Here is a 97,961-nt window from a genome sequence, read left to right on the forward strand (position 1 = left end):
TGATGCGCCATTCGTGATCTTGCGTTTGGCGAGCGCCACCGAGAATCGGTACGCGAGATAGAACCAGAGCAGAAGATTGAAACCGAAGATGATCGCTTTGTCGTCCATGCGCTACCCGCTAGCTGTTCAAGTCGAGACCGTGGACGTACGGACGCATCGCCGGCAGCGACGTCGATTCCCCATAGAGCTCCTGCAATCGCCGTGCGCGGGCGACGCGCTGCTGAATGAGCAGAACGAATACCTCCGCTTCCTCATCCTCGGGCGAGTCATTCAAGGCGGTCGAGCGCAAATGCCCACTTCCGGACGAGAGTCCGAGGGCCTGCCAGACTGGCTCTCCCAGGACCGAGCGGATGTCGACTCCTCGATGGTTGAGCAGCAGGTGCGCGATTTCATGTAGCAGCGTGTGCACGCGATGTGCTGGCAGCAAGTGCGTGTTGACGAAAATGTAGTCGGTCGTCGGCGCTGGGACCCATAAACCATAGATTTCCGCCGTAAAGGGAACTCAACGACCTGAATCGGACGTTGGCGCTGCTCTTGCAGGTGCTGGAGGAAGTGCTGGATCTCAAAGGCCGTAAAGTCGTAGTGCAGGCGCTCAATCACCGCCTGCAGCTCGCGTTCGGCACGCTTCAAAGTAATCACTGTGTCCCTCATGAGATAAAAGGCTGAGGGGAAGTATAGAGTTCGACGAGGGAAATAAACAGCCTAGCGAAGCTGTGAATGGTAGGGTTTAGGTACCATTTTGTCAGTCTGTCAAAAGTGAGCATGAGACTGTCAATTTTTGACACGTAAATGGCAAAAAGTCGCACACGAGCATCCGGGCTTTGGATTACTCTGGTGACACGCCGTACCAAGAGGAGACCCAAGATGAATCGAGATGTACCCTTTGCCGCGCGGATCGCCTTTCGACTGCCGCAGGCGCTGTACGACAAGCTGGAAGTCTGGCGGATCAAGAAGATCGTCCATTGGCCAATCTCATCTATACGGTAGTTAAGCAGGCGGTGACTGAACGCGAACGCGCAGAATTAGCCCATGCGGGGGAAACGGGCGAGGCGCGATGAGAACTGCAATGGATATGCCCAATGCCGAACAACTCGTCAAGCGCCTCTTCAAGGTGGCTGAGATCCTGTCCCGAACCCCGGCGCAGGCCGATCCAACATCCATCTACGGAGAAACTGGGGGTGAAAATCACGAAGTAGGCGAAATCGGGTATTGTGAACCTGATGCACGGTTCATGGATACCTGATGGGGTTGGCAGCAAATGGCGTACGACAAGCGGAAACGAGGTGAACCCGTCCCGCCGCAACCGGGATGGGCAGTTTATCTCCGAACGAGCAGTGATGAGAATCAGAAGCCCGAACTCTCGCGTGCCCGGCAGCGGTTTTCGATTGAAGAGAATGTGTTGAAACGTTCGGAGATGCCCGTGTACGACGAATACATCGATGTGCTCACGGGCACAACGCCGAATCGGCCGGAGTACCAGCGCTTGCTGAACGATGCGCGGATGGGCAAGTTCTCCCATGTCATCGTCGAACGTGCTGACCGGTTTGGCCGCAACGACACGGAGGCGATGCGTGCGATTGATGAACTCCATGAATTCGGTGTCGCGGTTCGTTTCGCCAACATGCCGGACATCGACCCGATGCATATGGATCAGCGCGTGTTGGTCACGATGACTTTCACGCTCGCTCGCCGGGAGTCGCAGTTACTCGGCGTGCGCGTGAAAGGTGGCTTACAGGCGAAGCGCCGCTCAGGCGGATATACGAAGCCTAGCGCCCGATGGCTACCTCAACATGTCGGGAAAACGGATCTCGACAAAAAGAAGGAGTTAGGGTCGGTCGATCACTGGATCGAACTTGATCCCGAACGCGCCCCCATCTGGCGGTATGCCTGGGATTCTGCTCAGAGGACAAACTGACTCTGCCGGAAATTGCAGGAAGCGCTTCATGCGCGGGGTTACAGCTATCGGCGTGGACGCCCCTTTGTTGAAATCACGGCGTCAGGTAAGCGAAAGCAGAATATCAATACGCTGTCTACCATTTTCCATAACTGGTCTTATGCTGGCTGGGTGCAGTGAGCGGAATGGGATCGCGCCCAAAACGGTTCGTGGTAACTGGGAACCGTTCATTACGACCGAGGAGTTTGAATGCGGCTGGCTATCCTCGAGCGGCGCAACACCATCGAATGGTTGGACGCAAACAGGATTACCTGTTAGCCAACTTGATCTACTATCAAGCGCCCAGGCAATAAGCCGATTCGGCTCACGGGTTCAACGTCCAACTCCAGTCGTTCTGGTGGTGGTACGCCGTACTACCGAGTCGCGGCAGCCGGTGGCGTGAGTTTTCTGTGTTCCGAAATCGACAAGCGTGTCAGCAAAGAGTTGCAGCGTATTCAGGTTGATCCCGATTTTGTTACCATTGATCCGGGCTGCATACACCTCTGATTTGAATACCAAGATCGGTGGCGCACGCCCTGATGAACGTGCCCGCCTCGAAGCGGTCTTGAAAGCGACTGACGAAGAGGAAGAACCGGACTGCGCGTCTCTATGCAGCGGGCAAGATCAGTGAAGAGATTTGGGATGCGCTTGGGCGGAGTGGCAAGACCGGCGCAATCAGGTGCGCGCGCGCCCTGGAAACCCTAACGGTTAGTCACCAGGTGCACATTGACAACTTGGAAATGGCGCTGCAAATTATCGCGCGGATTGGAATGCTGTATAATGGCTTGGAGCGTAAGGATCAGAAAGAACTCTTGCGCCAAGTTGTAAATCGGGTCGTTGTGAATGATGCAGGAAATGTAGCACTGGAATTGAGGACGCCGTTTGCTTATCTTCGCGATTTGACCAATGAATTCCGGATGGTCAAGAAGCAGAGCAAGCGGGGAAAAGCGGAAAAGAAAACCGACGGTATCACTACCGTCGGTTCTTCAGGAGCATGTTCGAGTCAGCTCCAATCGTGCGGGGAAGACAGGATTCGAACCTGCGATCGGGCGTTACCACCCGATAACCGCTTAGCAGGCGGCCCCATTCGTCCACTCTGGCACCTCCCCATATGCGCGTCGAGCGGAGGGAGTGGGATTCGAACCCACGGTGCCGCGCGAGCGACACGGTGGTTTTCAAGACCACTGCCATAAACCACTCGGCCACCCCTCCTCGGAGGTCGCATATAAAGCGATGATAGCATAACGCGAAAACACGGTCAATGCCGGAAATCGAGCGGAGAGGCGCTATAATAGATCCATTGTCAGCGAGAGCCGCCGCGTGGAGTTATGCAAGACCTACTGGCACAGCTAATCCCGTTTTTCTACATTGGTATTATTATCTATCTTGCGAATCAACAGGCGGCGACTGGACGAGGGGAAACGCTCGTTCGCATGTTGGTTACGAGCATGGCGATTCTGCCCGTTATCTATGCGGCGACCGCGGTGCTCGGCGCTCTTAATCCAGCCATGGACTCAGCATTGCCCGAAATCTCGCTCACGGCGGCATTGATTTCGCTTGTGATCGCTGCAGCCCTTGCGTTGGTTTCACTGGCAGCCGTTCGAGTTCTTCCCTTCCGCGTTGCGCTGCGGCGTGTGTTTGGGGCAGGGTATGATCCGAATTCCCTGGTTCACCTGACCGCGTTCGTGCTGGTCCTCGCGCTGACGTCGGTGACCCTCAGCAACTTTGCCTTGAGTGGAGGGCTAGGTGGATTGGCCGAGGAAATCCAAGCGGATACGAGCGCCATTCCCAGCCTGATCCTTACACAGACGATTTGGATTCTTTCGGCGTTGTTGGGCGTTGGCCTGTTGGTGCGACGGACCCCGCAGCAAGCTGCTGCACGGTTGGGGCTGCGCTTCCCGCGACCAGAAGACTTCAACTGGGGACTAGGTTACGGGCTGCTGTGCTATGTCGGCGTGATCGGCTTCGTGGCGATCTGGGCACTGCTCACCTCGCCAGAGTTGTTTGCGGAACAAACTGCCGCATCACAACAGTTAGTCGGTGTGTTCAGTTCGATCCCGCAGGTATTTGTCCTCAGCATTCTGATCGGTATAGGCGAAGAGGTCTTCTTTCGCGGCGCAATCCAACCCGTGTTTGGCATCGGCTTTACAAGCGTATTTTTCGCTGTGCTGCATACACAGTACACCCTAACACCGGCGACGCTCGCTTTGTTTGGAGTGTCATTGGTGCTCGGTTGGCTGCGCCAGAGGCACAGCACCAGCGCGGCGATCATCGCCCACTTCATCTACAACTTTGTCCAGCTGTTTCTAGGAATTCTCGTCACGTCAACATGAAGAAACTCATTCTGCTGCTCTTCCTCATTGCCTTACCGCTTCACGCTCAGGAAGCGACAGATGAACCCTTTCCGCCGGAGGGGTGGGTGACTGCCGAGCACGGTCAGTTGCGCCTGATCGCGCGGGTTGGGCTCGCCGGATTGCTCCGCGACCTATTCGCCCCAGTCTACGACTTGATGGCGGCTAATACTGGGCGGCAGCCGCGCTTTCAACTGCTGGTGGTGGAAGATGGCCTACTGCCGGGCTGCACTCGTACGGAAACGGGCGAAGCGGTTATTCTGGTAGAGGAGACGCCTGAGCCATGCGCTGTGAGGTTAGTTGATCTGGACGGGTATGATTTACTGGAGCCGGCACCGGGGGAAACGCTGGAGCGGGCCCTTGCGCGGACTCTGCTGGAGCGCTTCTACCCGACGGCGCGATTTCCGGCGTGGTTCGCTTCCGGTCTCGCCGATTTCTATGCGCCATCTTCTAAGGCCGAACGGTTGCTGCAAGTGCGGAATGCAGCTCGGGCGAACCGCTTGTTTTCGCTGCCGGCGCTGGAACAGACGAACGCCGATCCCCTTTGGGAGGCGCAGAGTTATGGTATGATGCTCTACATCCTTGACCAGGCTGGGGTCGGGGCGTTGTTCGCGCTGGCCGCAGATCCTGACGACTTCGCGACCGCCTATCAGCGGCATGTCGGCGAAGCCTACGCAGCGCTGCTCCCGAACTGGCAGAACTGGATTTTCACGCGCGCGGCTGAGATCGCGCACGGCATCACGCCGTACCAGTTGCCGACCCTGGCGCCGACCGCGACCCTTCCGCCCACGGCGACGGTGACCGCCACCACCGCACCGACCGCGACTGCCACCCTTGCCGCCACGTCGACGCAATCGCGCGCACCGACCGTCACACCGTCGCGCACCTGGACTCCGTATCCCGCCACCGTGACGCCGCGTCCGCCGGGCAGCCCCCTCATCGCGCCGACGGAAACGCCGAGCGCGCCGCAGTCGACCGGACTGCCGCAGCCGAATGTGGTCACACTCTTGATTGTTGTGCTGGTTATCCTGATTGTTGTATATGTAGTACTGAGTTACCGACGATGATTGATCTCTACAATTTAACCCTCGAGCAACTCGCGGATTTGCTGGCCAGTTGGGGTGAAGCCCGCTTTCGTGCCAAGCAGATCTGGACGTGGTTGTACGATAAACGCGTGGCTTCACTGGACGCGATGAGCAATTTACCGAAAAGCCTGCGCGAACGTCTGCATGCCGAGACAACGCTCGGAACTTTGACATTGGCCGCTGAGCAGGAGAGCGCCGATGGCACACTCAAGCGGTTGTACCAACTCGCCGACGGGCAGTTGATCGAATCGGTGCTGATGGAATATGACGATGATCGGCGGACGGCCTGCATTTCGACGCAGGCGGGCTGCGCGATGGGCTGCGTGTTCTGCGCGACCGGGCAGATGGGCTTCAGCCGTCATCTGACCGGCAGCGAGATTTTTGAGCAGGCGCTGTACTTCGCGCGCGATCTCGAAGCGCGCGGTGAACGCCTGAGCAACATTGTGCTGATGGGTATGGGCGAACCGTTCCATAACTATGAGGCATCGCTTGAAGCGGTGCGCCGCCTGATGAGCGACCTGGGTATTGGCGCGCGCCACATCACCGTGAGCACGGTCGGCCTCGTGCCGATGATCAAGCGCTTTGCTGACGAGGGGTTGCAGGTCAAGCTGGCGGTGAGTCTGCACGCGGCAACCGACGACGAGCGCAGCGCTTTGCTGCCTGTCAACCGTCGCTACCCATTGAGTGAACTCATTCAGGCGTGTCGCGAGTATGTTGAGAAGTCCGGGCGGCGTATGACGTTTGAATGGACGCTGATTCAGGGCGAAAACGACACGCCGGAGCAAGCGCACACGCTCGGTCAACTGCTGCGCGGGCTGAAGTGTCACGTCAACGTCATTCCGCTCAACCCGACCGGTGGCTACCACGGCGGACCATCGGCGGGGGGGCGCATAGAGGCGTTCATCGCGATTCTCAGCGAGTACGGCGTGCCGGCGACCATGCGCATTCGCCGTGGCATTGATATCGCGGCAGGCTGCGGTCAGCTCAAGTCGGAAGTGGTCAAGCGCCAGCGCGTGAAATCGGTCACCGTGGTTGAGGATGCGCAGGACGCCGAGCAATAGATGGCGTCCTCCATACAACCCTAAATTATACTTCCCTGCATCTCCGCGGGCGGTTTGATTCCCATGCGGGTGAGCAGGGTGGGGGCGATATCCATGAGCTGATGCCCGCGCACCTCACCACGTCCGCGCTTGGACGGATCAACGAGGATGAACATGCCCTGTGGCGCGTGGTTGGCGTCGTCAGGACCGGTATCGTTTTCGAGCGTGAAATGCTGACCATGTCCGAAGCTGCCCACTGCCCGCCAGTGCAATTCCCCGAAATAGACCATCAAATCCGGCGCGATCCCGTTGACCTGCTGATAAATCTCGGCGGGTTTGTAGATCTGATGGTTGAGCGGTTGCCCCTGATCACCGGGAATGCTGCGAATGGCCGCGGCGAGGTCGTCGCGTACGGATTCATAGTCCGCTGCGGGAATGATCCCGTGTGGTTCGCGCCCGGCAACGTTGAGGAACACGCGCCCATAGTAACCGCCGCTCGCCCACGCTTTCGTCTGTGACCAGTCAATGTCAGCGTCGTCAAAGCGTGTGATCTGGCCCGCGGGCGGCGGCGTTTTGAGTGTCAGCCAACCGTTTCGCCACAGCCACTCGTTGATGCAGATGCCGCCATCCATGCGCGCCACGCCGTGATCGCTCACGATTAGGATGAGGGTATCATCACCCGCGGCGGCGATGAGTTCAGCGGCGAACGTGTCCATGAGTTTGTAGTAGTCGCGGATCACGTGCTCAAACGGATTGCCGGGGGTGTACAAGCGATGCAGCGGATCGTGATAGCGCCAGAAACCGTGATGTACGCGATCCACGCCGATGTTGACATGCATGAAGAAGTCCCAATCCCGCACTGTGAGCAGGTGCTTGACGAGCTTCATCTGCTTCTCGGTCATGGCGTAGAGATCGCGCAGCAAGCGCTCTTTGTCGTTGGTACGGAAGTTCTTCACATCGAAAGCGTACTCTGGCACGACGCGCAGCACTTCGGTCTTGAGCGCGGCGGGGTAGGTAAAGGCGCTGTCGAGGTTAGGGGTGAGAAAGTCCGTCACCATAGCGCCGTTGAGCGGGCGGGCCGGAAAGGTCTGCGGCACATTGAGGATGATCGACGTTTTGTCCGGCAGGTAATCCCACAAGCGCTTCACTTTGATCGCGTCGCCATTCGCCACACCGAGTTCCTTGTAGCTGTAGTCCGTGCGGTTGCGGAAGCCGTACACGCCGAGCACGCCGGGGTCGCGGCTGGAGAGCATACTTGACCAGGCAGGTACGGTAATACACGGAATTGAGGACTCGAGTTCACCCCACGTGCCCGCTGACATCAAGCGGCTGAACGTCGGGAGATCGGCTTTGAACTGGTTGAAGATGAGATCCGGGCTGGCGCAGTCTAAGCCGAGCACGAGGACGCGCTTCGGTTTGCGGCGGAACACGTTGAACATAGGGGATAGCCATTAGCGATTAGCGGTTAGCGAAAAAACTAGCCTGAAATGATGCCCACGCACAGGCGGCAAGATTAGTTTTTAGAGGGATTTTGATGCTGTGCTCAAGCAAGGTCCCGACAGTCCGAGTGTAGGGGCAGACCGATGTGTCTGCCCATTTTCGGGCGCAGCCCCTCTATCCATCTGCCGTCGCTGTCAACTGCCTACAGAATGCGCTGGCCGAACAGACTCGCGGCGAGTTCGACGGCGATGCGCGCTGTACGATTGTTGTTATCCAGAATCGGATTGACTTCGACGATATCGAGCGTGCGCGTGCGGCCATCATCTGCGAGCATTTCGAGCAGCAGATGTGCTTCCCGGTAGGTGAGCCCGCCGGGGACGGGCGTGCCGACGCCGGGCGCGTGCCGCGGATCGAGCGCATCCATGTCGAGGCTGACGTGCAGCACATCGACATTGCCGAGCGCATTCAAGGCGGCGCTGACGACGGTCGCCATGCCGTTCTCGTCGATGTCGCGCATCGTGAACACTTTGACGCCCGCTTCGCGCATGGCACGTTTTTCCTCGGGGTCGAGGTCGCGGATGCCGATGAAGACGATCTGATCCGGGCGCAAGCGCTGATTGCCGACGGTGAGCACGGGCGGGCATTGGCCCATCAGCGCGGCGACGACCATCCCGTGCACGTTGCCGGAGGGTGAAGTTTCGGGCGTGTTGAAGTCACCGTGCGCGTCGATCCACAGCACGCCGACTTTCTGCGGGCGATCCAGCGCGGCGGCAACGGTGCCGAGCGCGATACTGTGATCGCCGCCGAGACAGATGCCGATGCTGCCGTCCGTGATGACCTGCAGCATGTGATCGTGAATGCTGGTGCAGATCTGCCCGATGGCATGCGCGTTATACGCGCGCTCGTCCAGCGGATTCGGTTCAATCTGCTCCAAGACGGGCACGCTGATATTCCCGTGATCGGTGACGTTATAGCCGAGTTTCGCCAAGCGATCCTGTAAACCCGCATAGCGAATGGCGCTCGGGCCCATGTCCACGCCGCGCCGCTTTTGCCCTAAGTCCATGGGAGCACCGTAAATACAGATACTTTTCATGCCTGCGCGTCCACCTTGCTGATGCGTCGTCCGATCATGACGAGAATGATGCTCAAGCCGTAGAGCGCCATGAGCGGCCCCATGACGAGGAACATGTTCACCGGATCAACTGTCGGGGTGATGAAGGCCGCGGCCACGGCGGACGCGATGATCGCGATGCGCCAGTTGCGCGCCAGCGTGCGCGCTTCGACCATCCCCATCAACGCCAGTACGAAGAAGATCAGTGGGGTTTCGAAGGCGACACCCATCCAGAAGACGAGCGCGGTCACAAAACCGAGATAGCCGTCCGCCGTCCACTCCGCTTTGAACGTTTCTGATTGAAAGCCCTGCAGGAAGTCGAGCGCGGGTGGGATGAGGATCGTCCACGCAAAGATCACGCCGATCAGGAAAAGCAGCGTGATCGCCGGGATGGCGCGAAACAGGTATTTCTTCTCCTGCTTGGTCATGCCGGGGATGATGAACAGCAGCAGTTGATAGGTCGTCGCCGGAATGGAGATGATCGCGCCGATCATCAGCGTCACGCGGAAGAATGAGATCACCGAGCCGGTGGGGTCGAGGATTTGGAAGCGTTCGCCGTAGGGCTGGCGCAGAAATTCGAGGATCGGTTGGGTGAGCGGCAGCGCGATCACGATGCCGATAATGAGGGCAATGGCAGCGCGAGTGAGCGTTGTGCGGAGATCGTCGAGATGCTCCAGCAAGCTCATGCGCAGCTCGTGCCCGTCTTCGATCTCCTCTTCCGGTACAACCGGAGGCGGAGGCGGGGTTTTAGGCTTGATCTGCGAGGTCATCCGCGTCCTCCTTTTGCTGCAACTGCGTCAGATACTCGGCGTCGTCGGCCAGTGAACCGAGCACGCCGTTGACGAAACTGGGCGTTCCGTCTGCGCCAAAGACCTTAGCCAATTCGACCGCTTCATCAATGGCGACGCCAACGGGCGTGCGCTCGCTGACCGCGAACTCGTAGATTGCCATGCGCAGGATATTGCGATCCACGACGGCCAGTTGTTCGAGCGGGTATTCCGAGGCGTACCGCGTGATCGCGGCGTCGATGGCCGGGCGGTGCTCCATCACACCGACGACGAGTTCGCGTACGAATTTGGCCGCTTTCTCGCCGGGCTGCTGGACCTGTAGGTGGATAGCAATGACGTTCCCCGGTTTATGGGTGGTGGTATCGATCTCGTAAAGGATTTGCAGCGCGATCCGCCGAGCGAGACTGCGGGCATCGAGCGGTGCGTCTGGCGCGAGATCATCGTGTGGTAAGTCGCTCACGCTGATTGTCTCTCCAAGAAAACGGACTCAGTGTACTCCAAAGCGCGCCATTTGCCTACTCTGGGATATAGCGGCGGCGCAAAGCGACTTTTCGACCCCACCCCGAATTCAGGGAGGAAAGCCAACAGCCGTGCAAGCTGGCAGTGATTCAGGCTTAATCCCCAATTTGCCGTGTCTGGTCGGGGAGGCGCGGCGTGGCTTTGCCTTCGAGGTACTGCTCGGTCTCTTCCTGCCAATGGCGGTCGAGCAGCCATTCGTTGAGCTGCGCGCACAGTTCCGCGCTGAGCAGGAAGATCGAGGCGATCAGGTACGCCCAGAAGAGCAGAATGATCGCCGTGGAGAGCGTGCCGTAGATGAACTGGTAGTTGGCGATGTTGGTCAGATACCAGCTAAACGCCCACTTCGCCAGCTCCCAGCCGACTCCGCCGAAGATCGCCGCAGGCCACACGGCGTCCCAGTGGACACGCCGCGCCGGGACGTAGCGAAAGAGCAGGGCGAAGATCACCATGTTGAGCCCGAGCGGCAGGAAGATCGTGCCGATGTTGAGCCACAGGCTGGGACGTTCCAGCAGCAGCGCGCCGACCAGGCGCAGCGCCGCCGAGGTGAGGAAGGAGGTCGCCAGCAAAATGATCAGCACCATCGCCATGATGACCGCGACGAGCCGTTGATGCCAGATGCTGCGGCTGGACGGCACATGGAAGATGAAGTCGAGCGAAGAGGTGATATTGGAGAACAGCCCCAAGCCCGACCAGATCAGGCCGAGCACGGCGATCAGGCTGAAGGAGGCGCCTTGTTCCAGCGCTTGCGTGAGGTTGTCCTCAAAGAGCTGAAGCGTTTGCGTTGCCCCGGCGGGCAAAAAGGGCTCAATGCCGAATTCGATCTGCTGCGCGGCGATCACAGGTTCGAACACAGGGGTGACCACGCGGCTGAGCACAACTGCGAACAGCAGCGTGAGCGGAAACACGGAGAAGATGGCGTAGTAGGAGAGCGCCGCCGCCTGCCGCGCGCCATAGCTGAAGAAATTGGAGATCGCCCGCGCGAGGTACGTAGGAAGTGCCCGCGTCATGGCCGGGTGCGCCGCCCACCATGAATCGACGCGCTGCCCCCAGTGGTGGATGCGTTTCCTCAGCATAGCTGCTCCCGTAATCCGCAGTGCAACATGCTTCTATACTACCACACGTGGGAGTTATGCTACTATTGATTCCATGTCATCGTGAAGGAGACGCTCTCGTGGACAATCTCAACTTCCAGCAGGTCATGTCGTATCTCCTGCCTACGCCACAGTTCATTGTTTTTGATATTCTGCTCTATATCATTTTCTTTCTGGCGCTGCTCGCGCTGTTTACGACCCCGGACAAGAATATGATCCCCACGCTGCTGATCGCGGGCGTGCTGCTGTTCGTCATTGTCGCCAAGCTGAGCACGGCGGCTATCGTCAAGCCGGGCGCGCCCATCTTCGAAAAGAAAGATTTCGGCATGTACGTGATCAATGTAGGGATGCTGGTCTTCCCCTTGATCGCCGTGGGGATGACGCGCAAGCCGAAGTCCAGCTCCAAAATCCGTTCGACGCCCTTCGCGATCATGGCGGGGCTGCTCGGTGCGGTGTATTTCTTCATGTTCTGGCTTGTGCACCAGCGGATTTAACCCATGAGCGAATCGTTTATCCTTGGCGTGAACTATTGGCCGCGCCGCAAAGCGATGTACTGGTGGTCAGACTTTGACGCGGGCGAAGTGCGCGAAGAATTCGCCGTGATCCGTGACCTCGGCATGACGGTGGTGCGCATCTTCCTGCTGTGGGACGACTGGCAGCCGACGCCGGACAGCGTGTCGGCGGACTGCCTGCGCAACCTCGGCACCGTGCTGGATATCGCGGCGGAGCATGGTCTCGGCCTCGATGTGACCTTTTTCACCGGGCACATGAGCGGCCCGAACTGGTCGCCCAAGTGGCTGCTCGACCCGAACGAGCCGCCGATTGGCCAGGACAAGCTGGTGAGCGGCGGCGAGATCGTCAACATTGGCTACCGCAACAGCTACATCGATCCCGTGGCGCGGGCGGCGCAGCGCTTGCAGGTGCGGACGGTGGTCGATGCCTATAAGGATCACCCCGGCGTGTGGATGTGGAATCTCGGCAATGAGCCGGATTTGTTCGCCATCCCGCCCGACGAAGCGACCGCCATCGGCTGGCTCACCGAGATGCGCGATCTCATCAAGGGGCTCGACCCGCAGCATCTGCTGACGTGCGGCTTGCATTCCGCCAGCCTGTTCGACAACCGCCCGCATCGCATCCACCAGACGTTCAATCTGATGGACGTGCCGGTGATGCACTCCTATCCACAGTACATCCATGTCGTGCGCGACCCGCTCGACCCCGATTGGGTGCCGTACACCTGCGCGCTGACCTCGGCGCTGTGCGGCAAGCCGACGCTCATGGAAGAGTTCGGCGGGTGCACCAACGCGCCGGGGAAGCCGTCGGAGATCTGGAAGTGGCAGCCGTATGGTGAGGATCGCGAAGTGCTGATGGCGTCGGAAGACGAGTTCGCCGCGTACATCGAAGCCGTGCTGCCCAAGCTGGTCGAAGTGGGCGCGACGGGGGCGATGATGTGGTGCTACGCCGATTACATCCCCGAACTGTGGGACAAGCCGCCGTGCCGCGACTCGTGGCACGAACGCTTCTTCGGCTTGGTGCGCCCGGATGGCACGCTCAAGCCGCACGCCGAGGTGATCAAGCGCTTCGCGGCGACCCAGCCGACCGTGCAGCCTGCGCAGCGCACGGTGACGCTCGACATCACGCCGGACGCGTTCTACGAGGAACCGGCACTGCACACGATTCGCCTGTACGAGCAGTACAAGCCCGGTGGCATCCGGTTGGAGTTTTAGGCAGCTTCAGCCGCCAACAGAGGACTGAGGTTCGAGGACTGAGGACTGAGTAGGGACGCCAACCATGGCGTCCTTTTTTGTTTGGACAGGGAAACACGGACGCGATGTAGCGCGTCCCTACCATTTCCGCTCGATAACGGGTTCACGCTATAATAGGCGGTAATATCCGTTCCTGTTCTCAAATAACGCCCATGCCCAAAATCTTCATCAGTCACAGCAGCAAAGACAATGACTTCACCGCGAAACTCGCTGACGCGCTCCGTGAACACGGCGCAGAGGTGTGGATCGATTTGGCTGACATTCCAGCAGGGATGAAATGGAGTAAAGCGATTCAACAGGGGCTGGACTGGGGCGAATTGATGCTCCTCATCGTCACGCCCGACTCGATGGCCTCGGAGAACGTGGCAGATGAATGGGAATACTACCACCAGAAAAAGAAACCGATCATTCCGGTGTGGTGGAAACCCGCTGAAATGCCGTTTCAACTGCATCGTTTGCAGTACGTCGACTTCCATCAGCGTGACTTTGACGTCGCCCTGACAAAACTCGGCGCGGAGTTGATGCGTTTAGGGTTTGCATGGCCGACCCCACCCCCGGCCATCTCCCGAATTCAAGAAGGGGAGCTAGCAGACTCGGCCTTCCAGACACCCAGAGGGACGAAGCATGCCTCGTCTGAAGAACCCCAAAAAGATACGCGTCAATTCCCGATCATCATCAAACCGGATTGGGTCGGCAAAATCATACCGGAACCGTTCGAGTGGTGTGCGATTCCTTCTGGGCAAGTTACGCTTGAGCCTAAGGGCTATTTGAAACAAGCCCAGAACTTCAATATTCCCGAGTTCCGAATTTCGCGCTATCCGATTACTAATGAGCAATTCGATGTTTTTGTAAATTCATCTGACGGATGGTGTGACGATGGTTGGTGGAACTTTTCAAAAGACGCCCGGATGTGGCGAGCAGAGTACCCCAAGTCTGTGGCTGCAGATCACCTATTGTGTGGTGAATGCCCACGTGAAAATGTAACATGGTTTTCAGCGGTAGCATTTACCCGTTGGCTAAAAGCTCAGGTAAATGAAAACATAGAATTACCCACCGAACAGCAATGGCAACGTGCAGCTCAGGGTGATGATAAGCGGATTTTTCCTTGGGGAAATAACTGGGACAATGATTTTTGCAGTAACAAATTGGCCGATGCCCATCCAGAGACTACTACCAAAGTTACTCGATATCTGCACGGGGCGAGTCCCTATGGAGTGATTGACATGGTCGGTAACGTATGGGAATGGTGTTTGACAAACTGGGAGAGTGGGCAGGTTGATTTGCGAGGAGCTGTTGCCCGTGTCCTACGAGGTGGTTGCTGGTTTTACGACTCTGAACAACTTGGTGTTAGTTTTCGTTGGTGGGCTACTCCTGAGTATTGGGATGATAATTACGGGTTTCGTTGCGCACAATCCCCCTAATTGCCGAAAAACACTCATGTTCCTAGTCTCAACATTTTAATTAGCAGATCTGTCCCCACAAAATTCGACATTCGTACTTGTCTTTTCGGACTGGAAGAATTCCACTTTGCTGGATTTCTTGTAACACTTATCTATTCTACCCACACATCATCTCCATCGCTGATAATCTCAATCGTTCCACCTTGATCCGTCCTGAACAGCGGCAAATCCTCGACCATACTGAGTACGTCAAGATCGGGCGGGGTGATGCCGTCCGCCTGCAACACCACCACCTGCGGATCAACCGCCGCGAGGAAATCGGCGTCCAGCGAGCGCGTGAAGGCGTTCCCCGGCAGTTGCAGCACCGCCGCGCCGAGCGCTGCGCCCGAACTCAGCAGCGCGGTTTGACCCGCCCGACTCAACTCCGAGGTGAACAGAAACGAGGTTTCGCCATAGGTCAGGCGCAGCACGAGCGCGTTGTCGTCCAGCGGCGCGCTGATGTCGGGCTGCGCGGCGGGGTGCAGCACTTCGAGCCGCACGCCATCGTCGACGGTCAGCGTGTAGCCCGCGCGGGCGGTCACGACGGGGTAGGGCGCTAGGGCGACGAGCAGATCGCCATAGGCGGGGCTGAGATTCGGCTGTCCGTGCGTGAGAATCGCGCCCGCGCTGTAGCGGCTGAGCACGGCGGGAATCGCGCCATACTGCCGCTCGTCCGGCTGCGTGAGGATGACGGCTTCCAGCGCGCGGTCGGTGAAGGGCAGGCGGTCGCCGAGCGCGGTCAGCAGGCGCGACGGATAGCGCCCGCCGTCGATGAGGATGTGCGCGCCCCCCGGCGTCGTGATCAGCGCGGCGTTGCCCCCGCCCATGTCGAGGAACCACACATGCAGGCGGCCATCCGGTCGGCTGGTGATGGCGGCGGTGGTCAGCACGAGGATCGCGGCGCACCCGGCGAACGCCAGCGGCAGCAGGCGGTTGATCGCGGCGGCAATCCGGTCAATCCAACGGGGTTTGGCAGTCAGCATGGCGACTCCGATCAAAGCGGTGAGGGTCACGGCGATGAAATTGGGATGCGGGTAGGTGTCAAACGCGGGCACGCGGGCGAATAGGCGCACGACCTCAATCGTCCACGTGAGCGGCACAAGCGTTAGCCAGTAGATGACCTGCGCGACGATGGGTGCGGCGAAGGCGATCAGCGTGGCCAGCCCACCGAGCACGAGGATCGCGGGCTGCACGGGGATGATCAGCACGTTGACGAGCGGCATCACCGCCGACAAGCGCCCAAAGTGCAGCGCGGTCAGCGGGACGATGAAGATCGCCACGGCCAGCGTCGTGATCAGCGGTTCGGCGATCAAGGCGCGGAAGTTCTGCCCGACGGTCGGGGCGTGGTCATCGTCAGCGGCAGGTAACCCGAAGAGTGGATTGAGGCGCTTGGCAATCGGCTCGGAGAAGGCGGTCAGGCCGAGCGCGGCGAAGAAGCTCAACTGGAAGCCCGCATCCCATAACACGGTTGGGTTGATGAGCGAGAGCAGGAGTGCGGCGAACGCCAGTGAAGCAGGGGTGTAGGTTTTGCGGCGGGTGTTCTCGGCGATCACGAGCAGGATGCACAGCACGGCGGCGCGGGTGACGGCGGCGCTCCCGCCGACGAAGATCGTGTAGGTGACGATCACGGCGATGCTGATCACGGCGGCGAGGCGGCGCGGGACGCGCAAGCGGCGCAGCGACCCGATCACCATGCCGCTGATCAGCACCATGTTGAAGCCGCTGATGGCGATCACATGCGCCGTGCCCGTCACGCTGAAGGCGTCGGCGACTTCCGGCGCGATGCCGCGCTCATTGCCGAGCAGAATCCCGGTGAGCAGTCCGGCGGCAGGTTCGGGCAGCGCAGCGGCGATATGATCGGCGGCTTGCTGACGCAGGGTGATCAGCGGCGAGACCGAGTCGGCGGGCGTCACCGTTTCGATGCTGCCGTCGCGCATCAGGCTGTAGATGCCGCTGCGCGCGAGGTAGTCCTGATACGAGAAGCGATCCCAGGTGCCGGGGGTGGTGAGCGTCCCGGTGGCGCGCACGCGGTCGCCGGGGCGAGCGTCGGCGCTCGGCGGGGCGTAGACCAGCACCTGACCGTTCGTCGGCGTGGTCGCGCCGAGACGCGTCACCGTGTCGGCGGCGATGGTGATCTGCACTCGGTCATCACGCCGATCGGGCTCACCGACGATCACCCCTTCAACCGTTAGCCCACCCAGACCGTTAAATTGAGCCAGATCGGCAGTGCTCGGCATGACCGCCATGCGCAGCGCACCCAACGCCAGAATCAACACGAGCCAGCGAACACGTGTTCGCATCAGTAGCAGGCCGATCACGGCGAGCCAGACCCAGCCCAACAGGGGGATCGCGGGCAGCGCCTTTGAGAGAAGAATCCCGCCCATCCACGCGAGGGCGAGGTACACAATTCTCATTCTTCGCCTCTATACAAAAAAACGCATTTCCCGTATGATAACATGATGTAGAAATAAGGCAGGACGCAACGCTTTATTGAGTTGAGTAATGCCGTTTCTATGAATTGGATCAAAGCTATTGCAGGGGAGTTGGGACGGCATGTCCAGTCGTATTGAAGGTACGGTGAAGTGGTTCAACGGCACGAAGGGCTATGGTTTCATTGCCCGTGAAGGTGGACCGGACGTTTTCGTGCATTATTCTGCCATTAAAGGGAACGGTTTTCGCACACTGCAAGAAGGGCAGAAGGTTGAATTCACCCTTGAGCAGGGGCCGAAAGGCCTGCAAGCTAGTAACGTTGTTGCGCTCTAGTTAAAAAGTGATCGACAACAAATGCGCCATCCGCAAGGGTGGCGCTTTTATTTTCGGACATTAGAATCACCGCACGTGTTACCCTCAGGAGAGTCGCCCATGCGTCTGCGCCCATCTGCCATCGACCTTACGCTGCTGTGCCTGATTCTGGCGGGTCTGTTCCTGCTGCTGTTGGCGCGTGGGCTCAACCTCGGCTTTTTCGGCGATGTGCTGGCCTACGATTATCATCTGGCGCAAGCAGGCATCATTGGCGGATCACACTGGCTGGTGACCGAGCATTGGTCGCGGCACCTGCTCGGCGCGCCTTACCCCGCTGTGATTCAGGTGCTGGCGAATGGCACTTCCACGCTGTGGTACGCTACCGCTTTTCTCTCGCACTACACCGCCGCCGTGTGTGCCTATCTGTTCATCACGAGCTTCACGCGCGGCCAAGCCCGGGCGTTGGCGCTGGCTGCCGCGCTGATCTTCGCCGTGAGCCTGCTCGATACGCGCGCGAATTTCGAGTTTCCCACGCTGACCGTGCGCAATCTGCCGCTCGGGTTCGCGTGGCTGGCGCTGTGGGCGTATCTCGCCTATGTGCGCGGCGGTCGGCAGCATGCGCTGTTGGGGGTGGTAGCGTTTGGTCTCTTTGTCCTCGCGTTCGCCGCCTATGAGCCGACAGCACTCTTTTTCTTCTTGCTACCGGTGATCGCGTGGTTCGCGCGGGCGGAACTACCCCCGGAACAGCGCGAAGCGTTCTGGCCGTGGGCACGGCGCGCGCTGATCGATATGCTGCCCTATGGCGGCGCGGTTGTGATCTACGTGTACTTGTTGGCGATCTTGTTCCCCGGCACCGGGGGGATTCGTCTGAGCCCCGGCTGGATCATAGAGCAGGGCATCATGGGCATTCGCGTGCTCTTCGATCCGCGCCCGGCTGTCGAGGCGCTTAATTCTGGTTCACCGGTGATCATTGCGGTCGGAGGGCTGGTGGTCGCGGCGCTGCTGTGGTGGCGGCTGCGCGCTGCGCAGCTCACGCGGTTTGCCATGGCGCAGACGGTGACGGTCGCCGCTGGCGTGACGCTGGTGACGATTGGTGGGGCGGCCCCGACCAGTTTCGGCTTGGCGGAGAACGTGCGCCTGCTGTATCCGGCAATGTTCGCTGCGCCGCTGCTGCTGATCGCTCTCGGGTTGCTGATCGGCGAGCAGCTCAAATTGCGTTCACTGGCGCGTATGGGCGCGGCGGGGGCGGCGGGTGGACTGGTCGCGCTCGGGGCTGCCGCGGTTCTGGCCGCCCAAACAGAGTATGCGCAGATCAATGCTACCCGTACGCAGTCGCTGGCCGCCATTCAGACCGCTCTGCCGACGTTAGCACTGGAGGCGCGTCCGTATCTGCTGGTGGTCACCGACCTGGCTGACCCTGAGGTTTTGGCGCTGAATATGGGCGATATCAACTTCCCGCAGATGCTGGATCGTCTGTATAGTGTCTATGGTATGCTCGGCGATGGGGTTTATCCGCGGGCGGAGGCTGCGCCACCGTGCGAACTCCGGATCGGCTGTATCGTCGTCGACGAGGCGGGTCTTCACTCGCCGCTGCGCCCCGATTTGATCATCGATCCCGCGCAAATAGTGATTATTCGCTTGCAGGTGAGCGGCAATACGACGACTGGTCAGGTGATCGATGCGCTCACCGCCGCCGAGCTCGTGGGGACGAACGTCGTGATTGCACCCGGGACAACGCTGCGCACCAATCGCGCGCTCATCGGCGGTGGCTGAGCAGGGGCAGGATTTCCCCCTTCGACAAACCGCCTACCGCGAATGTACAATGATATCCCGGTTGTCAGCATGTCAATGATGGAGCATTTCATGGCGGAAGAATCGCCGTTGTTAGTCGTATCGGGCGTGGGCTACCGCTACGGATCGTTCAACGCGCTCACTGATGTCTCGTTTGAAGCCAATCCGGGTGAGTTGATCGCGCTGGTCGGGCGCAATGGCGCGGGCAAATCAACCCTGCTTAAGTCGATTGCTGGTTGGACGCGGCCCACCGATGGCGAAGTCCAGATTATGGGCAAAAAGGTCGCGCGCGAAGAACGCCTGATCCGCCAGTATGTCGTGCTCGTACCAGATACGCCGCCGTTCTACGACGAACTCACTTCGTGGGAGCATCTACAGTTCAACGCGCAGGCGAATCGCCTGCAGGATTGGGAAGAACGCGCCGAAGAACTGCTCGACAAGTACGGTCTGCTCAATAATCGCGACGCGTTCCCGTTCGCGTTCTCGCGCGGTATGCGCTACAAGCTGGCGCTCTGCATGGGGCTGCTGATTGAGCCGAAAATTCTGCTGCTCGACGAACCGCTCGGCCCGCTCGACCCCGTGTCGGCGGATAACCTATGGCGCGAACTCAACGGGCACCGCGATGATGGCATGACGATCCTGCTCAGCAGTCATCAACTGCCGCCGGACGCGCATCCGGATCGCTACATCATCCTTGAAGAGGGCACGGTGATCGCGGAAGGCACGCCGGACGAACTGCGTGAGCGCTTCGACATTGAAGGCTCGATCACGCTGGATGAACTGCTGCGCGCGGCGATCTACGCCCGGCAAGAAGAGCTGGAAGAAGAAGAAACCGATGCGTGATATTGGCGCTCTCATCTGGCTGCGCTGGCGGCAGTTCAAAGACACGGCGATCTACTGGCTGCGGGTGATGGGGTATCAGCCGAATGAACGCGCGTTTTCGCAGAACCTGTACGTCGTCTACCTGCTGCTGATCTTCGCCTTCTGGATCTATACGGTCGGCGGCTTCGTTTTGACCTCCGCCGTGAGCATCGGCACGCGCATCCTCCCCGGTGACGTGAGCAATCTGCTGATCTGGGGGTCGCAGGGCATTTTCCTGGCGCAGGTGTGGGTGATCATGACCGCGCTGCGCAGCACGCCGATTAAGCTCTCGTTCGCGGATATGGCGTGGGTAGCGTCGTCGCCGATTCGCCGCTCCGCGCCCGTCATCGTCGGCTTCGCGCGGCAGTCGATCATCCGCATTGTGCTGCTCGGCATCGCCTTCACGCTGATTGGTGCGCTGGTCAGTTACACGTTCGTTGGCGTGGAATATGGGATTGTCGTCGCGCGCGCCGTGCTGGTCGTCATCCCAATGGTGGTGTTCACATGGGGCGTCGGCTGGGCGATTGGTCTGCTGCGCTTGATCGATCCACGCATCGGTCGGCTGCGTTTCCTGTGGTTTCTGCCGCTGCTGCTGCTGCCACTGGCGTACTATTTCCCCGATCCGTTTATGTGGATGGGGCGGGGGATTGCGCTGGTGATCATCGGCGGCGCGCCCGTGTGGTTCGCGCCGCTGCTGGTCGGGTTGGCGGTGGGGGTGAGCGTGCTCGTGCTGCTGCTGGGTGACCGCGTCAACATGGTGCACGCCGCCGACGAAAGCGCGCTCTATGCCCGCATTCAGGCGCTCGGCTTGATGGCGTGGCGCAACCCGGATATTCAGCGCCGCATCTTCATGCAGATGCGACAGGCGAGCCGCAAACCGTTCCTGCATCTGCCGGAAGCGCAGGGCACCATGACGTTCATCACGCGCGCGGGGTTGTCGTACCTGCGCCATCCCGATCTGCTGATCTTGACGGCAGCGTGGGGCGCGGCCTTCACCTACTTCGCGGTGGAGATCGTCGTCAACAATGCGCCAGTGCAAATCTGGTTGTTGTGGTTGGTCGCGGTGGGGTTGGTGCCGCCGACGGGACTGCTGCACGTCTTTCAGTCGGATCGCGGCGAAATGTTCCTGCGGCAGTTCCTGCCCGTTGATGGGCTGCAGCTGCTGATCGCTGACATTCTACTGCCGCTAGTCGTGCTGATCCTCGGCGCGATCGCTGGCGTTGTTCTGCGGGGGCTGCCCGCCGAACAGATGACACTCGCCTTGATGGTCGTACCGATTGGGGCGCTGCTGGTCGCTCTGTCCGGCGCTGTCGCTTTGACGACGACGCGCGTCTTGCAGACGCGGTTATTGGCGACCGGGGGCAGTTTTGGGGCGGCGATTGTGGCGGGCGTTGGCTTAGGGACGCCGCTGGCGGGTCTGGCTGTCGCGCTGGTCGCCGCGCTAATTATGGCAGGGATGGTCGCAGGCGAGGCCTAGCGACGATCCCCGCTGTCAGTCTTCACTTCGACGGGCTGCGGAGCAGCGAGTCGGTTTTGGGCGGGCTGAGTAATCACCTGAGCCTTCGATGGCTGGGGATGCTCGCTCGCCTTTTGATTCACTTCGTTGATGCCATTGCGGACGATGGTCAGCAGTTTCGAGAGCTTCTGGTCGAGATCGTTGAGCGAGTCAAGCACGTAGGTGTCGGCGCCCGCCATGATGTCTTCCGCTTCCATCTTCGCGCCTTCAACGATGTTAGCGGCGCGGCTGGAGGCGGCCTGCACGGTCGCTTCGCGGTCAATGATCTGATCACCGCGTTCGCGCGCAATCTGGATCAAGCGGGCGGCTTCTTCGTTGGCCTGCGCCAGAATGCGGTCACGCTGCGCGAGCACCCGGGCGGCCTTTTCGATCTCTTCGGGAATCGAAATACGCATTTGGTCGATGATTTCGAGCGCGCGCTCTTCGTCAATCATCGTGAACTTGCTGAACGGCATGTGCCGCCCTTCGTCAATCAGGTCTTCCAAACGGTCAACAAGGTGTTGAATATCCATGCGGTGTTCCCTTAATCCCGAATACTGTACATATAACCGGGGCTGTTCTGGTTGGCTTTCAACTCGGCGAACCGTTTTGAGAGCGCGTCGCCAATAAAAGGTGGAACCATGCTCGACACGTCACCCGCCAATTCGGCGATCTCGCGGATCGTGCTGCTGCTGATATAAATATGCTTGTCGTCCGTCATGATAGACACGGTCTCAATTTCCGGCGCGAGTTTTTTGTTCGCCAACCCCATGCGAAATTCAAACTCGAAATCGGAAAACACACGCAGGCCGCGCACGAGGACGGTTGCACTCACCTGTCTCGCATAGTCTACAGTGAAACCCGAAAATTTAGCAACTCGTATATTCCCGAATTCCTTAAATGCTTCGGTAGCCATGCCCAGCCGTTCGTCCACGTCAAAGAGCAGCTTCTTTTTCGGCATATCGTACACGCCGACGATCACCTCGTCGAAGATGCGCGCGGCACGCGTAGCGATATCAATATGCCCATTGTGGACAGGATCAAACGAACCGGGATACAGCGCACGAACAAACATCAAGACCACCCTTTATCTTAGGGAATAGTGTACGCAAATCGCAAAAACAGACAAGTAACCCAAATGTCATGTAACGGTAAAGGAGTAACCTCAGTTACTCCTTCACGACGTATGGTTGATTTTAGCTGATGTCGCTGCGTTCGTCTTGCAGCATGCGGATGCGTTCAGCCAGCAGGCGATGTTCGTCTTTTTCGAGCGTTGGATCGTCTTCGAAGAGGGTGCGGGCTTCGCGCTGGGCGAGTTCGACGAGTTCCGGGCGCATGTCTTCGACGAGCTGGAGCATCGACTTGCCACTTTGGCGCGTGTTGATCAGGTCGCCCGCGCCGCGGAGCTGCATATCGATCTCTGCCAGCTTAAAGCCGTCATTGGTCAGTTCCAAAGCGTGCAGACGGTCGCGCGCGTCTTGCAGGGTGGTATCACACAGCAGCAAGCAGAACGACTCAAAGCCGCCGCGCCCGACACGCCCGCGGAATTGATGCAGCTGGGCGAGGCCAAAGCGGTTCGCGCCTTCGATCAGGATGACACTGGCGTTAGGAATATCCACGCCGACTTCCGCGACTGAGGTCGTCACCATGACATCAAACTGATGTTCGCGGAATTCCGCCATGATGCGATCTTTATCTTCCGCTTTCATCTTGCCGTGCAGCAAGCCGACTTTGTGATGGAAGAACACGCGCTTGAGGTCTTCGAACGCTTCCACCGCCGCCCCGGCATCGATACTCTCGGAGGCTTCGACCAGCGGGTAGACGATGAACGCCTGCCGTCCCTGTTCGAGCTGGCCTTCGATGAAGTGATAGGCGCGTTCGCGGTGCACCGGTTCGATCACGCGGGTCTTGACGGGGATACGTCCCGGCGGCATTTCGTCGATCACCGACAGATCAAGGTCGGCGTACATGGTGAGCGCCAGCGTGCGTGGAATCGGCGTCGCGGTCATAACGAGCAAATGCGGGTTCGTGCCTTTGCCGCGGAGCGCGCGCCGCTGTTCCACGCCGAAGCGATGCTGCTCGTCGATGATGGCGAGCGCGAGGTCGCGGTACTCCACGCCTTCCTGAATCAGCGCGTGCGTGCCGATGATCAGGCTGATCGAGCCGTCGGCGATGCCCGCCAGCGCGGCGTCGCGTTCCGCCGTCGAGATCGAACCGGTCAGCAGGGCGACGCGGGGTTGCGGTTCGGGCAGGTTGGCGACGGCCTGGCTGATGTTGCGGTAATGCTGTTCCGCGAGGATGCTGGTCGGCGCCATGAGCGCGGCTTGTTTGCCATTGGCGACGGCCATCATCAGGGCGGTGAGCGCGACCGCGGTCTTGCCCGAGCCGACATCGCCTTGCAGCAGGCGGTTCATGGGAATGGACTTGCCGACATCCACGCGGATGTCGTTGATGGCGCGCTGCTGTGCTCCCGTGAGCGGGTAGGGGAACAAGGTGCCGAGCAAGCCGCTCAGCCACTCTTCCGACACATCGAGCGGGATGCTCGGCGCGGATTGCCATTCGCGGCGGTTTGCCAGAATGGTGAGCTGCATCATGATCAACTGATCGAAGATGTAGCGGCGGCGCGCATGTTCCAGATGATCGTGGCTTTCCGGGAAGTGCAGGTTTTTGATCGCCCACCCGAGCTCAGCCAGATCGGTGCGTTCGAGCACGTTTTCTGGCATGTAGTCGGGCATGTTGTCTGCCCAGTAGTCGATGGCCGGCCCCATGAGCTTGCGCAGCGTGCGCCCGTTGATGCCTTCGGTCAGCTTGTAGACCGGGACAATCGCCGCCGAGCGGATTTCTTCGGGGTCGAGCGGCTCCCATTCCGGATTGCTCATCTGGATGCGGTTTTGCCAGAGCGAGGTTTGTCCCTGCAAAACAATCTGCATCCCTGGTTTGATCTGCCGCTGGAGGTAATGCTGACCGAAGAAGGTCACGTTGAGCTGCGCTGTACCATCGTCGATTACCATGAAGAAGTCGCGGCGACTGGTGCGGCCAATGCGCACTTCGGCATGGCGCACCGTGCCAATCACCGTGACGAGCTGATTCGGCTGCAAACGCCGGATGGGCAGCATTTTGGTGTAATCGTCGTAGCGACGCGGCAGGTAAAACAGCAGGTCGTTGATCGTGTACACGCCAAGCTGGTTGAACAACTTGCTCAGCTTGGTGCCGACGTTGCGCACGCGTTCGACCGGGGCGCTGAGGCCGCGCATGACTTCGGCGGCGCGTTCTGGTTCCACGGGTTGGCGGGGTTGGCGCGGCGGACGGGCGAGCCGAGGCGTCACCGGAATGTCGAGTTTGGCGGGCACGCGCGCCCCGCCGATGAAATCCATGTCGAGCCGACTAAAGTCGTCATCGCGACCACCGCCGCCACCGGACTCCCGACCGCCGCCGTCGTCATCGTCATCGCTGTGCCCTTGACGCTGTTCACGGCGGGGTTTTTGCTGCTGCGGCTGATTCTGTTTCTTGGGCGGGCGCTCCCGTTTGGGCTGTGGCGGAGCGGCAGCCTGGGCTTCGCGCACGGGCGCTGCTTCCCCTTCGAGCTGCGGTTGCTCCTCGCCATTGGCTTCCGGCTGCTCCCGGCGGGGCGGACGTTCGCGTTCGCGGCGCGGTGGCCGGGCTTCGACCGTTTCGGCGGTCGCCGCTTCGCCCTGATGCTTTTCGAGATAGTTCGCCGGGGTCGGCTTGCGCCCCATGATGCGATCCAGCATGTAGGTGATCGACTCGTGCCGCTCATCGCGCACTTCTAACCCGTCATAGCGCTTGAGCAGGTCGGACAGTTCGTCGACGAGAGCGTGATGTTCGGGTCGGCGGGCTTGCGCGTGCGCGTTTTTCGTCCAGTTGATTTCATACGCCGCCAACCCACCGATAACGGCGGCGTTTTTATACCCTTGTTCCTTCTCAAGCTTGAGAATTTTGACAAGGGTTTCGAGTGCCGAAGGCATTTAAGTGGTTCTCCACGACTTGCTGACGGTGACCACGCCCAAACCACCCGGCCCGATGTGGGTGCCGATGGTCGGCGTGATGCTGGTAATAATCGTATCCGCTGGCGCAATATCTGCAAGTCGATTTCGTAGTTCAACTGCGCCTTCCGGGTTGAGAGCATGCAAAACGGTGAGGCGATCCAGCGGCGCGTGGCTGTTCGCGAACCTTACCAGCTCGTCGGTGACGCGCGCAAAGGTGCGGACACGGCTGGCCGAGATGACTTCGCCATTCTTGACCAACAGCACGGGCTTGATCTGGAGGAGCGCGCCAATCCCCGCCGTCGCCCAACTGACGCGCCCGCTGCGGCGCAGATATTCCATCGTCTGCAAGCCCGCGTAGAGATGGGCGTGTTCACGGACTTTCTTCACCGTTTCGACCGTTTTCTCGACGTCGCCTGTCGCCTCGGCCACTTCCGCACCAATGACAACCGGCCAACCGATGCCCATCGACATGGTTTCGCCGTCAATGAGCGTGACGCGATCCGGAGGCAAATCAGCCGCGCCGAGGCGCAGCGCATTGTACGTGCCGCTCAGCTTGGAAGCGACGGTCACGATGATGACATGATCAGCGTCTGCCGCGGCGGACTCAATGGCTGATTTGCAGTCCCCCGGAGAAGGTGCGGCGGTCGTCGGAGCTGGGCGCATGGAAGGCAGGTTGGTGTAGAACTCTTCGCGGGAGAGCTGTTTGCCATCGTCCGCAAAGCTCTTGTTATCATAGTTGATGTAGCAGGGCACAACCGTGATATTGTGTTTGGCGAGCAGTTCAGGCGTAATATCGCAGGTGCTGTCCGTGACAAAACGAATTTTTTTAAAAGTCATCGTCGGTGCTAGTCCCTTCGCGTTCTAATATGATTAATCCGAGCGCATCAATCCCGATGAGGGCGGCCAACGATGCCCCGTAAATGGTGTGGGGGAAGTGCCGACCGGGAAATTCGACCGCCAGTCGTTCTTGCAGGTGGCGCGTTCCCTCGGTGATCCCGATCCGTGGTTGGGCGATCATCACGTCTTCGATATCCGTGAATTCGGCAGCGTATTCGACGATCCGATCCAGCCCTTGCGTGCGGGTGCGCACTTTCTCGATCGGGACGATGTGGCCTTCTTCCAGGGCAATGACGGGCTTGAGACCTAACATCATGCCGAGAATGCTGTGTGACTGCGGCATGATCTGGTTGTGCATCAGGTAGTCCATCGTTTCCGCATAGTAGACAGCGTACAAGCGGTCGACGGCGCCGCGCGTTACCCGCACGACTTCGTCAAAATCGACGCCCGTTTCGCTGGTGCGTACCGCCAGCTTGACCAGCAGCGCCAGCCCGGTGGACACGGCCTGTGAGTTGATCACCATCAGCGGACAGTGCGCGGATAAAGCCTCGGCGGCGTGGCTGGCGTTCTCCCAGCTCTTGGACAGTTCCCGTGAGGTCGGCAGCACGATGATACCGTTGGTATCGCGTGCCAGCCGGGTGAGCACATCGGTATAGTCGGCCACACTGGGCGGCGTGACGACTGGCGTTTGGTTCTGCGCGGCGATCAGGCGCAGGGCTTCCTCGCTGCCGAGGTCCAGGCCTTCGCGATAGCTGCGCCCCCCAATCGTCAGGATGTTGGGCACAATTGTGACGTTGGGGGCGATGTGCGGCGTCGGGAAATGCGCGCCGCTGTCCGTGACGATATGGATCATTACTCTACGCTGATGATAAATGGGTACAAGGCCTGCCCGCCGCTGATCACGTCGATATCCTGCAGGCTAAAGCGTTTCTGCAAATGCCCGACGAGGAGCTGTGCGTCCGCGTCGTGGGCATCGTCGCCATAGTATACCGTAATCCGCTCGGATTTGTCCGCTCCGGCTTTCTCCAGCAGGCGCTGGGTAACGTCGTAGACGTCGTCGCCGTTGACGACCAGATTGTCGTTGAGCAGACCGATATACTGCCCCTGCTTGACGTTGATGCTGTCGAGTTCGACATCACGGGTGGCGCGGGTGACTTCGCAGGCTTGCACATAGCCGAGGGCGCTCTTCATGCCGCCCGCCACTTCGTCGACGGGTGACCCGGCGTAGTTAGCCCATTCGACCATCGCCGAGATGCCGTGGGGCAGGGAAATGCTGGGGACGACGCGCACCTGCTTGCCGGTCGCGTTAGCCGCGGCCTGCTGCGCGGCCAGCATGATGTTCTTGTTATTGGGCAGCAGAATGACTTCGTCGTTGGGCAGCGCGTTGATCGCGTCGAGGAAATCGCCGGTGCTCGGGTTCATCGTCTGGCCGCCGGGGATGACGTAGGCTGCGCCGAGATCGTAGAACGTTTGGCTGAGGCCTTCACCTGCTGCGACCGTGATCACCGCCACGCCTTCGACATCCGTGCGGACTTCGTTTTCGCGGGCTTTCCGGGCTTCGACATAGTCCTCGTACTGGCGCTGCATGTTTTCGACGACCACGTCGTCGATCGCCGCGCCCGTGCGAATCGCATAGCTGATCGGCTGGCCGGGGTCATGCACATGCACGTGCACCTTGATCAGTTTCTCGTCGCCGACCACCAGCGTCGACCAGCCGCCCATGTCGGCGAGGGCGACGCGCATGGCGTCCACACTCAGGTTTTCACCGCGCATGAGGAACTGCACATCGTAGCCGTAGCCTTCTTCGTCGTCCGGTTCGAGCGCGTCTTCCCACGCGGGGGAGAGCGGTGTCGCCAGCGTCGGAATGGCGATGGCGGCATTCGCCGCGGCGACCGTATTGGCCTCAGTCAGCTTGCCGCAGAGCGCCCACAGCATGCCTTCGAAGATGTAGACGAGCCCTTGACCGCCCGAATCGACCACGCCTGCCTTCTTGAGGATGGGGAGCATTTCCGGCGTCTTGCGCAGCGAGGCGCGTCCGGCGAAGACCATGTTCTTCAGCAGCCAGACCAGATCCTGCGAGGTCTTGTAGCGCTCGATGACCGATTCCATCATGTGGCGCGACACCGTGAGGATGGTGCCTTCGACGGGCTTTTCGACCGCGCGGTAAGCCATGTCGACCGCTGACTGGCAGGCCAGGCCGAGCAGTTCCGCCGTTAGCCGTTCCTCGTCCTTGAGCGCCTTGGCGACGCCCGACCAGATCTGCGACAGAATGACGCCGGAGTTGCCGCGCGCGCCCTTGATCGCGCCAGCGGCCAGGGCCGCGCTCATCTTGCCAACATGGTTTTCGCGGACGTTCTCAACTTCCCGGCACGCGCTCTGCATCGTCAGATACATGTTCGTGCCGGTGTCGCCATCCGGCACGGGAAATACATTCAGACGGTTCACCTGTTCGCGGTTTTGTTCCAACCACGCCAACCCGGAACCGAAAAGGTCTTTGATCAGCAACCCATCCACGATTAAGTTGTTGGTTGCCCGGAACGCTGCTCTTGTGTTCATGATTTCACCTTGCCTCACCCAGATTTCAGTAACGTAATAGTTGCTTAAGGTTGTTTGTCGAGCCTTGCAGTCCAAGGGTCGTTGTGATAGCATGACGGACTATTCGAGTCGGCTTTAGAGAGCGTGAGGCAATCTTATGGCGGTCTGTCAAAACTGCGGTAAGAAACCCATGTTTGGGAATCAACGCAGCTTTTCCATGCGCGCGACCCGGCGTAAGTTTCTCCCGAACATCCAGCGCGTCACCGTGATGGAAAAGGGTGAGCCCGTTCGCAAGTATCTGTGTGCCAAGTGCATCAAGACGCTTGCGAAGGTCAGCGGGTAAAACAAAGAAGCCGGGTTACACCGGCTTTTTGTTTGCCAGAACTGACCGCAACTGCTGCATCCCCGTCGCGACGCTGTACCGCTCGGTAAATAGGGCGCTGCCCACAACCAGAACATCCGCCCCTGCCTCCACCACTGTGGCCGCCGTTTCCAGATTCACGCCTCCATCCACTTCCAGATCAATCGCTTGGCCTGTCGCGCTGATCATCGCCCGCAACTGCCGGATTTTGTTCAGCGTCCCCGTGATCAATTCCTGCCCCCCAAAACCGGGGTTCACGGTCATGACCAGCACCGCATCCAGCAGCGGCAAGACCTCGCTCAGCAGCGCTGCGGGCGTATGTGGATTAATCGCCACGCCCACGTCACAACCGAGCGCCTTGATCGCGCGGATGGTTCGATCCAGATGCGGACAAGTCTCCCAGTGCACATTGATGCGCTTCGCGCCCGCTTTGGCAAAGGCTTCCAGCATGTGATCCGGTTCGACGATCATCAAGTGAACATCTAACGGAATACTCGTCGCTCGATGCGCCGCTGCCGTCACCATTGGACCCATCGTAATGTTCGGCACGAAGCGACCATCCATCACGTCAACATGAATCCAATCCGCACCAGCCGCCTCACACGCCTGCAACTGCTCACCCAGTCGGGTGAAGTCGGCGGCGAGGATAGATGGCGCGATACGGATACGCTCTTTCAGCACTGTTTTGTCCTTTTTCGACAAATACCATACGTCTATTTTAGACGATGCTCCAGCAATTTTCGATGGAGTTTCATTGAAAAAACCAACCAAAATTACAAAAGTTACGGATTCCCCCTCAGAATGCGGGGATAACACGCCTCATTGGGAGCTAAAAATGCCAAGAGGGCGGTGACCACAATCCAAGCTGTGGCCGCCGCGCTCTTGGCATTGGAATGCATTACGCGGCTGAACGGCGTGAATTGCGGATCAGCTTTTCGATTTCGACGGCGAACAGGATCACCGACGCGATGGCAACCGCGCCGAGCATTTCCGGCAGGCGGATCGGGAATGTCTCAAAGATGCCCTGCATGAATGGCACATAGATCACCGCGAGCTGGAGCAGGAACGTCGAGAGCACGGCGTAGAACATGAAGCGGTTGCCGCTGAACCATGTGCGGAAGAACGATTTGCGGTCACCCGCGTGGATCGCCATGACGTGGAAGATTTGCCCCAACGCCAGCACGGTAAACGCAATGGTGCGCGGGATGCGTTCGGCTTCGCGAATGATCAGGTTGCCGCCTTCTTCCTCGGACGCGGTTTCGTCAACTTCAGTGAGCAGCGCGAGACGGGCATCGACGGTGAGTGCGTCCCAATCGGCGGGCACGATTTCTTCTTCGACCAATTCCACAACCTGTTCGCGAGACAGGTTTTCAATGCCGAGCGTGTTGCTGAACGGCGCGAGACCGTGGGCGGTATGCCCGTAGACGAATGCACCTAAGGTGAGCAGTGCCAGCAGTGCGGCGCGCCAGATGATTTTGACGCCGACGCCATCCGCGAAGATGCTTTCGTTAACGGGGCGGGGCGGGCGTTTCATGGTGCCCGCTTCCGTTGGTTCGAAACCGAGGGCGATAGCGGGTAGACCGTCGGTCACGAGGTTGACCCACAGAATTTGAATCGCCAGCAGCGGCACGGGCAAGCCGATGATGATGCCGACGAACATCACCAGAATTTCGCCCACGTTGGACGAGAGCAGGAACATCACGAACTTGCGAATATTGTTGTAGATCGTGCGACCCTCTTCGACGGCGGCGACAATCGACGCGAAGTTGTCGTCGGTCAGCACCATGTCTGCCGCGCCCTTGCTCACTTCCGTGCCGGTGATCCCCATCGCGATGCCGATGTTCGCCTGCTTCAGCGCGGGCGCATCGTTGACGCCGTCCCCGGTCATCGCAGCGATCTCACCTTGACTTTGCAGCGCCTTGACCAGACGCAGCTTGTGCTCCGGCGACACGCGGGCGAAGGTGCTGGTCGTCTTGAGTGCGCCGACGAGCTGATCGTCGCTCATCTTTTCGAGCTCAGCCCCCGTAATGGCCTTCTGCCCGGCCTGAATGATGCCGAGATCGCTGGCGATGGCTTCGGCGGTCAGCGCGTGGTCGCCCGTGATCATGATGGGACGGATGCCGGCTTCGCGGGCAGTGGCGACGGCGGCGCGCGCTTCGGGGCGGGCGGGGTCGAGGATGCCGATCAAGCCGAGCAGCACCAGTTCGCGCTCAATCTCCGGCTTGACCTCGGCGGGCACGCTGTCGAGCGGGCGGTAGGCGACGCCAAGCACGCGCAACCCGCGCGAGGCCATCTCGTCGACCTGCGCCTGCCACTTCGCGCGTCGTTCAGCGGTCAGCGGGCGGACGCCATCGGGCATGTGCTCGGATGCCGCCCAGTCCACGAGACGATCCGGTGCGCCTTTGGTGATCGCCAGATACGGCATCTGTGGGAACAGGCCATCATTCACTTTGATCTGGTGGATGGTGGTCATAGCCTTGCGTTCGCTGCTGAAGGGCAGTTCAGCGACGCGGGGCTTATCCTGTTCGAGATGTTCGCGCGTCCAGCCGACCTTGCGCGCGGCCACGACCAACGCGCCTTCCGTGGTGTCGCCAACGACTTCAGTTTTGCCTTCTTTGTTGGTTTCGAGATAGGCGTCGGTGGCGAGTGCCATCGCCTGCAAAAAGCGTCCAACGGGGGCATTCTGCGTGGGATCGAGCGGCTGATCATCGCCGCCGCCGTATTCGCCGTGCATGGCGAAGAAACCGCCGTCCGGGTTGTAGCCGACACCGCTGACGCGCACGTCTTCATGACCGGGCAGGGCGAACAGCGTTGCGGTCATCTCGTTCTTGGTGAGCGTACCCGTTTTGTCGCTGCAGATCGTCGTCACCGAGCCAAGCGTCTCGACGGCGGGCAGGCGGCGAATGAGCGCGTGCCGCTTAACCATGCGCGCCGCACCCAGCGACAAGCTGATGGTGATGATGGCGGCTAAGCCTTCCGGCACTGCGGCAACGGCCAGACTGATCGAGGTGACGAGCATTTCTTGCAGCGGAATGCCGCGCAGCAGCCCGGCGATGAACACGAGTACCACTACGACGATCGCGCCGCGTACGAGCATCACACTGAGGCTGTCGAGGCGCTTTTGCAGCGGTGTTTGCGTCTCTTCGACGTTCATGAGCAGCGTGGCGATTTTGCCTAACTGCGTTTTCAGCCCGGTCTCGGTGATAAGCAGTTCGCCGCGCCCATAAGTGACGGAGGTGCCCATGAAGGCCATATTTTTGCGGTCGCCAATGCCGACATTCTCTTCGGGGATGGCGTGTATCTGCTTGAAAGTGGCCTGCGATTCGCCCGTGAGCGCCGCCTCTTCGATCTGCAGGTTGGCGCTGACGATCAAGCGACCATCGGCGGGGATGCGGTCACCTTCCTGCAGCAGCACAATGTCACCGGGGACGATGTCCTCGGCGCTGAGCTGACCGACGTGCCCGCCACGGCGAACGCGCACATTGGGCACCTGCATCGCGCTGAGGGCTTGCAGCGCTTGCTCGGCGCGGTATTCCTGATAAGTGCCGAGCGCAGCGTTAGCAATCACGATGACGAGGATGACGATCACGTCTTCGAATTCGCCGACAATGCCGGAAATCACGGCGGCGATGATCAGAATGATGACCATGATGTTTTTAAATTGATTGATGAAAAGCGTGAACAAGCTCACGCTTTCGCCCGCCGGCAGAACATTCTTCCCATACTGGGCGATTCGCTGCGCTGCGTCCTCAGTGGTCAGCCCTTGGCGCGGGTCTGACTTCAGTTCAGCTAACGCTTGATCGACCTCAAGACGATAAAAGTCGGGCATCCAATTACTCCTGTCGATTGTGTGCGTTGGGGATAAAATTGCTAATCATCTTACATGTGCTCGCTTTACGCGACAACCACCACAAACTAGGGTGTGAGATTAATTGAAACTGATTCTCACGTATAATGCTAGCAGAGTGAGCAGAGGATGGGCGCTATGGCCTTACAGGCGCACACACGCATGACGGTCGAAGAATTTGATCGGTGGGTGGAACAGCCGGAGCAAGCGGACAAGCTGTTTGAGTATATTGGCGGGGAGATCGTCGAAGTGCCAGCGAATGCCCAAGCATCACAGTACTCCATGCGTTTCAACATGCGAGTTGGGTTATTTGTCGAAACACAGGACCTCGGCTATGTGACGGGTGAAGCGGGCGGCTACATGATCGATGGCGAACGCTATGCGCCCGATGTCGCTTTTGTGTCGAAGGCGCGGCAGGCCGAACTCGACGACCGGGGCTACAATCAGGTGCCGCCGGATCTGGCCGTTGAAGTCGATTATCCGACGACGCCGAAGAGCACACGCGATTTGCAGATTAAGCTGTGGCATTATCATCAGGCAGGGACGGTCGTCTGGGTGGTTTACCCGGAAGACAAGACGGTCGTCGTGCATGTGGCTGGTCAAATGCCGCGCATTTTCGGTATCAATGATACGCTGGATGGCGGCACGGTGCTCCCCGGTTTCACGCTCGCCCTCAAGGACATCTTCCGCGAATAGAAAAGGGCGAACACTTTGTTCGCCCTTCCTAACGGTTCCATCTTGACAGCTTACATGTACTGCTTCATCAGGTCTTCGAGCGCGCTCGCCGACGGGCGCAGTTGATCGCCCTGCATCTGCGACAGCGGGGTCGGCGCGAGGTTGAGCGTCTCGCCGATGGTCGGGCGCGGTTCTTCGTAGTAGATCAAACCGGTGACGAACAACTGCTCACGCTGCGCTTCCTCCAACTGGCGGATCGCTTCCATGCGGTTGCGCGGGTCGTGACCCCGTTCCAGCTTCTTCAGGCGGATGTAGGAGCCGTCGTGCATGCTGACTTCGATGGTTTCGCCTTCGGCGTAATCGTCGATCATGATCTCTTCGCGACCCTGCACGTAGCCGGACGGCGCAAAGTCAATTTCATGCAGCGCGATTTCGTGCTTCTTGCCGTATTCGTAGCTCTTGTTGCCCTTCGGGTCGTTGTTGAAGGTCACGCAGGGGCTGATGATGTCGACAATAGCGACGCCCTTGTGCGCGAGCGCAGCCTTGATCAGCGTTTGCGCCTGCTTGGCGTCGCCGGAGAACGAACGCGCCACGAAGGTCGCGCCGCCGATGATCGCTTCGAGGCACAGGTCGATCGCCGGGAGCTGATTCGTCCCGTAGTACTTGAGGAACTGGCCTTCATCCGACGTGGCCGAGAATTGGCCCTTGGTCAGGCCGTACACGCCGTTGTTCTCGATGATGTAGACCATCGGCACGTTGCGGCGAATCACGTGTTTGAACTGACCCATGCCGATGCTGCCCGTATCGCCGTCACCGCTGACCGCGATGGCGATCAGTTCGTGGTTGGCGAGGGTTGCGCCCGTCGCCACTGAGGGCATACGGCCGTGCACCGAGTTGAAGCCGTGTGACCCCTTCAGGAAGTAGGCGGGCGTCTTGCTGGAGCAGCCGATGCCGCTGAACTTAGCCACCTTCCACATGGGGAGATTCATGTCATAGGCCGCGCTGATGATTTGATTCGAGATCGAATCGTGACCGCAGCCGGGGCAGAGGGTGCTTTGCCCACCCTTGTATTCTGATCTGTCGAGTCCGAGTGCGTTAGGCATTTAGCTGTTCTCCTTGATCCGGTCGTAAATCCACTGGGCGGTCATAGGCAGGGTATCGCCGCACGCGAGCGAGATCATGTGCGTCGAATCCTGAGCGATGTTCATGCGCAGAATCTGGTGCATCTGGCCGTCGAAGTTGTTCTCGATGACGTACACGCGCTTGTGCTGGAGCACGAAGTCGGTGACTTCATTGACCAGCGGCAGCGCGCGCACGCGCAGATAGTTGGTTTTGATGCCCTGGGCGGTGAGTGCGTCGCGCACTTCCTGCACAGCCGGGTCATTCGAGCCGTATGAGATCAAGCCGATGGCTTCGTCGGGGCTGTTGGGCGCGTCGATCACGGGCGCGGGCAGCAGTTTCTTAGCGGTTTCGAACTTTTTGCGGATGCGCTGGAGGTTCTTGACCCAATCTTCGCCGCGTTCGCTGTAAACGGCCTTTTCGTTGTGGCCAGTGCCGCGGGTGAAGAACGCCGCGCGCGGGTGATCGGTGCCGGGGACGGTGCGGTAGCCGACGCCGTCATCGTCATAATCCTTGAAGCGGTACCATTCGCCGTGTTCCGCGAAGAATTCTTCCAGCGAAATCTTGTCGAGCGTCTTGCCGCGGTTGATCGGCTTGTCGGGATAGTCGAATGGGTCGCTCATCCACAGGTTCATGCCGAGGTCGAGGTCGCTCATGATGAACACGGGCGTCTGGATGGCTTCGGCGAGGTCAAATGACTGCCAGCCCATTTCGAAGCATTCTTTCACGCTGCCGGGGAGCAGCACGATCTGCTGCGTATCACCGTGGCTGAGGAAGTGCAGGAACAGCAGGTCGCCCTGGCTGGTGCGCGTCGGCAAACCCGTTGACGGGCCAGTGCGCGTCACATCCCATACCACAAACGGGATCTCGGCGAAGTAGGCCAGACCCGTGAATTCGGCCATCAAGCTGATGCCGGGGCCGCTGGTCGCGGTCATGGCGCGCGCGCCCGCCCAACCTGCGCCCGTCAGCATACCGATCGCCGCGAGTTCGTCTTCCGCCTGAATGACGCCGACCGTGCTCTTGCCGCTGACCGGGTCTTTGCGCAGTTCGAGATGATTCAGGATGTTATCGACCACGCTGGTAGACGGGGTGATCGGGTACCACGCCACGACAGTCACGCCGCCGAACAGGGAACCGAGCGCCGACGCTTCGTTGCCTTCGATGAGGATTTTGCCCGCAGTCGCGTTCATGGCTTCGAACGTGAACGGATCGGCCTTGACGAGATTGGCCTGCGACCACTTGTAGGCCAGTTCAATCACGTCGTAGTTCATCTGCGCGGGCTTCTTCTTGCCGTTGAACTGGTCGAGCAGCGCCTGATAGGCGATGTCCATCGGGATGCCGAACAGGTGACAGACCGCGCCGACGTACACCATGTTGGTGATGCGTTCCTTGAAGTCGGTCGGAATTTCAACCTGCGACATGATCTCTTTGATCGGCACTTCGTAGTAGGTGACATCGGTGCGCGACTGACCCCATTTCCAGTCTTTGGGGAGAATCACCACGCCGCCGGACGGCAGGTTCGCAATATCTTCGGCTGCCGTATCCTGATTGAAGGCCACGGCAATTTCGGTCGTGGCGCGGCGCGCGATATAGCCGTCTTTGCTGGCGCGGATGGTATACCACGTCGGCAGACCCTTGATGTTCGAGGGGAACAGGTTCTTCCCGCTGACCGGGATACCCATGCGGAACAGCGAACGAATGATCACGAGGTTGGACGTTTGACTGCCCGAACCATTCTTGGTCGCCACTGACAGCGCGAAGTCGTTGACGACGGAACGCTGCTGAGTGGACTCTGCATTGGGGTGAATATCAATTGCCATGCGTGGCTGACTCCTGCTTAAGTCTTCATCGACAAATTAACTGGACGAGCCGTTTACCGTCCGATTAAGGTCCTGCATTCGTGGTTGGTAATGAATCAAGTCGAGATGTTCTACAAAGAGTATTTTGGCGATGTCGTGTTTACCTTCCTCGATGGCGTGTAAAATGCGCGCGTGATAATCCCACACCTGCTGCAGGTAGCTGTAATCCGCGTAGCGGTTGAGTTCCACGGCTTCATAGGCGTCCCAGTACGCTTCGAGCACGCCCATGACGAAGGGGTTGCCCAGCCGCCGAAAGACGGTCAAGTGGAACGTCCGGTGTTCGTCATTGGGGATGCGGATCGGTTGACCGTTGAGCTTGGCATTGGCGTCAGCGACGCAGCGCCGCATGAGGGCGACGTCTTCGGTGGTCAGCGTGGCGCACGCCTCATTCCAGAAGCCGATCTCGATTTGTTGGCGGACCAGATTGAACAGTTCGAAATTGTGCTGATCCTGCGCGAGCGCGAAGAAAAGGCTGAGCCGGACGGCAGGTGTGAAGCTGTAGGCTTTCATCCGCATGCCCGTTTTCGAGCGCACTTCGACCAGACCGAGCGCCCGCGCCACTTCGAGCTGTTCGCGCACTTTGCTCACGCCAACGCCGAGATGTTCCTCGTCTTGCAGCTCGTTGATGGTGGGCAGCCGCTGACCAGCCTGAAAATTCTCCCTGATGATGTAATCCAGCAGTTCTGAATCAAGGTCTATTTGAGGCATTCAGGGGGTATTCCTCTGATGAATCACATGAATGAGGTTAATCAGAGTATAGCAGACCTACCAAGGTTTGTCTACTAGGGTTTGGATAGTTTTAACAAAGATTCAGCGTGAAAAAATTGTGAATTCAGCGGGTAAACATGGGAGAAAGCGACAAAATGAGACCGGGGCGCAGTTAACTGCACCCCGGCTAATCTTAGTAGGGTAGGGTGATGAGGGTGTCTTTCACCTGCGCGAAGATTGAGACGAGGTCGTCATCGCGGCGGATGAAGTCGAGATTATCCATGTCGATGGTTAGCACGGGGCAGGCCGTCCAGTCTTCGATCCACGCGTCGTACAGGCGGTTGAGCTGATCGAGGTACTCCGGCGCGATATTGAGTTCGTACTCGTTGCCGCGCTTGGCGATATGTGCTTGCAGCGTCGGCGTGCTGGCGCGCAGATAGACGATCAGGTCGGGCGGGGGCAGGAAGCTGCTCACCGCGCGGTAGAGACGGCGATAGGCGTCGTAGTCGCGGTCGGTCATGCGGCCTTGTTCGTAGAGGTTGCGCGCGAAAATCTCGGCATCCTCGTAGACGGTACGATCCTGCACCACGCTGGCGCGGTGATCGATGAGCAGGCGGTGATGTTCCAACCGCTTGCCGAGATAAAAGACCTGCGAATGAAAGCTCCACGTGCGCATATCAGCGTAGAAATCGGCGAGGTAAGGGTTTTCCGCGGCGGCTTCATAGAAGGGTTCCCAACCGAACGCGCGCGAGAGCAGACGGGTGAGCGTCGATTTGCCCACGCCAATGTTTCCGGCGACCGCGATAAATGTTTTTTGCGTTGTGTAATCCATCGTGCTTTCCAACGACTATGAAATTCTCGTTTCTGTTTATAGCACAGGCTTAACGTTTTCGCTGATGAAAAGGGATAAGACTTCGTGGAGAATTCATAGAATTTTTGTTTCGATTTGGTTTGTCCATTGAGGGGTTGAATTGCGGTTTCGTTCAGCGTCTGGTAGTGAGGCCGACCAGCAGATCGGGCGCTTAGACTTGCAAAGTGGTGTGTTAGCCGCAGATGTTCCAACAAAAAAGGGCATGGCAGCAATGCCATGCCCTTTCTTACCGATCAGGAGATTACATGCCCGTTTCGATGCGGACGACGCCGCCGGTCATGCCGGGCGCAAAGGCGATAGTGCCGAAGCTCACGTAGAGCGCACCATCGGGGCCTTTGGCGATGCCAAACGGAGCCAGCAGGCCTTCGGCGACGGGTGTAACGCCATCGGCGCTGACCATAACCACGCTGCCGGGGCCGGGGCCTTGTTCGCCGAAGACCACGAGCTGCACGGCGTACAGCGTATCACCATCGAGCAGGATGTCTGAGACCGCGTTCAGGCCGCTGAAGGTTTCGACCAATTCGCCGTTCGCCCAGTGTTCAATCTTGGCCGCGCCGGGGGCGAGACCTTCGCCGAGGAAGCCAACGTACACGCTGTCATCGGCCGCCACTTCGACCGAAGTCGGGACGTCATTGCCCCACGTGGCGACCGTCGCCAGACCCGCCGCTTCCGTCCACGAGAGCAGACAGTTGCAGCCCGCGTCGGTGATCAACATCGTGCCATCCGAAAGCCACGCGATGTCGGAGACATTCGTGTCGTAGCCGCGACCGTCGGGATCGTTGGCCGCTTCGTACTGGTTCAAATTAATGGTGCGGATCGTGTGCATGGTGGCCATGTCAATCTCGGAGATGGTGTCCATCCACGGATGACCCGCATTGGTTGGGCCGCCGCCGCTCTGCAGCACCCACAGCGAATCGCCGTTGGGGATGGCGCGATACAGGCCGGTCGTTTCGCTCGGCGCGGCGTAGCTCGGGAAGCCGGGGATGAGCGGCGTGGCCGTGCCATCGGCGGCGACCGACAAGACGACGCCCGTCATGCCCATCGACATGTCGACGACGCTGCCATCTGGGCTGGGAACGCTGGTAGTGAAGTCGCCACCGCGACCGGCGACCGCGACGAGCAGGTTGCCGGTCGCATCAAAGGCGACGCCGCGCGGCGCGCTCAAATCACCGACGACGAGATCGCCGGGGAGCGGCGGCATACCCATGTCGGGTGGTGCGGCCTCCGGTGTTGCATCCTGCGCCTGAACCGCGAAACCGATTGAACTGAGTGCGAAGAGGGCAGCAATGATGACATAGCGCAACTGACGAGTCTTCGTGAAACTCTTCATGAAGCTGTACCCCTTTTTTGGTTGAGAGAAATTTCTGAAAAGACATATATGAGCATACGGTACATTTGGGCTAGGTAAATCCGACTTTTTGCTGAATTTGGCAGGCCGTTTGGTCAGGTGAATCTTGGCATACGCTTCATGAGGCCAACGGGCAGCGGAGACGTTTTGTGGAATTTTGGTGACGCTGATGTACCATAAAGTCTAACGATCAGGCTTGCGCAAGGCGAGTAAACTAGAGCTAGCGTCTGCGAACTACGCATAAGGTTGGGGTATGGGACAGGATTTATTGCAAGAGGGGATCGCCGCGTTTCAGGCCGGGGATCGCGCCAAAGCCCGTGAACTGTTTATGCTCGTGGCAGAAATCGACTCGAAGAACGAACGGGCGTGGTACTACCTCGCGGTGCTCGAACCGGATACGGCGCTGCGGCGGCAGTATTTAGAGCGTGTACTCACCATCAACCCGAAGAACGAAAAAGCACGCGAAGTGCTGGATCGACTGAAGGCGCGGGAACCCGCCGTCGCCGAACCCGTGCCGACCGCGTTTGGCGCAGCACCCGCGCCGCGCCCGCAGGCGAGCAGCGAGCAGCCGCGCAGCAGTCGCATTCGTTCGCTGCATGCTCAGGATGATGCGCCCGGCGCAGTGCAGGGGACCGGGTTCGCGCTGCCGTTCAATATTCCCGGCGCGCCGCTGCGCGTGAGTCCACAAAAGGTGGCGCGGGATGGCATCGGCTTGCTGCGCACGGGTTTTCAAACGTTTGGACGCGCGGCGGGCGTGACCCTGTTCACGGGTGAACTCGGCAAGGCGACGTGGTGGCGCTTCTGGCTGCTGTCGGTCGTCGTGGCAGTAGTCGTTGCGCTGCTGGGGTTTGCCACGTCGATTGTGATCGTGCTGCGCTTCCCGCAGGCGGTCAGCAGCATCTTCAAAATCCTGCTCACGCCACTGCTGACGATCCCGATCATCCTCGGCATGGAATACGCGGGCGTGTATGCGTCACACCGTTGGGCCATGACCAAGAACGGCGGTGGATCGCTGGTGCGCCATGCCTACGGCGTTGCGCTGCGTTGGCTGCCGCTCGTCGTCGTGTATGCGGCGATCAATTTTGTGCTGTTCCTGTTGGGCGCATCGGTGACCGTGGCGCTGTTCATTCTCATGGCGCTGATCGCCGTCGTGCAGCTCGCCAGCACCATGGATAAAGTGCGTATGTTCTACGACCCGCAGCAAAAATGGTTTACCGCGGGCATCATGTTCGCAGGGGCAGTTATCACGGGCGTGATCATCGCGATCTTGATCGGCTCCCTGATCTTCACGGGCACGATCCCGTACATGATCGGCTAACGCGCGAGCGTCGCCAGTCTTTCGGCGGCCTGTTGGAGCATGCCGTCGGACTTGCAGAACGCGAAGCGCGCCTGCGTGCTCGCCATGTGCGCGTGTTCCGTGCTGTAGAAGAAGGTCGGCGGGATGCAAGCGACGCCAACTTCCGATGTGAGGTAGCGGGCGAATTCGAGATCATCCCCGTCGAACACATCGGAGAAATCCGCCATGACGAAGTAGGTGCCTTCGGGCGTGCGCGCCTTCAAGCCCGCGCCTTTGAGCGCTGACATCATCAGGTCGCGCTTGGCAGCGTACATCGTCTGAAATTCCTCGAAGTATGTCCCCGGCAGGCTGAGCGCATACGCCGCCGCGATCTGCCCCGGGTGATTGGCCGCAAACGTGATGAACTGGTGCGCCTGATTCACGCCTTTGATGAGTTCAGGCGCGCCATACACCCAGCCGATCTTCCAGCCCGTCACACTGAACGTTTTGCCCAAACTGCTGACCGTCACCGTGCGCTCGAACATGTCCGGGAGGCTCGCAATCGGGATGTGCTGCGCCGAATCGAAGATCAGGTGCTCGTAGACCTCATCGGAGATCACCGTCACGTCGTGTTCCTTGCACAGATCAGCGATGAACGTGAGTTCTTCGCGGGTGAACACACGCCCAGTGGGGTTCTGCGGTGTGTTGAGGATGATCGCACGGGTTTTGCTGTTGAAGGCCGCCTTGAGTTCGTCCGGGTCCAGCGTCCATGTCGGCGGGTGGAGCGGAACATAGATCGGCGTTGCGCCCGCCATGACGAGATTCGGCACGTAACTGTCGAAGTACGGTTCAATCAGGATGACTTCGTCGCCCCGATCGATCAAGCCCATGACCGACGAGAAAACCGCTTCGGTTGCGCCCGCCGTCACCACGACGCCCGCGTTCGGATCGACGGGGAGATTGTAGAAGCGCTGAGCATGGGCAGCCACCGCTTGGCGCAGTGGAACCGCGCCCAACCCCGGCGCATACTGGTTGTTGACCGCGCCATTTTGCAGGGCCTTGATGGCCGCGTCGATCACGTCCGCGGGACCGTCGAAATCCGGGCGGCCTTGTCCCAGGTTGATCGCGTTGTGCTGCAAGGCGAGCTGATTGATCTCGGTGAAAATCGTCGTGCCGAACGGGGCAACGCGGTTGGACATGGTTGGCATGGGCAGTGCTCCGGATTTAGCGGCTGTCGCGGAGTTGCAGACGAGCCTGAGTTGCGAGTTGATCTACCCGTTCATTGTACGGATTCCCGGCGTGTCCGCGAGTCCATTTCCAGTGAATGGTATGAATTTGTGTGAGTTCGTACAGCCGCTGCCACAGGTCCTGATTCAGCACGGGCTTTTTGTCGGCAGTGAGCCAGCCATTCCGCTGCCACTTGCTGATCCACTCGCTGATGCCTTTCTTGACATACTGCGAATCGGTGAAGAAATCGACCTCGCACGGGCGGGTCAGCGCGTTGAGCGCTTCGATGGCCGCCATGAGTTCCATGCGGTTGTTGGTCGTGGAGCGTTCGCCACCGCTGATCTCGCGCTGATGCTCACCGTAGATCAGGAGTGCGGCCCATCCACCGGGGCCGGGATTCGGCTTACTGGGTGAGGGGTAATCCGTATCGTTTTCTTAAACTGCATAATTGCGTCCCTACACCAGCACGGCCTCTCGTAGGGACGCGATTTATCGCGTCCGCAAAGTTCCCAAGTCGACCGATACCCGGCTTTCACGGTTTTCCGCGCACTTACCCGTATGCCTTGACCCTACAAAAGAGATGTACTCGTGAAAGTCAACTGTGACGTTAGCTTAACGCATCGCGGCGTCAAAAGAAAACGGACGCGCCGCCGCGCGTCCAGATAAGTGCCTAATTCCCCTCTCCCAACGGAGAGGGGCAGACGTGAGGCAGATTTACAGCATCTTGCGCAGAACGGTCTGCAGGATGCCACCGTTACGATAGTATTCCACTTCGACGGGCGTATCGATGCGGGCGATGGCTTGGAAGGTCTTGACCGTGCCATCATCCGACTTGGCGATGACGGTCAGTTCCGACTTGGGCTGCACGCTGTCGTCAATGCCGACGATTTCGAAGGTTTCGCGCCCGTTCAAGCCGAGCGTTTCGGCGCTTTCGCCGTCCTTGAACTGCAGCGGCAGCACGCCCATCATCACCAGATTGCTGCGGTGAATGCGTTCGTACGAGCGCGCGATGACCGCCTTGATACCGAGCAGCGCCGTCCCCTTGGCCGCCCAGTCACGGCTGGAACCCGTGCCGTATTCCAGACCGGCGATGACGACAAGCGGGGTGCCATCGGCGATGTACTTCTGCGACGCATCGTAGATCGGCAGGACTTCACTCGTTGGCAGGTACATGGTGATGCCGCCTTCGGTGCCGGGGACGAGCTGGTTGCGCAGGCGGATGTTGGCGAACGTGCCGCGGATCATGATCTCGTGGTTGCCACGACGCGCGCCGTACACATTGAAGTCGGCCTTCTGGATGCCGCGTTCCTGCAGGTACTTGCCCGCCGGGCTGTTCAGGGCAATATCGCCTGCCGGGGAGATGTGATCGGTCGTGATCGAGTCGCCGAGCAGCGCCAGCGCGCGTGCCCCCTTGATTGGCTTGATGGGTGAGGGCTGCGGATCAAAGTCCATGAAGAAGGGCGGCTCCTGAATGTAGGTGCTGCTGCTGTCCCACGTGAACACGTCGCCGGTCACGCTGGGGATTTCGTTCCACATCGAGTTGCCGTTGTAGACATTGCCATACTGCTTGAGGAACATGTCCGGCGTGATGGCGGTCTGCATGACTTCGAGAACTTCCTGGTTTGTCGGCCAGATATCCTTGAGATAGACGGCCTCGCCATCCTTGCCGACGCCAATCGGTTCGGTCGCGAGGTCAATATCGACGGTTCCTGCCAAGGCATAGGCCACGACCAGCGGCGGCGACGCCAGATAATTCGCCTTGATGAACGGATTGATGCGGCCTTCAAAGTTGCGGTTGCCGCTCAACACGGCGGCGGCGACGAGATTACCTTCCACAACGGCATCCGACACCTTTTGCGGCAGCGGGCCGCTGTTGCCGATGCAGGTCGTGCAGCCATAGCCGACCGTGTGGAAGCCGAGCGCCTGCAAATAGGGCGTCAGACCGGCCTTGTCATAATATTCGGTGACGACGCGCGAACCGGGAGCGAGGCTCGTCTTGACGTATGGCTTGCTCGCTAAACCCTTTTCGACCGCCTTCTTCGCCAGCAGACCCGCCGTGAGCATGACCATCGGGTTGCTGGTGTTGGTGCAGCTCGTGATCGCCGCGATCACGACCGCGCCGTGACCAATATCGGCGCTGTGGCCGTTATCGGCAATGTGCGCGCGGTTGCTAAGCGCGGATTGATCGAGCGCAAAGCCGCGCTGATCAATCGGCGTGGTGAGCGCCTTCTCAAAGGCCGACTTCATATCCTTGAGCAGCACGCGATCCTGCGGGCGCTTGGGGCCGGCCATGCTGGGCTGCACATCGTCGAGGGTGAGTTCGAGCATGTCAGTGTATTCGGCCTGATTGTGGAACGTGCGGTACAAGCCCTGTTCCTTGGCGTAGCGTTCGACCAACTGCACCTGCGCTTCGGGACGACCCGTGCGGCGCAGATAGTCAAGCGTTTCGTCGTCAATCGGGAAGAAGCCCATCGTCGCGCCGTATTCGGGCGCCATGTTGGCGATGGTGGCGCGGTCGGGCAGGGTGAGCATCGAGCAGCCGGGGCCGAAGAATTCGACGAACTTGTCGACCACGCCGCGCTTGCGCAGCATCTGCGTGATGGTGAGCACGAGGTCGGTCGCGGTCGCGCCTTCCGGCAGACAGCCGTTCAGCTTGAAGCCGACGACCTGCGGCATGAGCATGTAGATTGGCTGGCCGAGCATCGCGGCTTCGGCTTCGATGCCGCCCACGCCCCAACCGAGCACGCCCAGGCCGTTGATCATGGTGGTGTGGCTGTCCGTGCCGACGAGTGTGTCGGGGAAGGCGGTCAGCGCGCCCGCGTCGTCGCGCAGATGCACCACCTTCGCCAGATATTCGATGTTGACCTGATGCACAATCCCGGTCGCCGGGGGCACGACTTTCAGACTCTCGAAGGCTTTCTGACCCCAGTGCAGGAATTCATACCGTTCGCGGTTGCGTTCAAATTCGTACTGGGCGTTGAGCAGAATCGCGTCGGATGAACCGAAGCGGTCGACCTGCACCGAGTGGTCGATGACGAGATCGACCGGGACAATCGGGTTGATCTTGCGCGGGTTCGCGCCGACGCGGGCCACCGCGCTGCGCAGGGACGCGAGATCGACGACGGTCGCCACGCCAGTAAAGTCTTGCAGAATCACACGCGAGGGCTTGAACGGAATTTCGATGGCCTGCGTTGAGTTGGCGCTCCAACTGGCCAGCGCCGCGACATTGTCTTCACTGACTTCGAAGTTATCGAGGTTGCGGAGCGCATTTTCCAGCAAAATCTTGATGCTGTACGGCAGCTTGTCAACATGGCCGATGCCGCGCTTCGCCAGTTCGCTCAACCGATAGATAACGGCCTCACCGCTTCCGGTGTTAAATGTGCCGCGTGAACCAAAAGTATCAACACGTTGTGCCATTGGATATGTCCTTGGGGTGAACTTATGACCTCATTGTAGCGAATAAGCGGGCTTAAAATCCAATTGAACCTCGTTATCCGCCTGATTGACCGTTTCTATTCAATGTGCTGCAGAACAGCCGCCAACGCTCGCACGTTCTCGACTTTGACCACGCCCTGCGCGCGCGCCGCGCTCCCGACGTGATACTCCGGCGCGCCGGTGATGCGTACCAGTTCCGGTAAGTTGGCCAGCGTGACACCGCCAGCGCAGGCGAACGTAAACTGATCGCCGAACTGCCGCACCCATCTGCCCATCTGTTCGCGCCCCTGCCAGATATCCGGCGCGCCGCCTGAACAGAGCAAGCGTTCGGCCTGACCACGGAGCGCGAGAATCCCCTGCGTCGGATTGACTGCCTCATCCAAGGCTCGATGAAACGTGAGGCGCAATCCGCCCGCCGCCGTTTTGACCTGCTGCACGAGGGCCGCATCGACTTCGCGATTGGAGGTCAGCGCCCCGAAAACGATGCTGGTCACGCCGATGCTTGCCGCTGCTTCGGCCTGCTGCAAGATCAGGTCGATGTCGTGCGGCGAATAGTAGAAGTTTTCCGCGTGTGGTCGCACCATCATATTGATGTCGATGCTCAAGGCGTCACGGATGGCATGTACTGTATCAAGCGGCGGCGTCAGCCCACCGACCGCCAGGTCGACGCACACTTCGACACTGTGCGCGCCGCCGGTCTGCGCGGCGACCGCCTCGGCTAGGTTGGTCGCGATCACTTCAAGTCGATACATCACAGCTCTTTCTGTTCCAACATGGGGGCTAGGATACCCCACTATTTGGCAACCCGACGAGGTTGTCTTTTGCGACATGCGTTGTAGACTTAAGCGTCTAATTCTTATGATTGAGGCTGATATGACGCAGGGAAATAATCCGAAGAACAAGAACCCTAAGCAGGGCGGTGGCTCTGGGAACAAGGCAACTGAGCAAAAGCGGTCGACGACCAATGTCGAACGCACCTTTACATCCAAGTCGCGTGTGCGCAAAACGCAGAGCGAGGGCAGCGCGGAACCCGAACGCCGCAGCACGGGCGGCGGCGGCGGTGGTTCGCGCGCGGTGGAACGTAAGCAGGAGCGCGAACAGGAACGTCAGCGTCGGCGTTTGACGATCGGCGGGATTGTGATCGGTGGCATCGTGCTGCTGGTGGTGTTCGCGCTGCTGGTCACGAGCATCCCGGCGGATGCGCCTGTGCCGGAAAACGCGGTCGCGCGCTACGCCGACATCGAGCAGGGGCAGACGCAGGAAGGCTACCCCGTGCTCGGCGACCCGAATTCGCCCGTGCGTGTGAGCATGTATTCCAGCTTTGACTGCACGCACTGCCGCGAGTTCCACGAGGGTTACCAGCAGGCGCTGGTTGAGCGCGTGAAGGCAGGCAGCATGGCGCTGATCTTCGTGCCGCTCTATGGCACGGGCAGTGTCACCAATGGCGAAGGGGCGGCACGCGCGTCGATGTGCGCGCTCCAACAGGACAAGTTCTGGGCGTTCCAGGATGCGTTGTTCAATTGGCAGGGGCTGTATGTGAATCAGGCGTTCACGGCGAATCGCTTGCAGTCGGGCGCGGGCGCGCTCAACATCGATCTGCGCAACGGCTGCATCAGCAGTGCTGAAACGTCGCAGGTGTTGGCGACGGCCCGGACGGCGGCGGCTGGTCTGCTCAATTTCTCCGGGACGCCGACCATCACTATCAACGGCGTTGTGCCGACGGATGCGGAAGGCGTGGTTGTCACGGATCGAGATGCGTTGATCGCCGCGATTGATGCCGAAATTGCCCGCTTGGGCACGGGCGGTGCGGAAGCGACTCCGGAAGCAACTGCCGAGGCAACGCCCGCCGTCGAAGCCACCGAGCCCGCGGTCGCGGCGACGCCGGAAGCGACGCCTGAAGCAGTCGCTGAACCGACGGCGGAAGTCACCCCGGCGAGCTAGATCCATATCCCGTTTCGCTTTGCTCAACCGTCCCTCTCCTTGGGGAGAGGGACGGTGAGGGTGCTCTACGATTTCGCCAGCATCGAGCCGAGCTTTTTGCCACCGAGCAGATGCATGTGCATATGAAACACTTCTTGCCCGCCGTCGCCCTTGCAGTTGATGATCAGGCGGTAGCCGCTCTCCGCAATGCCCAGTTTCCGCGCGACTTCCTTCGCCACGACAAACAAATGACCGAGCGTCGCCTCGTCTTCCGGCGAGACATCGTCAACCGTGGCGATCTCCTTGTTGGGGATGATCAGAATATGCACGGGCGCCAGCGGGTGAATGTCTTTGAAGGCCGTCACGCGCTCATCCTGGTAGACAATATCCGCCGGGATCTCCCCCGCGACGATTTTTGAGAAAATGGTCGGCATGCTGTCTCCTGAGACTAGTTAAAAGTCAAAAGTCGAAAGCTAAAAGTGAAAAGCTCTTGACTTGTTACTCGTCACTTTTAACTTTCAACTGTTTTTACATCGCCAAGCCGCCATCGACCGTCAGGATGTGCCCGGTGATGTACGACGCTTCGTCCGAGGCGAGGAAAGCCGTAGCCGACGCCACATCTTCAACCGTACCCCAGCGCCCGAGCGGAATGTTCTCGTTGAGCTTCTTGGCGATATCTTCGGGCAGGTTGGCCGTCAGGTCGGTGAGGACGAAACCGGGCGCGACCGCATTGACGGTGATCCCGCGCGGTGCGACTTCACGGGCGAGCGCTTTGGTCAAGCCGATGATGCCCGCTTTGCTGGCGCTGTAGTTGGTCTGACCGGCGTTACCCATGATGCCGCTGATGCTCGTGATGTTAATCACGCGGCCATAGCGCTTCCGCATCATCGAACGGACGGCGGCTTTGGAGACGAGCCACGTGCTGCGCAGATTCGTTTGGATGACGGTGTCAAAGTCGTCTGCGCCCATCAGCATGATGACGTTGTCGCGCGTCGTCCCGGCGTTGTTGACCAGGATATCCAGCTTGCCATAGGTATCGATAGTCGTCTTGATCAGGCGGTTGGCGTCGTCTTCGAGGCTGACGTCCGCTTGCACGGCGAGCGCTTGGCCGCCGTTCGCCGTGATCGCCTCGACGACTTCGTTGGCCGCGTCCGCGTTCTTCTGGTAGTTGACGACGACGGTCGCCCCGCGCTTCGCCAGTTCCAGCGCAATCGCCTTGCCGATGCCGCGACTGCCGCCTGTCACCACCGCGATTTTGTCCGTCAATTGGGTCATGAAGTTTGATCTCCTTTGCACAGCAGCCTGAGAGCTGTTAGCAGTTAGCCGTTAGCAAAAACAAAAACACCAGCGGGTCTAGAACAGCACGAATCATTCGCTTCTGGATAAGCGTTAGTCGTAGGGGCAAGGCATGCTTTGCCCCTACACAGAAAAGATTACCTCGCCTGCCCAGTTTCCCCTAAAGGACTAACCGCTATCCGCCGATCCAGCCGACGAGGTGAATATTCCCGCGCAGCGCCCCGGTGATGTTGCTCGCGCCGAAGCCGTTCGAGTTGGCGATATACACATCCATACGCCCGTCAATGTTCGGGTTCACGCCGGTGAAGCTGATCCAGCGGCCATCCGGCGAGAAGGCGGGCTCGCACATGCTCGGCGGTGGGCTGCCGCTCGCGATGTTGTTCAGATTGGAGTCGTAAACGATGACACCATACGGGCAGTCGGAGCCGATGCCGCCGATGGCGATGCGTGTGCCATCCGGCGACCACGCGGCGGACATGCCGTAGCGCGTGAAGATCAAGTCGCGGATGCGCCCGATCTCGTCGCCGCCGGCCCCCGCCAACACGATTTCAGTGCTGGTGCTCCCCGCCGCCTGATAGATCACCTGTTGGCCAGTTGGCGACCATGATTCAGCCAGCTTGAGCGGATCTGTACCATTCAGCAGTTGGCGCGAATCGCCGCTCACGATGTCGGTAATCCAGAGTGAGCGTTCCGGGTCACCGAACAGCGGGTCACCCGCGGCATACACGACCTGCCGCGGATTTAGCCAGCGCGGCGGTTCGCTCACCCACACATCGGAGACCTGCCGTACCTGCCGCGTCGCGACTTCCATGACGAAGACGTTGCCGCCCGTGGGCGTATCGGTCGAGCCATCACAGGTGCCCGGTTCGCCGGGAATCCAGCTGGGGCAGCGCAGGCGATCCGACACGAACAGCAAATACTGGCCGTCCGGTGACCACGACGGGAAGAAGTCATATGAACCGTGATTGGTGATGTTGGTTGGATTAGTGCCGTCATGGCGCACGGTAAAGATGTCGAGGTCATAGCCCGTCGAGAGCACGACGGCGAGCTGCTCGCCATCCGGCGACCACACGGGTTCGCTGTAAATGCCGCGCTGGGTCAGCGTGTCGAGGGGCAGGATGCGCCCGGTGATGCCGATTTCAAGATCAACGAGATACAGCCCGGAGACGGCGGGGTTCGTGCTTGGGCGCATGTAGGCGATGGAACTGCCATTCCGAGAGATGAACACGTCCGTCCCCGTTGACGCTTCGAACTGCAGGATCGGGATGCGACCATTCGGCGCAGTTGGGGAGACGTAATAGAGCACTTCGACATCATTGCCGGGCTGCGGTGTGCGCGCATCGCCGACCGTGTCGCGGTTGTTGGTGTTGAGATAGGCGAGCATGGGCGAAGCGAGCAGGCTGAGGATGTTATCCGGCGCGTCGATGAAATTGGTGTTGTCGTAGTAGGTGAACGTCGCTACCAGCCCCGGCGTATTGGATGGCGTCGGCGTGACCGTAAAGGTCGGCGTGAGCGAGGGCGTGAGCGTCGCGGTCGGGGTCAGGGTGGGCGTCGGGGTGTCGGTCGGTTGGGGTGTCGGCGACGGCGTGAGCGTCAGCGTGGGGATGTCCGTCGGCGTCGCGGTGGGAGTCACGGTCGGCGCGGCGGTCATATTGCACGCCGCGCTGATCAAAGCGATCAGCACCAGCGCGGCACGCACACGATTGTACAAGCGTAAAGGCATATGCAACGTCCTGCGTCGAGTAAACGAGCGGATAGCATAGCAACGAACGCCGCTGACGGATAGGGGGATCAACTTGACGATCCCCCTACGCCGCCTAGAATGTGACCGGAGGGCAATCCGCTGGACAGATCGAATTGTTCTCAGTAAAGCCGCAAATCGAGTCGCCGCAGATGTCCACAACGGTGACGGTGGTCGAATACATTTCGACGGTGTCATCGGGACGATAGACGTACATCACGAGGGTGCTCGTCACTTGAAATGAACAATCGGTGACCGAGCCCTGTGCCGCGACCGAATTCTGGCCAATCATGATGCTGGTCACCGCTCCAGTCACGTTCCAGGCGACGGTCGTACACTGCCCAAGGTTGATCGTGCTGGGCGTCGCGTAGAAGGTGGCGCCGGGCACGACGGTCGGTGGGACGCGTGTCGGCACCATGATAGGTACGACCAGCACATCACCGGCGCGAATCACGTTGGGATCGGCAATGCAGTTGGCGACCTGCAGCTCGGGGAAACTGACGCCGGCTCGCCGGGCGATGTCCGCCAGCGTGTCGCCGGACTGCACGGAGTAGCGCTGCGTCCAGTCGGGGCGCGGCAGGCAGAGCACCGGGGTCACGGTCGGCGTGGAGAGACCCGGTACGGGTGGCGCGGGCGGCAGCGGTACGGGGTCGTCGAGCAGCGAGACGGGCAGGTAAGGCAGGAGCGCCGGATCATAGGGCTGCGTCTCCGAAGGCGTGTCGTTGACTATCCACTCGTCGTCAATGGGCAGGGTGATCTGATCGCCTTGCAGCACGACACGTACCTGATCAAAGGCGCTGACAACCGCCGCACCTTCCAACGTGGCGAGGATTAGCTCGTTCTCGGTGGTCGCGGTGATGTACACGGTCGAGCCAAGGATGACTTCTGCGCCGTTGAGCGCCATTTCGACCTGCGTGCCGTTCGGCGATTGGATCAGCAGGCCGGAGGGGGCTTGTTCACATTCCAGCCCCTGCGTGATATTCGTCTCGACTTTGACGAGCTGCATATCCGGCGTCGGGTTTTCGAGCGTGGCATCGCCAAAGAGCAGGAAGGTCACATTCTGGCCGGGGAGGTTATCGGGCAGATTGGCCTGTGCTTTGAGCAGGGCGATACCCCATTGGTTGGTGTCGTTTTGGAAGGGTGTGGTGCTGATGCGCTGGATCGCACCTAGATCGACCACATCGCCAGCATTGGCAAACACGAGGCTTTGATCCGGCTGAAACTCCACGTCGATGAGTTGGTTGCCGTAGCAGGCCTGATTACGCGCTAATCCATCGCAGGCTGTGCCGACGGTCTGCACGGCCCGTTCGACAAGCGTAGTACACTGCGCCGGATCAGTTTGCGCGACGGGTAAACTGACAGCCGGTAAGGCCACCAGCCCGATGATCAACATGAGCAGCACCATACGGAACAGCCGCATTCGTCTCCCCTTTGGCTTAGAGCACGCTGAGTTACGTCACTATATCTGACTTTAAAATATAGTACGAACCGCGTTTTTCGCCCATTTTCCGGAGAATATCTTTTGTAACTAAGTCGGCGAGGTCGCGCCGAATCGTCTCCGGGTGGACGTCGGGGCACAATCCCTGCAAATCACTGTTCGTGATGCGGGTCGTGCCGGGGGCATGCAGATAGATCAGGGCGGCTTCCTGCCGGGGGTTGATCGCCAGGCCCTGATAGGTGCCGTCGAAGCGGGGCTGGGTATCGTGCGGGCTTTCGGGCGGGGGTGGGGGTTCAATCGTCTGGTTGAACAGCATGACGCGGAAACCGCCCGCCGTTTCGGCGAATTCCGGGTCACGCAGGCGGACTTCGCGCATCAGGGCAATCACGCGGTCGACGCCGTAGCCGAGCCGCTCGATGAAGCCCATATCCGAGAGCACCTGCACGATCACCGGATTGCGCGAGAAACGCTCATCTTTGATGTTGTCGATGGTGACCGGGCCGGGCAGCCCGCCGGGACTGGTCACTTCGAGGCGGTCACGGAAGAGGAACAGGCGAATCTCATCGCCGCTGATGCTGTAGTCACGGTGGGCGACCGCGTTGACGACCAGTTCGCGCGCCGCTTCCATCGGGTACTCGTAGCTTTCGGCGCGCGCCATCGTTTTGCCGATGCTCACGCCTTTGCGCAGATGATCATGCAGAAAGGTTTCGGCACGGCGAATCTGGTCTGGCAGCGTACCGGTGATATCTTCGCGGTTGAAGCTATCGCTCATGGTTTCGCCTGCAAAGCGCACCGCCGTGATCGCTGCGCCGCGCAGGAAGCGCTGCGGCTCTTTGCCGAACAGCAGAATCCCGGCGTTGGTCGGGCGTAAACGGCCTTCATGCCGGACGATGCACGCGCGGCGGAGCAGGGCGGTTTCCGGGCTGGTCTCACCGGGGAGATTGGCAGCGTAGGCTTTGGCGCGATTCCAGTCGATGTCGTCGAGGCTCGCTCCATACACGACTTCCGTCTCGAAGCTGACTTCGCCGCGCTGAATCAACAGGCGGCGCAGGTCACGCGGCTTGAGCGGTTTGTTGTCGACGCCCTGCCGCACGAGGAAGCGGCCATCGAACGAGTAGACGTGCGGCATCCCCGGAGGAATGCGCGCGACGATTACGGTTTTGCCGGCGACCTGCGCGGTCACCGGCAAGGGGATGATCAGGGCGGGTTCAATGGCGAGGGCGGCCTGCAGCACGCGGTCGATGACCGCCGCCGGGTCGCGCACCCCGAGCACGGCATTATTCAGGCTCACGCCGAGGAGCAGCATGCCGCCGAAGGTGTTGGCCATCGCTGCCAGTGACGCGGCAATCGTTTCGACCGCCGCGCCCTCTACCAGCCAATCGAGCCGCTCGGTGCGCCCGGTCTTGATACTCTCCGCTAGCTGATCATCCACATTCATGGTTATTCGTCGTCCGACTCGTCTTTGTCGTCCTTGTCGCGCTCGCGCCGGATACGATCCAACCGCCGTTCGCCTGTGGGCGGTTCGAGCAGAACCAGATCCAACACCTGCTGCATGTCTTTGACTGGGTGGATCGTGAGGTCAGCCAGTGCCTCTTTTGGAATATCCACAAGGTCTTTTTCGTTCTGCGCAGGCAGCACGACATGCTTAACCCGGGCGCGCCGCGCCGCCAGCACCTTCTCTTTGATGCCACCGACGGGCAGCACCTTGCCGCGCAGCGTGATCTCGCCCGTCATGCAGAAGTCGCTGCGGACCTTGCGCTCGGTGAACGCCGAAATCAGCGCGGTGGCCAGCGTGATACCCGCCGACGGCCCTTCTTTGGGCACTGCGCCTTCGGGCAAGTGGACATGGATGTCGAAGTTGTCGAAGTCGTCGTAGGGCACGGCGAACTCGTCCGCGCGGTAGCGGAAATAGCTTAAAGCGGCCTGCGCCGATTCCTGCATCACATCGCCGAGCGACCCGGTGAGCATCAGGTTACCTTTGCCCGCGAGGATCGAGACTTCGATGGTCAGCACGTCGCCGCCGAACGGTGTCCACGCCAGCCCGGTCGCGATGCCGATCTCGTCCTGATCATTGGCGCGAATGTCGTCAAAGGGCGGCGGGCCGAGCAGTTTTTCGACATGCTTGGGCGTGATCTGATGCGGGTAGCGTTTGCCTTCCGCCGTCAGGCGCGCGACCTTGCGCGAGATGTTGGCGATCTCGCGGTTGAGGTTGCGCACACCCGCCTCATAGGTGTACTCGCGGATGATGGTTTGCAGCGCGGGCGTCTCGAAGACGACTTTCTTATCCGCCAGACCGTTCATCTCGATCTGCTTGGGGATGAGGAATTTGCGCGCAATCGCCAGCTTTTCCTCTTCGGTGTAGCCGTTGAACTCGATGATTTCGAGGCGATCCATCAATGCGGGCGGCAGTGGGTCGAGATCGTTCGCCGTGGTGATGAACAGCACCTTCGACAGGTCATAGGGCACGTCCAGATAGTGGTCGAAGAAGGCGTTGTTCTGCTCCGGGTCGAGAATCTCCAGCAGCGCCGCCGAGGGATCGCCGTGAAAGTCCATGCCGAGCTTGTCGATCTCGTCGAGCATGAACACTGGGTTGATTTTCCCGCCGCGGCGAATAGTCTGCAAAATGCGCCCGGGCAGCGCGCCGATATAGGTGCGCCGATGGCCGCGAATCTCGGCCTCGTCGCGCACGCCGCCCAGGCTGACGCGCACGAATTCACGCCCTAATGCGGAGGCGATGCTCTTGCCGAGCGAGGTTTTGCCGACGCCGGGCGGGCCGACGAAGCACAGAATCGGGCTGTTGAGCTGGTCCGGCGCAAGCTTGCGCACGGCGATGTATTCGAGGATGCGATCCTTGACCTTCGGCAGGCCGTAGTGCTCCTCGTCGAGAATCTTCTGCGCGCGCGCCACGTCAAGCTGATCTTCCGTCGCGTCGTGCCACGGGAGCGCGGTCAGCCAGTCAATGTAGGTGCGGACGATGCCCACTTCAGGCGCCATCGGCGTCATAATGGCGAGGCGCGACAGTTCCTTCATCGCCTTCTCGTGGACTTCGGGCGGCAGCGCGGCATTGATGATCTGCTCGCGCACCTCGTCCAGTTCCTGCTGGAACACATCTTCTTCGCCGAGTTCGCTCTGGATGACGCGCATCTGTTCGCGCAGGTAGATTTCACGCTGCGTGCGATCCATCTCCTGATGCACCTGACTGGTGATCTCATCCTTCAGTTCCAGCACGCTCAGTTCCTGACCGAGTAGTTCGGTCACGCGGCTGAGACGGGCTTCGGCGTCGAGGTTTTCCAGCAGGCGCTGGCGTTCGTCCATCGGCAGCGTGAGCGTCGACGCGATCAGATCCGCGAGCCAGCCGGGGCTGGTCGCGTTGAGCGCGTAGAGCAGCACTTCTTCGGGCAGGTTATCATTCAGTTCGACGGCCTGCCGGAACAGATTGAGCGCGGCCTGCATGGTGGCGCTGGTCTTCTTGGTTGACGGATTCGACTCGTCGAGCAGGCGCGCTTTGGCGATGTAGTACGGCTCGGTCTGGGTGAACTCGGTCACCTCGACGCGCCGCCGCCCCTGACCGAGCGCGCTTTGCGAGTCATCGGGGAGGCGCAGCACCCGACCGATGGCGATTTCCACGCCCGTGCGGTACAGGTCATCGACAGAAGCATCGGTGAGCAGCGGGTTTTTGAGCGCCAGCCCGATCACCGTTTGGTTCGACATATACGCGTGTTCCGCACCCGCGCTGGCCTTTTTGCTGCGCAGGGGGAGAGGAGAGACGACATTCGGGAAGATCACCTGATCGCGCAGCGGGATCACCACGCAGGTGATCAAGCCGTCCGCATCAACATCGGCGTTCTCGACATCGTAGAATTGGTTGATACCAGTCTGGTCGGTCAAATCGGGGTTGTCCTGTGGATACAATAATAGATGGGGGAATATGGGTCTTATTTTACAGCAATTGGCCAGTAGGGTAAAGCGCGGTTAAATGGGTGCTCGGCTGTTCAGGTGAGGAAAAGGAGTTTCAAACAGATGGCGCCAATTATCCCGGTTTTCGATGGGCATAACGATACCCTGACGCGGGTGTACCGGGGCGGCGCACCCGCCGAGTCGGCGTTTCTACACGGAACCCTCGCCGGGCACATGGACGTGCCGCGCGCGCAGCAGGGTGGTCTGCGCGGCGGATTCTTCGCGATCTTCACGCCGCCACCGCCCGGTTCACCGGAACTCGATCAGATGTATGGGGTGACGTTCACGGCCGAAGGTTATATCGCTGCCGAGCGCAGCCCCATTGACCCCGACTATGCGCGTAGTTTCACCGATGCGAATCTCGACCTCGCCTACGGGTTGGCCGCACAGTCGCAGGGAGAAGTACGGATCGCGCTCACGGTCGCTGATCTGGAAGCGTCAATCCAAGCGAACACGCTGGCGCTCGTCCTGCAACTCGAAGGAGCGGAGGCCATTCACCCGGATCTGAGCAATTTGGAAGCGTATTACGAGCGCGGGGTACGTTCGATTGGTGTCGTCTGGAGTCGACCGAATGCGTTCGGCTATGGCGTTCCGTTCCGCTTTCCGGACACGCCAAATATTGGCGACGGGCTGACCGAGGCGGGCAAGCGCTTGGTCACGGCCTGTAACGATCTCGGCATCCTCCTCGACCTCGCGCACCTGAACGAAGTCGGGTTCTTCGAAGTCGCGGCTTTGTCGAGAGCGCCGCTGGTCGTCACGCACGCTGACGTCCACGCGATCTGCCCGTCGACGCGCAACCTGACTGACGGTCAGCTTAAGGCGATTGGGGACTCCGGCGGGGTAGTGGGGATCAACTTTGAGACGAACAACACGCACCCGAAGTCGAGTTTTGAGCCGGATGTGCCGCTCACGCAGATCACCGCGCATATCAATTACGTGCGCGATCTGGTCGGCATCGATCATGTCGCCTTTGGGTCAGATTTTGACGGCGCGGACATGCCGCTGACACTTGGCGATGTGGGCGGTCTGCCTAAACTGCTCACTGCGCTGCGGGCAGAAGGGTACAGCTCTGCTGACTTGGAGAAGGTCGCGTACCGCAATTGGCTGCGGGTGCTACGGGAGACGTGGCGTTAGCGGCATGCCTCCCATCTGGCGCGATCTGGCGCTCTCGGTTAGACTAAACGGCTGTTTTGGGAGAAGGACGGACGTTTCAATACATGCGAATCCCGATTTGGCTGACTCTAATCGCCGCGTTGGTGGTCGTGATCGTCGTGATCATCATTGGTCTGGCGGTGGTAGCGCCCAACCAACCGCTGATCCCGGCGGCGCAGTTTTCAACCGACACCATCACGCCGAATGCCGATGGCAGCGACGATATTGCCATCTTCTCATATACCCTGACGAAAAATGCCCGCGTGTCACTCACGCTGGAGGGTGCAGACGGGCAGGTGTTCGCCTTCCGCCAGGATGAGCCGCGCATTCCTGGCGATTATCGCGTCCAGTTCAGCGGCGTGGTCGATGGCTTTGCGCTGGACGGCGAAGACTTCGGCGACCAGCAGATTTTGCAGCGCTTGATCCCCGATGGCGCGTATATGTGGCGGTTGACGGCGACGACTGAAGCGGGCGAGACCGCTGAACAGAGCGGCACGCTCAACATCGTCGATGGCGATGCGCCGCTGCCGCTGCTCACCGATTTCACGGTCTTTCCGCAAATCTTCACGCCGAATCAGGATGGCATTGCGGATCGTTCGCAGATCAACGTGTTCCTCACCAAAGAAGCCACGCTGACCGCTTACCTGATCGATGCGAATGGTGAGCCGCTGTATATGTCGGAGCGCTTCGAAGATGCGCGCCCCGGCGAAGCAGGACGGCATTTATTCGATTACGAGGGCGGCGTCGATCTCGGCGCGAACCCGCCGCCGGACGGCACCTATCCGCTGATTGTGCATGCGCAGGATGCGGTGGGGCAGCGCGTGCAGCGTGAATCCGAACTGACGATTCAGACGGGCGGCAAACCGCTCGCGCAGATCATCCCGCAGCCCGTGGGCGTCAGCGTGGTCTGGGAAGTGGTTCCGTGGGATGAAGCGTATGCCTCCACCCGCGACCAGATCGGCCAGCTTGCGCCGCTGCCATCAGACCTGCAAGCCGTCGATATGACCCGCCTCGATGTCATGCAGGGCGATGTGCTGGTCTTCAAGCTGACCGTCGAGAACTACAGCGACGTGCCGATCCGCACGACCGGCCCCGAACCGGGCGCGGTCTATGACTGGGATCAGCGTGCCCCGGCGCTTGGTTGGATGGAAGAGGCGGGCGCGTGGCGCGTCGGCATTGAGTGCCAGACGGCGGCGGCGAGTTATCCGTGGCGCTGGGCGGTTGGCACGCGCGATCAGCTCACAGCGGTCGAAGACCCGGAGAGCGGCAATACTTACTACTACCTCATGCCCGGTGAAACGAGCGTGGTATGGGGCGGCATCCGCATGAGCCGCGTCGAGAACCTGAACCCGCAAAACTGTTTTGCCGGGTTGATCCACGAGTATGTGGCTGTCAGTGAACGCAACCGCAACGTCGGCCCACGTGAGATTTTTGTGATTGAGGCCGCGAATTGAGCATAGAATGAGGTATCCCCTCTCGATAAGGAGTCGCGCCATGAAACGCCTGTTCACCCTCCTCCTGTGCCTCAGTCTCGCGGCGGCGCTGTCATCGTGCCGGCGCGGTGACAATGGCCCGGTCTCACAGCCCACGCTGTCGCCGACGCCGCGTTCGACCTCGCTGCCTCCGGTCGCCACGCCGATTCCGGTTGGCGCGGAAGGAAATGTGATTCGCATGGTGTTCGCGGTCGGCGCGACGAGCAGCACGGAGGACGAGGTGCAGGCGGCGATTGACGGTCTGCAAGCGGCGCTCCTCGAAGAGACGAGCCTGATTGTGGAAATTGAACGCAGCGCCACCGACGCGGAAGCGATCAGCGCGTTGTGCAATTCGGTGAGCGGCCCGGTGACGGTCGCGTGGCTGAATGGGGTTGCCTACACCGCTGCCGATGCTCAGGATTGCGGCGCGGCGGTGCTGCAGGTCTCCCGCGAGGACAGTCTCACCACGCGCGCTGTGCTAGCGGTGAACACACGCAGCGGCATCTCCAGCATCGACGACATGGCGAGCAAGACCTTCTGCCGGGTGAGCGCGACTGATTTCTATACGTGGCTGCTCCCCTCGATCATGTTGGCACAGAGCAATTTCTCCACTGCTAGTTTTACGACCATCACCGATTACGAAGACGTACCCGCGCTGATCCGCGCCCTAGAAGATGGCGACTGCGACGCGGCGGGGATGTCTGAGGCGGATTATGCGACGGCCAACAGCCGCGTGCGCGCTTTGTCGGGCGGCCTCGATCTGCCCATCGGCGTGCTGACGTATCCCGAGAGTCTGCCATTGGGGCAGGCAGAAGCGCTCACCGCGGCGCTGACCGCCATCGCCAATGGCACGCGCAACACGTTGTTACAGCCGCTGCTCGGTCAGGACGCGCTGGTGGAAGCGGACTCGGACAGTCTGACGGCCATCCGCACGGCGATCACCCGCACCGGCGTCGATCTCGGCGAAATGGCGGGCAGTTAGCGGTCGCCTATGGCTGATCTGGCCGTCGTCATCGTCACCTGGAATGTGCGCGACTTGGTGCTGGACGCTATCGGGAGCTTGTACGCCGACTGTGCCGCCAGCGGCCTGAACGCGGATGTGTATGTCGTAGACAGCGCGTCATCCGACGGTACGCCGGAGGCTGTGCGCGCGGCCTTCCCGCAGGTCAAGCTGACCGTCAGCGAACAAAATCTCGGCTTTGGCGCGGCGAATAACGTCGCGATCCGCCAGATCATGGCCAACGATCCGCCACCCGTCGTCTACCTGCTTAACCCGGACACACACACGCATGCCGGCGCGACCCGCCGCCTCTACGATCACCTGCTGTCCGATCCCAAAGTTGGCTTGGTCGGCGCGGAGTTGGAGTACGGTGACGGGACGTTTCAGCATGGCGCGTATGGCTTTCCCGGTCTGCGCCAGATCTGGACGGAATTTTTTCCGACGCCGGGACGCCTCCTCGAAGGAAGTTTCAACGGGCGCTACCCAAAGCAGTTATATGCGCAGGGCCGACCGTTCCCGGTCGATTTTGTGCTCGGCGCGACTATGATGCTGCGGCGCGAGGTCATCGCGCAGACGGGCATGTTTGACGAGGGCTTCTTCATGTACTGCGAGGAAGTCGATTGGGCGTGGCGGATTCGCGATGCGGGGTGGCAGGTGCAGAGCGTGCCCGGCGCGTTGGTGACGCATTTCGCGGGCAAGAGCACGGTGCAGGTGCGCCCGCGCATGGTGATCGAATTGTGGAAAAGCCGCCTGCGCTTGTACGCCAAGCATCACAGCCCGCCCAAAGTTGTCGCGGCGCGGTTGCTGATCGCGCTCGGCATGACCTATAAACTCTGGCGCACTCCCGCAGGCGCGGAACGCGACGCCTACCGCACTATCCGGGCGCTGGCGTTGGGAAGGGTATAACATGCGGCTGGCGGCGATTATCCTGACGTACAACGAAGAAGCGCATATCACGGCGTGCGTGGAATCAGTGCGCTTTGCCGATACAGTGATCGTGTTCGACTCGTTCAGCACGGATCACACGGTGAAGTTGGCGCAAGCGGCAGGCGCAACCGTGATGCAGAATCGCTTCGAGGACTATGCCCGTCAGCGCAATGCGGCGCTGCAGGCGGTCACCGGGCAGGTGGACTGGGTGTTGTTCGTCGATGCCGACGAGCGCGTCACGCCGGAACTGGCGCAGGAAGCGCGTCAGAAGATCGACCTGGCGGGCTATTCCGGGTGGCGCATTCCCCGGGAGAACTACATGTTCGGTCACCGAACGCGGGGCGGCGGTTGGTTTCCCGATTATCAGACGCGCTTGCTCAAAGTCGGCGAGGCGCACTTCGACCCGGAACGCCGCGTGCACGAGGTCACGGTGCTGAAGCAGGCGTGCGGTACGCTCGACCACCCGTTCATCCACTACAACTACCAGGATGTCGCGCAGTTTCACAAGAAGCAGAAGGTGTATTCCGCCTACGACGCGCAGATTCTGTTTGAGCAGGGGATTCGCCCTAAGCCGCAGAACTATCTGCTTCAGCCGCTGCGGCAGTTCTGGTGGCGCTTTGTCACGCTCAGAGGCTATATCGATGGGCTGCACGGGCTGCACATGGGGCTGCTGATGGCGCGCTACGAACTGCGGAAATATAGGCTGCTGCGGGGATTGTGGCAGAAGAAGGTCACATAACAGTTAAACAAGTCGGGGCGCACAGCTGTGCGCCCCGACCGACTCTACCAGTTAGGCCGTTTCCTCTTAAGTCAGGGTGAGGGTGCTACTCGGTCTTTGGGATGAGCACGCCGTAGCCGCTGGTGCGGCGCTTGTAGACCACATTGAGCGCTTGCGTTTGGTCGTTGAAGAAGATGAAGAACGTGTGACCGAGCAGTTCCATCTGCTCGATGGCGTCTTCCTCGTTCATCGCCGTGACGTAGACCTCTTTGTGGCGGACGATGGGTTCTTCCTCCAGCGCTTCATCAATCTCCGCCTGCGAGGGAATATCCGGCACGGTTTCCGCTGCCGCCAGCTCTTCGACCGAGGCGCTGAAGCGGGTCCGTCCCTTGCGGTTCCGTTTACTCTTGAAGCGCTCGATCTGGCGGTGAATCTTGTCGATGGCGAGGTTCAGCGCGGCTTCGGCGTCCCCGGCGCTGCTCTCTTCGGCGCGGAGGATCGCTCCGCGCTGGTGGCGAATGGTGATTTGCGCGCTCAAGATGTTATCGCCGCGGCGCGTGTGCTGGCGGGAGAAATCTACACGTACGTCCTGAATGTTCGGCAGGTATTTGTCCAACCGTGCAAGCTTCTTCTGAGCATACTCTTCCAGCGTCTCTGTGATCTTAAGATCGTCACCCCGAACTTGGATTTCCATACGAGACTCCTTATGTAGATGGGAAGAAGGAACGACTAGAGACGCGCGGCAGTTACGGTCAGACCGTAGACCGCCACCGCGTCCACGTTGAACAGCGCGTGCGCCGCTGCTTGAAGCGTTGCGCCCGTCGTCTGTACATCGTCGATGAGAAGGATGCGCCGACCGGAGACCAATGTGGGGTCAGCGTGAAAAGCGTCTTGCAGGTTCTGTTGACGTTCGCTGCGGGAGAGCCCAACTTGCGTGGCGGTAGATCGCCAACGGGTGAGGGCTGAAGGAAAACAAGGAAGAGATAACGACTGTGCCATGCGTTCTCCTATCAGTTGAGACTGATTATACCCCCGCTCGCGGTAGCGGGTAGTGTGCAATGGCACGGGGATGATCATGTCAAGTGTCCACCCCAGCAAACGATAGGTTGCAGCTAGACGATCTCCGAGTGGGACGGCGAGCGCGCGAGCATCCGCGTATTTTAGCGCATGGAGACTAGGCTGTAAAATGCCGCCGTGCGTGGCCGTGGCGGCGAGCGCAGTGAAGGGCGGGAGGCGGCGCGTACGCGGGGCGATGGGTTCGGCTTCGAGCTGCTGCTGGCAGTCCGCGCACCAGACGCTGTCGACCGCGGCGCAGCCGACACAGCGGGGCGGAAACACCCAATCAAGGGCGGCGTTCACCCACCCGGACAGCCGCAGCTTCGCGGGGTAGTTTCCTTGACCAGAGCCATCCTCAACGGACATTCGGTCAAACCTTGACTCTCACGGCAACCGTTTTGGCGCGGGGATGTCATTGGCTGGCATCCCCGCAATGGCGTAACGACTTAGAATACGGCGTTCACTTCGTTCGAACCGAACAGGATGATGAGCGACGGGCCGAGCAATACGATCCAGATCGACGGGAAGATCAGGAAAACCATCGGGATCATCATCTTCACCGGTGCTTGATGCGCTTTTTCCTGCGCGCGCTGGCGGCGCTTCACGCGCATCTGGTCGGACTGGACACGCAGGATCTTCGCCATGCTCACACCGAGCTGATCGGCTTGAATGATAGCGGCGACGAACGCCGTCACGTCGGGCACGTCCATGCGGTTCGACATATCGCGCAGAGCGTCACGGCGCATCTTACCGAGCTGGATTTCGCGGAGCACGCGCCCGAAAGCGATCGCCAGTTCGTTATCCCACTTTTCGTAGACTTTCCCCATCGCCATGTCGAAGCCGAGACCCGCTTCCACGCAGATCACCAGCAGGTCGAGCGCGTCGGGGAGCGCGCGCCAGATGTTTTCCTGCCGCCGCTTGATCTTGCTCGACAGCCACATCACTGGGAGGATATAGCCCAGACCCAGCGCGCCGAGCGTGTAGAGCAGGGCAGTACCCTTCGGGGTCGAGGGGGAATTGACGAAGAAGACGAAGAATGCGCCGAGACCAAAGACCAGCGTCAGCGCGACGCGCATCGCAAAGAACGACGCCGGGTCCATGTTCATCCCCGCAAGCTCGATCTTGTGGCGCGCATCTTCAAGCTGCTTCTGCGGCGTAAACTTGGCGGTGGTCTTGGCGAGTGTCTTCATCAACGGGAGGATGACGCGATCCCGGAAGGACAGCGAGAGTTCGATCTCTTCCAGCGACGACGGCAGTTCTTTGTCGTCGTATTGCGCGAGGCGTTCCTGCAGCGGGTCGCGACCGCGGTCTTCCTTCATGCCGACGTAGACCAGGCCGCCGAAGACGACCGCCCCGACAATGACGAAGATCAGTACGACAATTGGATCCATAATCTCTTGCCTCTAGATATCAATGTCAACGATCTTTTGCACGACCGCGAACCCGATGCCGATCAGCGCCAACCCAATGCCGAGCATCGGCCAACCACAGGTGCGGTTTTCAAAGAGATTCCCCATGTAGCCGGGATTGATGCCGTACAGGAACAGCGCCAGCACGATGGGGAGGAAGCTGATCAGGTAGCCCGTGGCGCGTCCTTGCGCGGTGAGCACGCGAATCTCACCCTTGAGCTTGATACGTTCGCGAATGGTATGGCTGATCACGTCGAGAATTTCGGCCAGGTTACCACCGACCTCGCGCTGAATGTTGACCGCCGTCACGACGAGGTCAAGGTCTTCGCTTTCCACCCGGTTGACGAGGTGTTCGAGCGCGTCGTCCATGTCGATGCCAAGCTGGACTTCCTGCACCACGCGCTTGAATTCAGTGGCGGTGGGTTCCGGGGCGTCACGCGCAATCGCTTCCATCGACTGGAGCACGCTGTACCCGGAACGCAGCGCGTTCACCCACAACCCGAGCGTATCGGGAAGTTGATTCTCAAACCGGATCAAGCGGGTGGAGGTCAAGCGGGAGACATAAATGCGCGGCGCGAAGAAGCCGACGAAGCCCGCGAGAATCGCCATGACGATCTGCTGACCGAACACGACGAAGTAGCCAATCGCGAAGAAGGCGAACATGCTGAAGACGTGCACCGCCGCATATTCGGAAACGGTCAGTTTGATGTCGGCGCGCGCCAACTGCTGCCGCCATTTCTTGCCAAAACTGCGCTCGGAGACCAGGCTGTCTAAGCGTTCCTGAATGATACTGGGGCGCTTCTCCTGAACCTGCGGCTCGTCTTTAAGTTCCTCAAGATCAAGAAAAGAGGTCGCTTCTTTTTCGTAATTGCTGAGGCGTTCCTCAATGATGTCTTTCTCGGTCCGGACGCTGACGATCCCCCAGACGATCACCCCACCAGCGAGCAGAACCGCAACAACAATCACGATGATCGGGTCAATTTGCATACGTGTGCTCCGTGATCATCTTCCTTACGGACATTCTAAGCAAAAGGCGGGGTGCGTCAAGCAACCCCGCCCGTTGTGGACGATATTTAGTAGGTGCGACCCACACCAAAGACCGACGGGGGCAGGTAGATGCCCGACGCCTCGATGCGGTCGGTGAACTTGGGGCGGATGCCCGTCGGTCGGATGCGCCCGACGATTTTGCCGCCTTCCACGCCCGTCTGTTCAAACTCAAAGATGTCAGACATGGTGATCATATCGCCTTCCATGCCTTGGACTTCGGTGACTTTGACGACCTTACGTGTACCATCACGCAGACGTTCCTGATGGCAGACCACGTCGACAGCGCTGGCGATCTGTTCGCGGATCGCGCGGACGGGCAGGTCCATACCGGCCATCAAGCACATGACTTCGAGACGCGCGATAGTATCACGCGGGCTGTTGCTGTGCGCCGTGGTCAGTGAGCCGTCGTGACCAGTGTTCATGGCCTGAAGCATGTCCAGCGCTTCGCCGGAACGGCATTCCCCGACGATGATGCGGTCGGGGCGCATACGCAAGCAGTTGACCACGAGATCCTGAATGGTGATCGCCCCCTTGCCTTCAATGTTCGGCGGGCGGCTTTCCAGGGTCACGACGTGTTCCTGACGGAGCTGCAGTTCCGCCGCGTTTTCGACCGTGACGATGCGTTCGTCGTTCGGGATGAAGCTCGACAACACGTTGAGCAGCGTCGTCTTCCCGGAACCCGTACCACCGGACACGATCATGTTCATGCGGGCGATGATGCAGGCGCGCAGGAATTCGACGATTTCCTTGCTGATCGAGCCGAACTTGATGAGGTCTTCGACCGTCAGCGGCTTCTTGAAGAATTTACGGATGGTGATCGTCGGGCCGACCAGTGAGATCGGGCGGATGACGGCGTTCACACGCGAGCCATCGGGCAGACGGGCATCGACCAGCGGCGAGCTTTCGTCAATACGACGACCGAGCGGCGCGACGATGCGATCCAGAATGCGCAGGACGTGGTCATCATCTTCAAACGTCACATTGGCGCGGGTGATATTCCCCTTGCGCTCAACGAAGATGTTCTTCGGGCCATTCACCATGATTTCGGTGATGGTTTCATCCGCCAGCAGCGGTTCAAGCGGGCCAAAGCCGAGGATTTCCGCGACGATGGACTCAAACAGGCGCTGCCGTTCCTGACGGGCCAGCACCATGCTTTCTTCCGCGAGGATGGCGTTGAACAATTCTTCGATGTGCGACCGGACTTCGTTCTTTTTCGTTAAGTCCATCGACGGTTCGAGTTCGGAGAGCAGACGATTCTGCACGCGCGTTTTCAGGTCGACGTACGAGCTGTCCGGGCGTCCCGGCTGCCGTCCCATCACCTGCTGGTTGCGCATGCGCATGGCAGACAGGCGCGATTCGTCGCCTTCACCGCCACCACCGCCGCCCGCACTCGGTACCGGGGCGCTGGGCCGCTGGGGTGGGGGATTGTCACCACCACCGCTGCCGCCGCTGCCGCCACTGCTGCCGCTGCCGCCGCCTTTTTCAATGCGTTTGAGTAATGACATACCATGCACTCCCTAAACCACTAACGACGGCCAAACCCGATTTTCGACGACTTTTTCTTGTCATCACTCTCCTGCGCCTCTTGCTCAGATTGCCCACCCATGAGCATGGTGAACATCTGATCGGCGAAGGCGATCAGTTCTTTTACCGGTGATTTTGTGCGTTCCTTGGAGGCGATCACGGGAATTCCCTTATTGACCGCGCTCAGGATCATCTGTTCGCCAATCGGGATTTTCGCGATCACCTGCCGCTTGATGTACTTCTCAATCGTCTCAGTCGGGATCGTCACGCGATCCCGCGCGCGCTCGTCTTCAACTTTGTTCAGCACGAACAGCGTTTTTTCTGGCGCGTAGTTCATCTTGTCAAACAGGTCGAGCACAAAGCGCGCATTTTTGACGCTGGCGAGCGTCGGCGTGGCGACGAGCACGATCTTCGAGGCAATGTCGGTGAGCGACAGGAGCTGCTCGTCAATGCGCGCGCTGGTGTCCACGACGATGAAGTCGTAGCCGCCCGCGATCTTCTCGATGATGCGCGACACGGACGCCGGAACGGATTCGACATCTTCCGCGTATTCCGGGCGCTGCGGGCCGAGCAGCACTTTCAAGCCGCTGTCGTGCGTCGAGACGACGCTGTCGAAGAAGTCAGGATCGAGATCATCGATCTTGCTGACGAGATCGAGCAGGGTTGACTGCGACTGCAGCTTGAGGAACACCCCGACATCGCCGAACTGCAGGTCGGCGTCGACCAGCAGCACGCGGATACCCTTCTTCATCAGGCCGGAGGCGAGGTTGCTCGCCAGCATCGTTTTGCCGGTGCCGCCCGAGGGGCTGTACACGACGATGATGTGGCCAGCGCGGGCGATGCCGTCACCGTCATCGCTACTGCTGGCTTTCGCCGGGGTGGCCTGCAGCGGCATATCCGCCATCTGGCGTGCCTGGCGGCGAATGGCGTCGGTGCTGCGAAAGACTTCGCGGATCGTGTTGTACAGCTCGTCGGGCGTAATCGGCTTGCCGAGGAACTGCCGCGCGCCGGACTGCATGGCTTTACGCATGTAGTCCATGTCGGTCTGGACGGACATCATGATGACGGCGGTCGTCGGCAAAGCCTTCGTGATCTCGCTCGTCGCCTTGATGCCGTCCATGTCCGGCATATTGATGTCCATGATCACGATGTCGGGGCGCGTTTCCATGGCGGCCTTGATCGCTTCGCGTCCCGTGCCCACCGAGCCCACGACTTTGAATTCCTGCTCCTCAAACGCGAGCAGCTTCTTGATATTTTCGCGGGTTTCGGGGATGTCATCAACGATTAACACGCTGATGACGTCCCCGCCCTGGGGTCTATTCGACATAGGCTTATCTCGCCGTTTCTAAATGCTTACTAGCCACCATCAGACAGACTGATCAAGCCGTCGGTCACAAGTTGGCGGATGCTGCGAATGGCCGGTTCGATGCTAAACGGACGCTTGCCGGGCAGGGTAATCCCGTACTGACCCATGACATAATCGAGCGTCACTTCGGTCGTCGCAGTGCGGGCAGTCGCGCTCGCGGAACGCAGCGCCAGCGTGATCGGAATACGCGCTTCGATCATCCACGTAATCACGACGGCTTCCTGCGGCGTCACACCCAGGGTGATGATGTCCGGGCGCGGGGGCAGGGGCGTGGGCGGCGGCGGCGTGCCATTTTCGCCTTCAGCATTATCCGAAGGGACGGGCGTGGGCGTCGGCGGCACACCGATGAAGCGGCCATCGTACGGGAAGTTGCCCACATGCACCACAAGCGCATCCTGAACCGTGCGTTGTGTCACCAGACGCGGACGCTGGCGTTCGCTCGGCGCGACGATTACCGAACCGAGGCTCGTGCTGTCCGGGCGACCTTCAATCGGTTCGAGGAGTTCGATACCTTCATCGGTCACGCGGAACAGACGCAGGCTGTTGGGCAGAATGCTTTGGAAGTCTTCATCCATATCGACGAAGAGCAGGGAGATGATGAGATCAACGCGGTCACCATCCTGCGGTGCATAGGCGATACCCGTCAGACGATCCATGGGGATCGCAACGGCGACGAGGTCTTCCGGGAGCACAGCAGCCGCATCCGAACCGACACGCGCTGCGCCGGTCAGATCGTCGACGACCATGTTCGAGAGGATCGGCTGTTCGCGGAAAATGTCGGTGCGCGCGCGCTTGCCGATGACATCATCAATATTCGTCACGCCGTTAAACGGGGCGACTGACTGCGGCCACGGGCGCAGTTGAATCGCGTTCGGCGGGATCACCATACCACGCGGGATTTCCTGCACAGCGACCACGATATCAACGAAGACGATGGGCGTTGCGGTCGGGAGCGGCGTGGCCGCCGGGTCTTCCTGGACTTCGTTAATGATCGGCGCATTCGGGTCTGGCGTCGGCTGTTGGGCAACCTGCGTTCCGCCACCAAGTCCGGGCAGTACGACCACTACCACAATGGCCACTACGATGATCAGAATGGCAATGATCAGAAATATGCGTAAACGTCCCATAAAAACTTGCCTCCGTTGGGATCAATGGAGTGTGCGAGTCCGCAGCACTAATTAAGAAATTAAGCGAGGATCAAGCGTAATGTGCCTTTACGTTAGTGTATAGTGAAGAGTAATATGCCTCACTAGGCCTAATGTACTGGACTGCGCTTAATCGCTGGTGGGCAGTTCAATCCGGACGGATGTGCCATCCGTCTCGCCGCTGATGATGCTGACCGATCCTTTGATCAACTCGAATTTCTCTTTGAGTGTGATCAAGCCCTGAATGCGCGGGTCCTGACTGTGACCGTCTTCGTTGGAAAAAGCCGATTCGGTATCAAAGCCACGACCGTTATCGTCCACGACGATCTTGACCACATTGTTGCCAATATCCAGACGAATGCTGATGTCGGTCGCATTCGCATAATCGCGCGCGTGCCCCATCATCTCCTGAATACCGCGGAAGATCATCACCTCGCGGTGCGTTTGCAGACGTCGTTCCTCGCCGAGAATATCCAGTTTGATCTGGATGTCGTTCTTCTCGCGGAACGAATCGACGTAGCGGCGCACGGTTGGAATCACGCCGAGGTCGTCCAACATCATGGGGCGGAGATCGAAGATAAAGTCGCGCACCTTCTGGAAGGTAATGCTGGCGACGTTCTTCAGGTTGTCGAGTTCTTCCGCCGCGCGTGCCGGGTTGCGGTCAAACAGGCGCTGGCAGATTTCAGCTTGCAGAATGAAGTTGGTGAGTGATTGCGCCGGGCCGTCGTGCATCTGGCGGGCGAGGCGCTGCCGTTCTTCTTCCTGCGCCTGAATTACGCGCACGATGTTGATCTGCCCCTTGGTGCCGACATCCTTGTTATCTTCCTGCGGCTGCGGCAGGTCTTCGATACCCTGCAGACGATTCAGCAGCTGCGAATACATCTGCTGTTCGCGTTCGAGATATTCCCGCGTGCTCTGGAACTTTTCGAGCTGGCCGCGCATGGTCGTCAGGCGGAAGCGCGCTTCGATGGCCTCATCGTACTTGGCGCGAATATCCTGACGAGGTACCGTCTCAAGGTTATCTTTGATCGTATTGAGCTCGGTGAAAATATCGGCATTGCGCGTCTGTTCCCGCTCGACGACATTTTGTGTCTGATCGATCTGGATTTTGAGTTCCGTCAGCTTGTCGCGAATACGCTTCAACTCAGTGATCAGCATATCCACCAATTCATCGCGGGCGCGGGTTTCTCCGCGTAATTCTCTATCCATCGCTTACCCTTTCGCGGAAGTACTTTTTTGACCTTCACCGTGAATCCGCACCCAACCGTTCCGCAGCGCATGAACGGCGGCTTGCGTGCGATCTTGGACGTTGAGCTTCTTCAAGATCGAGGTCATGTGATTTTTCACGGTCTGCTGACTGATTTTGAGCCGGTTGGCAATCTCTTTGTTACTTAACCCGTTTGTGACGAACTCGAGAATTTCCATTTCACGGGGACTGAGGGGGATGTAGTGCTCGTCGGGGTCAATGATGTACGGCGCGTTCAGCGTTTCCATCCGCGTGTTGATCCACGTGGTGAGCTGATCGGCGTCCATCCGCTGGTTGCCGATGATGTAATAGCCAGCGGCCGCCGCGTGAATGACTTCAATGAGATCGTCGGGGGTAATGTCTTTCGGGCAGTAGGCGGAAGCGCCGGCGCGCATGGTGTGCAGAACCTGCTCAGAGTCATGGTAGGCGGTCAACATGACGACGGCGATGTGAGGAGCTTCAGCTTTGAGCTGGCGCGCAACCTGCAGTCCATTGATCGACGGCAAATTGACATCCAGTAGAACCACATCCGGGCGCAGCTGCTGCGCTTGCTGCAAGGCAACTTGACCGTCAGCACACTGTCCGATCACGGTAATATCATCTTCCGAGTTGAGCGCGATTTGCAGTCCCTCACGAAAGAGGGGATGATCGTCGACGATCAACACGGAGATTATTTGCGGTGCGCGGCGCTCTCTGCGATCAATCATGAAGTGTGCGGCTTGCTATTCCCTTGAACAGCCGTCCGCCCTCTCCTTTCCCTGTTCTGATCTCTTGGATTATCAAAGTGTCTCGCTCACGTTTATCAGAAGTATAACGCGATATTGGTCTAGGCAGTATAGCGTTAAAAGTTAAGGTTAACAAACCGTATCGTTACACACACGGGAGAGAGTATAATCTCCGCAGGTTGTGGAGGTGGCATTTGGAACGAGTGACACGCGAAGGGCTGACCTACTACCGCTTCGGCGGGTGGGAGGGGATTCGGCATGGAGTATTCACGCGGCAGGGTGGGGCGAGCCGCGCTCCGTTCGACTCGTTGAACCTGGGCGGCAATGTCGGTGATGACCCGAAGGCCGTGCGGCAGAATCACGAACGGATGTATGCGACGCTGGGGGTAGACGACGCGAAAGCGTGCACCGTCTGGCAGGTGCACAGCGCCGACGTGGTGATCGCCAACCAACCGGTGAGCGGTCGCCGCTGGTTAGCGCACGCCGATGGGCTGATGACCGACCGCGTCGGCCTGCCGCTCTCAATGCGCTTTGCCGACTGCACGCCTATCCTGTATCACGACCCGCGTAACGGGGTGATCGCGATTGCCCATGCGGGCTGGCGTGGGACAGTGCAGGGGATTGCCGGAATCGTGATTCGGGCGATGGTCAGCGCGTATGGCTGCGACCCGGCGGATATCCGGGCGGGGATCGGCCCGGCGATTGGCCCGAACAAGTATCAGGTCGGTGAGGAAGTGGTCGCCGCTGTGCAGGAGCACTTCGGAACGACCGCGGGGCTGATTCGGCGTGACGCGACGGATGGCACGGCCTACCTCAATCTATGGGCGGCCAACCAGCTTGATTTGGAACGAGCGGGCGTGTTGAGCGAACATATCGACGTGGCGGGACTGTGCACCGCCGAGCACGTCGACGAATTTTTCTCGCATCGGCAGGAGAAAGGGAAGACCGGGCGCTTCGGCGCGGTGATTGCGCTATGAGCATTGCGGATAACATTCAGCGCGTTCAAGAGACGATCACGGCGGCCTGCGCGCGGGTCGGGCGGGATCCAGCGGCGGTGACGCTCATTGCCGTGAGCAAAACGCATCCCGCGGCGCTGGTGCTCGAAGCGGCGGCGGCGGGCGTGCAACATTTTGGCGAAAATCGCGTAGAAGAAGCTGAGTCGAAGATTCCGCAGGTGAACGTCGTGGTCACTTGGCATATGATCGGCCACATTCAGAGCCGCAAGGCGAAGGACGTGCCGCCGCTGTTCAACGTCGTGCATTCGGTCGACCGGCTTAAGCTGGCGGATAAGCTCGCTCGCGCGGTCACGGAGCGCGGCGGCACGCTCGACGCGCTGCTGGAGATCAATATTTCCGGCGAAGAGAGCAAAGGCGGCCTGCCCGCGTTCGGCTGGCAGACTGACCCCGCGGTGCGCGCGGCGGTCTGGGAGGAAGTGCGCCAGATCTGCGCGCTGCCGGGGCTGAATGTCCGCGGCTTGATGACGATGGCCCCGATTGTGCCGGACATGCAAGCGGCGCGTCCGGTGTTTGCGGGACTGCGGGAACTGCGGGATCGGCTGGCGGAGTCTCTGGGCCTGCCGCTGCCGGATCTCAGCATGGGGATGACGGACGATTATCCGGTCGCCGTGGAAGAAGGCGCGACTCTGGTTCGGATTGGTAGAGCAATCTTTGGAGAGAGGTAGAGGACAGCAGCGATGAATATCCTGATCACAGTGTTGTGGCTGTTTGAACTGATTTTGCTGGCGCGCGTGTTGATGAGCTGGCTGCCGGGGCTGGATCGGTCACATCCGATTGCCCGGTTTTTGATCGACGTGACGGAACCGATCCTCGCGCCGATTCGCAAGGCGCTGCCGGATATGGGCGGCTTCGATTTCAGTCCCCTGATCGTGTTCCTGATCATTCAGGTACTCATGCAAATTCTGGTCTAGTTTGAGCTGAATAAGGGATGCGTTACGACGCATCCCAATGCAATCTCAATTCTGCTATCACCCTCATGCGAGCCTTTACTTTTCATAGAATAAAGGCCATGATACGATGTAGTCATGATAGGTTATAAATCGGTAAAGAGAACAGACCCATGCCCAATAATCGCAAGTTCGAGATCACCGATGCGCGCAGCGGCGCAGCCATCACCGTTCGTGTGGTCACGCAAGCGGAGAAAACCGAGTTTGTGGGAATTCAGGAAGAAGGCGACCACAAAATCGTCAAGATTCGCTTGACCGCGGAAGCGGCAGGGAGCGATGAGGCGAATGAAGAAGTGCTCGAAGCGCTGGCCTTTCGTCTGGAAATCTCCGTTAACCGTCTCGAAGTTGTCGCTGGCGCGAATGGGCGCGACAAACTCGTCACCATCATGGGTCTGAGTACCGGTCAGGTCGAGGAACTGCTCAGTAATTCATAATGATGATCCGCCGCAGCCTTTTGTTCGCCGCACTTGTGCTGTTGGCCGCGTGTTCAAGTGAGAATACGCCGGTACCGACAGCGTCTTTGATTCCGGCCACGGCGACGGATGTCCCGACGGCAGCACCGCCGACGACCACGCCCGCTGGACTGCCCGCGCCTGCGGATCTCGTCCCCACGCACACGGCCACGCCTGCTTCCAGGCGAAGCGCTGATCGCGCAGGATCCGGTTGCGGCCTCGCTCGTCGGCATTGCGCAGCGCGAGATCGCGCAGGAGCTCGATCTGCCGCAGCAGCGCGTGCAGCTTGTCGAAGTGCTGGCCGTCACGTGGACGGACAGCGCGCTCAACTGTCCGCTGCCCGAGCAAACGGCGACGCCGATGGAAGTCGGCGGCTATCGTATTTTGCTCGAGGCAGGCGAACGGGAATACGTGTTCCACACGGATTTTGACCGCGTCGTGCGCTGCGATCCCGCCAATGAGGCGCTGCCAACGGCTGAAAACACCCCCGAAATCACACCGGAGACGACGCCTTAGGCGTCTCCGGCTCTTTTTCCAACCGCACCAGTACGACCCCGGCGAGAATCACCAGACTGCCGATGATTTGCACGATGCTCAGACGTTCGCCGAGCCACAGGTACGCTTCCACCGCTGTGAAGGCGGGTTCGAGTGTAGCGAGTAAGCTGGCTGTGCTGGCGGAGAGGTAGCGCATCGAGGCCGTATACAGGCCAAACCCCAACACCGTTGGCCCAAACGAGAGCAGTATGAGGATCAACCAGCCATTGAGCGGGAGATCGGGCACGAGGGCAGTGCTGGTGCCCGGCAGCAGGTTGAACACGAACGTGAAGAGCGTGGCGAACGCGAATGAGTAGAGCAGTGAATTCCACGTGTCGAGTCCGCGCTGCGCCGCTGACTTGCCCATCAGGTTGTAGAACGCGAACAGCACCCCGGTTCCTAAACCCGTGACGATGCCGACTGGGTTGATGTTCCACATCGCCGGGTCGTAGGCGTTCGCAACCATGACGCAGCCGATTAAGCTGAGCGTCACGGCCATGATTTTGGGCAAGCGCAGTTGTTCGCCGAATAACCACCAGGCGAAGACCGCGGTGAAACCCGCCGAGCTATAGCCGAGTACGGTCGCAACTGCCGCGCCGTTCGCCTGCACCGAGATCGTCCAGACTGAGTTGAACAACGCCAGCAGCAGACCGTAAACGGCATAGAAGCGCACCTGGCGGCGCTCGATGCGCGGCAGACGCCGCCGAACGAGCGTCAGGGCGGGGAGGAGCGCCACGCAGGCCAACAGGTTACGCCAGAACGCGAGTAACAGAGCGGGCAGGGCATAGGTGGTGAGCAGGTAGCCGATGAGGATGCCCGTCGTCGACCAGATGACGACGCCGACGAGCCCGATCACATAGCCTGTGGTCAACCGAGACATAGAGACTTCGGAGGTTGGGGTAAAACAGGCGACCCGCAGCCGGGTCGCCTGTTGTGCAGGTTAAATCGCCGAGGGCAGTTTTTCGCCGAGCGTCTGCTGGAAATAGGCCAGTGCGCGATGCGCCGCGCCGCGGACATCATCGCGCCCATCGCGCAGCGCCGTGTACAGCGCTTTGATATTGGTCACGAAGCCCAACTGGCCGAGGTCGAGCGCGGCCAACTGCTTGATGCCGGGTTCGCCTTCCTGCAGCGCGCGCAGCAGCATCTGGATAGCGGCGTCGCTCGTCTGAATCTGTTCGCCTTTCTCCGCCGCCCACTCTTGCAGCCATTCGATGGTTTCCGGTGACGGATAACCGACCGTCGGGTTCGTCACCTTGCCGTACTGAATCTCTTGGAAGGCTTCTTGCGCCGCCGAGCGGACGTACCATTGTTCGTCTTCGAGGAACGCGCGATAGATGGCGATCAGCGCCCACGTGGTGCGAATGCGGCGCAGTCCGAAGATCGCGGCGCGGCGCAGGAGCATGTCGTCGGAGTTTGCGCCTTCATAGATGATCTCGTAGCCGTCATGGGGCAGGGCGGCGAAGGCTTCCGCCATCGCGCGTCGCAGCGGTTCGGTGCCCGCCACGAACGCTTCGACCATCGCCGAGAGCGCTTCTTCGGTGCCAATCGCGCCGAGGCCCATCCCCGCGGACAACTGCACATCTTCTTCCTGATCGTTGAGCAGGGGCAGCAGGTCTTTCTGGCCTTCCGGTTCGGCCAGTGCGCCTAGGCCGAGGCAGCCGAGACGGCGTACGGTCGGATCGGCGCTGCGCACCGCAAGGCGGAAGGCGACCAGCGTGTTGCGGTCACGACCATCGATCAGCGCGGCGGCGGCGCGTTCACGGGTGTGTGGATATTGGTTGAGCTGCGTGAGCATCGTCCCCAACTGTTTGATCAACGGGCCGCGCCACTGCACATCCGGCGGAGCGTAGGCCAGCCAGCGTGCCATGTCGATCACGTTGTCGTTGAGCAGGTCAGGTGTGGCTTTCATGCGCTCCGCCACAATGCGATCCAGCTTGACATGCAGCGCGCTAAAGGCGAGGGCGGGCTGCCACGCCGGGCTGTTGAGCTTCGCGGGTACATCTTCCGGCTTGAGCGTCAAACTAGCGAGATAAGCCGCGATGATCGGTGAGCGGAAGGTGTAGCGGTTGCCTTTCCAGTGAAAGAGCACACCGCTGCGCTTGAGCGTCGTCAGCAGCCGCCCCTGCACGGTGGTTTCGGCCTCGTCTTCGGCCTCGCCATCTTTACTCTTGCCGCGTTTGCCTTTGGCAGGCGCGACGGGCGGTGCTTCAAGCTCCGGTTCGGGGATGGCGTCGTCGGTTGGCGCGCCGCCGAGTTCGGTGGTGCCGAGCGCGAGCGCCTGCAAACGCACGACGGTGATGTAGCCCTCGTCAAGCTGGAGCGCGGCAAGCGGCGCAATCTGCTGAATGAGTTCGGCAGTGACCTTGTGGCGCTTCAGGTAGGCGCGTATCCAGCCTTCCGCACCGATCGTTTCAGTGTCGTCGGCATACGTGCCCCAGATTTTGAGCGTCGCTTCGACGGTCGACAGGGCGCGCCCGTTCTTGCGCGCAATCGCCATTTGCTCCTCGGTTGGCTTGCTGGCGCGGCGGTTGCCCATTTTGCGCGCGGTCTGTACCCAGCCTTCTGCCCAGCGCTCCGTGCCGCGTTCCAGATCAAGATCGCTCCACGGGCGCATGAAAACAGGCGTGAAGCCGAGGTTGGTCAGGCTGCCGTAACCTTCGGCGGGGCCGACCACAATGAAGAAGTTGTGTTTGTATTCCTGCAGCATCCCTTGCAGCCAGGCGAGCGCTGCCGGGCGTTCCGCTTCAGGCAGATCGTCATAGCCGTCGATCAGCAGCAGCACCTGCCCCTTGTTCAGGCGGCTGTAGAGCTGCCGCGGGATGGTGCTGGCCGTCACGCGGCGGACGGTGTGTTGAACCGCCCGGACGATCAATTCGGCGGGGTCGGCTTCCTGACCATGCTCTGGACTCTGGAGGTGCAGATCAGAGAGGTGCAGGTAGAGAGGCATCAAGCGGCGGAACAGTGGGATTATGTTCTTGACCTGTTCGTCCGCAGCGGCCTCGTAGTTTTCGCCTTGCTCGTTGGCGAGGCGCTCTTTCGCCTTCTGTTCGATCAGCACGCGCTCTTTGATGCGCACCGCGCGTTCTTTTTCGGCCAGCGCGGCTTCGGCGGCATCGAGTTTCGCCTGCACTTTGTCAGGCGGCGGCTCGAACCGGATCTTGTTCAGCGCATGCAGGGCAATGGCTTGCAGCGCGGTGCTGCGTCCACTGCCCGGCAGACCGAGCAGGGCAATCGCATGATCGCCGAGCGCGAGATCATTAATGCTCAGCGTTTGCACCTGATACGGCGCGTGCAGGTACGGGTGGTCGTGAATGGTTGGCACGACCCGGTAGATGTTATAGGCGAGATCCTCACTGGGACTGGCGAATTCCGGCGCAGGCAGAAAGCGCGGTTCGACCAGTACGCTCGACAGCTTAGTGAACTGACCGGCGAGGTGCGAGGTTTCGCAGCGTTCAATCAAGTCAGAGATATAGCGGCTGTCCGCGCTGCGCGTCGCCGATTTTTGGACGTTTTGCGCGCTTTGCCCGGCCGCTTCCCGCAGCGCCTTAAGCTGATGGCGTGATCGATAAATGACATAAGCACTTAGCCAGCCCGCCAGCAACCCGGCAGCGAAATTCTGACCGTTAAATTCCATCGCACTTGCTCCTCTAGACAGCCAGTCTCCCTCATTGTAACGGGGGAACGTGTTTTTACGTAATTGAGTTTGAACAATTCCGTGAGATTCCTTGAGATTAGCGCCGACGAGTTCCGTCTACAATGGTAACGTGCAGCACACACGCAAAATGCGGTATATTTTCATCGGGGAGCATCCATGCCTCAGATTACGTGGTCAGAACCCACATCGATTAGGATAAACTCGATGCAATCACGACAGGCCGTCCACATCATCGCCGCCGAGTGGCGATGGGTGATTATTGTCGCCAGCGGTTTGATCTTACTGGCGTTTGCCCCGCTGGTCTGGATGGCGCTGACCGGAACATCCGAGTGGCAGTTTATGGGAGCGCTGCATAACTACCTCGATGGCGCAACCTACCTCTCGAAGATTGTGCAAGGTGAACGCGGGCTCTGGGTGACGTTTTTCCAGCATACATCCGAGACATACCCCGGCGCGTTTTTACAGGGACTGTACCCGCTGCTCGGGCACATCGCCCGGGTGATGAGCGTGCCCGCGGTGGTCATCTTCCATGTAGCGCGCGTATTCGCAGCGCTGTTCATGTACATCAGCCTGTATCAACTCGGCGCGGCGGTGTGGACGAAGATCCGCGCGCGGCGCGTGTTCTTCGTGATCGCGGCGCTCGGTTCCGGCTTGGGTTGGTTGTTCACGCCGCTGCTGCAGGATGTCAGCTTTCCCGATATCACGGTGCCCGAGGTCTACCCGCTCTACAGCACCTTCGTGAATGTCCACTTTCCGCTGACGATTGCGTGTCTCGCGCTGCTGGCCGGGTACTTTGTTCTGGCATTCCGGCCCGGCGCGGACCAGGACCCAGCGCTGGATCGCGCCGTTCCGCTGATCGCGCTGCTCAGTTTGGCGCTCGCCATTCTCTACCCGCACGCGCTCATCCCGTTTGGCGTGGCGGCGGCGCTCTTCGGGCTGTTCGACTGGCGCGATCAAGGCAAGCTGTCGCCGCGCCTCGTGCGCTTCGGGCTGGCGCTGGTGTTGCCCGCGCTGCCGATTGCGGTCTACTACGCGCTGATCATCACTTACAATCCCGGTTTCGCCGAATGGAATCGCCAGAACATCAACCCCGCGCCGGCGCCCGCTGCACTGCTCATCGGCTTGGGTATACCGCTGCTGCTCGGTCTGCCCGGGTTCATCCGCGGCATCACACGGTTTGAGCGCGACGGCGACCGCTTGGTTGTGCTGTGGTTGCTGGCGATTCTGGTCGTGATGTACCTGCCAACAGGCGCCGGACGGCGCTTCGCGGTTGGCCTGATGCTCCCGATCGCTTATTTCGTAACCCGCGCGGTCGAAGATGTGTGGATCACGCGGATTAACCGCCGTGTGCGTTCGTATGTCTTCGCGCTCGTCATCCCGTTGATGGCCGTCAGCCAGATTTTCGTGCTCTTCCTCCCGGTCGCGCTGCCGGCGCTCAGCGGTGATCCCGGAACGGCGGTCGGCGTCTTCCTCGAACACGACTACTATGTCGCCTATGACTGGTTGAACCAACACAGCTCCAGCAGTGATGTGGTGCTGGCATCACCCGTCGTCAGCGCGTGGATCCCCGGATGGGCGGAGACGCGCGTGGTCTACGGCCATCCCTATGAGACACTTAACGCAGCGGTCAAGCGGCAGCAGGTGCTCGACTGGTATGCAGGCACGGCGGAGTGTTCCGCGATCCTCGACGAATACAACGTTCGCTATGTGCTCTATGGCCCGGAAGAAGTGCAGTTTGGCACGGCGCCGTGCCGGGACCAATTGAACGTCGTCGCGGAAATCGGCGGTGTGACGGTGTATGCGCGTTGATGCTCGCTCGATTCAAGTAACTGAGGCGCGCCGTGTTCAACTCCTGCTGGTCGGGTTGGGCGCGGCGTTTCTGATTCTCGCTGGGCTGAAGCCGCTCGGCTTGCCTTACATCCCCGGCGCGCGCTTCTCCGACGCGGCGACCTCCCATTGGGGAGCGGCGCTGTTTCTACAGCGCTCGGTCATGCGCGATGGCGAGTTTCCGTACTGGCGTGAGACGATCCTCGGCGGACAACCCTTTGCGGCGAATCCGCTCAACAAAACGGCTTATCCGCTCCAATGGCTGGCGCTGATTTTGCCACCCGCCCTGCACGTCAATGTCATGATCGTTCTGCATCTGCTGATCGCAGGCGCGGGCATGTGGACGCTGACGCGTTCGCTCGGACTCAGCGTGTGGTCAGCCGCTGTGAGCGTGATCGCTTACGTGCTGTCGCCGCGCATGGTCGGGCATCTGGGAGCGGGACACGTTGATATTGTCTATGCGTTGGCGTGGCTGCCATGGGTGCTGTGGGCAGTCAAACGGGCGGCGCAAGGATCGCGGCGCGGACTGTGGGCGTTGGGTATCTTCGCAGGGCTGATGTTTCTCGCCGACGTGCGCTTGAGTCTGTTTGGATTGGTGCTGGCCGCGGCGTATGGGGTGTATTGCGTTCTCAAAGCTGACCCCACCCCCATCCCCTCCCCGAATTCAGGGAGGGGAGCAAGCGGCTCTCTTGCATTGCCAAGTTTCTCGGCAGCAGCGTCGACTGATGCGGGCTCGCCCAAATATGGCCGAGCGTTGAGGAGGGGAGCGAGGTTAGTCAGTTTCTTCCTTCCTGTAATCCTGTTTCTGCTGATCGCGTCGGCTGTGATCATTCCGTTGTGGCTGTGGAGCCCGTACCTCACCCGCGCATCGCTGACCGCTGCCGATGCGAGCGTGTTCGCGCTGCGACCGGAATATTTGCTTGGCGTGTTCATCCCGCAGACGCACCGAAACGTCGAAGTCCTGACGTACCTTGGCCTCGTGCCGCTGATCTTGGCGGTGCTCGGCGCGGTGACGGCCCGGCGGCGTGTGTTATTCTGGCTGATCGCCGCGTTGGTCGCCGGACTCTACGCGCTCGGTTCGAATGGCTTCCTTTGGAACTTTCTCACTCAGATCGTGCCGTTCCTGCTATGGTTTCGCGTCCCATCGCGCGCATGGCTGATTGTGACGCTGGTCGTGGCACTGCTGGCGGGGTATGGCGCGGAACGACTCAAGCGGCGACCGCTGCAAATCGGCGTGCTGTTGGTGATTGCCGTGGAACTCATGATCACCGGGCGGGCATGGCTCGAATGGCGCGGCGACGATTACTGGTTGCCCGCTGATCAGCGAGAATTGGCGGAAACATTGATCGCGGACGGCGTGGGTCGCGTCTATTCGCCCACCTACAGCCTCGAACAGCAGGTCGCAGAATGGTATGAAATCGACTTGTTCTACGGCGTCGATCCGTTTCAACTGCGCGATTACGTTGGAGCAATTCAGGATGTTGGGGGAATCACGTTTGAGGGTTACAGCATTGTGCAACCGCCGTTAATCGGCGCGATAGGCGAGGATTTCTCTACCGCAAATCGCAGCGCGCAGCCGGATACGATCTCGATGTGGTATCACGGTGTGAGTCACGTACTCGCATCATATCCCATCGAAAATCCGCGTTTAGAGCTTGTCGATGACCTCAACGGTGTCTATTTGTATGCGAACGGAGACTATGCCTCCGGTGTCAGGTTGCCCACGGATGGCTATTGGCGAGACGATGATGCTCGCCCATTTCATAGTGTAACCCTGCTTGTCACGGTGGGCGCGTTTCTAACGGTCATTTTGGGGACATTTCTCACTTTGAGGGCGAAAACGTGATGACTCGGCGGTTGATGACTTATGCGCCCCTGATTCTGCTGGCGCTCACGCTCCTGATTCTGTATTTCCCGCTGCTGCGCGGCGAAGTCTTTTACTGGGGCTTGCCGACATTGCAGTTCTACCCGTGGCGGCACCTCGCCGCCGAACTGCTGCGTGATGGCATTCTGCCGCTGTGGAACCCGTATAACGGGGCGGGCGCCCCGCTGCTGGCAAATTACCAATCGGCGCTGCTGTACCCCCCCAGTTGGATCAGCTTTGTGCTGCCGCTGGAATGGACGATGAGCCTGACCGCGGTCGTCCACTTGTGGATTGCCGGGTGGGGCATGTGGCGGTTGACCGGGCGGCTCGGCGCGTCTGATCTAGGGCGCGGCGTGAGCATGTTCGCCTTCGCGCTGACCAACTACCTCGTCGCGCGGCTGTTCACGTTCCCGATTATCGAAGCGGCGGCGTGGCTGCCGTGGATCGCGTGGGCGGCGCTCGGCGTGCTGACGACCGGGAAGCGGCGGCAGGTCGTGTGGCTGGCCTTGTTCGCGGCGCTGCAGTTGCTCGCCGGGCATGCCCAGACCACGTGGTACAGCTTCGCGCTCGTCGGGTTGTTCAGCGTGTGGTGGACGGTGTTTACCCCATCTGACCCCACCCCCGACCCCTCCCCGAATTCAGGGAGGGGAGCAGGCGATCCACTCGACGCCGTGGCCGATCCCCAAGCTGGAAAAATTGTAGGGACGAGGCATGCCTCGTCCTCGCGTACCATGCAAACAAAGTGGCTGCGCCTATTTGCCGTGATTCTGGCGCTGGCATTGGGGGCAGGTGTGGCAGCGATCCAGCTCGCGCCGACCGCCGAACTGCTCGGCCAGTCGCAGCGCGGCGATGGCGTCGAGGCCGATTTCGCCATGAACTTCAGCTATGCCCCGGCGCGGACGCTGAATTTTCTCTCACCGACGATCTTCGGCACGCCCGCCGATGGCAGTTATTTCACACAGGGCGCATATTTTGAGGACGCGGTCTACATCGGCTTGATCCCGCTGATCAGCGCGTTCGCGGCGGTGGTCGCGTGGCTGCGGCGGCGCAAAGCAGGCATTCCTGTCTATCAAACGGTCCCGTTCTGGCTGATCATCGTGGTCGTCGGCTTTGTGTTCGCGTTGGGTGCGAATACGCCGATCTTCCCGTTCCTGTACCGCAATATTCCGACGTTCGACATGTTCCAAGCCCCGGTGCGCTGGCATTTGTGGACGGTCTTCGGCTTGAGCGTGCTGGCGGGGATTGGGGTGTCGGCGTGGGGTAGGGATTTCCGCACGCGGCGCTGGGCGAAACGGGCGCTGGCGGGCGGACTCGGCGCGCTGGTTTTGCTGGTGGCTGGTCAACCGTTTCTAGGCATTGGCAACGAGCCGCTCGGCACACTCGGGCGCGGGCTGATAAGTGTTCCCCTGTTCATCACGGCGGCGGCGCTCCTCACGCTGACACAGCCAAGCGGGGAGAGTCCGCGCTACGGTCGCTGGCTGATCGCCGTATTGGTTGTGATCGCCGTCGATTTAGGGATCGCGTCGTGGGGGTTGAACCCGACCAGCGAGCAATCTGCTTGGATGGGGTCAGTATCCGAAGCTGATGCGAATATTGAACGGCAGTACATGTATTTGGTCAATGAATCTGTCGAGAAGTTTGAGTGCCTGTATCGCTTCGAAGACTACCGGAGCGATCATTCGCCGTGTCGGTTCGAGGTTGATCCATTTACGCTGCCGAATAGCAATCTCTACTCAATCGTATCGATGCTCAATAACTTCGATCCGCTGTTGGTAGGACATTTCACTCACTTCATCAACTTGATCGAAGCCCATCCTGATCAGCCCGCACTATTGCAGGCGGCAGGCAGTGACCGACGGGCATGGTTTGTTGACTCGGTTTGCTGGCACGAGACACAAGCCGATCTCGAAGCGGCGCTCGTTGAACCTGATTGGGACGCCTACATGCAAATTCACGTGCTTGGCGATGCGGAGTGTCCAGAGGCCGGCCTCCCAGATGATGCAAACATCACTGTCACTGATCATATCAATACCGTCACGCTTTCGGTCAACGCGCCGCGTATGGGCTGGTTGTATCTTGCGGATACCGATTACCCCGGCTGGAAAGCGACCCTTGACGGCGAGTCCGTCCCGATTTATCGTGCGAATCTCATGTTTCGCGCCGTACAAGTGGATGCTGGGCTGCACGAGGTCGTGTTCAGCTATGAACCCGCTTGGGCGGCTCCCGCGCTGCTGATCACGGTGGTGTCGCTGGTGGTGCTCTTGTTCCTCTTCAGACTGGCGGATGACTAGATGGGAAATTCGCGTCGCACGCGGCGTCCTCAACTGCAATTTTCCGAACGCAAGCTGCTGCTGGCGGTTGGCGATATTCTCGCGGTTTTCCTCGCCTGTTTGATCGCGCTGTTCGTGTGGACGCTGGTCGCGCGCTATCGCTTCACGCTGAACTTCATTCTGCCGCAAAGCCCGTGGTTCTTCGCGTTGGCGGTGCTGTGGTTCGCGCTGGCAAGCGCCAACGACTTCTACGACCTGCGCATCGCGGCGAACCGCAATCACACGCTGCAGCGGCTGCTCATCATCACCGCCCAAACGTGGATTGTGTACATGGTGGTATATTTCCTCTCACCGCCGCGCGAACTGCCGCGTCTCTTCATCATCTACTATGGGGTGGTGTCCTTCGCGCTGATCACGGCTTGGCGCTTCTCTCGACCGTTCCTGCTCGGGTGGGTGAGCGAACCCCGCCGCACGCTGATTCTCGGTACAGACTGGACGGCGGGTACGATCATCGAAGCGCTGCGTGAACATACGCCGGACTATCGCGTGCTCGGTCTGATCGGCCAGTCGGATGAGGTCGGCAAGGTGCTGTACGGTGTGCCCGTACTCGGTACGGCGGCGGATTTGCCCAACTTCATCAGTCGCGATCAGGTCAGCGAATTGATCCTCACCGAAGCCAATAAGCTCAAAGGCGAGACCTTCCAGAACGTGATGGACGCCTATGAAGCGGGCGTGACGCTGATCACCATGCCGCTGCTGTACGAGCGCATCACCGGGCGCGTCCCGGTCGAACACCTCAGCGATGACTGGGGCGTGATCTTCCTGCCGATTAAAAACGTGCAGGGGCTGTTCGACCCGTATCCGCTGATCAAGCGCGGCTTTGACATCTTCGTATCGCTGGTCGGTCTGACGATCTTCGCGGTGCTCCTGCCGTTTATCGCCCTCGCGCTGTATCTCGACTCGCGCGGGAGCATCTTCTTCACGCAGGAACGACTCGGCATGCACGGCTGCGTGTTCCGCCTGTACAAGCTGCGCTCGATGATCCCGGATGCCGAAGCGGAGACGGGCGCGGTCTTCGCCCAGAAGGGGGATCCGCGGGTGACGCGGATCGGTCGGTTCCTGCGCAAGTCGCGCCTCGATGAAGTGCCGCAGTTGTGGAACGTGCTGCGTGGTGACATGAGTCTGATTGGGCCGCGTCCGGAACGCCCGGAACACGTCGAACGGCTGACGGAGAAGATTCCGTTCTACCGCACGCGTTTGATCATGCGCCCCGGCCTCACCGGGTGGGCGCAGGTGCGCTACCCCTACGGCTCGAATGATGAGGATGCGCTGGTTAAGCTGCAATATGACCTGTATTACATCCGCAACCAGTCCGTACTGCTCGACGTGAATATTCTGCTGCGCACCGTCTACCGCGTGGTCAGCCTCAGCGGGGTGTAGCGCCGCGAAGCAAGTTGTAGGGGCGCACGGCCGTGCGCCCCTACAGTCAATATCTTCTCCAGAGCAATTTCTAAATATTGTACATTCCCATGTTGCCTGTAATATGAAAGTAGTGACTTCACACGATTTGGATCGCTCCATTTGACCTCAGTTCTCATGGCTCAGTCTCGACTCACCCGGCTCACTATCGAGCGGGCGGCGGCGATCATCATTTTTATGCTGCTGTTCGCGCTGGCGGCGCGCATCCCTGTTGACACCGATACGTGGTGGCACATTCGCAGCGGCGAATGGACGCTCACGCAGGGCATGATCACCGCCGATCCGTTTTCGTCGACGTTCAACGGCCAACCGTGGATCAATCACAGTTGGGGCGCGCAGATTATTTTGTACGCGGTCTGGCAGGCGGGTGGGGCGTTCGGTCTCGCCGTCTACATGGCAGGCCTAGCGACGGCGGGCATGTATTTCGTCTACCGTATGTGCGCGGGCAATACGTATCTGCGCGGCTTCGCGTTGATCCTCGGCGCGGCGACAGCTGCGGTTTTCTGGTCGCCGCGCCCGCAAATGCTCTCATTCTTCCTCAGCGCCGTCGTGCTGTATCTGCTGTTCCTCTACAAGCGCAAGCAGATCGACCGTCTCTGGCTGATTCCGATCCTGATGGGCGTGTGGGGCAACCTGCATGCGGGCTTCAGCATCGGTTTGATCTTCATGGGCGGGGTGATCGGCGGGGAAATTCTCAATAATCTGCTGAACCGCGGCGGCGAGCATGTCGTCCCCTGGCGCGGCGTCGGCAAGCTGATCGTGATCGCGCTGTTGTCGGTCGCGGCGCTGGTGATCAATCCCTACGGGCTGCAAATGCTCGCGGTGCCGTTCCAAACGGTGAGCATTGGCGCGCTGCGGGCGTACATTCAGGAATGGAATCCGCCCAACTTCGCCGGGCGCGAAACGTGGCCGTTCCTGGCGCTGCTGGTCGGCGTGGTGGTCACAGCGCTGGCGGATCGGCGACGCTTCGACTGGACAGAAGTCGTATTGGTGCTCGGCACGGCCTTCATGGCACTGACAGCGGGGCGCAACATCGCCGTGTTCGCGGTGGTCGCCACGCCGATTCTGACCTATCACGTTGTGGCGCTCATGCAGCGGCGCGGGTGGACACTGCGCCCGATGACGCGCGTCAGCCCGATGATTGCGCGGCTGAACCTGCTGCTGGTCATCGTCGTGCTGTTCGGCGCGGCGGCGAAGGTGCTGCTCGTGCTTGACGCGGAGACGGTCGACGCAGCGTTCCGCGAGACGCTCCCGGTGAGCGCGGTCGAATACCTCCGTGACAATCCGCCAACTGGGACGATGTTCAACAGTTACAACTGGGGCGGCTATCTGCTGTGGGCGCTGCCGGATCGCCCCGTGTTCGTCGATGGGCGCACCGACCTCTATGGCGATGCTTTCCTGCGCCGCTGGCTCGACGCAGCGACGGGTGGTGACGGTTGGCGCGACCTGTTCGCCGAGTATGACGTCGGTTTCACCGTCATTGAGACGGGGAGCGGGTTAGCGGCCGTGCTCGCTTCAGAACCGGGCTGGCGGCTCGCCTACAGCGACGACTTGGCCTCCATCTATGTGAGGGCAGCATGACGAGAGACCGCGACAACCTGTCCTTGATCGGTTTGCTGGCCGATTTTCGACTGCTGATCACGCTGTTTCTGGCCTTCCGCTTGCTGTCGGTGCTCGTTTACCAACCGCTGATCGTGGGGGGCTTCGAGCGCGGCGTCACGGCGGGCGGCGATTTCTTCTACTACTTTCAGTTGGGATCGTATGCGCGGGAAGGGTTGCTCCCATTTCGTGACTGGTGGAGCGAATTTCCGCCGATCCCGGCGCTGCTGAATACGATAATTGCCGTCGGTTTCGGCGGCAACGGCTACCCCGGCTTTGCGATCATCTACGGCATCCTCATGACGCTGTTCGACCTCGGCAATCTGGTGCGCATGCGGCAGATCGGCATGAAGCTACATGGTGGGAACACGGGCATGGCGCTGGCGTGGATCTATGCGCTCAGCCTCGCGCCCGCGGTGTTCATCTGGTGGAATTTCGAGCCGCTGGTTGCCTTTTTGCTATTGTCCGCATTATGGGCGCTGCTCAATCGGCGGGATGGACGGTCGGTGGTGTGGGCATTGGTTGGCGCGCTGACCAAGTTCACTCCGGCGATCATTTTCGGCGCGGTCTGGCGCTATCGCCCGCCGCAGAAAGCGCTGCGTTACACGCTGATCACGCTCGGCGGCTTCGCCGTGGTTTACGCGCTGCTGTTCGCGCAGAACTCCGCTATGACTGCGCCGTCGCTGGTGGCGCAGTTCAACAAGGCATCGTATCAAACGGTGTGGGCGCTGCTCGACGGCAACTACACTACCGGAAATTTCGGCGCGGCAGACGAACGCTTTGACCCCGCCAACGCCTACCGCATCAACGGCAACCCGGCGGTGATGCCCGGCGTGGTGCGTCTGGGGGCGGCGGCGCTGATCGGCGCGTTCATCTTTTGGCGCACCAAACGCTTCGATGATCGCGGGCTGGTCGCTTTCACCACGCTCACGCTGCTGATCTTCTTCCTGCAGGCACAGGGCTGGTCGCCTCAGTGGTTGGCGCAGATCGTGCCGCTGCTGCTGCTGTGCTTCCCCACGCGCAACGGCGTGACGCTAGTCGTGCTCCTCAGCGGCTTGGTCTTCATCGAATACCCGTTCCTGTTCATGCGCACGGGCGACACGGGCGGGGTGGTGGCCGGGGCGCAGATCGTGCCGTTCGCCGGGTTGGTGCTCGGGCGCACGCTGCTGCTCGTCATGGTCTGCGTCGCCCTATACCGGCGGCTGAGGGTGGCGCTGCCCGATGAAAGCTAAACAGACAGCCGCGGCACCACCAGTCACTAATTTGCGGCGCGAAACGGCGGTTTTCGCTGTGATCGCGCTGGTGATCGCGGCGGGCATCGTCTTCTGGTTTGTCGGCGCGCCGGGTTACACCGACGCCTACTATCACTTCAATGCGGCGAAACGCTGGGCACTGGGCTTTGGCCTGACTGACACCTATTTGTGGACATATATCGGCGCGCCGGGGAGTTTGCCCGCGCCGTCGCACCTATACTGGATGCCGATCACCTCGCTGTTGGCGGGGGCGAGCATGTGGCTGACCGGATCGACCAGCTATACCTCCGCACAGATCCCGTTCGCGCTCTGTCTCGCAGGGACGGCCCTGGTCGCCTTTCGCCTCGGTTGGCGCGTGCTTAAGGGGCGGCGTGGCGCGTGGATCGCCGGGCTGCTCACGTTGTTCAGCGGTTTCTTCACGCGCTACTGGGGGCAGATCGATACGTTCGCCCCCTACGCGCTGATCGGCTCGCTCGGCCTGTACGCGCTTGGGTTGGCAATGGAAACGCCGACCTCGCGCCGCTGGTGGCTGATCGCGGGCGCGTTGGCGGCGCTGGCGCATCTCACCCGCGCCGATGGGGTGCTGCTGCTCGGCCTAGGCGGGCTCTTGGCGCTGTGGCTCATCATTGAGCGGCGGTTGACTTTGGCGGCGGGCGTCGGGCGCGGGGGATTGGTGCTGATTGCCTACCTCGCGGTGATGGCGCCGTGGTTCGCGCGCAACTGGATCGCGATTGGTACGCCGCTGGCGTTGGGTGGCACGCAGGCGATCTGGTTTGACGAGTATGATGACCTGTTCAATTACCCGCCCGATGCGTCACCGGCCACGCTCAGCCTGGACGAGTTCATCAATTCGCGGCGCGAGGCGTTGGTCAACAATGTTGCGACCTTCGTTGCCGTCGAAGGCTTGATCGCCATGCCGCCGTTCATGCTCTTGGCGTTGTGGCGCCGGCGGCGCGAACCCGCTTGGCGTCCATTTTGGGTGTACGCGCTGGGGCTGCACCTCGCCATGACATTGGTGTTTCCGTATCCCGGCTATCGCGGCGGGCTGTTTCACTCGGCGGCGGCGCTGATCCCATTCTGGGCGGTGTTGGGGCTGGCTGGCATCGACGACGCGGTGACGTGGATCGCCAAGTACCGCCGCCGCTGGCAGCCGCAGGTCGCCAAAGCACTGTTCTCGTTTGGGCTGCTCGGACTAGCCTTGGTGTTGAGCTTGCAAACGGGGCTGGCCGGGCGCAGCGTCGCCAGTGACACGATCCCGGGGCTGTATCAGGAATTGCAGCAGCACATCCCGGCAGATGCCCGCGTGCTGATCAACGACCCGGCGGCGCTCTACTATTTCACCGGGCAGAGCGGCGTGGTCATCCCCAACGGAGATGCGGAGGCCGTCCGCCAAATCGCGGCGCAGTATGATGTCGAGTACCTCGTGCTACAGGCGGGCGGCATGACCGACGAAATCGCGCCGCTGTATGACGATCCACCCGCTTTCTTGACTCCCATTTCGTTGACTACTCCTGACGTGAGGTTGTATGCGTTCACGATTTCGCCCTGAAGACGCGCTTCTGCTGCTGGTCGCCCTCGCGCTGACGGCGCTGTATGTGCTGGTTGCGGGCGGCAACTTCCCGCTCGACGACAGTTGGATTCACCAGACCTATGCGCGCAACCTCGCGCAGACCGGACAGTGGGCGTTCGTGCCCGGCGTGCCGAGCGCGGCCTCGACCTCACCGCTGTACACGGTCGTGTTGACCGTGGGCTACTGGCTGAATATCCCGTTTCGCCTGTGGGCGCATGGACTCGGCGCCGTTATGCTCGGCGTGACGGGGATGCTCGGCTTGCGCCTCGCCGAACGCTACGCGCCGAATGTCAAACGCATCGGCTTGATCAGCGGGCTGGCGCTCGTGTTCACGTGGCATCTGATCTGGGCGGCGGCCTCGGGCATGGAAACGCCGATCTTCGCCATGTTCACGCTGCTGCTGCCGTGGTTGATCACTCGGCAGATAGTTGACGTAGGGGCAAGGCATGCCTCGCCCCTACAAGAGGATAACCCGCCTCAGACGATTCTTTCGGCGGTTGTGTTCGGCGTGGCGGCGGCGCTGACCACGCTCACCCGGGCGGAAGGTGTGCTGCTCGTCGGTTTGGTGGGTGTAGTGCTGCTGATCGTGCGGCCATCCGTGCGCACGGTCAGGTGGGGTGTGATTGCGGGGATCGCGTTTGCGCTGGTGCTGACACCGTACCTCGCCTTGAACTACAGTCTGACGGGCGGACCGCTGCCCAACACGGCGGCGGCGAAGATCATGTATGCGCAGCCGTATCTGACGCTCAGCCTTGTCTATCGCTTACAGTTGATGCTCACGCCGCTGGCCGCGGGTGGCCAACTGCTGCTGATCCCCGGTCTGGTCGCCTATCTGATCGGTGTTATCCGGCGTGCCCGCCAAGATCGCCGTTGGCTGCTGGCGCTGACGCTGCCCGCGTGGGGCTTCGGGCTGATTCTGCTGTATGCGATTCAACTGCCGCTCAACTTCCAGCACGGGCGCTATGTGATGCCCGCGCTGCCCGCGCTGGTGCTGGCGGGCGTGGTCGGTACTGCCTGGTTGATTCGCTCGGCGAATGCCTCGCTGATCGGGCGGGTGCTGACGCGGGTGCTCGCGCTGTCGACAGCCGTGATCTTCGTCGGGTTCACGTTTGGCCTCGGGTTACAAGCGCATGTGCAGGACGTGACCATCATCGATGAAGAAATGGTGCGTTCCGCGCAGTATATTGCAGAGAACATCCCGGCGACTGATTTGCTCGCTGTGCATGATATTGGCGCGGTGGGCTACTTCGCGCCGCGTCGGATCATCGATACCGCCGGGCTGGTCACACCGGAGACGATTCCGTTTGTGTGGGATGATGCAGGTATGTGGGCGTATCTGCGCGAGCATGGCGCGGTGTACTTGATGGGGTTGGAAGATCAAATCCCGAAAGACACTGACAATGCTCCACAGTTGTGCCTCGACTTCACGACGGGCGGACAGACGGCTCCCCGCGCTGGCGGCAGCAACATGACTATCTATTATTTAGCGTGGGCCGGCGGCTGTCCATGACGACCTCTTAAGCATTCGGCTGGTTGTGGCAAATTGTGAAGAATGTATAATAGGGGTATGAGCGAATTGTTTAAGAAACTCAACGTCCTCCTCAAATCAACTTTCATTGGGCAGGAACCAGCCTCACGCCCCGCAGCACGCCCCGGCAAAGATATGGATCGTGAGCTTGAGCGGCTGCGCGGACGGGTGAATGAGGCCATTCAGTACGAGGAACGTTTGAAGCAGCAATTGCGGGAACTAGAGAGCGAAATTCAGCAGTGGGATCAAGCGGCTGATGATGCGCTTCGTCGGAATGATCAAGATGCGGCGCACGCGGCGCTGGAAAAACTGCGGACGGCTAAACGGCGTTACGCGCGTTTGGATAATGACCTGAGCCAGCATGAAGTGCTCTCACAGGAACTGATCCAGAGCGTGAACCTGTTGGAGAGCGTGGTCCAGACGGCGCCGCCCGCCGAGACGCCAGTCACCCCCGACCGTTCGATGGCGGAGGTGCTCAAGCAGGCGCGGGCGAAGATTTCTGCTTTAGGCGAGCTGACGACGCCAAAAGCGGAGATTGAGGAACCGGTCGACCAGCCGGACATCGAAGACGATCTTGAGCAGCGACGGCAGCGATTGAGCCGCCGGTAGTGGGCAAAAGCGCGCAGGATGCCCGTAGCGCGATGAACATATGACCATCAAAAAAGTACTGGTAGTGGCAGGCGATTATGATCTCGTGCAGGGTGTCCGCAAAGGCCTAGACACTTCCGGTTGTGCTGTCTATGCGGCGCATTCGCACCGGGATGCGCTGTACATCATCGATCATGAACCGTTTGATTTGGTGGTGGTGGATGCGCTCATGACTGACCGCATTAGCGGCGACGTGACGCTCAAGTCGATCACCGAACTGGCGAAGCGTCCCCCCATTCTGATCTATAAGTCGGTTGCTAATGGCGTGCTCTATACCGAACCGGTCGTGCAGTCGCTGCAGCCGGATAAGCTGCGCGAAGCGGTCTTGCGGACACTGCCGCAAGATCAAGACGCACGCGTTCAGGTCAAACAGCCGCGCATCTCGCCGATGGTCACCGATCTGTTCTGGCGGGATGAGGAAATCCAGACGTTGTTCTCCCTCAGTCGATCCCTGACCGAGGTGCTCGATCTCTCGGAAGTGCTTAACCGCGTGGTGGAAGCGGCGCGTCGCTTGACCAATGCCGAAGAAGGCCTGATCCTGCTGCCAGAGACGGACTCTGACCAGTTGTATCTGCGCGCGAAGGTCGGCATCGACTCGGAAGTGGCAGCGAACTTCCGCGTCAAGACGCATGACACCATCGCGGGGACGGTCTTCAGCAGTGGACAGTCAATGCTGCTGGGCGAAGCTGGCCCACAAAAGGTCAAGACGCAGTATTTCGTGAATTCGCTGCTCTACGTGCCGATTATCCACAAGGGCAAGACACTCGGCGTGCTGGGTGTGAACAACAAAACCAAGCACGATGTCTTCAACCAGCGGCACAAAGACCTGCTGACGAACTTATCATCCTACGCGGCCATCGCCATCGAAAATGCCCGCATCTATGCGCAGAGCGTACGCCGCGCGCGGGAGCTCAAGGCGCTGGTCGACGCCAGTCAGGCGATCAACGCTTCGCTTTCGCCCGAACATGTTATTCCGGCGATCTGTGAACAGTTCGCCCATGTCCTCAACGTATCATATGCCGAAATTTTCCAGCGCGTGGACGACAACACCCGCCTTGTAAGCGTTGCCCGCCATTATCAAGCGAAGTGGCGCGCGGGGACTGAACCGGTGGTCGCGCTGGCCGAACGTCCGGCGCTGCGCACAGCAATTGAGAACCGGCGTCATGTGATGATGGCGCGTGCCCGGCACGATGTGCCCAACGAAATTGGCGCACTGGACCGCGTTGGGGCGAACGCTATGCTGTGTATCCCGGTTACGACGAGCGAGCAGACGCCAGCCGCCGTGCAAGCCTTCTATCTGATTGCGCCGGAGACTGCGCCCGCGACCGACATCATCCAGCGCATTCAGCGCATGTTCCTCGAATACCGTTCGGTAGCCGAAGAGGGCGCGACCGCGCACTTCGTGAAACTGCTGAACGATGTCAGAACGTTGGTGAAGGCCGATTGGGTGGATTATGCAGTGCTCACCACGGATCGCCGGATGCTGCAAACTCAGTTTGCGGCGGGCTCGGCGGTTTGGCTCGATGACCCCCGTCCACAGATCGACCTGACGAGTCACCCTGACCTCAATGAATTTCTCGATTCGCGCGCGGCGATCAACTGCCACGCCGACGAAGAGACGATGTCGCTGGGCGCGGCGTCGCTCATCAAGTATTCGCGCGCCCGTTCCATCCTCGCGCTGCCGCTGATCGAACGCGGTCAGCCGTGGGGGATGGTGGTGTTCGCCGATACGGAGCACGCGCATCGCTTCAGCCCCCGCGAGACCGATCTGGCGCGCGCGACCGTCGCCCAAGCAGCGACCGCGTTGGCCAACAGCCATCTCGTGACTGACCTCGAAGCGAGCCTGCGCGATCTGAAGGAGGCGCAGAATCGCCTCATCCAGTCGGCACGCTTGACCGCCATGGGCGAACTCGCCGCCGCCGTCGCGCATCAGATCAACAATCCGCTCACGACCATTGTGTTGGATACGGAACTGCTGCTCCTCAAAGAAGCGCCCGGCTCGAAGAACGCGGAAATCCTCAACGCGATTTCCCGCGCGGGCAAGCGGGCTGCCGGGGTCGTGCGGCGCTTATTAGCCAGCGCCCGCCCCAATACGAGCACCACACCGCCGCAGCCGATCAATGTGGTGCAGACGGTTGAGGAAATCCTCACGCTCGTGCACTCGTATCTCAATCGCTCGAGTATCACGCTGGTGCGCAAACTGCCCGATGAAGCCCTGCCGCCCGTGGTGGCCGTGCCCGGTGAACTCGACGACGTGTGGTTGAATCTCATATTGAACGCGCATGACGCGCTCACCGGACGTCCGGAACCGAAGATCGGCATCGAGATCACCTGCCCGCCCGAGGCCGACATGATGGAAGTGAAAGTGTGGGATAACGGCCCGGGCATCCCCACCGAGATCGTCACCGAAATTTTCAAACCCTTCTTCACCACCAAGCCGGCAGGTGAAGGAACCGGGCTGGGACTGCATATTTGCCGGCAGGTCGTGGATCGCGTCGGCGGGACCATCAATGTGGGTCCCAACCGGAACAAGGCACAACGTTTACAATTCGACTTCCCGTCACGAGGAGCGGAGTACTATGACGCATATTTTGGCTGTAGATGATGACAATGAGGTCCTCGAGACCGTAGGACGCGTGCTTCGCCATGAAGATTACGAAGTCTCGCTGGCGAGTTCGGCGGCGCAGGCGGTGGTGCAGCTCGAAAAACGCCTGCCGGACCTGATGATTCTGGACGTGATCATGCCGGAAGTCGATGGTGTGACGTTGTGCCGTCAACTGCGGCGCGACACCCGCTATATCACCCTGCCGATTCTGTTCCTCACCGCCAAAGGCGGCACCGAGGATATTGTCACCGGGTTGGATGCGGGCGCAGACGACTATGTCGTGAAACCGTTTGAACTGGCGGAACTGCGCGCGCGCATCACGGCGCTCCTGCGGCGCGGCAAACGCGACCGCACGACGGAGAATGTGCTTCAGCTCAACGATCTGCGCCTGGACTCGGATACCTATCAGGTGTCCGTCGACGAGAACTCCATGCAGCTCACCTCGACCGAGTACCGCTTGCTGCGTTACCTGATGGAACACCCAGATCAGGCGCTGTCGCCGGGGCATTTACTGCAAGCGGTGTGGGAATACCCGCCGAACACCGGCGATCCCGATCTCGTGCGGGCGCACGTCCGCAATCTGCGCGCCAAAATCGAAAAGGGCGCGCGCCGTAAATACATCCGCACCATTCACGGTGTCGGCTACATGATCTCGACTTAACTCCCCTAGTAAGTGTGCCACGGGGCAGCTTTTGTCTGCCCCGTGTTCCCCTCTCACGACAATCCATGCGTCGTCACGTGAATTTCATGAAGATTTCACGCGCCACCCGATCTTCGAGGCAAACTTCCCAGTTATACTTTTATGTATAATTTCGCGATGCACAACCGAGAAGTGAACCGATGTACGAAATCATGATTGTTGACGACGACGCCCAGGTTCTGGACATGGTAGAACTTGTATTGAAGCGCGAAGGTTATCACGTTCTCCGGGCATTCTCCGCAAAATCTGCGCTCGAAACTATCGAAAACGAAACCCCAGATCTGTTTGTGATCGATGCGATGATGCCTGACATGGATGGTTTGACCCTGTGCCGCCGACTCCGGGCGATGCCGCGCACCACCAACACACCGATCATCTTCCTGACGGGCAATAATTCTCCGCATACCGTGGTGGATGCGTTGAATTCCGGCGGCGATGATTTCATCCGCAAGCCGTTCGTCCCGCGGGAACTGGCGGCGCGCGTGCGCGCGCACATTCGGCGCTCCGTGTTTTACAGCGATGGAGATGTCGCGGCGATCCGCATTCAGTCGAACCGCTACCGCGTGTACGTCAACGATGCCGAAGTGCTCCTGACGCGCGTCGAGTTCGATCTCCTCAAGTATCTGTGCACGTCACCGTACCGCCTGCATTCGACGGAAGAACTGCTGGCGAACGTGGCAGTACCCGGATGGGGTGGGCGATGCGGCGCTCGTGCGCAATCATGTCCACAACCTGCGTCGTAAAATCGAAATCGATCCGGAACGCCCGCTGATCATCCAATCGCGTCATGGGCGCGGTTATGTGGTGAAGGCGCGCATCCAGTTTGAGGACGAAACGATCCAGCAGTAACGACCTTCAATCGACATCTGTACAAAACTCTATCAACTTCTTCACAGTATCGAATGTTCACTGATGGGGCAATGGGTTATGATGAAATTGCTGGAAACCATCGATCGTTCGAGAAGCTGTGATGTTGAGAACCCTAGCAAAGATCGTACAGATATTAGCCGATACCCCGCCATCTATGGTGAGCGCCGTAAAGGCCAAAGCGTAGTCGAGCTCGCGCTCGTGACGCCGATCCTCATCATCCTGCTGGCGGGGTTGATCGAAGTGGGCTGGTTCGCGAACAACTACCTGACCCTGCTTGACGTCACGCGCGCGGGCGCGCGGCGCGGTACGGTTCTCCAAGATGCTCAGTCACCACTCTTCTGGGATGAACGTGGGTCACTTGTTCCGCAGTTCTACTTCGACTCGCAGGCCGACGGGAACTACTTCAAAACCGCATACGACCTCAACGGTCTGAGCGGAGAGACTGATACCACCCGTTTGGCCGTCCGCTACCACCCCACCTTTAACCCCACTGGCTGCAATACGGCCAACCGCACGTTCTATCACGAGATCTCTTGCGTGATGCTCGCGTCGATGGACCCGCTGCGCATGACGCCGGAGAATGGGGTCGACGACATCATCATTTCGGGTGTTTCCATCGAAAATGTTGATGCCAGCCGCGGGAATGCCTGGCTGGGGACGTTGGGTTCGGACTGGCGTCCACTGGCGGCCAACGTGCCGCAGCTCGTGGTCGTCGGACGTTACCCCACCAACGCCAACGAATGCGAAGCCACCTGGGACGGCATCGGTACCCGGCGCTTGGCGCACTGGAGCCGCGGGATCCCTTCGACTTCAACTACAGCGGTGATCGCGATGTCGATGACATTGCCGATGAAACGTTTGCCGAAACCAACCCCGCCCGTATCAACGTAACCGGTGAAGACGACTTTGACGAGATCGTCGGCATGGATGTGCCTGCGGCCAGCCTCGCCAATGCCGAAAAGCAGGTCGGGTTTGCGCTGTTCGGCAATCATCGCATTACTGGGACGGCGTGCGTCGGGTCGGAATGGACCTGGAAGAGCTGTCGCGCGTCGTCAACCTGAGTTCGACATTTGAGCTGGACGACTACGGCGACCCGGAAGTGATTGCCGCGCGGCGCATGATTCCCCGGACAGGGGATTATCATGGTGGAAATGTTCTGGCAGCATCGGCTGCTGCTGAACATCCCCGTGCTGTCGCCCGTGTTCGTCGCCATTGGTTCAGAACGTGCCACCATTTCAGTCTGGGCAGCGTTCCCGCTCCCGGCTGTCGAACCCTTCATTTCGTTTGATTGAGATGGAACACAGCTTATGCGTGGTTTAAGACGGTTTATGAAACGCGGTCAATCCGGGCAGGCGCTCTTCATCCTCGCCATCGGGTTCATCGCGTTAGTCGGTTTTGTCGGCATCGTCACCGATGTGTCTGTGCTGTTCATTCGCTACAGCACGTTGGGGCGCGCAGTCGACGCGGCGGCCGTGTCGGCGGCCAGCCAGATGCGCCGCATCGAGACACGACGTTCACCGATGCGAACAGCGACGGGATTGACGACATCGCCGAAGATGAAGCGGGCAGCGTCGCCAACCTGAACCTCGCGGCGCGCTCGTTCATTGAATTGTACGGGCTTGACCCGAGCAATGTGATTGTCGAAACGTGCCGCGCGCAGCAGGTCGGGCGCGATACCAATGGCAAACCCGCTCGATGAAGAACAACGTGCCCCTCTTCAATCTGGATGGCACCATCAACACGAGCGCGAGACCAGACACAGGTCGCCAAGTATCAGGAACTGTGCACGGAAGACGAACCGCAAAGCTGGTCCGCGTCACCCGCGCAGATTGACGCACCGACAATGTTCCTGTATCTGCTCGGTTATCCCACGGTCACGCTCACCGCGCGTCGGCGATGTCGCAGACGGCGGTGCTCGACGTCGTGCTCATCCTCGACGTGTCGGAGTCGATGCTCAACGAGACGACCTACGCAGACTGGGAAAACGTCGGGCAGGGCATGCGCTACCTGCCGCCCGTGTTGTGGGAAGAGGATTACGACCCAATTTTCACGGATGCCGACAGCGACGGCATCGACGATGCCCATTACACCTCATGGGACTATATCCTGACGCTTACCCAGGCGGAGATCAACGCGGCGGTGACGCCAGTCGGTCAAGATCCGCTGTTGGAGACACCACGTCGCAGTTCGCGGCGTTTGACCCCGCCGACCAGCCCCGGTCAACTGCCTGCGCGTGCTGAATGCCAGATCCGCGCGTGGCCGCGCACGCAGAACAACTATCCGCGTGTGCCGGATTGGCTGCTGGCGGAATACAACACTTATCTCACCAGCCAGTCGTTGAGCCTCGACGCGCATTTTGATCTCGCGCCCGGCGATGTCGCCACAAACGGTTATTTCTTCCTCGCAGTTTGTGCCGATGTACAACTTCTACGGCTGCTGCAATGACCC

Annotated in this window: 87 protein-coding genes, 2 tRNA genes and 1 pseudogene; 46 read left to right on the plus strand and 44 right to left on the minus strand. The window is 60.2% G+C overall.

The annotated features are described in order from the left end of the window. Positions 1-118: 118 nt before the first annotated feature. A complete protein-coding gene (locus IPK17_RS21225) occupies positions 119-484 on the minus strand; it encodes an ImmA/IrrE family metallo-endopeptidase (RefSeq protein ID WP_343419781.1) in 366 nt (121 codons plus the stop codon). A gap of 38 nt (positions 485-522) precedes the next feature. On the opposite strand from IPK17_RS21225, the gene IPK17_RS21230 reads away from it, so the two are divergent. From IPK17_RS21230 to IPK17_RS21245, 4 genes are all read left to right on the plus strand, one after another. After that, positions 523-666, plus strand: coding sequence for a hypothetical protein (locus IPK17_RS21230; protein WP_343419700.1), 144 nt, complete (start codon positions 523-525; stop codon positions 664-666). A gap of 198 nt (positions 667-864) precedes the next feature. Then, the gene (locus tag IPK17_RS21235) at positions 865-987 is read left to right on the plus strand and encodes a hypothetical protein (protein WP_343419701.1); all 123 of its coding nucleotides are present in this window, start codon (positions 865-867) and stop codon (positions 985-987) included. Between the two features lie 79 nt (positions 988-1,066). Continuing rightward, positions 1,067-1,243, plus strand: coding sequence for a hypothetical protein (locus tag IPK17_RS21240; RefSeq protein ID WP_343419702.1), 177 nt, complete (start codon positions 1,067-1,069; stop codon positions 1,241-1,243). Positions 1,244-1,258: 15 nt separating this feature from the next. Further along, positions 1,259-1,915, plus strand: a complete 657-nt coding sequence (locus tag IPK17_RS21245) for a recombinase family protein (RefSeq protein WP_343419703.1) — start codon at positions 1,259-1,261, stop codon at positions 1,913-1,915. Between the two features lie 1,036 nt (positions 1,916-2,951). Here the strand turns inward: IPK17_RS21245 and IPK17_RS21250 are convergent. Next, a tRNA-Ser gene (locus tag IPK17_RS21250) sits at positions 2,952-3,042 on the minus strand. A 14-nt stretch (positions 3,043-3,056) separates the two neighbouring features. Then, positions 3,057-3,145: transfer RNA gene (locus IPK17_RS21255), tRNA-Ser, on the minus strand. A gap of 116 nt (positions 3,146-3,261) precedes the next feature. Between IPK17_RS21255 and IPK17_RS21260 the strand changes: the two genes are divergently transcribed. The 3 genes from IPK17_RS21260 to rlmN are packed head-to-tail and all read left to right on the plus strand — an operon-like array spanning position 3,262 to position 6,430. Then, on the plus strand, positions 3,262-4,266 hold the full coding sequence (locus tag IPK17_RS21260) for a CPBP family intramembrane glutamic endopeptidase (protein ID WP_343419704.1): 1,005 nt from the start codon (positions 3,262-3,264) through the stop codon (positions 4,264-4,266). Then, positions 4,263-5,351, plus strand: coding sequence for a hypothetical protein (locus IPK17_RS21265; RefSeq protein WP_343419705.1), 1,089 nt, complete (start codon positions 4,263-4,265; stop codon positions 5,349-5,351). Before IPK17_RS21260 ends, IPK17_RS21265 begins: the two co-directional genes overlap by 4 nt. After that, positions 5,348-6,430 carry a dual-specificity RNA methyltransferase RlmN gene (gene rlmN, locus IPK17_RS21270; protein ID WP_343419706.1) on the plus strand — a complete coding sequence of 361 codons (1,083 nt, stop codon included), beginning with the start codon at positions 5,348-5,350 and terminating at the stop codon, positions 6,428-6,430. Before IPK17_RS21265 ends, rlmN begins: the two co-directional genes overlap by 4 nt. A gap of 20 nt (positions 6,431-6,450) precedes the next feature. Here rlmN and IPK17_RS21275 read toward each other — a convergent pair whose 3' ends face one another. From IPK17_RS21275 to IPK17_RS21295, 5 genes are all read right to left on the minus strand, one after another. Beyond that, a complete protein-coding gene (locus IPK17_RS21275; protein ID WP_343419707.1) occupies positions 6,451-7,848 on the minus strand; it encodes an alkaline phosphatase family protein in 1,398 nt (465 codons plus the stop codon). 203 nt (positions 7,849-8,051) lie between these two features. Continuing rightward, positions 8,052-8,942 (minus strand): arginase, encoded by an 891-nt coding sequence (gene rocF / locus IPK17_RS21280; protein WP_343419708.1) that lies wholly within the window; start codon positions 8,940-8,942, stop codon positions 8,052-8,054. Further along, on the minus strand, positions 8,939-9,730 hold the full coding sequence (gene tatC / locus IPK17_RS21285) for a twin-arginine translocase subunit TatC (protein WP_343419709.1): 792 nt from the start codon (positions 9,728-9,730) through the stop codon (positions 8,939-8,941). The genes rocF and tatC overlap by 4 nt, the downstream gene beginning before the upstream one ends. After that, complete coding sequence (gene nusB, locus IPK17_RS21290; protein WP_343419710.1) at positions 9,708-10,208, minus strand: transcription antitermination factor NusB; 501 nt, start codon at positions 10,206-10,208, stop codon at positions 9,708-9,710. Before nusB ends, tatC begins: the two co-directional genes overlap by 23 nt. A gap of 154 nt (positions 10,209-10,362) precedes the next feature. Beyond that, the gene (locus IPK17_RS21295; RefSeq protein WP_343419711.1) at positions 10,363-11,340 is read right to left on the minus strand and encodes a YihY/virulence factor BrkB family protein; all 978 of its coding nucleotides are present in this window, start codon (positions 11,338-11,340) and stop codon (positions 10,363-10,365) included. Positions 11,341-11,438: 98 nt separating this feature from the next. Between IPK17_RS21295 and IPK17_RS21300 the strand changes: the two genes are divergently transcribed. From IPK17_RS21300 to IPK17_RS21310, 3 genes are all read left to right on the plus strand, one after another. Further along, positions 11,439-11,852, plus strand: a complete 414-nt coding sequence (locus IPK17_RS21300; RefSeq protein ID WP_343419712.1) for a hypothetical protein — start codon at positions 11,439-11,441, stop codon at positions 11,850-11,852. A 3-nt stretch (positions 11,853-11,855) separates the two neighbouring features. After that, positions 11,856-13,085 carry a glycoside hydrolase 5 family protein gene (locus tag IPK17_RS21305; protein WP_343419713.1) on the plus strand — a complete coding sequence of 410 codons (1,230 nt, stop codon included), beginning with the start codon at positions 11,856-11,858 and terminating at the stop codon, positions 13,083-13,085. A gap of 191 nt (positions 13,086-13,276) precedes the next feature. Then, positions 13,277-14,545: an SUMF1/EgtB/PvdO family nonheme iron enzyme gene (locus IPK17_RS21310; RefSeq protein ID WP_343419714.1), complete on the plus strand. Its 1,269-nt coding sequence runs from the start codon at positions 13,277-13,279 to the stop codon at positions 14,543-14,545. Positions 14,546-14,676: 131 nt separating this feature from the next. Here the strand turns inward: IPK17_RS21310 and IPK17_RS21315 are convergent, their stop codons facing one another. Continuing rightward, positions 14,677-16,977 (minus strand): ComEC/Rec2 family competence protein, encoded by a 2,301-nt coding sequence (locus IPK17_RS21315; protein ID WP_343419715.1) that lies wholly within the window; start codon positions 16,975-16,977, stop codon positions 14,677-14,679. A gap of 139 nt (positions 16,978-17,116) precedes the next feature. Here IPK17_RS21315 and IPK17_RS21320 point away from each other — a divergent pair, with 139 nt between their 5' ends. The 4 genes from IPK17_RS21320 to IPK17_RS21335 all read left to right on the plus strand — a co-directional run bounded on the left by IPK17_RS21320 (position 17,117) and on the right by IPK17_RS21335 (position 21,434). Next, entirely contained in the window at positions 17,117-17,326 is a 210-nt protein-coding gene (locus tag IPK17_RS21320; RefSeq protein ID WP_343419716.1) for a cold-shock protein, read from the plus strand. 99 nt (positions 17,327-17,425) lie between these two features. Further along, positions 17,426-19,078: a hypothetical protein gene (locus IPK17_RS21325; protein WP_343419717.1), complete on the plus strand. Its 1,653-nt coding sequence runs from the start codon at positions 17,426-17,428 to the stop codon at positions 19,076-19,078. Between the two features lie 90 nt (positions 19,079-19,168). Further along, positions 19,169-19,939, plus strand: a complete 771-nt coding sequence (locus IPK17_RS21330; protein WP_343419718.1) for an ABC transporter ATP-binding protein — start codon at positions 19,169-19,171, stop codon at positions 19,937-19,939. Then, on the plus strand, positions 19,932-21,434 hold the full coding sequence (locus tag IPK17_RS21335; protein ID WP_343419719.1) for a hypothetical protein: 1,503 nt from the start codon (positions 19,932-19,934) through the stop codon (positions 21,432-21,434). The genes IPK17_RS21330 and IPK17_RS21335 overlap by 8 nt, the downstream gene beginning before the upstream one ends. Here the strand turns inward: IPK17_RS21335 and IPK17_RS21340 are convergent. From IPK17_RS21340 to IPK17_RS21365, 6 genes are all read right to left on the minus strand, one after another. Further along, on the minus strand, positions 21,431-21,985 hold the full coding sequence (locus tag IPK17_RS21340) for an ATP synthase subunit B family protein (RefSeq protein WP_343419720.1): 555 nt from the start codon (positions 21,983-21,985) through the stop codon (positions 21,431-21,433). The two genes, IPK17_RS21335 and IPK17_RS21340, sit on opposite strands and share 4 nt — an antisense overlap. 11 nt (positions 21,986-21,996) lie before the next feature. Further along, positions 21,997-22,527, minus strand: a complete 531-nt coding sequence (coaD, locus tag IPK17_RS21345) for a pantetheine-phosphate adenylyltransferase (protein ID WP_343419721.1) — start codon at positions 22,525-22,527, stop codon at positions 21,997-21,999. Positions 22,528-22,648: 121 nt separating this feature from the next. After that, entirely contained in the window at positions 22,649-25,438 is a 2,790-nt protein-coding gene (gene recG, locus IPK17_RS21350; RefSeq protein WP_343419722.1) for an ATP-dependent DNA helicase RecG, read from the minus strand. Next, complete coding sequence (locus IPK17_RS21355) at positions 25,439-26,296, minus strand: DegV family protein (RefSeq protein ID WP_343419723.1); 858 nt, start codon at positions 26,294-26,296, stop codon at positions 25,439-25,441. Next, positions 26,286-27,149, minus strand: a complete 864-nt coding sequence (locus IPK17_RS21360; RefSeq protein WP_343419724.1) for a DegV family protein — start codon at positions 27,147-27,149, stop codon at positions 26,286-26,288. Before IPK17_RS21360 ends, IPK17_RS21355 begins: the two co-directional genes overlap by 11 nt. Next, positions 27,149-28,852, minus strand: a complete 1,704-nt coding sequence (locus tag IPK17_RS21365; RefSeq protein ID WP_343419725.1) for a DAK2 domain-containing protein — start codon at positions 28,850-28,852, stop codon at positions 27,149-27,151. The genes IPK17_RS21360 and IPK17_RS21365 overlap by 1 nt, the downstream gene beginning before the upstream one ends. Before the next feature lie 136 nt (positions 28,853-28,988). On the opposite strand from IPK17_RS21365, the gene rpmB reads away from it, so the two are divergent. Then, positions 28,989-29,174 carry a 50S ribosomal protein L28 gene (rpmB, locus tag IPK17_RS21370; RefSeq protein ID WP_343419726.1) on the plus strand — a complete coding sequence of 62 codons (186 nt, stop codon included), beginning with the start codon at positions 28,989-28,991 and terminating at the stop codon, positions 29,172-29,174. A 15-nt stretch (positions 29,175-29,189) separates the two neighbouring features. Here the strand turns inward: rpmB and rpe are convergent, their stop codons facing one another. Together rpe and IPK17_RS21380 are read right to left on the minus strand one after the other, a co-directional pair. Beyond that, the gene (rpe, locus tag IPK17_RS21375) at positions 29,190-29,870 is read right to left on the minus strand and encodes a ribulose-phosphate 3-epimerase (protein WP_343419782.1); all 681 of its coding nucleotides are present in this window, start codon (positions 29,868-29,870) and stop codon (positions 29,190-29,192) included. A 220-nt stretch (positions 29,871-30,090) separates the two neighbouring features. Beyond that, on the minus strand, positions 30,091-33,021 hold the full coding sequence (locus tag IPK17_RS21380; protein WP_343419727.1) for a cation-translocating P-type ATPase: 2,931 nt from the start codon (positions 33,019-33,021) through the stop codon (positions 30,091-30,093). Between the two features lie 156 nt (positions 33,022-33,177). Between IPK17_RS21380 and IPK17_RS21385 the strand changes: the two genes are divergently transcribed. Continuing rightward, entirely contained in the window at positions 33,178-33,735 is a 558-nt protein-coding gene (locus IPK17_RS21385) for a Uma2 family endonuclease (protein ID WP_343419728.1), read from the plus strand. Between the two features lie 50 nt (positions 33,736-33,785). Here the strand turns inward: IPK17_RS21385 and IPK17_RS21390 are convergent, their stop codons facing one another. From IPK17_RS21390 to IPK17_RS21410, 5 genes are all read right to left on the minus strand, one after another. Continuing rightward, positions 33,786-34,817 (minus strand): 2-oxoacid:ferredoxin oxidoreductase subunit beta, encoded by a 1,032-nt coding sequence (locus tag IPK17_RS21390; RefSeq protein ID WP_343419729.1) that lies wholly within the window; start codon positions 34,815-34,817, stop codon positions 33,786-33,788. Beyond that, on the minus strand, positions 34,818-36,653 hold the full coding sequence (locus IPK17_RS21395) for a 2-oxoacid:acceptor oxidoreductase subunit alpha (RefSeq protein WP_343419730.1): 1,836 nt from the start codon (positions 36,651-36,653) through the stop codon (positions 34,818-34,820). Positions 36,654-36,689: 36 nt separating this feature from the next. Further along, positions 36,690-37,400, minus strand: coding sequence for a FadR/GntR family transcriptional regulator (locus IPK17_RS21400; RefSeq protein ID WP_343419731.1), 711 nt, complete (start codon positions 37,398-37,400; stop codon positions 36,690-36,692). 193 nt (positions 37,401-37,593) lie between these two features. Beyond that, positions 37,594-38,232: a deoxynucleoside kinase gene (locus IPK17_RS21405; protein WP_343419732.1), complete on the minus strand. Its 639-nt coding sequence runs from the start codon at positions 38,230-38,232 to the stop codon at positions 37,594-37,596. 280 nt (positions 38,233-38,512) lie between these two features. Continuing rightward, positions 38,513-39,601: a ScyD/ScyE family protein gene (locus IPK17_RS21410; protein WP_343419733.1), complete on the minus strand. Its 1,089-nt coding sequence runs from the start codon at positions 39,599-39,601 to the stop codon at positions 38,513-38,515. Between the two features lie 271 nt (positions 39,602-39,872). On the opposite strand from IPK17_RS21410, the gene IPK17_RS21415 reads away from it, so the two are divergent. Next, positions 39,873-40,937 carry a tetratricopeptide repeat protein gene (locus tag IPK17_RS21415; protein WP_343419734.1) on the plus strand — a complete coding sequence of 355 codons (1,065 nt, stop codon included), beginning with the start codon at positions 39,873-39,875 and terminating at the stop codon, positions 40,935-40,937. Here IPK17_RS21415 and IPK17_RS21420 read toward each other — a convergent pair. From IPK17_RS21420 to IPK17_RS21435, 4 genes and pseudogenes are all read right to left on the minus strand, one after another. Further along, positions 40,934-42,103, minus strand: a complete 1,170-nt coding sequence (locus IPK17_RS21420; protein WP_343419735.1) for an aminotransferase class I/II-fold pyridoxal phosphate-dependent enzyme — start codon at positions 42,101-42,103, stop codon at positions 40,934-40,936. The genes IPK17_RS21415 and IPK17_RS21420 overlap by 4 nt on opposite strands. Positions 42,104-42,119: 16 nt before the next feature. Then, a pseudogene (rnhA, locus tag IPK17_RS21425) lies at positions 42,120-42,521 on the minus strand (ribonuclease HI); the annotation flags it as partial. A 315-nt stretch (positions 42,522-42,836) separates the two neighbouring features. Continuing rightward, positions 42,837-45,539 carry an aconitate hydratase AcnA gene (gene acnA / locus IPK17_RS21430; RefSeq protein WP_343419736.1) on the minus strand — a complete coding sequence of 901 codons (2,703 nt, stop codon included), beginning with the start codon at positions 45,537-45,539 and terminating at the stop codon, positions 42,837-42,839. Between the two features lie 95 nt (positions 45,540-45,634). Then, on the minus strand, positions 45,635-46,309 hold the full coding sequence (locus tag IPK17_RS21435; protein WP_343419737.1) for a copper homeostasis protein CutC: 675 nt from the start codon (positions 46,307-46,309) through the stop codon (positions 45,635-45,637). A 121-nt stretch (positions 46,310-46,430) separates the two neighbouring features. On the opposite strand from IPK17_RS21435, the gene IPK17_RS21440 reads away from it, so the two are divergent. Further along, complete coding sequence (locus IPK17_RS21440) at positions 46,431-47,498, plus strand: DsbA family protein (protein WP_343419738.1); 1,068 nt, start codon at positions 46,431-46,433, stop codon at positions 47,496-47,498. 65 nt (positions 47,499-47,563) lie between these two features. Here IPK17_RS21440 and IPK17_RS21445 read toward each other — a convergent pair whose 3' ends face one another. The 6 genes from IPK17_RS21445 to lon all read right to left on the minus strand — a co-directional run bounded on the left by IPK17_RS21445 (position 47,564) and on the right by lon (position 55,840). Further along, positions 47,564-47,911 (minus strand): histidine triad nucleotide-binding protein, encoded by a 348-nt coding sequence (locus IPK17_RS21445; protein WP_343419739.1) that lies wholly within the window; start codon positions 47,909-47,911, stop codon positions 47,564-47,566. Positions 47,912-48,005: 94 nt separating this feature from the next. Then, positions 48,006-48,752, minus strand: a complete 747-nt coding sequence (gene fabG, locus IPK17_RS21450) for a 3-oxoacyl-[acyl-carrier-protein] reductase (RefSeq protein WP_343419740.1) — start codon at positions 48,750-48,752, stop codon at positions 48,006-48,008. A gap of 196 nt (positions 48,753-48,948) precedes the next feature. Continuing rightward, positions 48,949-50,496, minus strand: coding sequence for a beta-propeller domain-containing protein (locus IPK17_RS21455; protein WP_343419741.1), 1,548 nt, complete (start codon positions 50,494-50,496; stop codon positions 48,949-48,951). 94 nt (positions 50,497-50,590) lie between these two features. Beyond that, a complete protein-coding gene (locus IPK17_RS21460; RefSeq protein ID WP_343419742.1) occupies positions 50,591-51,934 on the minus strand; it encodes a LysM peptidoglycan-binding domain-containing protein in 1,344 nt (447 codons plus the stop codon). Between the two features lie 31 nt (positions 51,935-51,965). Then, complete coding sequence (locus tag IPK17_RS21465; protein WP_343419743.1) at positions 51,966-53,390, minus strand: ATP-binding protein; 1,425 nt, start codon at positions 53,388-53,390, stop codon at positions 51,966-51,968. 2 nt (positions 53,391-53,392) lie between these two features. Next, positions 53,393-55,840, minus strand: coding sequence for an endopeptidase La (lon, locus tag IPK17_RS21470; protein WP_343419744.1), 2,448 nt, complete (start codon positions 55,838-55,840; stop codon positions 53,393-53,395). Between the two features lie 132 nt (positions 55,841-55,972). Between lon and IPK17_RS21475 the strand changes: the two genes are divergently transcribed. The 5 genes from IPK17_RS21475 to IPK17_RS21495 all read left to right on the plus strand — a co-directional run bounded on the left by IPK17_RS21475 (position 55,973) and on the right by IPK17_RS21495 (position 61,199). Then, the gene (locus IPK17_RS21475; protein WP_343419745.1) at positions 55,973-57,043 is read left to right on the plus strand and encodes a dipeptidase; all 1,071 of its coding nucleotides are present in this window, start codon (positions 55,973-55,975) and stop codon (positions 57,041-57,043) included. Positions 57,044-57,126: 83 nt separating this feature from the next. Further along, a complete protein-coding gene (locus IPK17_RS21480; RefSeq protein ID WP_343419746.1) occupies positions 57,127-58,515 on the plus strand; it encodes a hypothetical protein in 1,389 nt (462 codons plus the stop codon). A 40-nt stretch (positions 58,516-58,555) separates the two neighbouring features. Further along, complete coding sequence (locus tag IPK17_RS21485) at positions 58,556-59,515, plus strand: phosphate/phosphite/phosphonate ABC transporter substrate-binding protein (RefSeq protein WP_343419747.1); 960 nt, start codon at positions 58,556-58,558, stop codon at positions 59,513-59,515. A 9-nt stretch (positions 59,516-59,524) separates the two neighbouring features. After that, positions 59,525-60,439, plus strand: coding sequence for a glycosyltransferase family 2 protein (locus IPK17_RS21490; protein ID WP_343419748.1), 915 nt, complete (start codon positions 59,525-59,527; stop codon positions 60,437-60,439). Between the two features lies 1 nt (position 60,440). Next, on the plus strand, positions 60,441-61,199 hold the full coding sequence (locus IPK17_RS21495; protein ID WP_343419749.1) for a glycosyltransferase family 2 protein: 759 nt from the start codon (positions 60,441-60,443) through the stop codon (positions 61,197-61,199). 85 nt (positions 61,200-61,284) lie between these two features. On the opposite strand, the gene hpf is transcribed toward IPK17_RS21495, so the two are convergent. The 9 genes from hpf to IPK17_RS21540 all read right to left on the minus strand — a co-directional run bounded on the left by hpf (position 61,285) and on the right by IPK17_RS21540 (position 70,678). Further along, positions 61,285-61,872 (minus strand): ribosome hibernation-promoting factor, HPF/YfiA family, encoded by a 588-nt coding sequence (gene hpf / locus IPK17_RS21500; protein ID WP_343419750.1) that lies wholly within the window; start codon positions 61,870-61,872, stop codon positions 61,285-61,287. Positions 61,873-61,907: 35 nt separating this feature from the next. Beyond that, positions 61,908-62,600: a ComF family protein gene (locus tag IPK17_RS21505; protein WP_343419751.1), complete on the minus strand. Its 693-nt coding sequence runs from the start codon at positions 62,598-62,600 to the stop codon at positions 61,908-61,910. Positions 62,601-62,680: 80 nt separating this feature from the next. Continuing rightward, positions 62,681-63,625 carry a type II secretion system F family protein gene (locus tag IPK17_RS21510; RefSeq protein WP_343419752.1) on the minus strand — a complete coding sequence of 315 codons (945 nt, stop codon included), beginning with the start codon at positions 63,623-63,625 and terminating at the stop codon, positions 62,681-62,683. 12 nt (positions 63,626-63,637) lie between these two features. Beyond that, positions 63,638-64,630 carry a type II secretion system F family protein gene (locus IPK17_RS21515; RefSeq protein ID WP_343419753.1) on the minus strand — a complete coding sequence of 331 codons (993 nt, stop codon included), beginning with the start codon at positions 64,628-64,630 and terminating at the stop codon, positions 63,638-63,640. Positions 64,631-64,716: 86 nt separating this feature from the next. After that, complete coding sequence (locus IPK17_RS21520) at positions 64,717-66,195, minus strand: TadA family conjugal transfer-associated ATPase (RefSeq protein ID WP_502748963.1); 1,479 nt, start codon at positions 66,193-66,195, stop codon at positions 64,717-64,719. Positions 66,196-66,215: 20 nt separating this feature from the next. Continuing rightward, complete coding sequence (locus IPK17_RS21525; RefSeq protein WP_343419754.1) at positions 66,216-67,541, minus strand: CpaE/TadZ family protein; 1,326 nt, start codon at positions 67,539-67,541, stop codon at positions 66,216-66,218. A 29-nt stretch (positions 67,542-67,570) separates the two neighbouring features. Beyond that, positions 67,571-68,707, minus strand: coding sequence for an SAF domain-containing protein (locus IPK17_RS21530; protein ID WP_343419755.1), 1,137 nt, complete (start codon positions 68,705-68,707; stop codon positions 67,571-67,573). A 147-nt stretch (positions 68,708-68,854) separates the two neighbouring features. Next, on the minus strand, positions 68,855-69,934 hold the full coding sequence (locus IPK17_RS21535; protein WP_343419756.1) for a histidine kinase: 1,080 nt from the start codon (positions 69,932-69,934) through the stop codon (positions 68,855-68,857). Positions 69,935-69,937: 3 nt separating this feature from the next. Beyond that, entirely contained in the window at positions 69,938-70,678 is a 741-nt protein-coding gene (locus IPK17_RS21540; protein WP_343419757.1) for a response regulator, read from the minus strand. A gap of 221 nt (positions 70,679-70,899) precedes the next feature. On the opposite strand from IPK17_RS21540, the gene pgeF reads away from it, so the two are divergent. The 5 genes from pgeF (at position 70,900) to IPK17_RS21565 (ending at position 73,627) form a co-directional block, all read left to right on the plus strand. Beyond that, entirely contained in the window at positions 70,900-71,673 is a 774-nt protein-coding gene (pgeF, locus tag IPK17_RS21545; RefSeq protein WP_343419784.1) for a peptidoglycan editing factor PgeF, read from the plus strand. Beyond that, complete coding sequence (locus IPK17_RS21550) at positions 71,670-72,377, plus strand: YggS family pyridoxal phosphate-dependent enzyme (RefSeq protein WP_343419758.1); 708 nt, start codon at positions 71,670-71,672, stop codon at positions 72,375-72,377. The genes pgeF and IPK17_RS21550 overlap by 4 nt, the downstream gene beginning before the upstream one ends. Positions 72,378-72,389: 12 nt before the next feature. Continuing rightward, positions 72,390-72,623, plus strand: a complete 234-nt coding sequence (locus IPK17_RS21555) for a YggT family protein (RefSeq protein WP_343419759.1) — start codon at positions 72,390-72,392, stop codon at positions 72,621-72,623. Between the two features lie 149 nt (positions 72,624-72,772). Then, positions 72,773-73,093 (plus strand): DUF167 domain-containing protein, encoded by a 321-nt coding sequence (locus IPK17_RS21560; RefSeq protein ID WP_343419760.1) that lies wholly within the window; start codon positions 72,773-72,775, stop codon positions 73,091-73,093. A gap of 108 nt (positions 73,094-73,201) precedes the next feature. Next, positions 73,202-73,627, plus strand: a complete 426-nt coding sequence (locus IPK17_RS21565) for a DUF8738 domain-containing protein (RefSeq protein WP_343419761.1) — start codon at positions 73,202-73,204, stop codon at positions 73,625-73,627. Here IPK17_RS21565 and IPK17_RS21570 read toward each other — a convergent pair. Together IPK17_RS21570 and IPK17_RS21575 are read right to left on the minus strand one after the other, a co-directional pair. Beyond that, positions 73,605-74,525 (minus strand): DMT family transporter, encoded by a 921-nt coding sequence (locus tag IPK17_RS21570; protein ID WP_343419762.1) that lies wholly within the window; start codon positions 74,523-74,525, stop codon positions 73,605-73,607. The genes IPK17_RS21565 and IPK17_RS21570 overlap by 23 nt on opposite strands. Positions 74,526-74,585: 60 nt before the next feature. Then, positions 74,586-77,279 carry a HEAT repeat domain-containing protein gene (locus IPK17_RS21575; RefSeq protein ID WP_343419763.1) on the minus strand — a complete coding sequence of 898 codons (2,694 nt, stop codon included), beginning with the start codon at positions 77,277-77,279 and terminating at the stop codon, positions 74,586-74,588. A 225-nt stretch (positions 77,280-77,504) separates the two neighbouring features. On the opposite strand from IPK17_RS21575, the gene IPK17_RS21580 reads away from it, so the two are divergent. The 6 genes from IPK17_RS21580 to IPK17_RS21605 all read left to right on the plus strand — a co-directional run bounded on the left by IPK17_RS21580 (position 77,505) and on the right by IPK17_RS21605 (position 87,571). Then, positions 77,505-79,109, plus strand: a complete 1,605-nt coding sequence (locus tag IPK17_RS21580; protein WP_343419764.1) for a hypothetical protein — start codon at positions 77,505-77,507, stop codon at positions 79,107-79,109. Further along, positions 79,099-80,973 carry a putative glycosyltransferase family protein gene (locus IPK17_RS21585; protein ID WP_343419765.1) on the plus strand — a complete coding sequence of 625 codons (1,875 nt, stop codon included), beginning with the start codon at positions 79,099-79,101 and terminating at the stop codon, positions 80,971-80,973. The genes IPK17_RS21580 and IPK17_RS21585 overlap by 11 nt, the downstream gene beginning before the upstream one ends. Next, positions 80,973-83,282, plus strand: a complete 2,310-nt coding sequence (locus IPK17_RS21590) for a YfhO family protein (protein ID WP_343419766.1) — start codon at positions 80,973-80,975, stop codon at positions 83,280-83,282. The genes IPK17_RS21585 and IPK17_RS21590 overlap by 1 nt, the downstream gene beginning before the upstream one ends. After that, entirely contained in the window at positions 83,283-84,701 is a 1,419-nt protein-coding gene (locus IPK17_RS21595; protein WP_343419767.1) for a sugar transferase, read from the plus strand. 156 nt (positions 84,702-84,857) lie between these two features. Next, complete coding sequence (locus tag IPK17_RS21600; protein ID WP_343419768.1) at positions 84,858-86,321, plus strand: hypothetical protein; 1,464 nt, start codon at positions 84,858-84,860, stop codon at positions 86,319-86,321. Next, positions 86,318-87,571 carry a hypothetical protein gene (locus tag IPK17_RS21605; RefSeq protein ID WP_343419769.1) on the plus strand — a complete coding sequence of 418 codons (1,254 nt, stop codon included), beginning with the start codon at positions 86,318-86,320 and terminating at the stop codon, positions 87,569-87,571. Before IPK17_RS21600 ends, IPK17_RS21605 begins: the two co-directional genes overlap by 4 nt. Here IPK17_RS21605 and IPK17_RS40675 read toward each other — a convergent pair. Next, entirely contained in the window at positions 87,530-87,658 is a 129-nt protein-coding gene (locus IPK17_RS40675) for a twin-arginine translocation signal domain-containing protein (protein ID WP_350341648.1), read from the minus strand. The genes IPK17_RS21605 and IPK17_RS40675 overlap by 42 nt on opposite strands. Between IPK17_RS40675 and IPK17_RS21610 the strand changes: the two genes are divergently transcribed. The 12 genes from IPK17_RS21610 to IPK17_RS21665 all read left to right on the plus strand — a co-directional run bounded on the left by IPK17_RS21610 (position 87,630) and on the right by IPK17_RS21665 (position 97,958). Beyond that, on the plus strand, positions 87,630-89,141 hold the full coding sequence (locus IPK17_RS21610) for a glycosyltransferase family protein (protein ID WP_350341649.1): 1,512 nt from the start codon (positions 87,630-87,632) through the stop codon (positions 89,139-89,141). The genes IPK17_RS40675 and IPK17_RS21610 overlap by 29 nt on opposite strands. Next, positions 89,119-90,672, plus strand: a complete 1,554-nt coding sequence (locus IPK17_RS21615; protein WP_343419771.1) for a DUF8728 domain-containing protein — start codon at positions 89,119-89,121, stop codon at positions 90,670-90,672. Before IPK17_RS21610 ends, IPK17_RS21615 begins: the two co-directional genes overlap by 23 nt. Positions 90,673-90,729: 57 nt before the next feature. Beyond that, complete coding sequence (locus IPK17_RS21620; RefSeq protein ID WP_343419772.1) at positions 90,730-91,299, plus strand: PspA/IM30 family protein; 570 nt, start codon at positions 90,730-90,732, stop codon at positions 91,297-91,299. A 40-nt stretch (positions 91,300-91,339) separates the two neighbouring features. Continuing rightward, positions 91,340-93,943 (plus strand): GAF domain-containing protein, encoded by a 2,604-nt coding sequence (locus IPK17_RS21625; RefSeq protein WP_343419773.1) that lies wholly within the window; start codon positions 91,340-91,342, stop codon positions 93,941-93,943. Beyond that, complete coding sequence (locus IPK17_RS21630; RefSeq protein ID WP_343419774.1) at positions 93,918-94,604, plus strand: response regulator transcription factor; 687 nt, start codon at positions 93,918-93,920, stop codon at positions 94,602-94,604. Before IPK17_RS21625 ends, IPK17_RS21630 begins: the two co-directional genes overlap by 26 nt. Before the next feature lie 179 nt (positions 94,605-94,783). Next, complete coding sequence (locus IPK17_RS21635; protein WP_343419775.1) at positions 94,784-95,386, plus strand: response regulator transcription factor; 603 nt, start codon at positions 94,784-94,786, stop codon at positions 95,384-95,386. Next, the gene (locus IPK17_RS21640; protein WP_343419776.1) at positions 95,355-95,492 is read left to right on the plus strand and encodes a hypothetical protein; all 138 of its coding nucleotides are present in this window, start codon (positions 95,355-95,357) and stop codon (positions 95,490-95,492) included. The genes IPK17_RS21635 and IPK17_RS21640 overlap by 32 nt, the downstream gene beginning before the upstream one ends. A gap of 81 nt (positions 95,493-95,573) precedes the next feature. Next, entirely contained in the window at positions 95,574-96,404 is an 831-nt protein-coding gene (locus IPK17_RS21645; RefSeq protein WP_343419785.1) for a TadE/TadG family type IV pilus assembly protein, read from the plus strand. A 32-nt stretch (positions 96,405-96,436) separates the two neighbouring features. Continuing rightward, entirely contained in the window at positions 96,437-96,574 is a 138-nt protein-coding gene (locus IPK17_RS21650; RefSeq protein WP_343419777.1) for a hypothetical protein, read from the plus strand. Positions 96,575-96,655: 81 nt separating this feature from the next. After that, positions 96,656-96,805, plus strand: coding sequence for a hypothetical protein (locus IPK17_RS21655; RefSeq protein WP_343419778.1), 150 nt, complete (start codon positions 96,656-96,658; stop codon positions 96,803-96,805). 36 nt (positions 96,806-96,841) lie between these two features. Further along, entirely contained in the window at positions 96,842-97,096 is a 255-nt protein-coding gene (locus IPK17_RS21660) for a pilus assembly protein TadG-related protein (protein WP_343419779.1), read from the plus strand. A gap of 313 nt (positions 97,097-97,409) precedes the next feature. Next, positions 97,410-97,958, plus strand: coding sequence for a hypothetical protein (locus IPK17_RS21665; RefSeq protein WP_343419780.1), 549 nt, complete (start codon positions 97,410-97,412; stop codon positions 97,956-97,958). The last annotated feature ends 3 nt before the right edge of the window (positions 97,959-97,961 follow it).

The sequence above is a fragment of the Candidatus Flexifilum breve genome (assembly GCF_016713355.1).

What these genes read in the sequence shown, in the direction of transcription:
- IPK17_RS21235 (WP_343419701.1), top strand. Translation starts at nt 865, where the DNA reads ATGAATCGAGATGTACCCTTTGCCGCGCGGATCGCCTTTCGACTGCCG.
- IPK17_RS21240 (WP_343419702.1), top strand. Translation starts at nt 1,067, where the DNA reads ATGGATATGCCCAATGCCGAACAACTCGTCAAGCGCCTCTTCAAGGTG.
- IPK17_RS21245 (WP_343419703.1), top strand. Translation starts at nt 1,259, where the DNA reads ATGGCGTACGACAAGCGGAAACGAGGTGAACCCGTCCCGCCGCAACCG.
- IPK17_RS21260 (WP_343419704.1), top strand. Translation starts at nt 3,262, where the DNA reads ATGCAAGACCTACTGGCACAGCTAATCCCGTTTTTCTACATTGGTATT.
- IPK17_RS21265 (WP_343419705.1), top strand. Translation starts at nt 4,263, where the DNA reads ATGAAGAAACTCATTCTGCTGCTCTTCCTCATTGCCTTACCGCTTCAC.
- rlmN (WP_343419706.1), top strand. Translation starts at nt 5,348, where the DNA reads ATGATTGATCTCTACAATTTAACCCTCGAGCAACTCGCGGATTTGCTG.
- IPK17_RS21275 (WP_343419707.1), bottom strand. Translation starts at nt 7,848, where the DNA reads ATGTTCAACGTGTTCCGCCGCAAACCGAAGCGCGTCCTCGTGCTCGGC.
- rocF (WP_343419708.1), bottom strand. Translation starts at nt 8,942, where the DNA reads ATGAAAAGTATCTGTATTTACGGTGCTCCCATGGACTTAGGGCAAAAG.
- tatC (WP_343419709.1), bottom strand. Translation starts at nt 9,730, where the DNA reads ATGACCTCGCAGATCAAGCCTAAAACCCCGCCTCCGCCTCCGGTTGTA.
- IPK17_RS21295 (WP_343419711.1), bottom strand. Translation starts at nt 11,340, where the DNA reads ATGCTGAGGAAACGCATCCACCACTGGGGGCAGCGCGTCGATTCATGG.
- IPK17_RS21305 (WP_343419713.1), top strand. Translation starts at nt 11,856, where the DNA reads ATGAGCGAATCGTTTATCCTTGGCGTGAACTATTGGCCGCGCCGCAAA.
- IPK17_RS21310 (WP_343419714.1), top strand. Translation starts at nt 13,277, where the DNA reads ATGCCCAAAATCTTCATCAGTCACAGCAGCAAAGACAATGACTTCACC.
- IPK17_RS21315 (WP_343419715.1), bottom strand. Translation starts at nt 16,977, where the DNA reads ATGAGAATTGTGTACCTCGCCCTCGCGTGGATGGGCGGGATTCTTCTC.
- IPK17_RS21320 (WP_343419716.1), top strand. Translation starts at nt 17,117, where the DNA reads ATGTCCAGTCGTATTGAAGGTACGGTGAAGTGGTTCAACGGCACGAAG.
- IPK17_RS21325 (WP_343419717.1), top strand. Translation starts at nt 17,426, where the DNA reads ATGCGTCTGCGCCCATCTGCCATCGACCTTACGCTGCTGTGCCTGATT.
- IPK17_RS21330 (WP_343419718.1), top strand. Translation starts at nt 19,169, where the DNA reads ATGGCGGAAGAATCGCCGTTGTTAGTCGTATCGGGCGTGGGCTACCGC.
- IPK17_RS21335 (WP_343419719.1), top strand. Translation starts at nt 19,932, where the DNA reads ATGCGTGATATTGGCGCTCTCATCTGGCTGCGCTGGCGGCAGTTCAAA.
- IPK17_RS21340 (WP_343419720.1), bottom strand. Translation starts at nt 21,985, where the DNA reads ATGGATATTCAACACCTTGTTGACCGTTTGGAAGACCTGATTGACGAA.
- coaD (WP_343419721.1), bottom strand. Translation starts at nt 22,527, where the DNA reads ATGTTTGTTCGTGCGCTGTATCCCGGTTCGTTTGATCCTGTCCACAAT.
- recG (WP_343419722.1), bottom strand. Translation starts at nt 25,438, where the DNA reads ATGCCTTCGGCACTCGAAACCCTTGTCAAAATTCTCAAGCTTGAGAAG.
- IPK17_RS21355 (WP_343419723.1), bottom strand. Translation starts at nt 26,296, where the DNA reads ATGACTTTTAAAAAAATTCGTTTTGTCACGGACAGCACCTGCGATATT.
- IPK17_RS21360 (WP_343419724.1), bottom strand. Translation starts at nt 27,149, where the DNA reads ATGATCCATATCGTCACGGACAGCGGCGCGCATTTCCCGACGCCGCAC.
- IPK17_RS21365 (WP_343419725.1), bottom strand. Translation starts at nt 28,852, where the DNA reads ATGAACACAAGAGCAGCGTTCCGGGCAACCAACAACTTAATCGTGGAT.
- rpmB (WP_343419726.1), top strand. Translation starts at nt 28,989, where the DNA reads ATGGCGGTCTGTCAAAACTGCGGTAAGAAACCCATGTTTGGGAATCAA.
- IPK17_RS21380 (WP_343419727.1), bottom strand. Translation starts at nt 33,021, where the DNA reads ATGCCCGACTTTTATCGTCTTGAGGTCGATCAAGCGTTAGCTGAACTG.
- IPK17_RS21385 (WP_343419728.1), top strand. Translation starts at nt 33,178, where the DNA reads ATGGCCTTACAGGCGCACACACGCATGACGGTCGAAGAATTTGATCGG.
- IPK17_RS21390 (WP_343419729.1), bottom strand. Translation starts at nt 34,817, where the DNA reads ATGCCTAACGCACTCGGACTCGACAGATCAGAATACAAGGGTGGGCAA.
- IPK17_RS21395 (WP_343419730.1), bottom strand. Translation starts at nt 36,653, where the DNA reads ATGGCAATTGATATTCACCCCAATGCAGAGTCCACTCAGCAGCGTTCC.
- IPK17_RS21400 (WP_343419731.1), bottom strand. Translation starts at nt 37,400, where the DNA reads ATGCCTCAAATAGACCTTGATTCAGAACTGCTGGATTACATCATCAGG.
- IPK17_RS21405 (WP_343419732.1), bottom strand. Translation starts at nt 38,232, where the DNA reads ATGGATTACACAACGCAAAAAACATTTATCGCGGTCGCCGGAAACATT.
- IPK17_RS21410 (WP_343419733.1), bottom strand. Translation starts at nt 39,601, where the DNA reads ATGAAGAGTTTCACGAAGACTCGTCAGTTGCGCTATGTCATCATTGCT.
- IPK17_RS21415 (WP_343419734.1), top strand. Translation starts at nt 39,873, where the DNA reads ATGGGACAGGATTTATTGCAAGAGGGGATCGCCGCGTTTCAGGCCGGG.
- IPK17_RS21420 (WP_343419735.1), bottom strand. Translation starts at nt 42,103, where the DNA reads ATGCCAACCATGTCCAACCGCGTTGCCCCGTTCGGCACGACGATTTTC.
- acnA (WP_343419736.1), bottom strand. Translation starts at nt 45,539, where the DNA reads ATGGCACAACGTGTTGATACTTTTGGTTCACGCGGCACATTTAACACC.
- IPK17_RS21435 (WP_343419737.1), bottom strand. Translation starts at nt 46,309, where the DNA reads ATGTATCGACTTGAAGTGATCGCGACCAACCTAGCCGAGGCGGTCGCC.
- IPK17_RS21440 (WP_343419738.1), top strand. Translation starts at nt 46,431, where the DNA reads ATGACGCAGGGAAATAATCCGAAGAACAAGAACCCTAAGCAGGGCGGT.
- IPK17_RS21445 (WP_343419739.1), bottom strand. Translation starts at nt 47,911, where the DNA reads ATGCCGACCATTTTCTCAAAAATCGTCGCGGGGGAGATCCCGGCGGAT.
- fabG (WP_343419740.1), bottom strand. Translation starts at nt 48,752, where the DNA reads ATGACCCAATTGACGGACAAAATCGCGGTGGTGACAGGCGGCAGTCGC.
- IPK17_RS21455 (WP_343419741.1), bottom strand. Translation starts at nt 50,496, where the DNA reads ATGCCTTTACGCTTGTACAATCGTGTGCGTGCCGCGCTGGTGCTGATC.
- IPK17_RS21460 (WP_343419742.1), bottom strand. Translation starts at nt 51,934, where the DNA reads ATGCGGCTGTTCCGTATGGTGCTGCTCATGTTGATCATCGGGCTGGTG.
- IPK17_RS21465 (WP_343419743.1), bottom strand. Translation starts at nt 53,390, where the DNA reads ATGAATGTGGATGATCAGCTAGCGGAGAGTATCAAGACCGGGCGCACC.
- IPK17_RS21475 (WP_343419745.1), top strand. Translation starts at nt 55,973, where the DNA reads ATGGCGCCAATTATCCCGGTTTTCGATGGGCATAACGATACCCTGACG.
- IPK17_RS21480 (WP_343419746.1), top strand. Translation starts at nt 57,127, where the DNA reads ATGCGAATCCCGATTTGGCTGACTCTAATCGCCGCGTTGGTGGTCGTG.
- IPK17_RS21485 (WP_343419747.1), top strand. Translation starts at nt 58,556, where the DNA reads ATGAAACGCCTGTTCACCCTCCTCCTGTGCCTCAGTCTCGCGGCGGCG.
- IPK17_RS21490 (WP_343419748.1), top strand. Translation starts at nt 59,525, where the DNA reads ATGGCTGATCTGGCCGTCGTCATCGTCACCTGGAATGTGCGCGACTTG.
- IPK17_RS21495 (WP_343419749.1), top strand. Translation starts at nt 60,441, where the DNA reads ATGCGGCTGGCGGCGATTATCCTGACGTACAACGAAGAAGCGCATATC.
- hpf (WP_343419750.1), bottom strand. Translation starts at nt 61,872, where the DNA reads ATGGAAATCCAAGTTCGGGGTGACGATCTTAAGATCACAGAGACGCTG.
- IPK17_RS21505 (WP_343419751.1), bottom strand. Translation starts at nt 62,600, where the DNA reads ATGTCCGTTGAGGATGGCTCTGGTCAAGGAAACTACCCCGCGAAGCTG.
- IPK17_RS21510 (WP_343419752.1), bottom strand. Translation starts at nt 63,625, where the DNA reads ATGGATCCAATTGTCGTACTGATCTTCGTCATTGTCGGGGCGGTCGTC.
- IPK17_RS21515 (WP_343419753.1), bottom strand. Translation starts at nt 64,630, where the DNA reads ATGCAAATTGACCCGATCATCGTGATTGTTGTTGCGGTTCTGCTCGCT.
- IPK17_RS21520 (WP_502748963.1), bottom strand. Translation starts at nt 66,195, where the DNA reads ATGTCATTACTCAAACGCATTGAAAAAGGCGGCGGCAGCGGCAGCAGT.
- IPK17_RS21525 (WP_343419754.1), bottom strand. Translation starts at nt 67,541, where the DNA reads ATGTCGAATAGACCCCAGGGCGGGGACGTCATCAGCGTGTTAATCGTT.
- IPK17_RS21530 (WP_343419755.1), bottom strand. Translation starts at nt 68,707, where the DNA reads ATGGGACGTTTACGCATATTTCTGATCATTGCCATTCTGATCATCGTA.
- IPK17_RS21535 (WP_343419756.1), bottom strand. Translation starts at nt 69,934, where the DNA reads ATGGATAGAGAATTACGCGGAGAAACCCGCGCCCGCGATGAATTGGTG.
- IPK17_RS21540 (WP_343419757.1), bottom strand. Translation starts at nt 70,678, where the DNA reads ATGATTGATCGCAGAGAGCGCCGCGCACCGCAAATAATCTCCGTGTTG.
- IPK17_RS21550 (WP_343419758.1), top strand. Translation starts at nt 71,670, where the DNA reads ATGAGCATTGCGGATAACATTCAGCGCGTTCAAGAGACGATCACGGCG.
- IPK17_RS21555 (WP_343419759.1), top strand. Translation starts at nt 72,390, where the DNA reads ATGAATATCCTGATCACAGTGTTGTGGCTGTTTGAACTGATTTTGCTG.
- IPK17_RS21560 (WP_343419760.1), top strand. Translation starts at nt 72,773, where the DNA reads ATGCCCAATAATCGCAAGTTCGAGATCACCGATGCGCGCAGCGGCGCA.
- IPK17_RS21565 (WP_343419761.1), top strand. Translation starts at nt 73,202, where the DNA reads ATGTCCCGACGGCAGCACCGCCGACGACCACGCCCGCTGGACTGCCCG.
- IPK17_RS21570 (WP_343419762.1), bottom strand. Translation starts at nt 74,525, where the DNA reads ATGTCTCGGTTGACCACAGGCTATGTGATCGGGCTCGTCGGCGTCGTC.
- IPK17_RS21575 (WP_343419763.1), bottom strand. Translation starts at nt 77,279, where the DNA reads ATGGAATTTAACGGTCAGAATTTCGCTGCCGGGTTGCTGGCGGGCTGG.
- IPK17_RS21580 (WP_343419764.1), top strand. Translation starts at nt 77,505, where the DNA reads ATGCAATCACGACAGGCCGTCCACATCATCGCCGCCGAGTGGCGATGG.
- IPK17_RS21585 (WP_343419765.1), top strand. Translation starts at nt 79,099, where the DNA reads ATGCGCGTTGATGCTCGCTCGATTCAAGTAACTGAGGCGCGCCGTGTT.
- IPK17_RS21590 (WP_343419766.1), top strand. Translation starts at nt 80,973, where the DNA reads ATGACTCGGCGGTTGATGACTTATGCGCCCCTGATTCTGCTGGCGCTC.
- IPK17_RS21595 (WP_343419767.1), top strand. Translation starts at nt 83,283, where the DNA reads ATGGGAAATTCGCGTCGCACGCGGCGTCCTCAACTGCAATTTTCCGAA.
- IPK17_RS21600 (WP_343419768.1), top strand. Translation starts at nt 84,858, where the DNA reads ATGGCTCAGTCTCGACTCACCCGGCTCACTATCGAGCGGGCGGCGGCG.
- IPK17_RS21605 (WP_343419769.1), top strand. Translation starts at nt 86,318, where the DNA reads ATGACGAGAGACCGCGACAACCTGTCCTTGATCGGTTTGCTGGCCGAT.
- IPK17_RS40675 (WP_350341648.1), bottom strand. Translation starts at nt 87,658, where the DNA reads ATGCCCGCCGCGATCACCAGCGCGATCACAGCGAAAACCGCCGTTTCG.
- IPK17_RS21615 (WP_343419771.1), top strand. Translation starts at nt 89,119, where the DNA reads ATGCGTTCACGATTTCGCCCTGAAGACGCGCTTCTGCTGCTGGTCGCC.
- IPK17_RS21620 (WP_343419772.1), top strand. Translation starts at nt 90,730, where the DNA reads ATGAGCGAATTGTTTAAGAAACTCAACGTCCTCCTCAAATCAACTTTC.
- IPK17_RS21625 (WP_343419773.1), top strand. Translation starts at nt 91,340, where the DNA reads ATGACCATCAAAAAAGTACTGGTAGTGGCAGGCGATTATGATCTCGTG.
- IPK17_RS21630 (WP_343419774.1), top strand. Translation starts at nt 93,918, where the DNA reads ATGACGCATATTTTGGCTGTAGATGATGACAATGAGGTCCTCGAGACC.
- IPK17_RS21635 (WP_343419775.1), top strand. Translation starts at nt 94,784, where the DNA reads ATGTACGAAATCATGATTGTTGACGACGACGCCCAGGTTCTGGACATG.
- IPK17_RS21645 (WP_343419785.1), top strand. Translation starts at nt 95,574, where the DNA reads ATGAAATTGCTGGAAACCATCGATCGTTCGAGAAGCTGTGATGTTGAG.
- IPK17_RS21650 (WP_343419777.1), top strand. Translation starts at nt 96,437, where the DNA reads ATGGATGTGCCTGCGGCCAGCCTCGCCAATGCCGAAAAGCAGGTCGGG.
- IPK17_RS21655 (WP_343419778.1), top strand. Translation starts at nt 96,656, where the DNA reads ATGGTGGAAATGTTCTGGCAGCATCGGCTGCTGCTGAACATCCCCGTG.
- IPK17_RS21660 (WP_343419779.1), top strand. Translation starts at nt 96,842, where the DNA reads ATGAAACGCGGTCAATCCGGGCAGGCGCTCTTCATCCTCGCCATCGGG.
- IPK17_RS21665 (WP_343419780.1), top strand. Translation starts at nt 97,410, where the DNA reads ATGTCGCAGACGGCGGTGCTCGACGTCGTGCTCATCCTCGACGTGTCG.